Source organism: Litorilinea aerophila, assembly GCF_006569185.2.
GTDB lineage: Bacteria > Chloroflexota > Anaerolineae > Caldilineales > Caldilineaceae > Litorilinea > Litorilinea aerophila.
Map to the genome: position 1 here is coordinate 1 of NZ_VIGC02000016.1, position 115343 is coordinate 115343.

The 115343-nt window shown below is 64.8% G+C and carries 89 protein-coding genes, 3 tRNA genes and 1 riboswitch (1 of these 93 running past the window's edge); of the genes, 40 read left to right on the forward strand and 52 right to left on the reverse strand.

The annotated features are described in order from the left end of the window. The 15 genes from FKZ61_RS13220 to sppA form a co-directional block, all read right to left on the reverse strand. Nucleotides 1-127: GTP-binding protein (locus FKZ61_RS13220; protein WP_229964255.1), on the reverse strand; the 127-nt coding region annotated here is incomplete at its 3' end. Nucleotides 128-285: 158 nt separating this feature from the next. Further along, nucleotides 286-358: transfer RNA gene (locus tag FKZ61_RS13225), tRNA-Thr, on the reverse strand. A 49-nt stretch (nucleotides 359-407) separates the two neighbouring features. Continuing rightward, nucleotides 408-490: transfer RNA gene (locus FKZ61_RS13230), tRNA-Tyr, on the reverse strand. 158 nt (nucleotides 491-648) lie between these two features. Then, nucleotides 649-721, reverse strand: a tRNA-Thr gene (locus FKZ61_RS13235). 214 nt (nucleotides 722-935) lie between these two features. Beyond that, nucleotides 936-2015 (reverse strand): phosphotransferase family protein, encoded by a 1080-nt coding sequence (locus FKZ61_RS13240; protein ID WP_141610603.1) that lies wholly within the window; start codon nucleotides 2013-2015, stop codon nucleotides 936-938. 125 nt (nucleotides 2016-2140) lie between these two features. After that, nucleotides 2141-3169, reverse strand: a complete 1029-nt coding sequence (gene rfbB, locus FKZ61_RS13245) for a dTDP-glucose 4,6-dehydratase (RefSeq protein ID WP_141610604.1) — start codon at nucleotides 3167-3169, stop codon at nucleotides 2141-2143. A 121-nt stretch (nucleotides 3170-3290) separates the two neighbouring features. Beyond that, nucleotides 3291-4097, reverse strand: coding sequence for a hypothetical protein (locus tag FKZ61_RS13250; RefSeq protein ID WP_141610605.1), 807 nt, complete (start codon nucleotides 4095-4097; stop codon nucleotides 3291-3293). A 38-nt stretch (nucleotides 4098-4135) separates the two neighbouring features. Then, nucleotides 4136-5203 (reverse strand): glucose-1-phosphate thymidylyltransferase, encoded by a 1068-nt coding sequence (locus tag FKZ61_RS13255; RefSeq protein ID WP_141610606.1) that lies wholly within the window; start codon nucleotides 5201-5203, stop codon nucleotides 4136-4138. A 155-nt stretch (nucleotides 5204-5358) separates the two neighbouring features. Next, nucleotides 5359-6006, reverse strand: coding sequence for a CpsD/CapB family tyrosine-protein kinase (locus tag FKZ61_RS13260; protein WP_211358552.1), 648 nt, complete (start codon nucleotides 6004-6006; stop codon nucleotides 5359-5361). Nucleotides 6007-6163: 157 nt separating this feature from the next. Continuing rightward, the gene (locus FKZ61_RS13265) at nucleotides 6164-8572 is read right to left on the reverse strand and encodes a DUF2079 domain-containing protein (RefSeq protein WP_141610608.1); all 2409 of its coding nucleotides are present in this window, start codon (nucleotides 8570-8572) and stop codon (nucleotides 6164-6166) included. 13 nt (nucleotides 8573-8585) lie between these two features. Beyond that, complete coding sequence (locus tag FKZ61_RS13270; RefSeq protein ID WP_141610609.1) at nucleotides 8586-9305, reverse strand: YveK family protein; 720 nt, start codon at nucleotides 9303-9305, stop codon at nucleotides 8586-8588. Between the two features lie 46 nt (nucleotides 9306-9351). Next, nucleotides 9352-10044, reverse strand: a complete 693-nt coding sequence (locus FKZ61_RS13275; RefSeq protein ID WP_141610610.1) for a YveK family protein — start codon at nucleotides 10042-10044, stop codon at nucleotides 9352-9354. A gap of 1 nt (nucleotide 10045) precedes the next feature. Next, nucleotides 10046-11218 carry a glycosyltransferase gene (locus FKZ61_RS13280; protein WP_211358553.1) on the reverse strand — a complete coding sequence of 391 codons (1173 nt, stop codon included), beginning with the start codon at nucleotides 11216-11218 and terminating at the stop codon, nucleotides 10046-10048. 183 nt (nucleotides 11219-11401) lie between these two features. Continuing rightward, a complete protein-coding gene (locus FKZ61_RS13285) occupies nucleotides 11402-12643 on the reverse strand; it encodes a cysteine desulfurase-like protein (protein ID WP_141610611.1) in 1242 nt (413 codons plus the stop codon). A 179-nt stretch (nucleotides 12644-12822) separates the two neighbouring features. Further along, nucleotides 12823-14628, reverse strand: coding sequence for a signal peptide peptidase SppA (gene sppA, locus FKZ61_RS13290; RefSeq protein WP_170199671.1), 1806 nt, complete (start codon nucleotides 14626-14628; stop codon nucleotides 12823-12825). A 399-nt stretch (nucleotides 14629-15027) separates the two neighbouring features. On the opposite strand from sppA, the gene ald reads away from it, so the two are divergent. From ald to ftsH, 7 genes are all read left to right on the forward strand, one after another. Beyond that, nucleotides 15028-16140: an alanine dehydrogenase gene (gene ald / locus FKZ61_RS13295; RefSeq protein WP_141610613.1), complete on the forward strand. Its 1113-nt coding sequence runs from the start codon at nucleotides 15028-15030 to the stop codon at nucleotides 16138-16140. Between the two features lie 33 nt (nucleotides 16141-16173). After that, nucleotides 16174-17556, forward strand: coding sequence for a histidine--tRNA ligase (gene hisS / locus FKZ61_RS13300; RefSeq protein WP_141610614.1), 1383 nt, complete (start codon nucleotides 16174-16176; stop codon nucleotides 17554-17556). A gap of 71 nt (nucleotides 17557-17627) precedes the next feature. Continuing rightward, nucleotides 17628-17746: riboswitch (SAM riboswitch) on the forward strand. A gap of 363 nt (nucleotides 17747-18109) precedes the next feature. After that, nucleotides 18110-19594 carry an aspartate kinase gene (locus FKZ61_RS13305; protein WP_141610615.1) on the forward strand — a complete coding sequence of 495 codons (1485 nt, stop codon included), beginning with the start codon at nucleotides 18110-18112 and terminating at the stop codon, nucleotides 19592-19594. Nucleotides 19595-19797: 203 nt separating this feature from the next. Beyond that, nucleotides 19798-20928, forward strand: coding sequence for a homoserine dehydrogenase (locus FKZ61_RS13310; RefSeq protein WP_170199673.1), 1131 nt, complete (start codon nucleotides 19798-19800; stop codon nucleotides 20926-20928). Nucleotides 20929-21010: 82 nt separating this feature from the next. After that, nucleotides 21011-22108: an aspartate-semialdehyde dehydrogenase gene (gene asd / locus FKZ61_RS13315; protein WP_141610699.1), complete on the forward strand. Its 1098-nt coding sequence runs from the start codon at nucleotides 21011-21013 to the stop codon at nucleotides 22106-22108. A gap of 219 nt (nucleotides 22109-22327) precedes the next feature. Continuing rightward, nucleotides 22328-23512, forward strand: coding sequence for a hypothetical protein (locus FKZ61_RS13320; RefSeq protein WP_141610617.1), 1185 nt, complete (start codon nucleotides 22328-22330; stop codon nucleotides 23510-23512). Between the two features lie 470 nt (nucleotides 23513-23982). Next, nucleotides 23983-25905 (forward strand): ATP-dependent zinc metalloprotease FtsH, encoded by a 1923-nt coding sequence (gene ftsH, locus FKZ61_RS13325; protein WP_211358554.1) that lies wholly within the window; start codon nucleotides 23983-23985, stop codon nucleotides 25903-25905. A gap of 294 nt (nucleotides 25906-26199) precedes the next feature. Here ftsH and FKZ61_RS13330 read toward each other — a convergent pair whose 3' ends face one another. From FKZ61_RS13330 to FKZ61_RS13345, 4 genes are read right to left on the reverse strand one after another with little or no spacing between them, the layout of a single operon-like run. After that, on the reverse strand, nucleotides 26200-27087 hold the full coding sequence (locus FKZ61_RS13330) for a pseudouridine-5'-phosphate glycosidase (protein ID WP_141610618.1): 888 nt from the start codon (nucleotides 27085-27087) through the stop codon (nucleotides 26200-26202). Next, entirely contained in the window at nucleotides 27084-28301 is a 1218-nt protein-coding gene (locus FKZ61_RS13335) for an alanyl-tRNA editing protein (RefSeq protein ID WP_170199675.1), read from the reverse strand. Before FKZ61_RS13335 ends, FKZ61_RS13330 begins: the two co-directional genes overlap by 4 nt. A 13-nt stretch (nucleotides 28302-28314) precedes the next feature. Next, on the reverse strand, nucleotides 28315-29511 hold the full coding sequence (gene galK / locus FKZ61_RS13340; protein WP_141610620.1) for a galactokinase: 1197 nt from the start codon (nucleotides 29509-29511) through the stop codon (nucleotides 28315-28317). Then, nucleotides 29512-30324: a class I SAM-dependent methyltransferase gene (locus tag FKZ61_RS13345; protein WP_170199677.1), complete on the reverse strand. Its 813-nt coding sequence runs from the start codon at nucleotides 30322-30324 to the stop codon at nucleotides 29512-29514. A gap of 211 nt (nucleotides 30325-30535) precedes the next feature. On the opposite strand from FKZ61_RS13345, the gene FKZ61_RS13350 reads away from it, so the two are divergent. Beyond that, complete coding sequence (locus FKZ61_RS13350; RefSeq protein WP_229964249.1) at nucleotides 30536-32245, forward strand: elongator complex protein 3; 1710 nt, start codon at nucleotides 30536-30538, stop codon at nucleotides 32243-32245. Between the two features lie 82 nt (nucleotides 32246-32327). On the opposite strand, the gene coaBC is transcribed toward FKZ61_RS13350, so the two are convergent. Further along, nucleotides 32328-33563 carry a bifunctional phosphopantothenoylcysteine decarboxylase/phosphopantothenate--cysteine ligase CoaBC gene (gene coaBC / locus FKZ61_RS13355; protein ID WP_141610623.1) on the reverse strand — a complete coding sequence of 412 codons (1236 nt, stop codon included), beginning with the start codon at nucleotides 33561-33563 and terminating at the stop codon, nucleotides 32328-32330. Nucleotides 33564-33592: 29 nt separating this feature from the next. Then, nucleotides 33593-34357, reverse strand: coding sequence for a type III pantothenate kinase (locus tag FKZ61_RS13360; RefSeq protein ID WP_141610624.1), 765 nt, complete (start codon nucleotides 34355-34357; stop codon nucleotides 33593-33595). 397 nt (nucleotides 34358-34754) lie between these two features. On the opposite strand from FKZ61_RS13360, the gene FKZ61_RS13365 reads away from it, so the two are divergent. The 9 genes from FKZ61_RS13365 to FKZ61_RS13405 all read left to right on the forward strand — a co-directional run bounded on the left by FKZ61_RS13365 (nucleotide 34755) and on the right by FKZ61_RS13405 (nucleotide 43616). Further along, nucleotides 34755-35966 (forward strand): MFS transporter, encoded by a 1212-nt coding sequence (locus FKZ61_RS13365; RefSeq protein ID WP_141610625.1) that lies wholly within the window; start codon nucleotides 34755-34757, stop codon nucleotides 35964-35966. 319 nt (nucleotides 35967-36285) lie between these two features. Continuing rightward, complete coding sequence (locus FKZ61_RS13370; RefSeq protein WP_170199679.1) at nucleotides 36286-36951, forward strand: helix-turn-helix transcriptional regulator; 666 nt, start codon at nucleotides 36286-36288, stop codon at nucleotides 36949-36951. A 106-nt stretch (nucleotides 36952-37057) separates the two neighbouring features. After that, nucleotides 37058-37867, forward strand: a complete 810-nt coding sequence (gene sufC, locus FKZ61_RS13375; RefSeq protein WP_141610627.1) for a Fe-S cluster assembly ATPase SufC — start codon at nucleotides 37058-37060, stop codon at nucleotides 37865-37867. Nucleotides 37868-37974: 107 nt separating this feature from the next. Next, nucleotides 37975-39390 (forward strand): Fe-S cluster assembly protein SufB, encoded by a 1416-nt coding sequence (sufB, locus tag FKZ61_RS13380; RefSeq protein WP_141610628.1) that lies wholly within the window; start codon nucleotides 37975-37977, stop codon nucleotides 39388-39390. A gap of 106 nt (nucleotides 39391-39496) precedes the next feature. Then, nucleotides 39497-40840 (forward strand): Fe-S cluster assembly protein SufD, encoded by a 1344-nt coding sequence (gene sufD / locus FKZ61_RS13385; protein WP_141610629.1) that lies wholly within the window; start codon nucleotides 39497-39499, stop codon nucleotides 40838-40840. A gap of 251 nt (nucleotides 40841-41091) precedes the next feature. Then, on the forward strand, nucleotides 41092-42348 hold the full coding sequence (locus tag FKZ61_RS13390; protein ID WP_211358555.1) for an aminotransferase class V-fold PLP-dependent enzyme: 1257 nt from the start codon (nucleotides 41092-41094) through the stop codon (nucleotides 42346-42348). Between the two features lie 34 nt (nucleotides 42349-42382). Next, the gene (gene sufU / locus FKZ61_RS13395; RefSeq protein ID WP_141610631.1) at nucleotides 42383-42763 is read left to right on the forward strand and encodes a Fe-S cluster assembly sulfur transfer protein SufU; all 381 of its coding nucleotides are present in this window, start codon (nucleotides 42383-42385) and stop codon (nucleotides 42761-42763) included. A 61-nt stretch (nucleotides 42764-42824) separates the two neighbouring features. Continuing rightward, nucleotides 42825-43142, forward strand: a complete 318-nt coding sequence (locus tag FKZ61_RS13400) for a Rieske (2Fe-2S) protein (RefSeq protein ID WP_141610632.1) — start codon at nucleotides 42825-42827, stop codon at nucleotides 43140-43142. Between the two features lie 159 nt (nucleotides 43143-43301). Then, nucleotides 43302-43616, forward strand: coding sequence for a metal-sulfur cluster assembly factor (locus tag FKZ61_RS13405; RefSeq protein WP_141610633.1), 315 nt, complete (start codon nucleotides 43302-43304; stop codon nucleotides 43614-43616). A gap of 70 nt (nucleotides 43617-43686) precedes the next feature. On the opposite strand, the gene FKZ61_RS13410 is transcribed toward FKZ61_RS13405, so the two are convergent. Continuing rightward, the gene (locus tag FKZ61_RS13410) at nucleotides 43687-45222 is read right to left on the reverse strand and encodes a hypothetical protein (protein WP_141610634.1); all 1536 of its coding nucleotides are present in this window, start codon (nucleotides 45220-45222) and stop codon (nucleotides 43687-43689) included. 160 nt (nucleotides 45223-45382) lie between these two features. On the opposite strand from FKZ61_RS13410, the gene FKZ61_RS13415 reads away from it, so the two are divergent. The 7 genes from FKZ61_RS13415 to FKZ61_RS13445 all read left to right on the forward strand — a co-directional run bounded on the left by FKZ61_RS13415 (nucleotide 45383) and on the right by FKZ61_RS13445 (nucleotide 51558). Then, nucleotides 45383-46147 (forward strand): response regulator transcription factor, encoded by a 765-nt coding sequence (locus FKZ61_RS13415; RefSeq protein WP_141610635.1) that lies wholly within the window; start codon nucleotides 45383-45385, stop codon nucleotides 46145-46147. A 194-nt stretch (nucleotides 46148-46341) separates the two neighbouring features. Continuing rightward, entirely contained in the window at nucleotides 46342-47241 is a 900-nt protein-coding gene (gene rpsB, locus FKZ61_RS13420) for a 30S ribosomal protein S2 (protein ID WP_141610636.1), read from the forward strand. Between the two features lie 90 nt (nucleotides 47242-47331). Beyond that, nucleotides 47332-47928: a translation elongation factor Ts gene (tsf, locus tag FKZ61_RS13425; RefSeq protein WP_141610637.1), complete on the forward strand. Its 597-nt coding sequence runs from the start codon at nucleotides 47332-47334 to the stop codon at nucleotides 47926-47928. An 86-nt stretch (nucleotides 47929-48014) separates the two neighbouring features. Next, nucleotides 48015-48734 carry a UMP kinase gene (pyrH, locus tag FKZ61_RS13430; protein WP_141610638.1) on the forward strand — a complete coding sequence of 240 codons (720 nt, stop codon included), beginning with the start codon at nucleotides 48015-48017 and terminating at the stop codon, nucleotides 48732-48734. A 369-nt stretch (nucleotides 48735-49103) separates the two neighbouring features. Further along, complete coding sequence (gene frr / locus FKZ61_RS13435) at nucleotides 49104-49661, forward strand: ribosome recycling factor (RefSeq protein ID WP_141610639.1); 558 nt, start codon at nucleotides 49104-49106, stop codon at nucleotides 49659-49661. Nucleotides 49662-49999: 338 nt separating this feature from the next. Next, a complete protein-coding gene (uppS, locus tag FKZ61_RS13440; RefSeq protein WP_141610640.1) occupies nucleotides 50000-50740 on the forward strand; it encodes a polyprenyl diphosphate synthase in 741 nt (246 codons plus the stop codon). Nucleotides 50741-50769: 29 nt separating this feature from the next. After that, complete coding sequence (locus FKZ61_RS13445) at nucleotides 50770-51558, forward strand: phosphatidate cytidylyltransferase (RefSeq protein ID WP_170199681.1); 789 nt, start codon at nucleotides 50770-50772, stop codon at nucleotides 51556-51558. Here the strand turns inward: FKZ61_RS13445 and rpe are convergent. From rpe to FKZ61_RS13470, 5 genes are all read right to left on the reverse strand, one after another. Then, nucleotides 51555-52247: a ribulose-phosphate 3-epimerase gene (gene rpe, locus FKZ61_RS13450; protein WP_141610642.1), complete on the reverse strand. Its 693-nt coding sequence runs from the start codon at nucleotides 52245-52247 to the stop codon at nucleotides 51555-51557. The two genes, FKZ61_RS13445 and rpe, sit on opposite strands and share 4 nt — an antisense overlap. Nucleotides 52248-52365: 118 nt before the next feature. Next, on the reverse strand, nucleotides 52366-53151 hold the full coding sequence (locus tag FKZ61_RS13455) for an alpha/beta fold hydrolase (RefSeq protein WP_170199683.1): 786 nt from the start codon (nucleotides 53149-53151) through the stop codon (nucleotides 52366-52368). Further along, nucleotides 53144-54331, reverse strand: a complete 1188-nt coding sequence (locus tag FKZ61_RS13460) for a site-2 protease family protein (protein ID WP_141610644.1) — start codon at nucleotides 54329-54331, stop codon at nucleotides 53144-53146. The genes FKZ61_RS13455 and FKZ61_RS13460 overlap by 8 nt, the downstream gene beginning before the upstream one ends. Before the next feature lie 139 nt (nucleotides 54332-54470). Further along, on the reverse strand, nucleotides 54471-54836 hold the full coding sequence (locus FKZ61_RS13465) for a gamma-butyrobetaine hydroxylase-like domain-containing protein (RefSeq protein WP_170199685.1): 366 nt from the start codon (nucleotides 54834-54836) through the stop codon (nucleotides 54471-54473). 14 nt (nucleotides 54837-54850) lie between these two features. Then, nucleotides 54851-55633 carry a slipin family protein gene (locus tag FKZ61_RS13470; RefSeq protein ID WP_141610646.1) on the reverse strand — a complete coding sequence of 261 codons (783 nt, stop codon included), beginning with the start codon at nucleotides 55631-55633 and terminating at the stop codon, nucleotides 54851-54853. Nucleotides 55634-55900: 267 nt separating this feature from the next. Between FKZ61_RS13470 and FKZ61_RS13475 the strand changes: the two genes are divergently transcribed. Continuing rightward, the gene (locus FKZ61_RS13475) at nucleotides 55901-57529 is read left to right on the forward strand and encodes a DUF3048 domain-containing protein (protein WP_141610647.1); all 1629 of its coding nucleotides are present in this window, start codon (nucleotides 55901-55903) and stop codon (nucleotides 57527-57529) included. A gap of 11 nt (nucleotides 57530-57540) precedes the next feature. Here FKZ61_RS13475 and FKZ61_RS13480 read toward each other — a convergent pair whose 3' ends face one another. Continuing rightward, nucleotides 57541-58665: a GNAT family N-acetyltransferase gene (locus tag FKZ61_RS13480; protein ID WP_141610648.1), complete on the reverse strand. Its 1125-nt coding sequence runs from the start codon at nucleotides 58663-58665 to the stop codon at nucleotides 57541-57543. Nucleotides 58666-58939: 274 nt separating this feature from the next. On the opposite strand from FKZ61_RS13480, the gene FKZ61_RS13485 reads away from it, so the two are divergent. The 6 genes from FKZ61_RS13485 to FKZ61_RS13510 all read left to right on the forward strand — a co-directional run bounded on the left by FKZ61_RS13485 (nucleotide 58940) and on the right by FKZ61_RS13510 (nucleotide 67411). Further along, a complete protein-coding gene (locus FKZ61_RS13485) occupies nucleotides 58940-59218 on the forward strand; it encodes a metal-sensitive transcriptional regulator (protein ID WP_141610649.1) in 279 nt (92 codons plus the stop codon). A gap of 61 nt (nucleotides 59219-59279) precedes the next feature. Then, nucleotides 59280-59486, forward strand: a complete 207-nt coding sequence (locus tag FKZ61_RS13490) for a heavy-metal-associated domain-containing protein (protein WP_141610650.1) — start codon at nucleotides 59280-59282, stop codon at nucleotides 59484-59486. A 102-nt stretch (nucleotides 59487-59588) separates the two neighbouring features. Beyond that, the gene (locus FKZ61_RS13495) at nucleotides 59589-62135 is read left to right on the forward strand and encodes a heavy metal translocating P-type ATPase (RefSeq protein WP_141610651.1); all 2547 of its coding nucleotides are present in this window, start codon (nucleotides 59589-59591) and stop codon (nucleotides 62133-62135) included. A 455-nt stretch (nucleotides 62136-62590) separates the two neighbouring features. After that, entirely contained in the window at nucleotides 62591-64642 is a 2052-nt protein-coding gene (locus FKZ61_RS13500; RefSeq protein WP_141610652.1) for a PrkA family serine protein kinase, read from the forward strand. Between the two features lie 157 nt (nucleotides 64643-64799). Continuing rightward, the gene (locus FKZ61_RS13505) at nucleotides 64800-65897 is read left to right on the forward strand and encodes a DUF444 family protein (RefSeq protein ID WP_141610653.1); all 1098 of its coding nucleotides are present in this window, start codon (nucleotides 64800-64802) and stop codon (nucleotides 65895-65897) included. Between the two features lie 5 nt (nucleotides 65898-65902). After that, nucleotides 65903-67411 carry a SpoVR family protein gene (locus tag FKZ61_RS13510; protein WP_141610654.1) on the forward strand — a complete coding sequence of 503 codons (1509 nt, stop codon included), beginning with the start codon at nucleotides 65903-65905 and terminating at the stop codon, nucleotides 67409-67411. 10 nt (nucleotides 67412-67421) lie between these two features. On the opposite strand, the gene FKZ61_RS13515 is transcribed toward FKZ61_RS13510, so the two are convergent. The 6 genes from FKZ61_RS13515 to FKZ61_RS13540 form a co-directional block, all read right to left on the reverse strand. Further along, nucleotides 67422-70670: a peptidoglycan DD-metalloendopeptidase family protein gene (locus tag FKZ61_RS13515; RefSeq protein WP_170199687.1), complete on the reverse strand. Its 3249-nt coding sequence runs from the start codon at nucleotides 70668-70670 to the stop codon at nucleotides 67422-67424. Between the two features lie 49 nt (nucleotides 70671-70719). Beyond that, nucleotides 70720-72705, reverse strand: coding sequence for a hypothetical protein (locus FKZ61_RS13520; RefSeq protein ID WP_170199689.1), 1986 nt, complete (start codon nucleotides 72703-72705; stop codon nucleotides 70720-70722). 65 nt (nucleotides 72706-72770) lie between these two features. After that, nucleotides 72771-73025 carry a PD-(D/E)XK nuclease family protein gene (locus FKZ61_RS13525; RefSeq protein ID WP_141610656.1) on the reverse strand — a complete coding sequence of 85 codons (255 nt, stop codon included), beginning with the start codon at nucleotides 73023-73025 and terminating at the stop codon, nucleotides 72771-72773. Nucleotides 73026-73037: 12 nt separating this feature from the next. Further along, nucleotides 73038-73739: a translin family protein gene (locus tag FKZ61_RS13530; protein WP_141610657.1), complete on the reverse strand. Its 702-nt coding sequence runs from the start codon at nucleotides 73737-73739 to the stop codon at nucleotides 73038-73040. Between the two features lie 16 nt (nucleotides 73740-73755). Next, nucleotides 73756-74727, reverse strand: a complete 972-nt coding sequence (locus tag FKZ61_RS13535; protein WP_141610658.1) for an aldo/keto reductase — start codon at nucleotides 74725-74727, stop codon at nucleotides 73756-73758. A gap of 60 nt (nucleotides 74728-74787) precedes the next feature. Continuing rightward, a complete protein-coding gene (locus FKZ61_RS13540; RefSeq protein WP_170199691.1) occupies nucleotides 74788-77283 on the reverse strand; it encodes a tetratricopeptide repeat protein in 2496 nt (831 codons plus the stop codon). Nucleotides 77284-77671: 388 nt separating this feature from the next. Between FKZ61_RS13540 and FKZ61_RS13545 the strand changes: the two genes are divergently transcribed. From FKZ61_RS13545 to rimI, 4 genes are all read left to right on the forward strand, one after another. Next, on the forward strand, nucleotides 77672-80275 hold the full coding sequence (locus tag FKZ61_RS13545) for a fibronectin type III domain-containing protein (RefSeq protein ID WP_170199693.1): 2604 nt from the start codon (nucleotides 77672-77674) through the stop codon (nucleotides 80273-80275). A 235-nt stretch (nucleotides 80276-80510) separates the two neighbouring features. Further along, nucleotides 80511-85157 carry a carboxypeptidase regulatory-like domain-containing protein gene (locus tag FKZ61_RS13550; protein ID WP_141610661.1) on the forward strand — a complete coding sequence of 1549 codons (4647 nt, stop codon included), beginning with the start codon at nucleotides 80511-80513 and terminating at the stop codon, nucleotides 85155-85157. 565 nt (nucleotides 85158-85722) lie between these two features. After that, nucleotides 85723-86418, forward strand: coding sequence for a tRNA (adenosine(37)-N6)-threonylcarbamoyltransferase complex dimerization subunit type 1 TsaB (gene tsaB / locus FKZ61_RS13555; RefSeq protein ID WP_170199695.1), 696 nt, complete (start codon nucleotides 85723-85725; stop codon nucleotides 86416-86418). Nucleotides 86419-86462: 44 nt separating this feature from the next. Continuing rightward, nucleotides 86463-87083 (forward strand): ribosomal protein S18-alanine N-acetyltransferase, encoded by a 621-nt coding sequence (gene rimI / locus FKZ61_RS13560; RefSeq protein ID WP_141610663.1) that lies wholly within the window; start codon nucleotides 86463-86465, stop codon nucleotides 87081-87083. A 25-nt stretch (nucleotides 87084-87108) separates the two neighbouring features. Here the strand turns inward: rimI and FKZ61_RS13565 are convergent, their stop codons facing one another. Continuing rightward, a complete protein-coding gene (locus FKZ61_RS13565; RefSeq protein ID WP_229964250.1) occupies nucleotides 87109-87747 on the reverse strand; it encodes a sortase in 639 nt (212 codons plus the stop codon). Between the two features lie 106 nt (nucleotides 87748-87853). Then, nucleotides 87854-88816 carry an FxLYD domain-containing protein gene (locus FKZ61_RS13570; protein ID WP_141610665.1) on the reverse strand — a complete coding sequence of 321 codons (963 nt, stop codon included), beginning with the start codon at nucleotides 88814-88816 and terminating at the stop codon, nucleotides 87854-87856. 196 nt (nucleotides 88817-89012) lie between these two features. On the opposite strand from FKZ61_RS13570, the gene FKZ61_RS13575 reads away from it, so the two are divergent. Continuing rightward, a complete protein-coding gene (locus FKZ61_RS13575) occupies nucleotides 89013-89513 on the forward strand; it encodes a YfcE family phosphodiesterase (RefSeq protein ID WP_141610666.1) in 501 nt (166 codons plus the stop codon). 285 nt (nucleotides 89514-89798) lie between these two features. Here the strand turns inward: FKZ61_RS13575 and FKZ61_RS13580 are convergent, their stop codons facing one another. The 9 genes from FKZ61_RS13580 to FKZ61_RS13620 form a co-directional block, all read right to left on the reverse strand. Next, nucleotides 89799-90869 (reverse strand): DUF4340 domain-containing protein, encoded by a 1071-nt coding sequence (locus FKZ61_RS13580; RefSeq protein ID WP_229964251.1) that lies wholly within the window; start codon nucleotides 90867-90869, stop codon nucleotides 89799-89801. A 133-nt stretch (nucleotides 90870-91002) separates the two neighbouring features. Then, on the reverse strand, nucleotides 91003-93915 hold the full coding sequence (locus FKZ61_RS13585) for a Gldg family protein (RefSeq protein ID WP_141610668.1): 2913 nt from the start codon (nucleotides 93913-93915) through the stop codon (nucleotides 91003-91005). 94 nt (nucleotides 93916-94009) lie between these two features. After that, entirely contained in the window at nucleotides 94010-94927 is a 918-nt protein-coding gene (locus tag FKZ61_RS13590) for an ABC transporter ATP-binding protein (RefSeq protein ID WP_141610669.1), read from the reverse strand. Between the two features lie 380 nt (nucleotides 94928-95307). Continuing rightward, a complete protein-coding gene (locus FKZ61_RS13595) occupies nucleotides 95308-96105 on the reverse strand; it encodes a sugar phosphate isomerase/epimerase family protein (RefSeq protein ID WP_170199701.1) in 798 nt (265 codons plus the stop codon). Between the two features lie 99 nt (nucleotides 96106-96204). After that, nucleotides 96205-97218 carry a hydroxyacid dehydrogenase gene (locus FKZ61_RS13600; protein ID WP_170199703.1) on the reverse strand — a complete coding sequence of 338 codons (1014 nt, stop codon included), beginning with the start codon at nucleotides 97216-97218 and terminating at the stop codon, nucleotides 96205-96207. After that, entirely contained in the window at nucleotides 97215-98639 is a 1425-nt protein-coding gene (locus FKZ61_RS13605) for an enolase C-terminal domain-like protein (RefSeq protein WP_141610672.1), read from the reverse strand. Before FKZ61_RS13605 ends, FKZ61_RS13600 begins: the two co-directional genes overlap by 4 nt. A gap of 130 nt (nucleotides 98640-98769) precedes the next feature. Continuing rightward, nucleotides 98770-99669 carry a carbohydrate ABC transporter permease gene (locus tag FKZ61_RS13610; RefSeq protein ID WP_141610673.1) on the reverse strand — a complete coding sequence of 300 codons (900 nt, stop codon included), beginning with the start codon at nucleotides 99667-99669 and terminating at the stop codon, nucleotides 98770-98772. Nucleotides 99670-99734: 65 nt separating this feature from the next. After that, complete coding sequence (locus FKZ61_RS13615; RefSeq protein WP_170199705.1) at nucleotides 99735-100661, reverse strand: carbohydrate ABC transporter permease; 927 nt, start codon at nucleotides 100659-100661, stop codon at nucleotides 99735-99737. 143 nt (nucleotides 100662-100804) lie between these two features. Further along, entirely contained in the window at nucleotides 100805-101926 is a 1122-nt protein-coding gene (locus tag FKZ61_RS13620) for an extracellular solute-binding protein (protein ID WP_229964252.1), read from the reverse strand. A 750-nt stretch (nucleotides 101927-102676) separates the two neighbouring features. On the opposite strand from FKZ61_RS13620, the gene FKZ61_RS13625 reads away from it, so the two are divergent. Both FKZ61_RS13625 and FKZ61_RS13630 read left to right on the forward strand, forming a co-directional pair. Further along, the gene (locus tag FKZ61_RS13625; RefSeq protein WP_141610676.1) at nucleotides 102677-103891 is read left to right on the forward strand and encodes an ROK family protein; all 1215 of its coding nucleotides are present in this window, start codon (nucleotides 102677-102679) and stop codon (nucleotides 103889-103891) included. Between the two features lie 78 nt (nucleotides 103892-103969). Further along, nucleotides 103970-104842, forward strand: a complete 873-nt coding sequence (locus tag FKZ61_RS13630) for a hypothetical protein (RefSeq protein ID WP_141610677.1) — start codon at nucleotides 103970-103972, stop codon at nucleotides 104840-104842. A 177-nt stretch (nucleotides 104843-105019) separates the two neighbouring features. On the opposite strand, the gene FKZ61_RS24315 is transcribed toward FKZ61_RS13630, so the two are convergent. From FKZ61_RS24315 to FKZ61_RS13650, 4 genes are all read right to left on the reverse strand, one after another. Further along, complete coding sequence (locus FKZ61_RS24315) at nucleotides 105020-105898, reverse strand: LutC/YkgG family protein (RefSeq protein WP_141610678.1); 879 nt, start codon at nucleotides 105896-105898, stop codon at nucleotides 105020-105022. A 2-nt stretch (nucleotides 105899-105900) separates the two neighbouring features. After that, a complete protein-coding gene (locus FKZ61_RS13640) occupies nucleotides 105901-107349 on the reverse strand; it encodes a LutB/LldF family L-lactate oxidation iron-sulfur protein (protein ID WP_141610679.1) in 1449 nt (482 codons plus the stop codon). A 12-nt stretch (nucleotides 107350-107361) separates the two neighbouring features. Next, nucleotides 107362-108216, reverse strand: a complete 855-nt coding sequence (locus FKZ61_RS13645) for a (Fe-S)-binding protein (RefSeq protein ID WP_141610680.1) — start codon at nucleotides 108214-108216, stop codon at nucleotides 107362-107364. Between the two features lie 107 nt (nucleotides 108217-108323). Beyond that, nucleotides 108324-109544 carry a M24 family metallopeptidase gene (locus tag FKZ61_RS13650; protein WP_170199706.1) on the reverse strand — a complete coding sequence of 407 codons (1221 nt, stop codon included), beginning with the start codon at nucleotides 109542-109544 and terminating at the stop codon, nucleotides 108324-108326. A gap of 344 nt (nucleotides 109545-109888) precedes the next feature. On the opposite strand from FKZ61_RS13650, the gene FKZ61_RS13655 reads away from it, so the two are divergent. After that, nucleotides 109889-110302 carry a single-stranded DNA-binding protein gene (locus FKZ61_RS13655; protein ID WP_170199708.1) on the forward strand — a complete coding sequence of 138 codons (414 nt, stop codon included), beginning with the start codon at nucleotides 109889-109891 and terminating at the stop codon, nucleotides 110300-110302. A 132-nt stretch (nucleotides 110303-110434) separates the two neighbouring features. Here FKZ61_RS13655 and FKZ61_RS13660 read toward each other — a convergent pair whose 3' ends face one another. The 3 genes from FKZ61_RS13660 to FKZ61_RS13670 form a co-directional block, all read right to left on the reverse strand. Further along, the gene (locus FKZ61_RS13660) at nucleotides 110435-110761 is read right to left on the reverse strand and encodes a cupin domain-containing protein (RefSeq protein WP_211358556.1); all 327 of its coding nucleotides are present in this window, start codon (nucleotides 110759-110761) and stop codon (nucleotides 110435-110437) included. A 297-nt stretch (nucleotides 110762-111058) separates the two neighbouring features. After that, on the reverse strand, nucleotides 111059-112465 hold the full coding sequence (locus FKZ61_RS13665) for a DUF1501 domain-containing protein (RefSeq protein WP_141610684.1): 1407 nt from the start codon (nucleotides 112463-112465) through the stop codon (nucleotides 111059-111061). 23 nt (nucleotides 112466-112488) lie between these two features. Further along, nucleotides 112489-114219 (reverse strand): DUF1800 domain-containing protein, encoded by a 1731-nt coding sequence (locus FKZ61_RS13670; RefSeq protein ID WP_141610685.1) that lies wholly within the window; start codon nucleotides 114217-114219, stop codon nucleotides 112489-112491. 446 nt (nucleotides 114220-114665) lie between these two features. On the opposite strand from FKZ61_RS13670, the gene FKZ61_RS13675 reads away from it, so the two are divergent. Further along, nucleotides 114666-115343 carry the 5' portion of an alpha/beta fold hydrolase gene (locus FKZ61_RS13675; RefSeq protein WP_141610686.1) on the forward strand. Its footprint extends 153 nt past the window's final position, so only the first 678 of its 831 coding nucleotides appear in the window; its start codon is at nucleotides 114666-114668; its stop codon lies beyond the right edge, outside the window.

The window sequence follows — 115343 nt, forward strand, 5'->3', positions numbered from 1 at the left end:
CCGCCCACCCCTTTAACGACAACACCTTCGTGATGGCCGCTGTCAGGGTCGTCTTCCCGTGGTCGATGTGCCCGATCGTCCCCACATTCACATGCGGCTTCTTCCGCTCAAATACCGCTTTGGACATTCGACTAATGCCTCCTTGATTCAGTGTAATAGTCTCAGCCAAGAATATTTTCAATGAGTAACCGCCCGTCAAAAGGGCGGTTGCCAAACCCGAATGGGTTTCATTGACTTGGCTGCCACTGCACCCTGGCAGCGCGCCATACAAAGCGTTCTGCGAGGAGCCCACAATCGGACTCGAACCGATGACCTCATTCTTACCAAGAATGTGCTCTACCGACTGAGCTATGTGGGCTCAATTACACCGGATCTGCCCACACACAACCGTAGACAGATCCGATAAGTGGGCGGGGGCGGATTCGAACCACCGTAGGCGCATGCCGGCTGATTTACAGTCAGCTCCCTTTGTCCACTCGGGCACCCGCCCGCACTTAATCAGAACACTACATCAGAACGCTACTTGCTTACTGCCGATTGCTTACTGCCGACCACTTTACTGCAACAGCCCCACTCCTAAAACCAAGACGGACACCCAGCCTTTCCGGTTCCGCCTCGGCCAGCAGGACCCGCCATATCTCCCGGCAGAGCCGACGATCGGACTCGAACCGATAACCTGCTGTTTACAAGACAGCTGCTCTGCCGATTGAGCTACGCCGGCGCTGTGTCGGAAGGCGCACGTCGTCGATCACCCAACATCGACCGACGGACGCCAGGCAACAGGTCAAAACCTTGTTGCCTGAAACTGCCGCGCGCGCTGCTAAACTCGCGCAGACAAGCGAAATTATAGCACAATCGACCCGCAGGTCAAATTTCAGGCCAGACGATGTTACAGCCCATCCTGATTCCGGTTGTGATAGCGCCCACGGACTGGGCTAGCCGGCGGACAGCCTGTGGATTCGGCCCTTGTCAAAAGCCCAGATCAGCATCTGGCTACAACTGCGCACGGCTTCATTCAGTCGCCCATAACGGGCCTCGTCGGCCAGGCCCTGTCGATAGCGATGGTATAGCTGCTGGAGGATCACGGCAACCTTGACCAGGCCGTAGATGTAATAGAAAAAGGGGGCGGGAATCGGCCGGTCACTTTGTTCCCCATAGCGCTCTACCAACTGCTGCCGGTCCAGGTTTCCCGGCAGGGCGGTCAAACCGAACAGGGCCACCAACGGCTCTGGATCCCCGGGCTCCGTCCAGTAGGCCAGGGTCGTCCCCAGGTCCATGAGGGGATCGCCCACAGTGCACATCTCCCAGTCCAGCACGGCCAAAATTCGGGCTGGATCGGCCGGATTCAGGACCAGGTTGTCATACTTGTAGTCGTTGTGGATCAGGGCAGCATCGGTCTCGGGCGGCATCTCCCGGGCCAGCCACGCCAGGGCATCCTCCAGGCCCGGCAACTCCTCAGTCTGGACTGCCCGGTATCGTCGGGTCCACCCCTGGATCTGCCGGGCCACATAGCCTGTCGGGCGCCCCAGATCCCCCAGGCCCGCGGCCTGATAGTCCAGGCGGTGAATCCGGGCCAGGTTGTCAACCGTCGACCGGGAGAGACGGGCCATCAGATCCGGCGAAAGGGGCACCGGCGAAGGCGCCTCCGCCCGCAGGACCAGACCCTGAACCCGCTCCATCACGTAGAAGGGGGCACCGATCACCTCCGGATCGGCACAGTAGTGCAGAGGACGCGGCACCTTGTCGTAGACTTGCGCAAGGCCCGATAGGACCCGATACTCCCGCCCCATATCGTGGGCAGAGCGCTCGGCCACCCCAGGCGGCGGCCGCCGCAATACCAGCTCCCGGCCGCCCATCCGCAACAGGTAGGTGCGGTTGGAGTAGCCATGGGGAAACTGGGCCACGCTCAGCGGCCCGTCTACGCCGGGTAGGTGGCTCTGGAGATAGCGGGCCAGCACCTCTACCGGCAAATCTTCTCCGGGGCGCACCGGACCAGGCCGGTCCAGGGGGTCCATGGGATACCTCTGCAAACTGAACGATGCGAAGTCAACGATTACAGTCTGGCGTCAATCCCACGGCAGAAATTTGGCGGCACTCCCCCTGGTGGAAACCAGCGGCGAATTTCTGCCGGGATTTACTATCAGCTCAGCACTTTACGGTTGCCATACACCCGCTGGTAATATTCCCGAAACTCACCGCTGCGGATGGGCTCCCACCACCAGCGGTTGTCCACGTACCAGCGCACGGTGGTGCGGATGGCTTCTTCGTGGCTGTAAGTGGGCTGCCAGCCCAGGGATATGATCTTGCTCACATCCAGGCAGTAGCGGCGGTCGTGGCCCAGGCGATCCTCCACGTGCTGGATCAGGCTGCGGGGCTTGCCCAGCTCGTCCAGCAGGATCTCCACCATCTCCAGGTTGGTCATCTCCTGGCCCGTCCCCACGTTGTAGGTTTCCCCAGGGACGCCCTTCTCCAAAATCAGGTCGATGGCGGTGCAATGGTCCAGAACGTACTGGTAATCCCGCCGCTGCTGGCCATCGCCGTAGACCGGAAGGGGCATATCGTTCAACGCGTTGGTAATGAACAGGGGCACCACCTTCTCCGGATACTGGTACGGGCCGATGTTATTGGCCCCCCGGCTGATGGTGGTGGGCAGGCCATAGGTGATGTGATAGGCCTGGACCAGGTGATCCGCGCCGGCTTTGCTGGCTGCGTACGGGCTCCGGGGGGCCATGCAGTCGGTCTCTCGGCTGCGATGCTCGCCCTCGATGTGCCCATACACTTCATCGGTGCTGATCTGGTGGTAGCGGAGATTGCCACAGCGACGGGCCACCTCCAGCAGGACGAAGGTGCCGTACACATCCGTCTGGATGAACGCGTCCGGGTTAAGGATGCTCCGATCCACGTGGGTTTCCGCGGCAAAGTTGACGATGGTGTCCACGTCGTGCTCCCGGACCACCGACTCCACCAATTCGGCATCGCAGATGTCTCCACGGACGAAGGTGTACCGGTCCGGATGACGCTCGGCCACGTCCTGGAGGTTCTCCAGACGCCCGGCGTAGGTCAGCTTGTCATAGACGATCACACAGTAGTCGGGATGCCGGTCCAGCAACATGCGCACAAAGTTACAGCCGATGAAGCCGGCCCCGCCGGTTACCAGAATGCGTTTCATCTTTTTCCTTTCCTGGATGGTAAATCCCGTCAGCGATTCGTGATGGTCTCCACCAGAGGCCGTACTGACGAATTTCTGCCGTGGTATTGACGCCATGGCGGCCCATTTTCGGGAGCCTGCCTCACAGGTTTCGATGCCTTCGGTGCCCCTGCCACCGCTGTCGCCGCAGCCGGTTGAGGCGCAGCCGACGGACACGCCCCGGCTGCCGGTAGGCCGGCAAGGGAAAAGTACAGGCCAACGTCAACGTGGGCAGGCCGGACAGATCCCCGGTCAACGCCGGATGCAGCCCTGGCGCTGGCTCCTGCCGCCACAGCCGACGCCATCGGGAGCGCTCATCCTCGCCGCCGTTCAGGGCCATGAAGCCGATATCCTCACCCAAAATGCGACGGGCCTGGCCCATGACCTCCAGCATCTGCGCCCATTGCCGTACCATGGCCGGCTGAATCTGATCGAAAAAGGCCGCGGCCGCCTCCCGGGGGGCGTGGCCCGTGGCCAACTGCCGCTGGCAGGTCCGATAGGCCGGCACAAAACAGGTGGCCCAGTAGTGCTCTACCGCCTGAAAGGTGGGGAAGAGGAGATCGGCAAAAAAAATCACGTGAACGGTGCTCACCCGCTCGGCAATGTGGACCAGCCGAGTGGCCTGGACGTCGGACAGATCAAAGTAGGCGCCGGCATCGAAATGGTGCCATTCACCGTAGGCGTCCTGCAGGCGCCGCAGGCGATCGGCAACCTCCCGCAGGGTCTGGACGCCCCGCTGGGCTTCCTCTTCGGGCGTATCGGCCACGATGCGATACATGGGCACCAGGCGATGGCGCGCCCACAGATCCTGGACGGGCCGGTCGGGGCGCCAGGTGTCGCTCTGGCGTAGCGCCGTAGCCAACGCCGGTATGGAGGTAATCCAGGGTCGTATGCCAGGCTGCCAGCTCATCCGCAACCTTTTCTTTTACCTGCCCGGGCCGGCATGGCCTAGAGCAGGCCCACCCGGGAGTGATCCCCCAGGGTCATCTTGTACGCCTTGGGCTTGATGGGGCTGTAGGTGATTTCCACATCCCGCCCGATGATGCTGTCCTCAATTCGGCTGGGAATGCCGATGATCCGGCTGTGATCCAGGACAATGCTGTGCTCGATCTCGCTGTCTTCGATGATGGTATGGTGGTAGATGCTGGTGAACGGTCCCACGTAGCTGTTGACAATGCGGCAGTCCTCGCCGATGATGGCCGGCCCCCGGATGACGCTGTTGATGATTTCAGCCCCCCGCTCCACCGTCACCAGGTGGTCGATCTTGCTATCCCGATCCACATAGCCCTCTACCTTGTGGGTCAGTTCCGCCAACACCCGGTTGTTGGCCTCCAGCATGTCGATGGGCTTGCCCGTGTCGATCCACCACCCCCGATGGATGTAGGGATAGACCTGGTAGCCGTGATCGATGAGCCACTGGAGCGCGTCGGTGATCTCCAGCTCCCCCCGCCAGCTGGGCTGGATGCTGTTGACCGCTTCGAAGATGTGGTGGTCGAACATGTAGATGCCCACCAGGGCCAGGTTGCTGGGTGGGATACGCGGCTTTTCGATCAGCCGCACGATGCGCCGGTTCTCATCCAGCTCGGCCACGCCGTAGTGCTGGGGCTCCTCCACCTCGGTGAGCACGATCTGGCTGTTCCAGTCGCTGTTGGCAAACTGCTGGATCAGGCCGCTGATTCCCCCCTGGATGACGTTGTCCCCCAGGAACATGACGAAGCGCTCATCCCCCAGAAAGTCCTGGCTGATCTTGACCGCATGGGCCAGGCCCAGGGGCGCCTCCTGGCGTATGTAGGTGATGTTCACATCCCAGCGTCGGCCGTTCCCCACAGCCTGCCGAATCTCGTCCCCGGTATCGCCGATGACGATGCCGATCTCGGTGATGCCCGCATCCCGGATGGCTTCAATGACCCGGAAGAGAACGGGCTTGTTGGCCACAGGCACCAGCTGCTTGGCCCGATTGAAGGTGATGGGATACAGACGGGTCCCTTTACCACCACTGAGCACCAGACCTTTCATGGATCGCACTCCTGTATCTCTTGGCCGCTATCTCCAGCAATCGATTCCCATGGGGTCACTGTTCATCCCCCATCCCCCTGCCCCCGACGGGGGAAGGGAGAATGATGGCGTGTTTGCGGTGTGGTTGATGGTCACGTTGAGGACCATGCAGGCGATCATGCCCCGTAACCGGACAGAGTGGCATCTTTGTCCGCGTTCAGCAGCACCGCGCCCAGCAGATGGGCATGGACCTTCTCCAGCACCGCCTTGGCCCGCTGGGCCTGCTCCCGCCGGGTGCTGCCGGCACTCACCAGCAGGATGACCCCATCCACCTTGCTGGCCCACAGGGCCGCGTCGGTGACGGCCAGCACGGGCGGCGCATCCACCAGGACATAGTCCGCCTGGCGGCTCAGTTCCTCCAAGAGCTCTTCCAGCCGAGCCCGGTTGAGCAAGGCCACTGGATTGGCCGGCACAGGGCCTGCCGTCAACAGTTGCAGCCCCTCCACCGGTGTCTTCTGTAAAGGGATGCTGCCCCCCTCGGTCAGCCAACTGGCCAGCCCCCCCTGGCTGTGCAGCCCGAAGATCTCATGCTGCTGAGGGCGCCGCAGATCACCGTCCACCAGGATCACCTGGTCACCCGCCTGGGCCATCACCACGGCCAGGTTGGCCAGGGCCCGGCTTTTGTCGGTGGTGCTGTCAACGCTGGCCCCCAGCAGGGTGCGCAGGGGACGCCCCAGGCTGGAAAACTCGATGTTGGTGCGCAGACTCAGATACGCTTCCGACGCTGGGCTGCGCGGTTCGGTGAGGGTAATCAGATTGAGCATGGTCCGTTCCATCTATGAATTCGGCTGCCGGTTCCGTTGCCCCAAAGCCACAGGCCAACCAAACGGCTCAGTACAATCATGGCGTCAAAGCCCCGGGCAGAAATTCAGCCGCACGGCCGCGGGTCCAACCCATGGACGGCTTACTACCGGGATGATTTCAGTGAACCTGAAGGGTGGCTACGGCCACCGCGTCGCCCTCCACCAGGGCCGCTCCGCCGTCCGCTCGGGCCGGCAAGCGCTGTCCATCCTGCCAGTTGTAGAGGCCAACCATCAAACGATATTCCCCTGGAGGCAGTTTCACAGGCAGGGCCAGATGTTGGGCATCCACCACCGGCTGGCCCACCGGCCAGGCTGTGGCCGGCAAGAGGCCCGCCGGATCCCGGGGCTGCCAGTCCAGCTGGGCCACCTTGTTGCCCGCGCCATCCACCAGGTGGGCGAAGACGGAGTAGTCGAAGGCAGGTGGCGCCTCTGCCCGCCAGTACAGGGTGAAATCCAACACGTCGCCTCCGGCCAATCGGGTGGCCGGCACCGTTGCCCCCTCCAGGACGATGGCATCGCCAAAGCGCACCTGGAGCACGGTGGCCGGCGACATCGGCGGCGGGGTCACCGGCTGCCAGCGGCCATCGGCCAGCTTCTCGTAACCGCCCAGGCGGGCCAGGGCCCCACCGGCCAGCAGCGGCACGGGCGATGCCGAACCGATCACGGGCAGGAAGTCACCGGCCTGCCATTCCTTCCCCCGGACGACGCCCACCAGCAGGACAAATCGATCCAACTCCAGGGTCCAGGGCAGCGTGGAGACCTGGACGGGCACGTCCACGTCCCACATCGACGTAGGATACCACAGGGCAGCGACAGGTGGGTAAAATCGGCTCTCATGCACCAGGTTGCCCTCCGGATCCGCATACCCGATGTAAAACTGGTAGTCCTGGTCCAGGGGACGCAGGGCCTGCCAGTAGAGGTCCACCACCAGCTCGCCGTAGGCATCCGTCCGGACCTGGCGGTCCAACAGGCGCAGGCTCTCCCCAAAATCGATCCACGAGCCCGAGCCCACATACCCCGGCCGGCGCCAGGCGCTATAGAACGAGGGAGGAAAAGTTTTATCAGGCGCGCCCTTGCGCAGGAGCAGATAGCCGTCGTCCGCCGCGGCCACGCCGAAATCGCCGGCCAGCAGCTCCGCCACCGTCGCCCGCAGGTCGCTGGGGTGCTGGGGCCAGGCCGGCCCGGTGACGTCCAGAAAGATGGTGTCCGCGTCGTCAATGCGGGGGAAGATGTAGACGGTCTCCCGGCCGCTGACGTGGGGGTTGAGCCGATCCTGGGCCGAGACTCTGGCCTCCGGCGGGATCTGGGCGATGATGGCTGCGGCCCGGCGATGATGCTCGGTGACCGTAAAAAGCTGATACTGGCCCCCACCGGGCAGGTAGCCGTAGAGCCGCTGGGCCGTGAGGGCAAAGGCCAGCAGGAGAAGCGCCCCCAACGCCTGGCCCGCGATCGGGGGCGTAGTCCCCCGGGCATCCTTCCCAGACAGGTGCCGCCAAAGCATCTGGCCCAGCCGGCCCAGGCGCGCCATTCCCACGGTGGCAGCCATCATCACAAAGGGCACGATGGGCGCCGCGTAGATGAGCTCGTTCACCTGGTGCATGGGCGGGAAATCGGCCAGGAGGTTGATGGCCAGGGAGGGCAGGGCCAGCAGCAAGATCTCGGGCGCCAGCAGGGAGAGAAAGGCTACCGGAAAGAGCAACTGCCCCAGGTAGCCCAGGGCATCGGCCGCCTGGAGCTGGGCCAGCACCACATCCGGGCGGGTGAAAAGGGTCAGCAACATCTGGCCTGGTGTCTCCCCCAGGTAAGCGTAGCGTCCCCAGTGGATGTTCCCCGCGGCAAAGGTGGTCTGGATGACGAAGACAGCCAGGTAGGCCCACCCCGCCGCGAACAGGACGGTGAGGGTGGCCAGCCGGTAGCGCCGCTGGAAGATGGCCGCATAGAGGCCCATCATCAGGACCAGCAGGGCCAGCTCCTCCTTGCAACTGGCGGCCAGCACCGCGAAGAGGGCATACCAGGCCGTCTGCCGCCGCAGCAGGAAGTAGAAGGCGGCCATGAAGAAGGTGGGCGCCAGGGTGACGGGGTGGAATTCCAGCCAGTTGGCCGCCTGGATGGCCGGGTTGAGCAGAAAGGCCAGGGCAGGAGCCAGAGCCAGCCATTCGTTGCCCAGCCGGAGCCGGGCCAGGGCAAAGAGGGGGATGGCCCCCAGGGCCACCACCACAGCCTGGAGCACCAGGAGGGTCTCCGGGCCGCTGTGGATCCAGTAGAGCCAGGAAATGGGGAGGAGGATGGGCTCCACGTGGAGACTCAGCCGGTTCACCGTTCCCGGCTGATTGGTCAGATGAAACCAGCGCCCCTGCCAGGTGTTCCAGATGGCCTGGTGCATGTTGCCCATGTCCAGGGCCCGGGCCTCAAAGGCCGCATAGCGGGTCAGGGTCAGGTGGGCAAAGGTCAGGGCATAGGCCAGGACGGCCACGGCCAGCAGCAGGCGCGGGAAGTGTGGCCGCGAGGCCTGGATCCACCTCAGCACGGGGGATGACCGCTCATGCAATCTCGGGGGCACCCACCTGGCCGGGCTGGGCGGCCGTCTGGGGCGTTTCCCGGGCAGCGGGAACGGCCGGAATGGCCCCCAAGACGGGGACGCCCAGCGCCCGCTCCAACGCGGCGGGGGTCCGCAGCAGGTCGGCTTCCATCCAGGTCAACACCAGAACCACCCCGATGCCCAGCAACATGCCCAACACGCCGCCGGCCACCGCATTCACCAGCGGTTTGGGCTGGTACTTCTCGTAGGGGATGTCCCGGCTGCGAATCTTGACTTCGATGCGGTTGTCCTTGTCCTGCTGGGCGTAGTAGGCGGTGCGCTCCTCCACAAAGACATCGGCCAGGGTCAGGGCCATGAGCTTGGCCACCTCGCCATCCCGATCCCGCGCTTCAATCTTGATGGTGAAGTCGCTGGAGTCCGCGGCGACGTTGACGTGGGCCAGGAAGTCGTAGGGGGTCATGTCCAACTGGGCCCGGTTGATCACCTCCTGGGCCACTTCCGGGGTCCGGATATTGTTGGCGAAGTTGCGCATGAGATCCTTGGCCGTATTGCCCAGGCCCCAGTCGGGCCGGGCCGGCACCGTGCTCACGTAGACCGTGGCCCGGTACATCTCCTCCTGCAGAAAGCTCACGCCGAAGGCCGCCCCTGCCGCCAGGATGGCCCCGACCACAATAATCCAACCTCGCCGACGCAAAATCCGCACATATTCCTGGATGGTCATTTTCCTCTTCCCCCAGTCCACAAGCCAGAATCAACCGACTCACATCCTACCGATGTTTGGGAATTTCGCCAAGGACGGGCAGGCCCATTTCTTCCAACTCTCGCCGGCTACGCACCGAAGGATCCCAATAGTCCCAGAACAAGGCCAACCCCAGGCCCACCGCGGCGGCCAGCAACACCCGCAGCGGAAACTCGATCTGCCGGCGCACCCCAGGCCCCACCGGGCTCACCGTGGGGCCATCCAACAGGGTGACCCCGGCCCCGGGCGTCCCCAACTGCTGGAAATAGCTGGCGGCGTTTTCCTGGAGCTCCGCGGCCGCTGCCTGGGCAATGGCCAGGAGGGCCTCCCGGTCGCTCCCCTGGAGGGTCAGGGTGAGGATGCGATGCTGCCGGCCGGTGGCCGCGCTGCCCTGGATGGTACCCGGCGGGACCGTCAGCTGCTGTTGGGCCAGCCGGGCCGAGACCTGGCGGGCGAAGAGTTCGCTGCGCACCACTTCGGTGAAATCATCCACCAGATACTCGCTGGTCAGCCAGGCGTAGTATCGGGGATCGTAGAGGGACGTGTCCAGATCGCCCGCAGGCATGACCCCCACCAGCAGGCGCATGGTAGCGCTGTAGCTGGGCGGTGGCGCCTGCCAGGGGCGTAGCTGGAGGGCACTGAAGAGCGCCACCAGGGCGGTCAACGCTACAGGAAGCCACCAGCGGCGGCGAATCATCTGCCAGTATTCCCGAAGTTCCATCTCAGCCGTCCATGGATACGGGTCGTTGGGCGCGCGCCGCCGGGACCGGCCCGGCCAGCACCTGGCGCAGATAGCCGGTCAGCCGCGCTCGAAAGCTGTGCCGGCTGAACCGTTCGGCCTGGGCCCGGCACGCGGCCGGGTCATACGCGCGGGGGTCGAAGTCCTGTAACACCTCCAGGAGGCTGGCGGCCGTCGGCTCACGGAACAGCTCGCCGGTCACCCCGGGCACGACGGTATCCAGCGCGCCGCCGCCCGCGTAGGCGATGACCGGACGCCCCACGGCCATGGCCTCCACCGGCGCGATGCCAAAGTCCTCCAGGCCGGGGAAGAGGAACGCCTTGCACCCCCGCAACAGTTCCCGGATCCGCGCCCGGGGCTGCCAGCCCAGAAAGGTGACGTTGGCCCCGGCCTGGGCCTGGAGCGCCGCCAGGTCTCGGCCTTCCCCCACGATGAGGAGGCGTTCCCGGGGCAGGCGGGCGAAGGCCGCCACGGCCAGATCCAGGCGCTTGTAGGGGATGAGGCGGCTGACGATCAGGTAGTAGTCGCCCACCCGAGTGGCTGGATCCGGTGTGAAATAGTCCGTGTCCACCGGCGGATGAATCACCACGCTCTCCCGGCCGTAGATAGCCCGAATGCGCTTCTGTACTTCGGTGCTGATGGCGATGAAATGGTCCACCCGCTGGGCCGCTGCCCAGTCCCAACGGCGCAGGAGGGCCAGCAGCGGCTGCAGGGCCAGGTTCACCCCGGCGCCGATCTGCTCCCGCTCCCGGTATTGGCGGTAGAGCCAGAGGAAGCGGGTGGGCGTCAGGCAGTAACAGACGTGGATGGCCCGGCGGCTTGCCCCGGCCGTGCGCACACCGTGGCAGAAACCACTCTTGTTGCTGAGCACCAGATCATAGCCGCTCAGATCGGTGCGGGCAAAAGCCAGGGGATAGAGGGGCAGGTAGGGCTGGTGGTGGGCGGCAATCCCGGGCAGATGCTGCATGAAGCTGGTCCGGATCGGCCAGCTTCGGTAGGCAGGCGGCATGCGGTCGGCCGCGTAGATGCTGGTGTAGATGGGACGCCCAGGGAACAGGTCCACCAGCTCTTCCAGGACATTCTCGGCACCGCCCACCTGGTTCAGCCAGTCGTGAACCAGCGCCAGCCGGACCGAGTCGAGGGTCATATCACCCATGCATGGGCTCCATCGCTTGCTGCCTGCTCCGCCCTGCTCCACACGATACACACAATACACAACACGCAATACACACGGCACGTGGCATTTGGCATCCATCCGGTATCCGGCCCCACCCAGCAGGACCGCCATTGACGCCGCCATTGTACCGTAGGAGGAGGGCCGCATCCAAAAGCTTGGGACTTATGCCCGCTCCAGCGCACGCAGGCAACGGTCGATCTCATCCAGGGTATTGTAGTGGACCAGGCCGATGCGGAGGAGGCCACCGCTGGGCTCCACCCCCAGACGCTCGCTCAGGGCCAGGGCGTAAAAGTTGCCGTCCCAGACGAAAATGTTCTCCGCAGCCAGGGCGGCGGCCAGCTCCTGGGGCGTACGCCCCTCCTTGCGGATGGCCACCGTCGCCAGCCGCCGGTCCCACTCGAAGCGGCTGGTGATGCCGTAGATCCGCACCCCGCTGACCAGGGAGAGGCCATCCAACAGCCGCTCCATCAGCATCCGCTCGTACGGGCCGATGACCGACCACGCGGCGCGCAACTTCTCCCGCCGCCCGGCGTCCGGGGCCACGTTGCCGTAGCGCGCGCCCAGGTCGGCCAGGTAGTCGATGGCCGCAGCCACGCCAGCCAACCCTTCGTGGTTCTGGGTGCCCGTCTCCCACTTGCCCGGCGGGAGATCCCCGGCCGGCCGCACCCGATAGGCGGGGAGTCGTTCCAGGTGCTCCCGCTTGCCGTAGAGGATGCCCACGTGGGGGCCAAAAAATTTGTAGGCGCTGCAGGCCAGGAAGTCGCAGTCCAAGGCCTTCACGTCGATCAGGCCATGGGGCGCATACTGAACGGCATCTACGAAGGTGTACGCGCCGGCGGCCCGGGCCCACTGGATCACCGTCTGGACGTCGTTGATGGTGCCGGTGGCGTTGCTGGCGTAGCCGATGGCCACCAGTTTGGTGCGGGGGGTGATCAACGCCTGCAGCCCGTCCATGTCCAGGGTGCAGGTCTCCACGTCCACGTCGGCCCAGCGGACTGTGGCGCCCCGATCTTCGGCCAGGCGCACCCAGGGCATGATGTTGGCATCATGGTCCAGCCGGGTGACCACGATTTCATCTTCAGGGCCAAATTCGTGGGCCAGGGCATGGCTGAGCTGGAAGGTCAGGGTGGTCATGTTGGGGCCAAAGATCACCTCGTCCTGTTCAGCGCCCAGGAGATCGGCGGCCGCGGCCCGGGCCCGGTCGATGACTTCGTCGGTGCGGCGGCTGGTGATGAAGGCGCCGTGGGTGTTGGCGTTGCGCCGGGTCAGGTAGTCCACCATGGCGTCGATCACCTGCTGGGGCACCTGGGTGCCGCCGGGGTTGTCAAAAAAAACGGCCGGCCCACCGTCGAAGGATTCCTGCAGGGCCGGAAACTGCCTTCGGATGGCCTGGACATCGAACATGCTGACTTTGTGCTCCGTTTCTTTTTCTGGCTCTTTTTCTGGCTCTTCTGGAGAAACCACCGGTTTCACAGATGAACACGGATGCAGTCCTTCCCGATGGGTGCCCATGGAGGGAGGAACCGTCCTCCGATGCGGTGTCATCCGTGTAATCTGTGGCTAAAATTCAAGTGCAAATCGGCTCACCCCGCCGGCGACGCCGGCACATTCAGGGCCAGCAGCCAGAGATGCTCCTGGGTCGCCGGACCTGGTGGGCCTTCCAAAGCGAGAAGGGATCGCCAGACACGACCGGGCTCACCCACCAGGCGCAGGAGGGTCCGGGCCGCCTCGGCCGGCGTTGCTAACAGCCAGCGTCGGGGCGGCGTGACGGGCACGGTGCGCACCGTGCCGTCCACGGGCAGGCCGGCGGCCTGGCAGGCCAGCTCCACGGCCCGGCCAAAATCGCCCAGCTCATCCACCAGCCCCCGCTCCAGGGCCTGCCGCCCGGTCCAGACCTTGCCGCTGGCGATCTCGTCCAGGCCGGCCAGGTCCAGCTTACGCCCCGAAGCCACCCGCTCTTTGAACTGATCGTAGACGTAAAACACCTGCTCCGTGAGCTTCTGGCGTTGATCCGGCGTCCAGGGCGCGGTGTCCCGGTAGAGGTCGGCGTTGGCCCCCCGCCGGATGACCTCCCGCCGGGCGTGGAGGCGCTCGAAGGCGCCCTGGGTGACCGGCTTGGCCACCACTACGCCGATGCTGCCGGTGAGGGTGGCGGACTGGGCCACGATGCGATGCCCGGGGGTGGCGATGTAGTAGCCGCCGCTGGCCGCCACGTTGCCCATGTAGATCACCACAGGCTTCTCCTCAGCCAGCAGGGTGAGCTCCCGCCAGATCAGGTCGCTGGCCAGGGCTGAACCGCCCCGGGAGTCCACGTGCACCACCACGGCCGCCAGGCGTCGATCCTGCCGGGCAGCCCTCACCATCTGCTGGACGGTGGTGCTACCCATGGTCTGCTCCCCCAGGATGGGCACGGGCAGGGGAAAACGGCGACTTTCCCCCGGCACGATGAGCCCCTGGAGGCTAAGGACGCCCACGGCCTGGGGGTGGCGCCGTTGCGGTCGGCGGTACAGGAGCCCCCGACAGCGGACATAGAGCTGGAGGCGGGCCGGCTGCTCTGCCGTCCCCAGGAGGGCCGGCAGTTCATCTTCGTAGGCCACATGGTCCAACAGCCCGGCTGCCTGGGCCTGGGGGGCAGTCAGGGGCGCCCGGTCGATCTGGGCCTGTACTTCCTCCGGCGGCATGCCGCGGCCCTGGGCGATGGCCTGGACGATGTCGGCGTAGAGGCTGTCCAGGAGCCAGTTGAGCTGCTCCCGATCTTCCCGGCTCATCTCGGCCTGGCTGAACATGTCCATGGCGCTCTTCCACGGCGCTACCCGAACCACATCGAACGCCAGGCCGATCCGGGCCAGACTCTCCTTCCAGAAGCTGGGCGCCACCAGGAGGCCCAGCACATCCCAGGTGGCCAGGGGCGGTGCGATCACCCGATCCGCTGCGCTGGCCATCACGTAGCTGGCCGCGTCCATCTGCTCCAGATAGACCACCACCTGGGCGGGAACGCTGCCATCGGGCCGGACAGCCATGGACCAGGTGCGGAAACGGCTGAACAGGGCGGCCATGCTCTGGGCCTGGGCCAGGGTCAGGTGCGCGCCCTTGACCAGGAAGAGCACCCCCCGGATATCCGGATCCTGGGCGATGCGCTCCAGGGCCTCTGCGATGGCTTCCAGGCTCAGGGGGCGTCGCAGCCCGGGCACATAGGCAAGCCACCAGGGGAAGGTGGGCGCCCGTTCACTCAGGGGTTGATCCAACACCAGGATGGGATAGTCCGGGAGGAGTCGACGCAGGAAGCGCCGCCGCAGGTTCAACAGCCGACACACCAGGTGGCGCCAGGCCAGCTCCAGGGCACTGCCCCCGTTCAGGAGCCCCTTGCGCAACTGCTCTCTCCACGCCATGCCTCGGCCCTCTCCCCGTCTCTGTGCGTGCATCTCTGTACGTACAGAGATGTACGTGCAGCCCTCTCTGTGCACGCTCCTGTCTGGGCAGGCGCTCGTGCACCAACGCAGCCATTCTGACGCTATTCTCATATGAAAGCCAGGCTTTGGCAAACCCATCCGAGCATGGGGCCGGCCTTGTGCCCCTGGCGACAGCACTTGCCTCCAGCCTGGGCAGCTGTTACACTGCCTGTACAACGAAAACCGCGCGAGGAGAACCGCGCGCGGTCGGTTCGTCCATGGGGCAGGCTGCCTGGCGACGAGGCCATCGGCACCCATGGAACGGCTGTGTATCACGGGCTGTCCGTTACAGGCGCTGCCTGTGGGACCACCCTCTGTACAAACAACTGAGGTGGCAACATGATCATAGGGCTTCCCAAAGAAGTGAAGGATGGTGAAAACCGCGTCGGCCTGACGCCCGGCGCGGTTAAGGCGTTGACCCGGCGTTCCCATCGAGTCCTGGTGGAAGCGGGTGCCGGCGAAGGCAGCTTCCTGACCGACGAGGAGTACCGGGCCGCCGGCGCCGACATCGTACCCCATGCCGCCGATGCCTGGGCCGCCGAGTTGGTGGTCAAGGTCAAAGAGCCGCTGCCCAGCGAATACCAGTATCTGCGCCCGGGCCAGATCCTCTTTACCTACCTCCACCTGGCGGCCAACCGGGAGCTGACCCAGGCCCTGCTGGACAGCGGCATCACCGCCATCGCCTACGAGACGGTCCAGACGGAAGATGGCAAGTTGCCCCTGCTCATGCCCATGAGCGAAGTGGCCGGACGCATGGCCACCCAGGTGGGCGCCACCTACCTGGAGAAGCACAACGGCGGACGGGGCATCCTGCTGGGGGGCGTTCCCGGCGTGGCGCCGGCCAGCGTGGTCATCCTGGGCGGCGGCACAGTGGGCACCAACGCAGCCAAGGTGGCCCTGGGCATGGGCGCCCAGGTCACCGTGTTGGACATTCACCACGAGCGGCTCCAATACCTGGACGACGTCTTCCACGGCCGGCTGCAGACCCGGGCCAGCAACGAATACAACATCGAACAGGCCGTCTTCACCGCCGACCTGGTCATCGGCGCGGTCCTGATTCCGGGCGGACGGGCCCCCTGGCTGGTCACCCGCAAGATGCTGGCCCACATGCGCAAGGGCGCAGTCATCGTGGATGTCGCGGTGGACCAGGGCGGCTGTATCGAGACCAGCCGGCCCACCACCCACAGCAACCCCACCTTCGTGGTGGACGACATCGTCCACTATTGCGTGGCCAACATGCCTGGTGCCGTGCCTCGGACCAGCACCTTTGCCCTGGTCAACCAGACCATGTCCTACACCCTGAATCTGGCCAACCAGGGGCTGGACGCAGTACGGACCAGCCAGGCCCTGCTCCATGGGCTGAACACCCATCGAGGCCACCTGACCCACAAAGCAGTGGCCGAGACATTTGGCCTGCCCTACACCGATCCATTACAATCGTTGCAAACCTGAATTCAGCCCATTTGCGTCTGGAGTCTTGAGTGCATGGCAAAACTAAACACAGCGCCCCTGAGTGGCATGCGGGATTTTCTCCCGCAGGACGTCTTGCGGCGCAACTACGTGATCCAGGTGATTGAGCGGGTCTACCAGAGCTACGGCTTCGAGCCCCTGGAAACGCCGGCCATGGAGCGGCTCTCCACCCTTCTGGGGAAGTACGGCGAAGAAGGGGACAAGCTGATCTTCCGGGTCCTGAAGCGGGGCGAGAAGCTGGAACAGGCCCTGCGGGATCACCCCACCGAAGACAGCATCAGCGACGCCGGCCTCCGCTACGACCTGACGGTGCCCCTGGCCCGGATCGTGGCCCAGTATCGCAACGAGCTGCCCCGGGTCTTCAAGCGCTACCAGATCCAGCCCGTCTATCGGGCGGACCGGCCCGCCAAGGGGCGCTACCGGGAATTTTATCAGTGCGACGTGGATATCGTGGGCTCCCGCAGCCAGACCGTGGAGGCCGAGGTGCTGGCCGCCGGGGCACAGGTTCTCCAGGAGCTGGGCTTTGGACCGGCCCACCCCTTTTCCATACGCCTCAACCATCGGGGCATCCTGCGGGGCCTGATGGAGGTAGCCGGCGTTCCCCCGGATCTGGAGGACGCGGCGCTGGTGGCCATCGACAAGCTGGACAAGATTGGCCTGGATGGCGTCCGGGAAGAGCTGGCCCAACGGGGGATCGCCCGGGAGGCCGTGGCCGCCCTCCTGCAGACCATGGCCAACGTCCCCGACACGGTGGAGGAGACCCTCCGCTGGCTTGAGCAGATCCTGGCCGATTCCGAAGCCGGCCGCCAGGGCGTGGCCGAGCTGAGCAACGTGGTGGCCTACGCGCAACATGGCCCCGCCGCGGATCACCTGCGGGTGGATCCCTACCTGGCCCGGGGCCTCAGCTACTACACGGGCACCATCTTCGAGGTGGAGTTTGCCGGCTTCAGCAGCTCCGGGGGCGGCGGCGGCCGCTACGACAACCTCATCGGCATGTTCAGCGGCCAGGAGATCCCGGCCTGCGGCTTCAGCCTGGGGCTGGAGCGCATCATCCTCCTGATGGAGGAGCAGAACATGTTCCCGGCCCACATCAGCGGCCAGCCCCAGGTCCTGGTCACCCAGTTCGACGAAAGCACCGTGGGCGACAGCCTGGCCCTGGCCCAACGCCTGCGGGCCGCGGGGCTGCGGGTGGACCTCTACCCGGACACGGACCGCTACGGCAAGCAATTCAAATATGCCGACGACCGGCACATCCGTTTTGCCCTGTTGCTCAGCCCCCGGGAGCTGGCCGAGGGTGTGGTGGCCGTCAAGGACCTGGTCACCGGTGACCAGGTGGACGTGGCCGAGGCCGACCTGCCCGCCTATCTGCAGGAGCAACTGGCCCTGGTGGCCGCTTAACCGGGTCTCGAATTTGACAGCCCGGATGCCGGCTGCTATATTGGCCCGCAATAATTCCATACCAAGCGTGGCTCTTATCCAGAGAGGTGGAGGGACCGGCCCTGTGAAACCTCGGCAACCTGGCGTACCTCAGCGACGACGCTGATCGGCCAAGGTGCCAAGTCCGGCAGAGTTATCTGGAAGATGAGAGACGTCTGTCAAGATCAATGCAAGCTCTTGCCCTCTCATCGATAGTAGCCGATGAGAGGGTTTTTCTTTGAGTCTGCCGCAGCCCGGCAGGGGATCCATAGATCACCCGGTGTCGCAGGTCACGCACCCTTGCGTGACAGAGAAGTAAGGTCTGACTCTAATGCACAAAGGTCAAATGAGGACGCTGACCCACGCAGATGAACGCTGATTCGGGTGATTCTCTCCTGCGTTTCTTTGCGCCTTTGTGCCTTTGCGTTTAAAAATGCCCTCTTTGCAGGGAAGTCATGCGTGGCACTTCACAAGACAATCGGTATGACGGTACGAAAGCAACGGTACGAGAGCACTCACTGAAGGAGTCGACGCGATGATCGTCATGAAGTTTGGCGGCACATCGGTGGGCAGCGTCGAGGCGTTTGCCCAGGTGGCCAACATCGTCGCCGCCCAGGTCGAAGAGCAGGCCCGCACGCCTCGCCCCGGCGTGGTGGTGGTCACCAGCGCCATGAGCGGCGTCACCAACGCCCTGATCGAGGCAGCCCGGCGGGCTGCGCAGGGAGACGAGCAGTACTTCCGGGAGGTGGAGGACAGCCTGCGGGTGAAACACCAGTTCGTCGCCGGCCAGCTCATCGAAGATGGCACCGAGCGGGCCCGGCTGGGCGCCCTCTTCGACCAGCGCCTCCAGGAGTTCAACCGGCTCTGCAGCAGCATTGCCGTCCTGGGGGAGCTGACCAAACGGGGCCTGGACGTGGTGAGCGGCCTGGGCGAACGGCTCAGCGCCCCCCTGCTGGCTGCGGTGCTCCGGGCCCGGGGCCTCAAGGCCGAATACGTGGACGCGGGGGAGCTCATCGTCACCGACAACGTCCACGGCGGCGCCTCGCCCCTCATGGAGCTGACCACCCAGCGCTGTCGCAGCCGCCTGCAGCCCCTGGTGGACCACGGCATCGTGCCGGTGATCACCGGCTTCATCGGCGCCACGGTGGAAGGCATCCCCACCACCCTGGGCCGGGGCGGCTCGGACTACTCCGCTGCCATCATCGGCGCGGCCCTGGGCGTGGACGAGATCCAGATCTGGACTGACGTCAACGGGGTGATGACGGCCGATCCTCGCATCGTCCCCAACGCGCGCAGCCTGAACCAGCTCAGCTATGAAGAAGTGGCGGAGCTGGCCTACTACGGCGCCAAGGTACTCCACCCCAAGACGGTCACGCCAGCGGTGGAGCAGAAGATCCCGCTGCGGGTGCTCAACACCTTCCAGCCCGAGCACCCCGGCACCCGCATCCTGGAACGCAGCGACAGCGAGACCCTGGGCACGGTCAAAGCCATCACCGCCATCCGCGGCCTGAACCTCATCACCGTGGCCGGTCGGGGCATGATCGGCGTGCCGGGCATCGCGGCGCGGACCTTCAACAGCGTGGCCCGGGTGGGCGCCAACGTCCTCATGATCAGCCAGAGCAGCAGCGAGCAGAGCATCTGTTTCGTGGTGCCCGAATCCGCCGCGGCCACCGTGGTGGAAGCCCTGAAGGAAGAGTTCAAGGCCGAACTGGAACGCCGCTACATTGACCGCATCTTCGACCACCCGGATATCGCCATCGTGGCTGTAGTAGGCAGTGGCATGCGGGGAACGCCCGGCCTGGCAGCAGGCATCTTCAACGCCGTGGGCCGGGAGCAGATCAACGTCATCGCCATCGCCCAGGGCTCCAGCGAGGCCAATGTGAGCCTGGTGGTGGAAGCCCGGGATACTGCGGCGGCCGTCAGCGCCATCCACGAGATCTTCGAGCTGGATAAACCCACCGGCGAACGCAGCTACAACCGCTCGCCAGTGCTGGGGAAAATGGCTGCTGGGACGCCCTGACCCCCTGCCAAACCGACAGCCAGACGGAGATGTCCCAGCGCTATTTTTTCGATGGTTGAGTTATTGGCCGTCTTATAATAAAATTTGATAGAATAAAGGGGGAGCCAGGCCTGGTCTTGTGCTCCCCTTTTTCCCGAGAGCCCGGCCCCTGAATGGACAGGGAGCGGACGGGCAGAGCAGCCGGCCATAGATTCGAGGCTTGCATGCGAGTACTACATGTCATTCTGTTTGGTGTTGGAGGCGTGGGGCGCGCGCTGGTCCGCCAGATGGTGGAACACCGAAGCCTGCATGCCCTGCGCTACGGCCTGACCCTGCCCATCGTCGCCCTCTGCGACCGGGACGGCGCGGTGGTGGATGAAACGGGCATCGACGACGAAGCGCTTCTCCAGCTTGTGGACTTCAAGGCCCAGGGTGGGCGGCTGGCCAATCACCCCCTGGGCGGCCCCCAAGGCGACCCGGCCGGCATCGTCGACATCGCCGGCCGAGACGGCACCGTGGTGGTAGATTGCACGGCCAGCGAAGCCACCGTCCCCGCACTCCTTCTCGCCCTGGAGCGTGGTTACAAAATTGTACTGGCCAACAAAAAACCGCTGACCGTCGACCAGGAGGTGTACGACCGGCTGGCCGCGGCCGGTGCCACTGCTGGCGAAGAAGGTGGCCCCGCCCATCCCCTCACCCATCACCTGGGGATGAGCCGGTGGGAAACCACCGTGGGCGCGGGCCTGCCGGTCATTGCCACCCTCAACCGCCTGGTGGCCAGCGGCGACGAGGTCAGCCGGATTGCCGGCACCTTCAGCGGCACCCTGGGCTACGTGATGACCGGCCTCCAGGAAGGCCGCCGCTTCAGCGAAATTGTGCGGGAAGCCCATCGCCTGGGCTATACCGAGCCGGATCCCCGGGATGACCTGGGGGGCATCGATGTGGCCCGCAAAGCGCTGATCCTGGCCCGGGGCCTGGGCTGGCGGCTAGACCTGGCCGATGTACAGGTCACCGGGCTCTATCCGCCAGAGATGGATAGCCTGTCGGTCCAGGAATTTTTGGATGCCCTGCCCCAGCTGGATGAGACATTCCAGCGCCAGGTGGCCGAGGCCGCCGCCCAGGGGCAGGTTCTGCGCTACGCGGCCACTGTGGAAGGGCAACAATGCCGGGTGGGGCCGACCCTGGTCTCCGCCGACAGCCCCCTGGGCAGGCTGCGGGGAACCGACAATTTGGTTGAATTCCACACCCGTTGGTATCATCCCAACCCACTGGTGATCCAGGGGCGAGGCGCTGGTGTGGACGCGACGGCGGCCGGTGTCCTGAGCGATATCGTGGAACTGGCCTTTACAGGCTAAAAGGACAGACGGGCCCCAAGGAAATGCAACACGATACCGGAAAAACAGAGAACCGGAGAACCGGAGAGATAGACCGATGAGTGTGCCGAAGATCAAGGTGGGCGTGCTGGGCGCCACAGGAGCCGTGGGGCAGCGGTTTGTGCAAATGCTGCAGGGGCATCCCTGGTTCGAAATCACGGCCCTTTGCGCTTCCGAGCGGAACGCCGGCAAGCCCTATGGAGAAGCCTGCCGCTGGAACCTGCGGGGAGACATGCCAGCGCACCTGCGGGATGTGATCCTGCAAGAATGTGCGCCTGGGATCGACTGCCAGTTGGTCTTCAGCGCCCTGCCCTCGGAGACGGCGGGGGAGATCGAGGAGGCCTTTGCCGCCGCGGGCTACGGCGTCTGCAGCAACGCCCGCAACCACCGCTACGACCCGGATGTCCCGCTCCTCATTCCCGAAGTCAACCCCGAGCATCTGGCCCTGTTGGAAGTCCAGCGCCGAAACCGGGGGTGGAGTGGATTCATTGTCACCAACCCCAACTGCAGCACCACCCACCTGGTCAGCGCCCTCCATCCCCTGCACCTGCGCTTTGGCGTGAAGAAAGTCTTTGTCGTCACCATGCAGGCCATCAGCGGCGCCGGCTACCCCGGCGTGAGCAGCATGGACATCCTGGACAACATCGTCCCGTACATCGGCGGCGAAGAGGAGAAGATGGAGGAAAAGGAGCCCCACAAGCTCCTGGGGACCCTGGAAGGTGACCGCATTCGCCCGGCAGAGCTGACCATCAGCGCCCACTGCAACCGGGTTCCTGTGCGGAATGGACATTTGGAAGCCGTCAGCGTAGAATTCGAAGAGGCGCCGACCATGGAGGCCATCCTGGAGGCGTGGGAATCCTACAGGCCGCTGGCCCAGCAGTTACGCCTGCCCAGCGCGCCCCAGCCGGCCATTCTCTACAACCCGGCCCAGGATCGCCCCCAGCCTCGCCTGGATCGCCTGGCTGGCACCGTGCCCGGCATGGCCACTGTGGTGGGCCGGCTGCGCCCGGATCCCCTGTTCCACGCCAAGTTTCTGGTCCTGGGGCACAACACCATCCGGGGAGCCGCCGGCGGCAGCCTGCTCAATGCCGAACTTATCGTCGCGCAGGGCTACCTGGGGCCCGAAGGGGCGGCGTTAGCCCAGTCGCTCCAGGTGGCATAACGCATTTTCATCATATCAGGTTGGGGAGGAGATGACATCACAGGCAGCATCCCATTAGCCCCCTTCCCCGTCGTGGGAAGGGAAATGACTCTTCTCTCCTCACGCCCACAAAACGCAGGAAAGGGGGCTGGGGGTGAGGGGTAGATGAGCCAAGCGTTCAGTGATTGGAAATAGGGGGACAATGTGAATACGGTGTCAACCACGAGGATTCATCCGACCATGGAAGGGGAGACCGAATTGCGGAACTTTGGGCGAGCCAGCCTCTATGACTATTTTGGCGACCTGGTTATCTACCGCAATCTGGAACCGGTGGATGCTCGACTGCCCGGCCTGCGCTCGGCCGCCTACAGGATGGACCTGACCAGTGACCGCATTCCCCGCAAACTGGACCGGGAATACGCCAAAGCCGCCGTCTGGTTTGTGGAAGAGGCCCAACGGCTGCGCAAAGTCTCCGCGGCAATCCGGGAGATCCTGTTTGTGGGGGACACCCGGCTCAACGACGGCCAGGCCTATCTCAACATGAAGCGGCTGGGCCAGTGGGAAGGCAGTTGCTTCATCGGCGCGGAACGGCCCGATGAAGAATCCGTGGTTGACATCGACGAGGACGAGCGCATCTACGTGGCCAATCGCTGGGCCTCCCTGGGAGATTGGGTGCGGTGGCTGGTGGAGGAAGGAAACTTTCACCTGGACGAGCGCACCGTTATGGTGGTGGACATCGACAAGACCGCCCTGGGCGCCAAAGGCCGCAACGACGCAGTCATCAACAAAGCCCGGCTGGAGGGCATCTATCGCACCATGGATGCCGTCCTGGGCGAGGACTTCGACCAGGAGGCCTTTGAACGGCAGTACAGCGAGCTCAACCGCTCCCGCTACCACTTCCTGACGGAGGACAACCAGGACTATTTGGCCTACATCTGCCTGGTGCTGAACTCAGGGCTCATCGGCTACACCGAGATGATGGAAGAGATCCAAAAGGGCAGCCTGGACAACTTCGAGCAGTTCCTCCGCTGGGTGGACAGCCGCATGATGATCCGCCCCTCCAGCGGCGAGAACGTGCGCCAGGTCCACGAAGCGGTGATTGCCAGCGTACGCAACGGCGACCCCACGCCCTTCAAGCGCTTCCGCCGGCAGGAGTTCATCTGCACCGTCAACCACATGGGCCATCTGTCCGATGACAGCCCGGTGGATCAGCTCCTGAGCCAGGAGATCACCCTGACCAACGAGATTTGCGAACTGTCCAGCTGGCTGGCCGAACGGGGCTGCCTGCTCCTTTGCCTCAGCGACAAGCCGGACGAAGCATCCATGCCGGATCGGCACGACTCGGCAGAGCTGCCGCCCGTCCACAAGGCCCAGACCCACCGGGTGGGCACCTCCATCCAGTCGGTGTTGGACAGCCTGAGTTGAACAGGCGTGGCGCCCCTGGCAGGAGGCTGCCCGGGGCTGGGACAAGGGTCATCCTCACCCGGGAACCGGCCATCGGGTCTCGGCCACGGATCCCGGCGGTCCCCTGGCAGCGAGGCACCTCCCCAGAGAGAAACGGAAGCGGGCGCTGGAGCGCCCGCTTTCTTGACCTGGTTCCCCAGTGGGGAACGCATGTTACGGAAATAGATGCAGGAGTGCACTAAAGTCAGACCCAGACAACAAACAGATTCAAGCCGGGCACCATCTGCCCTGTGGAGTGCGTTTCAACGCACTTAGGGTGTGCCAGCCGATGATTTCAATCATCGGCCCAAGGCCGGCCACGGTTTCATGCAGATTCATGCAGAGCTACCACGCAACGGTGAACTTGAAGAAACTCTGTATCATCTGTGGCTGAAAATCTGTAAACTCTGTGGATTGCGACGAATCTACTTGGTTCGATTTGGAAAGGACCCATGGCGCCAGAAAAGAAAACGCCGCCACGAGACAAGCGAAATAACCGGACAGGCAACAGCGGCGGACAAGATCCCAAAGGGCCGGGCAATGGCAGCTTCCTGAGCCGGAGCTGGTTCTGGCTCGTCCTGGCCGTCTTGATCCTCTTCGGCTCCCGCTTCTTCCTGGGCCGCCCCACGGACACCTCCAACATGATCGGCCTCAACGAGGTGGCCCAGCACGTGCAGAACGGCGACGTGAACCGCATCGAAGTGCAGGGCGACCTGGTCACGGTGGTGTTGCGGGACGGCACCCCCCTGCGCAGCCGCAAGGAGACGGATCAAAGCCTGCTGGAGACATTGAAGACCCTGGGCGTGACCGAAGAGCAGCTTCAGGAGCTGCCCATCGACGTGGAGAGCGCGCCCAACAACGCGGCCATCTTCAACTGGCTGATCATGCTCCTGCCCATGATCCTGATCTTCGGCTTCTTCCTCTTCATCATGCGCCAGGCCGGGGGCGGCGGCCAGAACCGGGCCATGCAATTCGGCCGCAGCCGGGCGCGCAAGCTGGACAACGCCGATCGCCCGTCGGTGACCTTCGCCGACGTGGCCGGCTCCGACGAGGCCAAGCAGGAGCTCCAGGAAGTGGTGGAGTTCCTCAAGGAACCCCAGAAGTTTGCTGCCCTGGGCGCACGCATCCCCAAGGGCGTGCTCATGGTGGGCGCGCCCGGCACGGGCAAGACCCTGCTGGCCAAGGCGGTGGCCGGCGAAGCCGGCGTGCCCTTCTTCAGCAGCTCCGGCTCCGAGTTCGTGGAGATGTTCGTGGGCGTGGGCGCCAGCCGGGTGCGGGACCTCTTCGAGCAGGCCAAGAAAAACTCGCCCTGCATCATCTTCATCGACGAGATCGACGCGGTGGGTCGCCACCGGGGCGCCGGCCTGGGCGGCGGCAACGACGAGCGGGAGCAGACCCTCAACCAGATCCTGGTGGAGATGGACGGCTTCGACAGCGAAACCAACATCGTCATCATCGCTGCCACCAACCGGCCCGATATCCTGGACCCGGCCCTGCTGCGGCCCGGCCGCTTCGACCGCAAGGTGGTGGTGGATCGCCCAGACCGCCGGGGCCGCAAAGCCATTCTGGAAGTCCACACCCGGGGCAAACCCCTGGCGCCCGACGTGGACCTGGACGTGATCGCGGCCCAGACGCCCGGCATGGTGGGTGCCGACCTGGAGAACCTGGTCAACGAGGCGGCCATCCTGGCTGCCCGCCGCAACAAGCGCTCCATCGGCATGGATGAACTGGTGGAGTCCATCGAACGGGTGATGGCCGGCCCCGCCCGCCGCAGCCGGGTCCTCACGCCCGAGGATCGCAAGGTTGTGGCCTACCACGAGGCAGGCCACGCCATCGTCATGGAACACCTGGAACACGCGGACCGGGTCAGTAAAATCACCATCGTCAGCCGGGGGCAGGCCCTGGGTTACGTCATGCCCCTGCCGGCCGAAGACCGGACGCTGAAAAGCCGGGCCGAGTACGAAGACGAGCTGACCGGCCTGCTGGGCGGACGGGTGGCGGAAGAGCTCATCTTCGCCGAGCCCTCCACCGGCGCCACCAACGACCTGGAACGGGTGACCAAGCTGGCCAAGGCCATGGTGACCCGCTACGGGATGAGCGACGCCATTGGCCCCCTCCAGCTTCAGCGGGGCGATAGCAACCCCTTCATGGGCCTGGAGATCGGCGAACAACGCCCCTACAGCGAAGAGGTGGCCCGCCGCATCGACCAGGAAGTACGGCGCATCGTGGATGCCGCCTACATCCGGGCCCGGGATATCCTCACCAGCAACAAAGACAAGCTGGTTCTGCTGGCCGAAACGTTGCTGGAAAAAGAAGTGCTGGAACGCAAGGAGTTCCTGGCCCTCATCGGCAAGGCCCAGCCCTCCCAGAGCTGACGGCCACGAGGAGTTGTCGGGGCGGGTTCAGAACCCGCCCCCATTTTTTTTCTCCGATTTGTCCCAGCTTTTTGGAAAAGGTCAGGAGCTCTGCTAGCCGCGCCCACCCGATCCTCCGGGCCTGATTCCACAGCGGTCCTAAAGCCGCAGGCGGCCCCGTTTCCATACCCATTTCCATACGGGACCGCCTGCGTGCGGTATGGAAACCGCCCCTACCCGCCTTGCCAGGCACCCCGGACGCCCCCTGTTTCCCCAGAATTCGGAACGCACCCGGCCCCATTGCGGGCGTGATATTTACGCCAGACTGGACGAGGGTGTGGACGACGCCAGGGCAACGGCAATTTCAGCCGCGGCCCTGGCGTTGTTTTGGAGCAGGGCGATGTTGGTCTGCACGCTGCGCTCGCCGGTCAACTCGGCCAGGCGAGACAACAGAAACGGCGTGACCTCGGCCGAGCGCAGCTGGCGGGCTTCGGCCTCGGCCACGGCCTGCTGGATGGCCGGCTCGATCTCCGCGGCGGGAATTTCATGGGCCTCCGGCACCGGCACCGCTACCAGCAGGCCACCCGGCAGGCCCAGGGCTTGCTTGGCCCGCCAGAGCCTGGCCACTTCATCCGCGGAATCGCAACGGATATCCACCGGAAGGCCGCTGTCCCGGCTGTAAAACGCGGGGAAGACATCGGTGCCGAGACCGACCACCGTCACCCCGTGGGTTTCCAGGTACTCCAGGGTGGCCGGCAGGTCCAGGATGGCCTTGGCGCCGGCACAGACCACGATCACCGGCGTCTGGGCCAGCTCCTGGAGATCGGCGCTGACGTCGAAGGGGCCGCCCCGGTGCACCCCGCCGATGCCGCCGGTGGCAAAGACCTGGATGCCAAACCGATGGGCGATCCACATGGTGGCCGCCACGGTGGTGGCCCCATCCTCACCCCGCGCCACCACCACGGGCAGATCCCGGCGGCTGACCTTGCGGACATGGGGGGCGGTGGCCAGGTGGACGATCTGGCTGTCGTCCAGCCCGGCGACGAGCTGCCCACCGATGATGCCGACCGTGCGGGGGATGGCCCCATGCTCCCGGATGGTGGCCTCCATGGAGCGGGCCAGCTCCAGGTTCTGGGGATAGGGCAGACCGTGGGAAATGACGGTGGACTCCAGCGCCACCAGGGGCTGTGTTGGCTGGCTCATGCTTGCATCTGCCTTTCGATGGCCTGTCGGGCCGCCTCCAGGACGGCGGGCAGCTCAGAAGCGCGGACGCCGCCGCCCTGGGCGAAATCGGGTCGACCACCGCCACCACCGCCGAAAGGGCGCAACGCCTGTCGCAGCAGCGCGCCGGCGTCCAGGGGCATATCCGCCGAACGAGCCACGATCAGGCTCGCCTTCTCCTCCTGGATGCAGCCCAGCAGGGCCACGGTGGAAGATTCCTCCTGCAGCAGGCCGGCCAGGGTCTTGACGGCGGCGATCTCCTGGTCGGAGACGATGTGGGTGACCAGCCGCCAGGGGCCGAGGGGAACGGCCCGGGCCCGCAGGTCTGCCGCGGTGTGGCGCAGGAGCGCTTCCGTCAGGTGGGCCACCTGGGCCTGGAGCGCCTTCACCTGGTCCAGGTTACGGGCAATCAATGGGGGCACCTGGGCGGGTTCGGTGCTGAAGAGGGCCGCGGCTTCAGTCAGCAGTCGGTGGGTGGTCGCGTAGTGGCCATAGGCCCGGCGGCCACAGAGGAAGGTAAGCCGCGTCTGTCCCCGCCGACGTTCTGTGCGCAGGAACTTGATGGGACCGATTTCAGCCGTGGTCCGACAGTGGGTGCCGCCGCAGGCCGAATAGTCGAAGTCCGCAATTTCCACGATGCGGATCGCGCCACGAACTGCGGGCGGCCGGCGCAATGGCACACGGTCCAGTTCTGTCTCGTCGACAAAGTAGGCGGTGATGGGCCGATTTTCATAGACCAGGTCATTGGCCGCTCCTTCCGCTTCCTCCAGTTGCGCTGACGAGAGCGTCTCCACGTCCAGGTCCAGGGTGGACTCTTCGGCGCCAAAGTGCACAGAGACGGTCTCGTAGCCGAAGTGGCGATAGAAGACCTGGCTGATGAGATGCTGGCCGGAGTGCTGTTGCATGTGATCGTAGCGGCGGGGCCAGTCGATGACGCCGTGGAGGAGCTCCCCCGCCGCACGCCCGGTCAGGGGCGCATCCAGCAGGTGGTAGATGGTCCCATCGTCCCCCGCCACCACATCCACCACCTGTCGGTCAGCCAGGCGGCCGGTGTCGTGGGGTTGGCCGCCGGAGGTGGGGTAGAAACCGGTGCGATCCAGCAGCGCGGCCGGTCGGCCATGGAGGGTGGTAGTGGCCACCAGGGTCGCGTCGAATTCGGTCTGGTAGGCGTTCTCGTAGTACAGGCGAATGGTCATGGTGCCGGCTCGGTCATGCGCTTCCATTCCCCAAGGAGATCACGTGGGCGCCGGCAGCGGGCGGGCTGGTGTACACTTCCGGCCAAATGTTGGTGGCTTTGGGGTAGCGGTCAAAAATGGCGTCGGCCACGGCCTGTTCCTGGCCTGGGCGCACCAGGGCCACCGCGCAGCCGCCGAAGCCTGCCCCTGTCAGGCGGGCGCCGTAGCAGCCAGGCACGCTGACCATGGCCTCCACCATGGCGTCCAGTGCAGGGCTGCTGACCTCGTAGTCGTCCCGCAGGCTGGCGTGGCTGGCGTTCATCAGCCGCCCCACCTCGTCCAGCCGTCCCTGTTCCAGCGCGGCCACCGTCTGAAGCACCCGCTCGTTTTCGTGGACCACATGTCGACAGCGCCGGTAGACCAGGGGCGGCAAGAGATCCCGGTTGGCTTCCAATTGTTCGCCGGTCACATCTCGCAGGGCCTGGATGGCGGGCAGTCGCTGGCGTAACAGGGCCACCCCTTCTTCGCACTGACGGCGCCGCTCGTTGTAGGCGCTGCCGGCCAGGGAACGGCTGGCCTTGGTGTTCCCGATGACCAGGGACGCTTCGGCGGGAAAAGGAATGAGGCGATAGTCCAGGCTGCGGCAATCGATGAGCAGGGCATGGCCCTCCTGCCCCAGGACGCTGATGAACTGATCCATGATGCCACAGTTGACCCCGACGAACTGGTTTTCCGCACGCTGGGCGGCCTGGGCCAGCTGCGGACCGGTCAGGGCGCCCTCCTGGCCGGCCACCGCCAGGAAGGCCCGGGCTGTGGCCACCTCCAGCGCGGCCGAACTGCTCAGGCCGCTGGCCCGGGGGACGTTGCCGCTGATCAGCGCATCCATGCCGGTCAGGGGAATGCCCCGTTCCTGCAGGGCCCAGGCCACGCCCTGGACGTAGTTGGCCCACAACACGTCGTCGTTGTAGGCCAGCGCGTCCAGGTGGAATTCGTACCAGGCGTCGTACTCCAGGGAAAAGAGGCGAACATGGCGATCTTCCCGGGGACGGGCCACCAGCCGCACGTCCCGCTTGATGGCCACGGGCAGGACGAAGCCGTCGTTGTAGTCCGTGTGTTCGCCGATCAGGTTGACACGGCCGGGCCCCACGGCGATGAGGGCCGGCCGGCCGCCAAAGCGGCGCTCGAATTCTTCGATCAGGGATTGATTGCGCGAATCCAAAGAGGTGGTCATCTAGGGCCTTTCCGCTGATGATTGCGTTCCTGTGTGGGGCGTGTTGGCTGGTCCCCCATGCCCGGCGTTTCTGTGGACCAACAACGCGTAGAGATTCAGGTTTCCTTCTTTGCCGTCAGAACGAAAGTGATCGACCATGACCAGGCCCGCGTCCTGAGCCAGGCATTCCATTTCAGCAGCATCGATCTGATGGACATAGCGAACGGCCAGCGCCCCTTGTCGCCAGGGGAGCAGCGCGTCACCGGTCTCCACATCCGCCGCGGTGAGGCCCACTTGCTCCCAGGCCAGCTGGCGGGCGACCAGCCGGTCACTGGCCAGAAATTGCCAGCTGGAGACCACCAGGCGGCCCGTCGGCGCTGTCAGCCGGGCCAGATCCCTCATCACCCGCTGGCGGAGGTTGTAGCCGGGCATGTGCTGCAGGGTCGCCAGGCAGCAGACCAGATCGAAGCCGGGCGAGGAAGCCAGGGACGCCGTCCAGTCGGGCCGGGCAATGTCCGCCTGGATCAGGTGCAGCCGGGTGTGGCGCAGGGAGGCGGCCCGATCCTGGGCCCGGGCCAGCAGGGTGGCGTTGCCATCCACACCGGTGTATTCCACCGGCTGGCCCAGGGTGTCCAGCAGGGCGGCCAGTCGGCCGTTACCACAGCCGACGTCCGCCACCCGCAGCGGTCGATCGGCCGGGACAGGGGGGACCCACTGCAACAGGCGCGCCAGGCCCGGCGTCCAGCCCTGTCGAGTCTGGTCGAAATGGGCGGCGACGGTGATGTAAAAGCTACGATTCAACGACAATAACTGTTCTTGAATCGCTTCCTCCATCTGGTGCTTCATCGTTTTCAATGGCCGTTTTCAATGGGAGATGGCCGTCCCCCTGACCACATGCGCGATAGCGTATGATATAATCTGCAGGGGTAAGATCCCTGTTTCAGCCGTTCACGATTTCGGCGCGGAGTCGACACCCTCAGATGCCAGGACAGGCGGAACGGAGCCGCATCTGAGAATGCCCACTCCGCAGATGAGCAACAATGCCATGAAACGTGTATTGAGTCCTGATGAAATTCCAGTCGATGTGCTGGAAAAGAGCCGCGAGTGGCAACAGCGCCGGGCCAATTTTGACCCGGCTGCCCACAGCGCCGAGCTCTACGCCATCTTCCAGGAAATCCTGAAAGTGCCCGAGGCCGAATGGGACAGTCGGACCAGTCTGCGCCCTATTTTATCCCGCTTTCCCAAGGACGGCAAAGGATTTTACTCCAAGCCGGACCTCATCGCCGGCTACCGGCACCTGGTCGCGGAGGGCGATCTGGATCCTGACCCGGTCCTGATGCAGCGGATCCGCATGAAGCCCATGCGCACCCAGAGCGGCGTGGCGCCGGTCACGGTGCTGACCGCGCCGGCCGGCTGCCCGGGAAAGTGCATCTTCTGCCCGGACGACTGGCGCATGCCCAAAAGCTACATCTACGACGAGCCGGGCTGCCAGCGGGCAGAACGGGACGGCTTCGACCCCTACAAACAGACCCTGGGGCGCATCCGCGCCTTCGAGAGCATCGGCCACGACGCCGCCAAGGTGGAGCTCCTCATCCTGGGGGGCACCTGGAGCGCCTACAGCCGGGACTATCGGGAGTGGTTCGTGCGGCGCTGCTTCGACGCCATGAACGCGGCGGGGGATCCCGACTACCAGGACGCAGCTACCCTGGAAGAAGCCCAGCGCCGCAACGTCCATGCCGCGCACCGCAACGTGGGCCTGGTCATCGAAACCCGCCCGGACTGGATCACGCCGGACGAGATCCGCCACCTGCGCAAACTGGGCGTCACCAAGGTCCAGATCGGCGTGCAGAGCCTGGACGACGAGATCCTGGCCCTCAACAAGCGGGGCCACGACGTGGCCAGTGTCCGCCACGCCCTGGGCCTGCTGCGGACGGCAGGCTTCAAGCTGCACCTGCACTGGATGCCCAACCTGTACGGCGCCACGCCGGAGAAGGACCGGGCCGATTTTGCCCGCTTCTTCGACGACCCGGCCATCCGCCCGGACGAGCTCAAGATCTACCCCTGCTCCCTCATCGCCGGCACCGAGCTCTACGAGCGCTGGCTGGCCGGCGACTATCGGCCCTACAGCCTGGACGAACTGGTGGATCTGCTGGCGGACATCAAGCCCACCATCCCGCCCTACACCCGCATCAACCGCCTCTTCCGGGACATCCCCGCCCACCATATCCAGGCGGGCGTCAAACTTAGCAACCTGCGGGAAGTGGTCCACCAGGAGCTGCGCCGCCGGGGCCAGCGCTGCGGCTGCATCCGCTGCCGGGAGGTCAAGCAGCACACGGTGTCCGAAGAGGAGCTGGAGCTCCAGGTCTACAGCTACGACACGGACCTGACCCGGGAGCACTTCCTGCACTTTGTGACCCGGGCGGACAGCGCCCACCCGGGCCTGATCGCCGGTTTCCTGCGCCTGAGCCTGCCCCGGGAGCCTGGAGTGGGCAGCCGCGCGTTCATTGACGAAATCCGGGATTCGGCCATGATTCGGGAGGTGCACGTCTACGGCCCGGCCCTCTCCATCGGCAAGGAGAGCATGGGCCAGGCCCAACATCGGGGTCTGGGGACACGGCTGCTGGAAGCCGCCAGGGAGATCAGCCGCCAGGCCGGTTTCAAGCGCATCAGCGTCATCGCCGCCACCGGCACCCAGGCCTACTATGCGGAACGGGGCTTCGAGCCCGGCGAACTGTACATGCACGCGGGGCTGTGAGGGTGTGAGAGGCGTGGTGCGTGGCCCCTGAGAGATGCCCACGCACCACGGCAAGCCCTGGGTTTCCTGACACCCACAACGATCAAGCTTCTTCTTCCGTCCCGGCGAGTATCTCCACGATCCGGTCCACGATCTTTTCGGCCACCTCCACTTTGCTCATGAGGGGCAGGGTTTCAAAAGCGCCGCCGGCGCTGATGAGGGTGACCCGGTTGGTGTCCACGGCGAAGCCCGCGTCTGTTGCGCTCACATCGTTGGCCACCATGAGGGTGAGGCTCTTGCGCGCCAGTTTGGCCTGGGCATTCTGCAGCAGGTTCTCCGTCTCCGCGGCAAAACCCACCACCACCTGGGGGTGCCCCAGGCGTTGGCGTTGCCGGGCCACCTCGAGCAGGATGTCTGGATTGGCAGCCAGCGTCAGGGTGGGTGCACCGCCTTCCTTTTTGATCTTTTGCCCTGCGGCGGTGGCCGGTCGAAAGTCGGCTACTGCCGCAGCCATGATCAGAACATCCGCGTTCTGACACTCCGCCAGAACTGCTTCCAGCATTTCTTGGGCTGTGGCCACGGCCACCCGCCGGGCGCCGCTGGGCCAGGGCAGGCCGTCCACCGTAGTGATCAGCACCACATCTGCGCCCCGGTCCAGGGCCGCCTGGGCCACTGCGTACCCCTGCTTGCCGGAAGAGCGATTGGTCAGATACCGCACAGGGTCCAGGGGTTCCCGGGTTCCCCCGGCCGTGACCACCACCTTGCGCCCCTGCAGGGGGCCGCCCCGGGAGAGCAGGTAGCGAATCTCGCCCAGGATGGTGGCCGGCTCGCTCATCCGCCCCCGGGCCACCAGGCCGGATGCCAGGCGTCCTTCTTCCGGCCCCACGATGACTGCGCCCCGCTGTTGCAACGTCTGGAGATTGGCCAGGGTGGCCGGGTGGCTGGCCATGCCGCCGTCCATGGCCGGTGCCAGAAGCAGGGGGCAGGTGGCGGCCAGGGCAGCCAGGGTGAGGAGGTTGTCGGCCTGGCCGTGGGCAAGCCTGGCCAGGGTGTTGGCCGTGGCCGGCGCGATGACCAGCAGATGGGCCTCGTGGGCCAGCCCCACGTGGAGCACATGCCCCTCTCGCCCCCAGAGATCCTCGTCGGTGTAGGCCCTACGGCCGGTAACCGACTGGAAGGTAAGGGGGGTGATGAAGCGGGTGGCAGCCTGGGTCAGGATCACGTCCACCTGGGCGCCAGCCTGGTGGAGCTTGCTGGCCAGATCGGCCGCCTTGTACGAGGCGATGCTGCCGGTGACGCCTAGAAGGAGCCGCTTGTGATGGAACAGTGGGATGGTCATGGGAACTCCCCAGGTTGGGCGGAAGATGGTTACTTGTTCAGGTTGTAGATGAGATAGAGACCGTCCAGGGTGAGCCAGGGCGCGATGATGTCGATGACTTCGGTTTCGCTGGCAATCAAGGGGGCCAGCCCGCCTGTGGCAATGACCTTGGTCTGTGGGCCCAGTTCCGCCTTGAAACGGGCCACCATGCCTTCCACCAGGCCCACGTAACCGAAGAGCAGGCCGGACTGCATGGAGTGGACGGTGTTGCGGCCGATGACCGAGGGCGGGCGGACGATGTCCACTTTGGGCAGCTTGGCCGCGCGCTGGGCCAGGGCATCGGCCGCGATGCCGATGCCGGGGGCGATGGCGCCGCCCAGGTACTCGCCGGCCGCGGTGATGGCCTCGAAGGTGGTGGCCGTGCCGAAGTCCACGATGCAGAGAGGACCGCCGTAGCGGTGGTAGGCGGCCGCGGCATCCACCACCCGGTCCGCCCCCACCGCGTCCGGGTTGTCGTAGAGGATGGTCAGGCCTGTCTCCATGCGGGCGCCCACAATGAGGGGCTCGCAGTTCAGGTAGCGCTGGCAGACCTCCCGCCAGCGGCTGGTGAGGACGGGCACGCCGGAAGCAATGGCCACGCCCTGGATGGCCTCCGGACGGACGCCGGCGTAGGAGAGCAGGCTCAGGAGTTGCATGGCGTATTCGTCGGGCATGCGCTCGTGATCGGTGGCCAGGCGCCAGTGGGGTCCCAGGGCTTCGTCCTCGTAGACGCCGAGCATGATATTGGTATTGCCGATATCAATGCAAAGTAACATGGTGGCTCTCCCTTTGGGATGGCTGGAGTGGGCATCGGGGGCATGCAGCGAATCACCGCCAGTTTACCCGGAATTCTCGTTCCCCACAATCTGCCCATTCCCCATCGTGGCTTTCCTCGCCCTCCCTTCACCCGCCGGGATGAGGCATCATCGGGCGGCACCCATCCGCCCCTACCGCAAACCGGTGCCCTTTCGCGATGGGTGACAGCAGGCGGGCACGGCGGCCCGCCCCCACGGGAACAGGGGGCGAAAAATCTGTGTTCATCTGTGAAATCGGGGGCTCCACAATGGAGTCCATGATTCACCGGCGGTTTGATTCAGAGGCGGCCAGGAACCTGTGATAAGATTGAAAGTATTATTTTCTGGCCTGATCCATGCCGTGGAGGGGAAACGACCCATGGATGTCAAACGGCTTACCGCCATATCCCTGGGGCACTTTGCCATCGATATCCTGAACTCGTCCATCGCCATGATCCTGACCGCGGTGGCGGGCATCTTCGACCTCAGCGTCAGCCAGATTGGTCTGGGGGCCATGATCTACACTTTTGCCGCCTCCCTGACCCAGCCCCTCTTCGGCATGGTGGCCGACCGGCTGCGGGGCCGCTATCTGGGGGCCATCGGGCTGCTGTGGACCATGACCTTCTATGCGCTGGCGCCCCTCATGCCCTCTTACCCGGCCCTGGTCCTCTGCCTGACCATCGGCGCCCTGGGCAGCGGGGCTTTTCATCCAGTAGGCATCGTCAACGCGGCTGCGTCGGGCGGCCGCTACCCCACCACGGCCACCTCCATCTTCTTCGTCCTGGGGCAGACAGGCCTGGCAGTGGGCCCCATCCTGGCCGGTATCGTCCTGCAGACCCTGGGGGTGGCCGGCCTGCCCTATCTGGCCCTCATCATGGCGCCGGTGGTGCTCCTCATGGCGGTCAACCTGCGCCAGCCCATTGCCGAGGAGCGAACCCCGCCCGCTCCGGCCCGGCCCCCTTCCACCCCGGCGACCAGCCGGGTAGCATCGGGGCGAGCCGCCAGCAACACCCTGATCGTCACGGCCTTCATCCTGCTCATCGCCCTGCGCTCCACCACCCTCCAGAGCTACGTGACCCTGTTGCCGAAATATTTCGACGACCTGGGGTACGCGCCGGCCCTCTACGGCACCATGGTGGGCGTCTTCAGCTTCGCAGGCGCCATGGGCACCTTCCTGGGAGGCTACCTGGGAGATCGCTTCAACCGCCGGCAGGTCATCTTCCTCTCCATGGTGGCCAGCGTTCCCTTTTCCTACGGGCTGCTCCATCTGGAGGGGTGGGGCTTTTTCATCATGGCCGCGGTGGCCGGCGCTGCCCTCAACATTCCCCACAGCATCCTCCTGATCATGGCCCAGCGCCTGCTGCCTGCCCGCAAGGGCATGATCGGCGGGGCCGTCCTGGGCTTCATGTTTGCCAGCGGCGCGGCCACCGCCTGGCTGGCCAGCTGGTTTGCGGACCTGGTGGGCCTGGGTACGGTGTTGAACTGGCTGGCCCTGGTGCCCATGGGGGCGGGGCTGTGCGCCCTGGTGCTGCCCTCCACCCGAGCCGCCCCCGCCCCGGCCCGGCCGGCCACCCCCGCGGCAGCCGATTGATCGATTGCTCCGCACCGGTTTTAATAATTTAGACATATAAATTTGACAAAAGTGGCGAGGGCGTGTTATTCTGCTTGACCAGGGACCCCCAACGGCGTATCCGAGTCAAGGCTGGATGCGCCGTGGCCCGACCCGCGTTCGTAGCGCCCGGCAAAGTCCCTCGGAGCGTTTCACCAGGCTTATGACGGCGCGGTCCCCAGTCGACTGGAATGTTGAAGCCCGAGTGGGCAAAACCAGCTCGAACTGTGGGATGGAGGGCATCGGGGAAAGAGGCGCCAGCAAGCAGGGAGCCGGCCAGCCCGGCACCAGAGAGGACACCATGACTGTGGGAGCCATTCGAGACCGTGAAAGCCCGACCTGGACGATCATCGAATACCTGCAGCGCAAGGGATCGGCCACCATCAAAGAGTTGGAAGATCTGTTGGGGGTGACCACCACCGCTGTTCGGCAGCATCTCAGCAGTCTGCTGGCAGAGGGCTACGTGGCCCGCAGCCGGGTCCACTCGGGCGTGGGACGGCCCCATCACGTCTACACCATCACAGAAAAGGCCCATGAACTCTTTGCCTGTCATTGTGACGATCTGGCCCTGACGTTGTTGGAGGAAGTCTTCGCGCTGGAGGGCCCGGAGCGAACCCAGCTGTTGCTGGGGCGGGTTGGCAGCCGCCTGGCCCAACGCTATGCGGACACGGTGCGCTCCACCGCGCTGCAGCAGCGGGTCGAAGAACTGGCCGCCGCACTCTACCGGAATGGCGTCCTGACGGACGTGGTGGCGGGCGACGACGATACCTTCATCTTAAAGACCTACAACTGCCCATACCACGAGTTGGCCCAGGAGCATCGGGACATCTGCGACATGGACAAAGATATGATGCGCCAGGTCTTGGGCTCCAACGTCAACCTCAGCACCTGCATGATGGACGGACACACCGGCTGTTCCTTCATCATCTCGCCCCGGGTTGAGCCAGCCGGGCAGGAGGAAAGCTGAGTCCGTTCGCTTCAATCATTTGATTTCACAGGATCCATTTGTCACTAACTGGACCAATTTTGACCCAATTTTGTATGTATCCATTCGTTAAGGAGCAGACTGAACTATGAGCGTACTTGAGATTCGCAATCTTCACGCCGCGGTGGAAGATAACGAAATCCTGAAAGGGGTGAACCTGACCCTGCGCAGCGGCGAGATCCATGCGCTGATGGGCCCCAACGGCTCCGGCAAGTCCACCCTCGCCTATGTGATTGCCGGCCACCCCCACTACGAGGTGACCGAAGGGGACATCCTGCTGGACGGAGAGAGCATCCTGGACATGGAGGCCGACGAGCGGGCCCGGGCCGGCATCTTCCTGGCCTTCCAGTATCCGGTGGCCATCCCCGGCGTGAGCGTTGCTAACTTCCTGCGCACGGCCGTCTCCAACGTGCGAGGCTACACCGAGCAGGCCAAGAAAAACGAGGGCGGCGTCATCGGCAGCAACCTGATGCCCATGCGGGAGTTCCGGCGGGAGCTCAACGCCAAGATGAAGGAATACAACGTCGATCCCAGCTTCGCCCGCCGCTACCTGAATGACGGCTTCTCCGGCGGCGAGAAGAAGCGCACCGAGGTGCTGCAGATGGCCATGTTGGAACCCAAGTTTGCCATCCTGGACGAGTCGGACTCGGGCCTGGACATCGACGCCTTGCGGGTGGTGGCCGACGGCATCAACAAGCTGGCCACCCCGGACCGGGGCTTCCTGTTGATCACCCACTACCAGCGCATTCTGAACTATGTGAAGCCCCACTACGTGAGCATCTTCTACGACGGCCGCATCGTTAAGACGGGTGGCCCCGAAGTTGCCCACATGTTGGAGGAACGGGGCTACGGCTGGGTGGAGCAGGAGTTCAAGGACGCCCAGTCTGTGGCGGCCTGAAACGGCCGACGTTTCGCCCCTCCCCCTGGCCCTGGAGGGTCCAGCCGGGATGAGGCCCAGAGCGCTAATGACAAGTGAGTGGTGCGTGCCAGCACTGAGGAGGACACATGGCCACACAAGCAGATCGTGAACAACTTGCCGGCGTCAAAGAGGAATACCGCTATGGGTTCCACGACGACATTCAGCCGGTCTTCAAGGCCGAACGAGGCCTGAGCCATAAAGTCATCGACCAGATTTCCGACCAGAAGAACGAGCCGGACTGGATGCGCCAGTTCCGCCATGAGGCGCTGGACATCTTCCTGTCCAAGCCCCTGCCCACCTGGGGTGCGGATCTGAGCGGCATTAACTTCGATGAGATCTACTACTACCTGCGCCCCACCGAGGGCCAGGGCCGCTCCTGGGATGAAGTGCCCGAGAGCATCAAGAACACCTTCGAACGCCTGGGCATCCCCGAGGCCGAGCGCAAGTTCCTGGCCGGCGTGGGCGCCCAGTACGACTCGGAGGTGGTCTACCACAGCCTGCGCCAGGAGTGGGAAAAGTTGGGCGTCATCTTCCTGGACATGGACAGCGGCCTGCGGGAGCACGAAGACATCGTGCGGGAGTACTTCGCCACGGTCATCCCGGCAGCCGACAACAAGTTCGCCGCGCTCAACAGCGCCGTCTGGAGCGGCGGCAGCTTCGTCTACGTGCCCAAGGGCGTCCATGTGGACATTCCCCTGCAGGCCTACTTCCGCATCAACGCCCAGAACATGGGCCAGTTTGAGCGCACCCTGATCATCGTGGAAGAGGGCGCCAGCGTCCACTACGTGGAGGGCTGCACCGCGCCCATCTACAGCAGCAACAGCCTGCACAGCGCGGTGGTGGAGATCATCGTCAAGAAGAATGCCCGCTGCCGCTACACCACCATCCAGAACTGGAGCACCGACGTCTACAACCTGGTGACCAAGCGGGCCGTCGCCTACGAAGGGGCCACCATGGAGTGGATCGACGGCAACCTGGGCAGCAAGGTGACCATGAAGTACCCGGCCGTCTACATGATGGGCCCCAAGGCCCACGGTGAGATCCTGTCCATCGCCTTTGCCGGCCATGGCCAGCACCAGGACGCCGGCGGCAAGGTCATCCACGCTGCGCCCTACACCAGCTCCAAGATCGTCTCCAAGTCCATCAGCAAGGATGGCGGCCGGGCCAGCTATCGGGGCCTGCTGCGGGTCGCCAAAGGCGCCCACCACAGCAAGAGCAACGTGGTCTGCGACGCCCTGCTGCTGGATGAAAAGAGCCGCTCGGACACCTATCCCTACATCGAGATCGAAGAGGACAACGTGAGCGTCGGCCACGAGGCGTCCGTCAGCAAGATCGGGGAAGAGCAGCTCTTCTACCTGATGAGCCGTGGGATCAGCGAAGATGAGGCAGCCGCCATGATCGTGGGTGGCTTCATCGAACCGCTGGTCAAGGAACTCCCCATGGAATACGCGGTGGAGATGAACCGCCTGATCCAACTGCAGATGGAAGGCACCATCGGCTAATCGAACGCGATGACGGGATGCGTAATCCGCTCCGGCGACGCTGCCAGGAGGCTTCAATCCCGGGGCAGATTGCGCATCCCGCCTGATTGCATACGGAGGAAACAACGTGGGCGTACTCGTTCAAGACAGCACGACCGAAAAGACCCCAGAAGCGCTTTCCGCTTTTAGCGAGGAGAGCGTACGCGCCCTTTCGGCGGCGCGCCAGGAGCCAGAGTGGATGTTGAACTTCCGCCTGGACGCCTGGCGGCAGTTCCAGGCCCTTCCCTGGCCCCAACCGACCGACGAAGCCTGGCGGCGCACCCGCCTCACCGGCTTCAAGCTGGAAAACTTCCAGCCCTACGCCCGGCCCTCTGGAAACGGGGCGGCCAGCGTATCCCCCCAAATCCAGAACGAGCTGGATGAAATGGACAGCGCGGCCAGCCTTGTCTTCCAGGACAGCGCGGTGATCTACCGGGATGTCAGCGAAGATCTGGCCGGCAAGGGGGTCATCTTTACCGACCTGCAGCAGGCTGTCCAGCAGCATCCAGAATTAATCCAGAAATATTTCATGACCGAAGTGGTCCGGCCGGACCGCAACAAGTTCACCGCCCTCCACGCCGCCCTGTGGGACAGCGGCACCTTCATCTACGTGCCCAAGAACACCCGGGTGGAGCTGCCCCTGCAGGTGATCCTGAACCAGGCCAGCGGCAAGGTGGGCAGCTATCACCACACCCTGCTGGTCGCCGAGGAAGGCGCCGAGGTGACGGTGGTGGACGACCTGCTGGGCGGCAAGGACGGCCTTCAGAGCAGTGTAGTGGAACTCCACCTGGGCGACAACAGCGTGGTGCGCTACATGAACCTGCAGGACTTCGACCACTCCACCTGGAATTTCCTGACCGGGCGAGCGGCCATGGGCCGCAACAGCGACCTGCGCTGGATCCAGGTGAGCTGGGGCAGCCGCCTGACCAAGGCGTTCCTGGACGTGGACCTGATGGGCGAAGGCGGCCACGCCGAGCTGTTGGGCATCTACTTCCCCACCGGCCGCCAGCATATCGACCACCAGACCCTGCAGCTGCACCGGGCACCCAACTGCTTCAGCGACCTGCTCTTCAACGGCGCGCTGAAGGACAAAGCCCGCAGCGTCTACATGGGGATCATCCGGGTCCTGCCCGGCGCCCAGAAGACCGACGCCTACCAGCGCAACGGCAACCTCATCCTGGATGAGGGCGCCCGGGCCGACAGCATTCCCGGCCTGGAAATCGAAGCGGACGACGTGCGCTGCACCCACGGTGCCACCGCCGCCCAGGTGGAGGATGAGTATGTCTTCTACCTCATGGCCCGGGGCCTCACTCGCCCCCAGGCGGAGCGCATGATCGTGCAGGGCTTCTTCCAGGCGGTGCTCGACCGGGTACCGGTGGAAAGCGTAGTCACCAAGCTGGAGCGGGTCATCGAGCGCAAAATCGGCGGCTGACGCCTGGCTCGCGCTTCGACAATTCGTGCCAGTCCGGGAGGGTGAGGAGAGGCCGGATGGTGAAGGCAGGTCCCTGACGGGTCTGCTGCGCCGGTACCCTTATCCTCCCGTTTCTTTTATCCGGCAGAGTAAGCCGGTGGGAGATACCCGATGAAGAGGTCCAGCCGCCAAAATGTTTTGCTCGAGCCTTCGGGCTGGGTTATGATGATGTGAAAATGGAATCTCTATTTTAACGGATGAAACAGATGAGCATGGACCTACAACAAATCCTACCGGTGGAATCGGCGGAACGCCTGGCCCAGATTCGCCAGGACTTTCCCATCCTGGCCCGGCGCATCGGCGACCGTCCCCTGGCCTATCTGGACAACGGCGCCACCAGCCAGAAGCCGGTGGCTGTCCTCCAGGCCATGGACGACTACTACCGGCGCCACAACGCCAACGTGCATCGGGGTGTCCACACCCTGAGCGAAGAGGCCACCGCCCAATACGAGAATGCTCGCCTGCGGGTGGCCCGCTTCATCAACGCGCCCAGCGAAAAGCAGATCATCTTCACCCGGGGCACCACCGAGGGGATCAACCTGGTGGCCCAAACCTGGGGGCGGGCAAACCTGGGGCCCGGCGATGAGGTGCTCATCACCGAGATGGAGCACCACAGCAACATCGTCCCCTGGCAGATCCTGCGGGATCAGCTGGGCTTCACCCTGCGCTACATCCCCATCACCGACGAGGGGCTGCTGGACCTGGATCAGTTGTCGAACCTGTTGAACGAACGCACCCGGCTGGTCAGCTTCATCCACGTGAGCAACGTGCTGGGGACGGTCAACCCGGTGGATCGTCTGGTGGCCGCGGCCCGATCGGTGGGAGCCCGGGTCCTGCTGGACGGCGCCCAGAGCGTCCCCCACATGCCGGTGGACGTCCAGGCGCTGGATGTGGACTTCCTGGTCTTCAGCGGCCACAAGATGTGCGGGCCGACGGGCATCGGCGTCCTCTACGCCAGGCGGGAGCTGCTGGAGGAGATGCCCCCCTACCAGGGCGGCGGCGATATGATTCGGGAAGTGAAGATGACCGCCAGCAAGTGGAACAGCATCCCGTACAAGTTCGAGGCGGGCACGCCGGCCATTGCCGAAGCCATCGGCCTGGGCGCAGCGGTGGACTACCTGAGCCAGGTCGGGATGGCGTGGATCCACGCGCACGAGCAGGCGCTGGTACAATATGCCTACAGTCGCCTGAGTGAGATCGAAGGGATCCACATCCTGGGGCCTGGCCCCGAGCAACGCAGCGGCCTGATCGCCTTCACCGTGGAGAACATTCACCCCCACGACCTGTCGGCCATTCTGGATCGAGAAGGGGTCGCTGTGCGGGCGGGCCACCACTGTGCCCAGCCCATCCACGACCGCTACGGCATCGCCGCCAGCGCGCGGGCCAGCTTCTACCTGTACAACACGCCCGAGGAGGTCGACCAGTTGGCCCAGGGGCTGGAGAAGGCCGTGGAGATCTTCGCCCTCTGAGGGCACGGTTTCAGCTGCAAAAGCGAGGGAGATCATGGACGCGCTCTATCGAGAAGCCATCCTGGACCACTACCGGCATCCCCGGCGCAAGGGACACCTGGAGCATGCGGACATCCACTATCACGACACCAATCCCTTCTGCGGCGATGAGATCACCATCGAGCTCAAAGTCGAGGACGGGGTGGTGGTGGACGCCGCCTTCGACGGGCGGGGGTGCGCCATCAGCCAGGCCACGGCCAGCATGATGATGGAAGAGATCGTGGGCAAGACGGTGGAAGAATTGAAGACATGGGACAAGGAGTACATCCTGGACATGCTGGGCATCGAGATCGGCCCGGTGCGTCTGAAATGTGCCCTGTTGCCCTTGAAAGTGCTCAAGGCCGGCGTGTGGGGCCTGGAAGAGTGGCCCGAATAGGTCAATGCAGCCTCGACTATACGCCTCTCAATCATGGTCATCGAACAGGGATAGTTCAACAATGAGTGAATTCATCAAAGTCGCAACCCTGGATGAAATTCCACCCGGCAAAAGCAAGCTGGTGGAAGTGGAAGATGTGCAGATCGCCCTTTTCAATCTAAACGGCGAGATCTACGCCATCGAAAATGTCTGCACCCACGACGGCGGCCCCCTGGTAGAGGGCTCCGTGGTAGACGGCCATGTGGTGGTCTGTCCCCGCCATGGCGCCCGCTTCGACATCCGCACGGGCGCTGCGCTGAGTTTTCCCGCCTTTGAGCCCACCAACACCTACCAGGTGCGCATCGAGGGCAACGACGTGTTGGTTGAATCGCCGATCTAGGCCCGGCGTTCAGTTGGAGCAGCCGGCTCCCCAGGAAACCCCGGCAGAAATGCGCCGGCGGCTTTCGCCAGACGTAGTGCCGCCACATTTCTGCTGTGGCCTGTAGGCCAGAATCGACTGGCCTGGGCGCCACTGCCTACCTTTGCAAAGGAGTGCAAGATGAGTGTGCCGACCCCTGAAGAAATCCGTGAGTTGATCCGCGCCAAGGTGCGCGACCCAGAGTTGATGATGAACATCATCGACCTCGGCCTGGTCTACGACATCCAGGTGACCGACAAGAACACGGCCGAGATCACCATGACCCTGACCAGCCCAGGATGCCCGGCTGGCCCGGAGATCATCACCAGCGTCCAGCGGGAGACCCACGCCGCCTTCCCCGATCTGGAAGAGGTGAACATCCACCTGACCTGGACGCCCTTCTGGAATCCGGACATGATGTCCGACGAGGCCAAGGAAGAGCTGGGCATCTTTTAAGAGGCTACGGTAACGTTGAGCCCCCATCTCCCGGCGGGAGATGGGGGCTCAACAATTCCTTGAACAATTCCTATTGTTGAAGGCGAATGCTGGCTGCCACCATCTGGGCCAGCAAGGGGTTCTGGCTTGGGGGGAGCGTCCGCACAGGGCGAACCAGACGCCAGGCCCGTTGGGCCTGTTCCTGGTTGCCGGCCAGGTGGAGCCAGGCAGCCTGGGCCCGCAGCGCCTCCGCCATGGCGCTCTGGATGGTATCCGTTGCCCCCCGTTTTTCAATTTCCTGCAAGACCAGCCTGGTGAGCGCCTCGACCCCCTTTTCCCTATCGCTCTCCTGAAAGCGTACCGCCTGGAGCAGGGCGCGGTTTTGGACGATCCAGCCTGCCATGGCCGGATGTTCCAGGAGAGCCGCCGCCTCCGCGGCCAGCCGGGCCGGGTCCGCCGGCGGCTCTGGCTCCACCTCTGTGACGAAATAGGCACGCAGCTCCTCCGGTACCTGGGGCGGAGCAAACTGCCAGATCCAGTCGTTGTACAGGCGGTACTCGCCCGGCAACGCCGGCTGCTCCCCCTGCCAGTGGGCGGAGAGGGCCTCCTGTACCCGCCAGCGGGCATAGTCGAAGGGGCAGGTCAACAGCACCAGCGTCTGCCCCCTGTCCACCTGGACGGAAACGAGCTGACCCACCGAGCGCCGGGCCGGCATCAGTTCCGGCGGCAGTTGCGGGCTGCCGAAACTGTCCAACACGCCGTGCTGGCCGTTGATGACCACCCCCAGAATCTGTCCCGGTTTTCCTTCCGCGGCTTGAAAGACAAACCAGATGCTCTGACTACCCGAAGCGTCGGCCGGGCTCATCAGCGCCTGCCAGCCGTCCGGGGTGGGCGGGGTATAGCGGCGCCCGGCAAACTGAAGTTTGCGCAGGCTCCGCTCCGCCTGTTGGGCCAATTCCGGCGGCAAGGTGTACTGCAGGGTGTACAGCGCCCGCAGGGCCTGCTCCCCGGCGGCGGGATCCCGACCCAGGGCTTCCAGATGGCTCAGGGCCTGCGCCGCCACCCTGGGGCGGTCATCCTGGGCGATCAGGCGCAACAGCTCCACACGGTCCACGGGCGGGATCCGCGCCAGCAGGCCCAACACCATGGCAGCCACATCCTCGCCGGTCTGGCGCATCTGGGTGACATACTCCAGGAGAATGTGGCGATTTTGCCGGCCTTCGTCGATGGCTTCCCGCAGGCTCTGAAAGGCCACCTCGTTGGTATCCTGCAGGTCGCTCAGGAGGGCCTGGGGCACCGACTCGCCCAGGAAACGTTCCAGAAGCAGGGCCGCGGTGAGGCGGGCTTCTGGCCGGTTCTGGCGGTTGGCCGCCGCGTTGCGCAAGGCAGGCGCCACCTGGTCCGGCGGCAAGAGCGCGGCCAGGTGGCCCAGCCCCCCTCGCAGCTGGCTGCTGGGCGTGTCCAGATGTTTCAAGAGGGCTGTCAGCAGAAGCTCGGGCGGATAGCGCTGCACCAGGGTGCGCACCGCTTCCAGCAGCTCCAATTCGCTGGAGGTTTCGGCCAGGGCCTCAATCTCCTGGGCCAGTTGGCGTCGTTGTTGGAATGAGTTGATGATCTTGTCGGCCATGGGTGCATTATACCACGCCCTCTCCCCAGGCCCCTGGTCTGGGAGGGGATGGGGACATCTCCTGCCCCGGGGCGCATCTGTGCTATAATGGCAGGCAAGCGCAACCTGGCCAACGGTCGTGTGTCCGCCCCTTTGAGATGAGAATGGAACTAAAGCCACCATGAACGATCAACCCAAGAAAAAGATCCTGATCGTGGATGACGAACCGCGTATGGTGCGCTTCGTCAAGATGAACCTGGACCTGGAAGGGTACATCACCCTGGAGGCCAACAACGGCCTGCAGGCCCTGGAAAAAGTGCGGGACTATAACCCCGATCTGGTGCTGCTGGATGTGGAAATGCCCGGCCTGGATGGCTTTGAGACGTTGAAGCGCATTCGGGAGATCAGCGACGCGGCGGTCATCATGCTGACGGTGCGCTCCGATGAAGAGGATCGCATCAAGGGGTTGGATCTAGGCGCCGACGACTACGTCACCAAGCCCTTCAGCCCTCGGGAGCTCTCCAGCCGCATCCGGGCCGTGTTACGCCGCTTCGAACATCTGGGCCGGCCGGATGCCCAAATCATCCATGTGGACGACCGACTGCAGGTGGACCTGCAGCGTCGGGATGTGATCGTGGACGGTAAGCGGTTGAGCCTGCGGCCCACCGAATACCGCCTTCTCTACCACCTCATCCAGAACGCGGGCTGGGTGGTCCCCCACGAAACGCTCCTGACCAAGGTGTGGGGGCACGAGTATGTCAACGATAACCACCTGTTGCGCCTCTACATCACCTACCTGCGCAAAAAGATCGAGCCGGATCCGGCCAATCCCCGCTACATCTTCACCGAACGGGGCCTGGGCTACCGTTTCGTGGACTTCAAACGAAACCAGGAAGCACAGGGCGAACAGAACGCCGCCAGGGACGCCCAGGAATCCTCGAGCTGAACCCTTATGGCGCGCTTCGGCTGGAAATTTTGAGATTTCCGCGCTGATTATGTTATGATTCCCACTTGGCGTTTGCAAAACGCCTGTCGCGTTCCATTTTTCACGCCCTGGGACCAGGGGTCGGGTGCCGCCGAAAGGGGGTAGGCCCATGGGAGGAACAGGGCGGAAGCATAACCCAACATAGGAGAATCACCATGGCAGTTGTCACCATGAAAGCGCTCTTGGAGGCGGGTGTCCACTTTGGCCACCGCACGCGCCGCTGGAACCCCAAAATGCGGCCGTACATTTTCACAGAGCGCAGCAAGATCCACATCATCGACCTCCAGCAGACCATGTTGCGCCTCAACGAGTACTACAACCTGGTGCGCGACACGGTCGCCAAAGGAGGGGTCATCCTCTTCGTGGGCACCAAACGGCAGGCCCAGGCCACCATCCAACAGGAGGCCGACCGCTGCAACATGCCCTATGTCAACCAGCGCTGGCTGGGCGGCACCTTGACCAACTGGGCCACCATCAAACAGCGCATCGACTACCTGCTCCGCCTGGAACGGCGCATGGACGCGGGCGAGTTTCGCAACCTGTCCAAGAAGGAGCAACTGGGCATCCAGCGGGAACTGGAGAAGCTGAACCGGCGCATCGGCGGCCTGAAGACCATGCGGCGCCTGCCGGACATGGTCTTCATCGTGGATACCCACCTGGAAGACCTGGCCGTGAAGGAAGCCAACAAGCTGGGCATCCCCATCATCGGCATGGTGGACACCAATGCCGACCCCGATCTGGTGGACTACGTGATCCCCAGCAACGACGATGCCATCCGCTCCATCAAGCTGATCGTGGGCATCATTGCCAACGCAGCCGTAGAAGGCCTCCGCATCCGGGAAGTGGAGATGGCCGACACCGGCCAGGTCCGCGAGGAAGATCTGGCCGAGATGGAGCAGTACCTGGGTCCCAGCACCCTCGCCAAGTTGCAGTCCTCGGATGACGAGGAAGAATACGACGAGTACGAGGACTACGACGAAGACGAGGATGAGGACGAGGAGTACGAAGAGGACGAAGAGGACGAAGAATACGAGTGGGAGGACGAGCAGGAGTGAGGGGCGAATGCCGAAAGGCACGGGTAGCTGCCGGCAGGCATTCGAAAAGGCCGGAAGGCACGTAAAAAGAGAGCAGGAGAATTCATCAAAATGGCGGAAATTACTGCAGCAATGGTAAAGGAGCTGCGCGAGGCGACCAATGCCGGCGTGCTCGACTGCAAGAAGGCTTTAAGCGAGGCCAACGGCGACTTCGAAGCGGCTGTGGAAATCCTGCGCAAGAAGGGCCTCTCCACCGCGGCCAAGAAGTCCGGCCGGGAAACCCACGAAGGCATCATCGGCTCCTACGTCCACGCGGGCAGCAAGGTGGCCAGCCTGGTGGAATTGGCCTGCGAGACCGATTTCGTGGCCCGCACCGAACAGTTCCAACAACTGGCCCGGGATCTGGCCATGCAGGTGGTGGCCTCCCGGCCCCGCTACGTGAGCCGTGAAGAGATCCCGGCCGAGGAGATCGAGCGGGAGAAGGCCATCTATCGGGAGCAGCTGGCGGATAGCGGCAAACCGGCCGAGATCATCGAAAAGATCATCGAGGGCAAACTGGAAAAGTGGTTTGCGGAGGTCTGTCTGCTGGAACAGCCTTTCGTCAAGGATCCGGACAAGACGGTCCAGGATCTACTGGTAGATAACATCGCCGCCCTTGGCGAAAACATCCGGGTGAATCGATTTGCCCGGCTGGAAATAGGCGGTTGATGAACGAGGGATGCCCAGCCCACAAGGCTGGGCATTCTTCTATGGCCCAGGGTCCCAGGAGGGGCGAACAGGGAAGAGAGGCAAAAATGGCAGAGTTAAAATACCGACGCATTTTACTCAAATTGGGCGGGGAAGCCCTGGCCGGAGAGGGCGGCTTTGGCATCAACCCCCGCCGCGCAGAGGAAGTGGCTCAAAAGGTGATCCGGGTTCTCAACATGGGTGTGCAGGTGGCCATCGTCATCGGTGGCGGCAACCTGTGGCGGGGCAAGGAAGATGGGCTGGACCACGGGATGGAACGGGTGACGGCCGACCACATGGGGATGCTGGCCACGGTGATGAACGCGCTGGCCCTGCAGGATGCGTTGGAACGCCACGGCATTCCAACCCGGGTGATGACCGGCATCGAAGTCCGGGCAGTGGCCGAGCCCTACATCCAACGCCGGGCAGTGCGCCACCTGGAAAAGGGCCGGGTGGTCATCTTCGGCGCCGGCACCGGCAACCCCTACTTCACCACCGACACCGCGGCCTCCCTGCGGGCCATGGAGATCGACGCCGAGGTGCTGATCAAGGCCACCAAGGTGGACGCGGTCTACGACTCGGATCCCAAGCTGAACGCCAACGCCCGCCGATTCGAGCGCTTGACCTACATCGATGCGCTGAACATGCGGGTCGGCGTCATGGATAGCACGGCCATGGCCATGTGCATGGACAACGACCTGCCCATCTGCGTGGTGGATCTCTGGCAGGAGGGGAGCCTGGAGCAGGTGGTGGCCGGCGAGGCCGTAGGCACCCTGATCTCGGCCTGAACCCGGGTGCCGGGTCGGGACGATGCCCACGTTTTTATGTCTGTCTTTCCTCTGTTAAAATAATGGGCGCCCAGCGTGGGAAGCCCTCGTGAATCCCGGCAGCATTTCCAGACGCCTTCCCGGCCCGGTTGCCCCCAGAAGGCGAGATAGCCACAACCCTGCCGCGGGATTTACGCCAGAGCGAGGTGTGTTCCGATGGGGGCGGCAGCCTGAAGCAATCATTTGATGCTGTACGCCCCCAATGGGATCCACACCCACCAGAGAATTCGCGTGACAACATACTTTGGCGGAAGCCTGGCCCAGAACCGGGAAATGGTGCCCGGCCTGGCGCCAGTTCAAGCTTCGTTTGTGCAGCCAGGAGGTCAGGAAATGATTAAGGAAGTATTGGCCGATGCCGATGAGCGCATGGAAAAAGCCGTTGAAGCGTTCCGAGCCGATCTACGCACCATCCGCACGGGGCGTGCCACGCCGGCCCTGGTCGAACGCCTCATGGTCGACTACTACAACGTCCCTACTCCCCTGCAGCAACTGGCGACCATCTCGGTGCCGGAGGCCCAGACCCTCTTGATCCGGCCGTATAGCCCCTCGGATATCGGCACCATCGAAAAAGCCATCGCCAAATCCGATCTGGGCCTGACCCCCAGCAACGACGGCCAGCAGATTCGGCTGACCTTTCCTCCGTTGACCGAGGAGCGCCGGCGGGAGCTGACCCGGCTGGTCTCCAAGCGGGCCGAAGAAGCCCGGGTCTCCATCCGCAACATCCGTCGCGATGCCATCCACGACTTGCGTGACTTACAGAAGGAAAGTATGATCTCGGAAGATGAGCTTCACCGCGCCGAAGAGCGGGTTCAGGAGATGACCAACAACTACATCAAGCAGGTGGATGAGATCGCCCGGGAAAAGGACGAGGAGATCATGACGGTTTAATAGGGTGCGTACCCCTTTTGGGGCTTCCCAAATGGGACGCACCCGGCTGATTGGGCCGGGGAGCACGAGAACGTCGTCCAGCGCATCCCCAACACCGGATCACAGCGGATCCGGGAACCCAGCCATCCTTTTCCAAGGAGCGGAAGAGCCAGCTGGCGCTTGTGATACCGTGTCCATACCAGGGGTGGGGCTTGCTCACCCCTTTCTTTCGTCTTCCGGCAAAAAGATTGATTCCGGCAAAAAGATTGAATGGATATGTTCCCCGTCGTCAGGAATGAGCCATACCGCAGGTGCCAGAAACCCTGCGATGGATACTGCAAGACGGAGGCTGTGAGAGAATGATGATGGAAAACGAGAGCAATCACCACGCCCCTGCGTCCCTGGAATCGATCCCCTACCATGTGGGCATTATCATGGACGGCAACGGACGCTGGGCCCAGGCCAGGGGGTGGCCCCGTCTGGCCGGCCACCAGGCCGGCGTCGACAACATTCGCCGGGTGCTGGAAAGCAGCGTGCGCTTTGGCATCAAGGTCCTCACCATCTACGCCTTTTCCACCGAAAACTGGCATCGCCCCCCGGAAGAGGTCACCGGCCTGATGCGCCTGCTGGGGATGACCATCAAGCGTCAGCTCAACGAACTACACCGCAACGGCGTCCAGATCCGCCACAGCGGCCGCCTCAGCGGGATCAGCCCCGAACTGCAGGACCAGATCCGCCATGCGCTGGAGGTCACCCGCCACAACGACCGCATCATCCTCAACGTGGCCTTCAACTACGGCGGCCGGGCCGAAATCTTGGACGCGGTGCGCCGCATCATCGCCGACGGAATCTCCCCCGACCAGCTGGATGAGGCCCTGTTCAGCCAGTATCTGTACACCAGCGACTTGCCGGACCCGGACCTGATCATCCGCACCGGTGGGGAATGGCGGCTGAGCAACTTCCTGATCTGGCAGGCAGCCTACGCGGAATACTACGCCACCCCTACCTACTGGCCCGATTTCGACGAGGAAGAATTGTACAAGGCCCTGTGCGAGTACAACGTCCGTGAACGTCGCTTCGGCCGCGTCCTGGAAACCTGAAACCACCCAACCCCAACGGGCCACCGCCGGTGATTACACGCATCGTCGTCGGAATTCTCGCCATACCCCTGGTCTTGCTGCCGATCTGGCTGGGTGGCGTCTGGTGTCTGATGTTGTTCCTGGCCGTCAGCCTGATTGGGGGGATGGAATTCTATACCCTGGCCCAGCGTGCCGGCTATCGCCCGGTACGCGCCCTGGGGCTGCTCTGGCTGGCCGCCCTGGTACTCAGCCATTGGGCGCCGGCCCACCTCCCCCCCACCGTCGTGCTGGGCAGTGGCCTGATCCTGACCCTGATCCTGGCCCTGGGCCAACATCAAACGCCCATGCACACCTGGATGTCCACCAGCGTGGGCGCCATCTACCTGGGCACCATGCTGGGCCAGGCGCTGGCCCTGCGCCAGCTGCCCCAAGGGGCCTGGTGGATTTTCTTCGGCCTGTTTATCACCTGGATCAATGACACCGGCGCCTACTTCACCGGCGTGACCGTGGGACGCCACAAGCTGTGGCCCCGGCTGAGCCCCAAGAAGACGTGGGAAGGCACCGTGGGGGGATGGATGGGGGCGGCCCTGAGCGGCGGCCTGTTCGCCTGGTTGATGCCGTTGCCCCTGTCCGTGCCGGCCGGGGTGGCCATAGGTTTCGTCTGCGGGGTCCTGGCCCTCTTTGGCGATCTGGCCGTCAGCATGATCAAGCGCCAGGTGGGGGTGAAGGACAGCGGCCGCTTTTTCCCCGGCCACGGCGGCATGCTGGATCGGCTGGATAGCCTCCTCTTCGTCCTCCCCTTCGTCTACTACGTTGCCCTCCTCTGGTTCGGCTTTTAGACGGCCTGCCACAGGGCGCCCCGGCTGGCCTGGCGCAGGGCCGCAAGATTCTCCTGAATGCTCCCCTCCTGGTTGAAGACGGAACTCCCCACCACAATCACATTGGCGCCGCTGCGGATCACATCCGCGATGTTGTGGGTGCCGATGCCCCCGTCCACCTCCAGGGCACAGAGGGGGTTTAACTCCTCTTGAAGGCGCCGCACCCGTTGCAGCTTGTTCATACTGGTCTCGATGAAGCGCTGGGCACCAAAACCCGGGTTCACGCTCATCACCAGGATCATGTCCACGAAAGGCAGGATCTCCCGCACAGCCTCGACGCTGGTGGCCGGGTTCAGGGCCACGCCGGCCCGGCAGCCCAATTCCGTGATCTGCTGCACGGTCCGATGCAGGTGGGTGCAGGCCTCCACGTGAACGGTCAGATTGTCCGCGCCGGCCTCGGCAAAGGCCGCCAGATAGCGCTCGGGGTCCTGGATCATGAGGTGGACGTCCAGGGGTAATCGGGTCACCTCCCGGACCGCCCGGACGACCAGCGGGCCGAAAGAGATGTTGGGCACGAAGATGCCGTCCATCACATCCAGGTGAATGACATCGGCGCCGCCCTCCTCGGCCTGGCGTATCTGATCGGCCAGGTGGCCAAAGTCCGCCGTCAGGATGGACGGCGCAATCTGGATGGGGCGAGAACTGTTCATCGGTTTACTCCCTTTGACCTTGTACAGTCTGGCGTAAATACCACGGCAGAAATTCCGGGTGCCCTCTGGGCGCACTACTTCAGGTGGAAACTATCGGCGAATTGCTGCCGGGATGTACTTACGAATCCGGCCGGTGGCGCGCCAGGAACGCCATCATCAACCGCCCCACCGTGCGCGGCTGCCGTAAGATCAGGGCATGGCTCTGGCGGGGCACCACATGGAGCTCTGCCATGGGCAGGTATTCGGCCATCCGCCGGGCGATGGAAACAGGAAAAATTTCGTCCTCTTCCCCGTGGATCAGACAGACCGGGAACGCCCAGGACGAAAGGCTGGAGAGGGGCAGGTCGATGGTCCGCTGCACATCCAGCCGACGGAAGGCAGGCAGGAGCTCCTGGTCGAAATAGCCAGGATAATGGTATGGATCGTGGAGGCGGGCCGTGGCGGCCAGCCAGTTGCGGCCCGCCTGGAAGACATCTGGATCCAGCCGAATGGGCGCACCGGCCCGGTCGGGATCCATGCTGTGGGTGGTGCTGACCAGGGTCAGGGTGGCCGGTTGGACCCACTTTTGGTGGACCAACAGTTGGGCGATGACCCCGCCGGCAGAGGCCCCGGCCAGGTGGCCGGAGGTGGCATCCTCGGCCACCATAAGGGCGGCCACATCCCGGGCCATGGCCCCATGATCGAAGCCCGGCGGATAGCCCTGGGAGCGGCCATGGCCGGGGAGATCCGGCAGCAAGATCCGATAGCTCCTGGCAAGATCCGCCAGGAGCGGTCCCCAGGCAGCACGCCCTGTGCTCAAGAAGTTGTGTAACAGGGTCAGGGTTTCTACCCGACCTGCCGGCTGCTCCGGTGGCTCCAGAACTTCGTAGAACAGGGTCCCGTGTTCGGTGGGCAGCTCAGGCATCGGCCGGACTTTCTCCCGACGCACCGGCAAAGCGAGCCCGGCGGCTGGCATTATTCAGGGTGGCGGCCATCACCCGATAGACCTCGGTGATGTCGTCCAGGGTGATCAGCCCCAGGAACCGTTCCTCCTCCTTGATGGCCACCACGCGGGTGCCGCCCTGGGCCATCTTTTCCCAGATCTCGGCCAGGCTGGTATCGGGGCCACAAGTGGGCACCTGATCCGCCGGGATCATGACATCCACCACCCGGGCCTCGGGGCCATGTTCCTGCAGGGCCTGGATCAGCCGGGGCCGGGTCAGGACGCCGATGAACTTGCTGGAAAGATCCAGCACCGGGTAGTCGGTCTGATAGCTGGTCATGAGCAGATCGACAGCCCGGTTGAGGCGCTCGCTGGCGTAGAGGGCGACGGCGCCGGGCGTCAGGGCCTGTCGCGCGTAGATGTTCTTCAGCACGGTGCGGCTTTCCACCGACTCCTGCTCGGCGCTGCCGCCCACGTACACGAAAAAGGCGATGAGCAGCAGGAAAATGCCGCCGCCCATGATGCCCCACAGGGCGAAGAGGCCGGCCATCAGGCGGCCCACAAAGACGGCAATCCGGGTGGCCTGGACGTAGGGCATGGTCATGGCTAGCAGGGAGCGCAGAATGCGGCCACCGTCCATGGGAAAGGCGGGCAGCAGGTTAAATAGACCCAGCAGGATGTTGGTGCCGGTCAGATAGAGGAGTAGATTGCCGATCCCTGGCATCTGCATCACCCGCCAGAAGCGGGAGAGGTCGCCCGAGACGTTGCCCAGCCGCATCTCCAGGCCCAGGGCCAGCAACATGAAGGGCAACAGCACCAGGGCAATGGCAAAGTTCACCAGGGGACCGGCCAGGGTGATCAGGAACTCCTGCAGGGGCTTGTCGGGCATACGCTCCAGGTTGGCCACGCCGCCGATGGGCAGCAGGGTGATGCTGGGCACGTTGACCTTGAAGTACTTGGCCACCAGGGCATGGCCAAACTCGTGCAGGGTGACACAGACGAACAACAAGAGAATCACTAAAATCCCGTAGAGGCCACCCCAGAGCGGACCGGCCGGCCCCAGGCCAAAGGTAACCGCCCCGTAGGCGAGAATCAACAGAAATGACCAGTGCACGCGTACGTTGATGCCAAAGGCTCGGAACAGGGTTAAGGAAGTGTCCACATTCGCTCCTTACGATCAGCTCAGGACGGAGGCAGCTCAGGATAGCCGTTTCACCAGTAGAGTCTGGCGCAAATACCACGGCGGAAATTCGTCGGCATTCCCTCTGGAGGTACCTTCGTCGAATTTCTGCCGGGATTTCTCAGGCCGGCGGCAACAGGGGCGGCGGCCCTTCCGGATGACAGCTGGGGCATGGACAGCTGGCCCGCAGGCTGGCAAAGACAAAAATGCCGGTCCCATGGCCATCCTGCCATTGAAAGCGGACGGCATAGTTTCCCACCAGCTCTGCCCCCACGATCTCTGTGCTGGGCGGCGGCCCCGGCACCAGCTTCAAGGGATCCAACTCGGCGCTCCGGCGCTCTTCCCGGCATGTCGCGCAGGGACAATTGGCGCGCAGCCAGCGGGTGGTATAGGTGCTGATGTGGCCGTCCCCCCACCGGATGGTCACGGTTCCAGCCTTGCGGTCGACGGTGATGTCCTGGGGGCGATGCTGCAGCACATGGGTCATGCCAGGCTCCAGGGTCATGCCTCTTTACCGTTCCGCTGGCTTGCGGATGTCTCCAACACGCCCCGGAAGACTTCGATGGGCAACGGGAAGATGATGGTGCTGTTGTTCTCAGCGCTGATTTCCGTCAAAGTCTGGAGGTAGCGCAACTGAAGGGCGCCTGGCTGGGTGGACATCACCCGGGCCGCTTCGGCCAGCTCGCGGGAGGCCTGCAGCTCACCCTCGGCGTGGATGATCTTGGCCCGCTTCTCCCGCTCGGCTTCGGCCTGGCGGGCCATGGCCCGCTGCATGGACTGGGGCAGCTCCACGTCCTTGACTTCAACGATGCTCACCTTGATGCCCCACGGCTCCGTCTGCTCGTCGATGATCTGCTGGAGCTGCCGGTTGATCTTGTCCCGGTGGGAGAGCAGCTCGTCCAGTTCGCTTTGCCCCAGGACGGAGCGCAGGGTCGTCTGGGCGATCTGCTGGGTCGCCATCAGATAGTTGGCCACCTGGACCACCGCGGCCACCGCATCCATCACCCGGAAGTAGCAGACCGCGTTGACTTTGACGGTCACATTGTCCTTGGTGATCATCTCCTGAGTCGGGATGTCCAGGGTCACCACCCGCAAATCCACCTTCACCATCTGGTCCACGATGGGGATGATGAAGAAGAGGCCAGGCCCCTTGGCGCCCACCACCCGTCCCAGGCGGAAGATCACGCCCCGCTCGTATTCGGTCACGATTTTAATGGCCGAACGCAGAATCGAGAAAAGGATGAAGAGGACGATGACGATGGTAAAAATACTTTGTGGATCCATGGAACCTCCCTGAAGGCGATGAACTGGGAGCAGAAATGGCCGGCGACCTCCCGGCCCGCTCTTCGCACGGTTCATCCATTATACTTCGGGCCTGCCCTGGGGGCAACCGCCTTCCGCCGGTGGCGCGCGGCCAAGCCGGCGGGCGGAGATGCCCGTCGCTTGACGCTTCCCGGACGCTTGGCTATCATACACCGGTCGACGCCCGACCTGTTGGCGTCCCTGTCCGATCTCCAACCGCTCAACCAACACCGAACCGGTGCCAAACCCATGAAGCGAACCACGTTCCGCCCCCTTTTGCTGCCGCTCTTGTCCCTTCTGTTACTGCATCTCCTGGTGGCCTGCGGCAGCCCTTTCGTCGGTGATGAAACCCAGGCGGAGGCCCCTTCCCCCACCGAGGCCCCGCCCTCGGAGATGGCCACGAAGACAGCCACACCCGCGCAGGCCGTCCCCACTTCGCCCCCGGCCACACCGGTTCAGGAGCGGACTCCGGCCTCCACAGCCCTGGCCAGCCCGACGGCCCAGGCAACCATCAGCCTGTTGCCCACGCCCACCCCCACACCGCGGCCCACGGCCACACCCACCGCATCCCCCACGCCGGAGGTTTCCCCCTCCCCAACGCCGTACCAGGAGCCCACGGGCCAGGTAAATGCGGACGTGGTCAACCTGCGCAGCGGTCCGGGCACCCAATACAACATCATCGGCCGGGTGCGCCGGGGAGATACCGTCACCATCGTGGGGCGAAACGAGACAGGGAGCTGGCTGCGGGTCTGCTGCCCGGCGGGCGAAGCCATCCAGAGCTGGATCAGCGGCGATCTGGTGGATCTCTCCCTGCCAGACGGGATGGCCCTGAGCCAGGTACCCGTGCCCCCCATCCCCCCTACACCGGTCCCGGCCCCCCGCCCGGCCAGCGTGCCCGCGTCCCCGCCGTCGGGGGCGGCAGGCGACCTGCCACCCGCGGGCAACTTTGGGCCACCGGGTGCCGTCAACCCGCTGACAGGCCTGCCCCTGCCGCCGGGCCGGGCCAGCCAGCGCCCCCTCATCGTCTGCATCAACAACGACTACGCGGCCCGGCCCCAGTACGGCATCGCCCAGGCGGATGTCATGTATGAATATGTGATGGAAGGATACGGGATCACCCGCTTCAGCGGCGTTTTCTATGGCGAGGAGGTGGCCCAGATTGGCCCCGTACGCAGTGCCCGGCTCATCAACGTGGAGCTGGGCGGCCTCTACCGGGCGGGGCTGGCCTGCTCCGGCGCCAGCGATCCCGTCCGCTACATCCTGAAGCACCAGGTGCCCTTTCCCTACCTGGACATCGACCTGGATGACCCGTCCAACACCCGCTACTCGGTGAGCATCGGCAACGACTACCGCACCCGCCTGCGCACCAGCACCGACCGCCTTCGTCGCTGGCTGAGCGACTGGGGCGTCGAACAGCCGGCCAGCATCCGGGGCTTCACCTTCGGCGACCTGCCCGGCGGCGGCGTGCCGGCCACCCAAATCGAAATCCCCTATCCCCGGGGGACCGGCAGCCAGGTGGCCTACCAGTACGACCCCGGCAGCGGCCGCTACCGGCGTAGCCTGGGCGGCGTGGCCCACCTGGACGGAAACACGGGCGCCCAGGTGGCGGTGGAAAACGTCATCATCCAGTACGCGCCCCACGAGACGACCGACATCGTGGAAGACAGCCTGGGCAGCCGGAGCATCCGCATCCGCCTCTTCGGCAGCGGGCCGGCGCTGGTCTTCCGGGATGGCCAGGCGTTTGCAGGTACCTGGCGCAGCGAGAGCCAGGGCGACACACCCCGCTTCTACGACCAGAACGGCGCCGAAATCCGCCTCAAACCCGGCAGGACGTGGATCAGCGTGGTGCCCACCAACTACACCATCAGCTACCAGTAGATCCGCCGCCGTCACAGCTCGGTGGCATACAGGGCATAGCGCTGCCGGGGGGATGCGCCCCGTTTCTGCAGAAACCCAGCCCCGGGCGAGGACTCGGGCAGGGGGCCCACGGTGAGGGTGCGCCAGCCCTGTTCCCAGGCCGTGGCCAGCGCCTGCTGCCATAGCTGGGTCCCGATCCCCTGCCCGCGCCACGCCGGCAGCACCCCACCCCACAAGAGCCGGCCGGCAGAAACCGGTCGCCGGCTACGCCAGCGGAGCCACCATCGCCACGGCAGCGGGCGCCCGCCCCGTGCGCGCCGAAGCTGGGCAGCCAGATCCGGTTGGAGCCACACGAACCCCACAGGCTGCTCACCCACCACCGCCAGCCAGCCCCAAACTGGCCAGATCCCCACCCATTGGCTCAAGAAGGCCACCTCCGGAGCATCCGGCGCGGGAAAATCCCCCCAATCGGCGGTGGCAGCCGCCCAGAGGGACAGGGGAACTGTAGCCAGCTCCGCCGCGGTGCAGGGCACGAGCCGGGCCGGGCCCTCCGGTCTCTCCGCCGGGCCGGAAACCGCCACTTCAAACAGGCGCGCCGTGGAGACCGGCTCCATCAGGCCTTCCACCAGTTCCGGCAAGTAGGGCGGGTTGTAGGGGGTATGCAGGGGCGGGAGGAGGTGGAAATGGTCCTGCAGGAGGCCCTGATGGAGATGGGGCGAGAGGGCCATGGGCCCCAGGATGCGTCTGCATCCCCGGGCCCAAAGGGGTTCCATGGCTGCAGCCAGCAGGCGCTCCAGGCTCTCCTCATCGTTGACGCAGCGGAGCAGCGCCAGGTGGGCCGTGCGGTCCTGGCGGCGGGGGTCGACCAGGAAAACCGCCGCCGCTACCCCCTCCTCCATGGCCAGACCGGAGGTGGTCCAGCCTCCCTGGTCCGATCGGCGGCGGCCGGGTAGCGCCTCCAGGTGAATCAACAGGGGCGCCTGGCGGTCCAGGTGGGGAGTTCGGCCCGGCTGCAGGGCGTGCCGGAGCTGGGGGTAGAAGGGGGGCACCCAACGGGGATCCCGCGCGTAAATGTGCCACCACCGTCGCAGGAAGGTGCCCCGGGCCCAGCGGTCTTCCGCCATTTGGGACGTGTAGTTGAAATATCCATGCAGCACGGTGCGCCACTCCGCCTGGGTTGGGAGGGTCCTACCTGGGCCAGCTGCCCGGGCAGAGGCTCCTCACTCGCCGTCCATGGCCGATCATAGCATCGATCTGGCCCAGGCTGAAACCGACTTCCACGATCGGCTGTAGCCCGTCCTTGACAATCCCGGACGGGTCACGCTACAATGGGTATACCCCCCCCAGGGGGGATGGGGTATCGGGATGGGGAACCCGGCCCAGCATTTACGCCAGGCTGTACCAGATGAAGGGCAGGAGCGTGAACACCCAATGGACGACGTGACTCGCAGGAACATCACCCAGCGGCTGGCCAGCGCGGCCGGCCATCTCAAAGGCATCGAGCGGATGGTCCAGGAGGACGCCTACTGCATCGACATCATCCGCCAGATCCAGGCCGTGCAGGCCGCGTTACAGAAGGTGAACATCATGCTGCTGGACAATCACCTGCACACATGCGTCACCTCCGCCATCCGGGGCGACGATCCCGATGAACGGGAGGCCATGTTGCAGGAGCTGACCAGCGTCTTCACCATGTCCAACAGTCTTTGATCCGCTTTATCCGTTCAACCCCGTGCCCTGAGGGCACGCCAACCAACCGGAGGTACTTGTCATGACCACCAAAACCGTTACCGTTCCCAACATTTCCTGCGATCACTGCACCCACACCATCCAGATGGAGCTGAGCGAACTGGCCGGCGTCAAACAGGTTCAGGCCGACGCGGCCACCAAGCAGGTCACCGTGGAATGGGAAGCGCCGGCCACCTGGGAGCAGATCCAGGCGCTGCTGGAAGAGATCAACTACCCACCCCAGCAGTAACGCCCTACCGTTGCAGACCGGGGGGCGGCGCGGCGCCCTCGGGCAAGCTGGCGGCCGCCCCCCATGGATGGCACATAGATGCCAAGAAGCAGGGAATTCGGTATGACAACCCAGAGCCAAACCCAGCCGTCACCACCCTCGGACCGGCCCGCCGCCCAGGTCACCCTGCCGGTGGTAGGCATGACCTGTGCCAACTGTGTGGCCACCGTAGAGCGCAACGCCAAAAAAGTGCCCGGCGTGGCCGATGCCACGGTCAACTTCGCCAGCGAAAAGGTCACCCTGGTCCTGGATCCGACCCTGGCCGACCCCAAGGCGGCTACCGCCCAGGTCATCGAACGGGTGAAGAAGGCTGGCTACGACGTCCCCACCGCCACGGTGGAGCTGCCCCTATTGGGCATGACCTGCGCCAACTGTGCCAACACCATCCAGCGCCGGCTGAACAAGGTGGAAGGCGTGCTGGAGGCCACGGTGAACTTCGCCAACGAGAAGGCGGTGGTCACCTACATCCCCGGCCTGGTCACCCGCAGCGACCTGGTGGAAGCGGTGCGCAAGGCAGGCTACGACGTGGTGGAGTCGGGTGATGAGGAAGAAATGGCCGACGCGGAAGCAGCCGCCCGGGCCGCGGAGATCCGGCACCAGTGGACTCGACTCATCGTGGGTGCCATCTTCACCGTGCCCCTCTTCCTGTTGAGCATGGGTCGGGACTTCGGCCTGCTGGGCTCCTGGGCCCACGCCCCCTGGGTGAACTGGCTCTTCTTTGTCCTGGCCACGCCCGTCCAGTTCTACGTGGGCTGGGATTACTACGTGGGCGGCTACAAGAGCCTGCGCAACGGCAGTGCCAACATGGACGTGTTGGTGGCCATGGGTTCCTCAGTGGCCTACCTCTACAGCACCGCGGTCCTGCTGGCCACCACCCTGGGCTTCCACGGCCTGGGCGACCACGTCTATTTCGAGACGTCCGCGGCCATCATCACCCTGATCGTCCTGGGCAAGTTGCTGGAGGTGCGGGCCAAGGGGCAGACCAGCGAGGCCATCAAGAAGCTCATGGGCCTGCAGCCCAAGACGGCCCGGGTCATCCGCAACGGGGAGGAGCTGGATATCCCCATCAGCCAGGTGGTGAAGGGCGACATCATCCTCGTGCGACCGGGCGAGAAGATCCCGGTGGACGGGACGGTCATCGAAGGCCATTCGGCGGTGGATGAAAGCATGATCACCGGGGAAAGTCTTCCGGTGGAAAAGCGGGTGGGCGACCCGGTGATCGGGGCCACCCTCAACCGCCAGGGGCTGCTCAAGATCGAAGCCACCCGGGTGGGTAAGGAGACGGCCCTGGCCCAGATCATCCGCCTGGTGGAACAGGCCCAGGGGAGCCGGGCCCCCATCCAGCGCATCGTGGACCGGGTGGCCGCCTATTTTGTGCCCGCGGTCATTGCCATCGCGCTGCTGACCTTTGTCGTCTGGCTGGCCCTGGGCGCCGGCTTTGTCCCTGCCCTGATCCGCCTGACCGCAGTGCTGGTCATTGCCTGCCCCTGCGCCATGGGGCTGGCCACGCCCACCTCCATCATGGTGGGCATCGGCAAGGGGGCCGAACATGGCATCCTCTTCAAGAACAGCGCGGCCCTGGAACGGCTCCACCAGGTAACGACCGTGGTGCTGGACAAGACCGGCACCATCACCAGGGGCGAGCCCGCGGTGACCGACATCCTGGTGGCCGAGGGGGCAGCCCCTTCCATTGGCAGCAATGGCCTGCCCGGCGGTGACCCGGAAACGGTCGCCCTCTTCCTGGCCGCGTCCGCCGAGCGGGGCTCGGAACACCCCTTGGGCGAGGCCATCGTCCAGGCCGCCCGGGAGCGGGGCCTGCAGCTGACCCAGCCGGAGGCGTTCAACGCGGTGGCCGGCCATGGCATCGTGGCCCAGGTCGCCGGCCATCGGGTCCTGTTGGGAAACCGCCGCCTGATGGAAGACTCCCAGATCCCGCTGGACGGGCTGGCCGAACAGGCGGCAGCCCTCCAGGACCAGGCCAAGACGGTCATGTGGCTGGCGGTGGATGGGCAGCCCTGGGCCCTCATCGGCGTGGCCGACACCATCAAGGAGGGCTCCCGGGAGGCCGTGGCGGAGATGCACGAGCTGGGGCTGACCGTGATCATGATCACCGGGGACAACCAGGCCACTGCCCAGGCCATCGCCCGGGAAGCGGGCATCGACCGGGTCTTTGCCGAGGTGTTGCCCGGGGAGAAGGCCGGCCATGTGGCCCGGCTGCAGGAAGAGGGCCACGTGGTGGCCATGGTGGGCGACGGCATCAACGACGCGCCGGCCCTGGCCCAGGCGGACGTGGGCATCGCCATCGGCACCGGCACCGACGTGGCCATGGAGACGGCGGACGTCACCCTCATGCGGGGCGACCTGCGGGGCGTTCCCCAGGCCATTCGCCTCTCTCGGGCCACCATGCGCAACATTCGGGAGAACCTGGTGTGGGCCTTCGGCTACAACGTGGCCCTGATCCCCATTGCGGCCGGCGTCCTGGCGCCCTTCTCCTGGGCACCGGACTTCCTGCGTCAGCTCCACCCCATTCTGGCGGCCGGCGCCATGGCCTTCTCCAGCATCAGCGTGGTGGGCAACGCCCTGCGCCTGCGCCGCTTCAAGCTGACCTGAACGCCTTGCCCCAGCATGGTACCGCCACGGGAACGGTCGTTTCCGTGGCGGTTTTCTTTTGGGCCAACCCTGGAGGCCTTTTGAGCCACGTTGCACATTTTGGCCACAGGTGTATAATCAATATACCGTAGCCAGTGTACGACAACGGGGAAGCCCTGGGGCGAACTGGTGCACGGGAGGGTACAGGCCCACCGACGGCCCACGTATGACCGGCAAGAACACACGTTCGATGCAACCTCAAAGGGTATATTGTCGTACATACAAGAGGACACTTCTATCTTACAGTAAAGTTCAAATATCCATCCACCATCGCACCAACAGATAGGAGTCGGTTGGCCTAGCTCGGAAACAGCGCAAACAACTGAACATCGCTGCCGCCATCGATACACTGTGTGCAGGAGGGGCTAACCAAGGCATTGGTTGGCCCTGTTTTGTCTATAGCCAAGAGGTGAACTATGGCGAATGCGAATGGGTATGGGCATGAGTGGATCGCCATGATCCGCGACATGCAGGATCTGCGAGCCTTCCGGGAACAGCACTGGGAAGGGTCCTTCGCCGATTACCTGGACATTGTGCGGCGGAACCCCCGGGTCGCGCGGACCGCGTACCAGCGGGTCTACGACATGATCATGTCCTACGGCTACGAGACCTACACCGAGAACCGGGAGGAGCTGATCCGATACCACTTCTTCTCGGATCCCATGGGCAATGGGGAAGATGCCGTCTTCGGGCTGGACCGCCCGCTGATGGAGCTGGTCCAGATCCTGAAGTCTGCGGCCAAGGGCTACGGCACCGAACGCCGGGTCCTGCTCCTCCACGGCCCGGTGGGCAGCGCCAAGAGCACCATCGTTCGCCTGCTCAAGAAAGGCCTGGAGGCCTATTCGGCCACGGACGAAGGCGCCCTCTACACCCTGGTCTGGGAGACGGACGAAGGCCGGATGGAATGCCCCATGCATGAAGAGCCCCTGCGGGTCATTCCCCCTGCCTTCCGCCGCAAGATCCTGGACGAGCTCAACGCCCACAACGATTCCGAGTACCGCGTGTCCATCGAAGGCGACCTCTGTCCTGCCTGCCGCTACGTCTTCCGCACCCTGATGGAAACCTACGACGGCGATTGGACCCGGGTGATCGAGCACGTCCGGGTGCGCCGGCTGATCCTCTCCGAACAGGATCGGATCGGCATCGGCACCTTCCAGCCCAAGGACGAGAAGAACCAGGATTCCACCGAGCTGACGGGGGACATCAACTACCGCAAGATCGCGGAATACGGCTCCGATTCGGATCCCCGGGCCTTCAACTTTGACGGCGAGCTGAACATCGCCAACCGGGGCATTGTGGAGTTCATCGAGCTGCTCAAGCTGGATGTGGCCTTCCTCTACGACCTCCTCACCGCTTCCCAGGAACACAAGATCAAACCCAAGAAGTTCGCCCAGACCGACATCGACGAGGTGATCATCGGCCACACCAACGAGCCCGAATACCGGAAGCTCCTGGCCAACGAGTACATGGAAGCCCTCCGGGACCGCACGGTCAAGATCGACATCCCCTACGTGACCCGCTTCCGGGACGAGGTGAAGATCTACGAACGGGATTTCAACGACCGCACGGTGCTGGGTAAACACATCGCCCCCCACACCCTGGAAGTGGCGGCCATGTGGGCCGTCCTCACCCGGCTGGAGGAGCCCAAACATGCCAACCTCACCCTCATGCAGAAGCTCAAGCTCTACGACGGCCGCATGCTGCCCGGCTTCACCGAAGATACGGTCCGGGAGCTGAAGGCTCAGGCCGGCCAGGAGGGCATGCAGGGCATCTCCCCCCGCTATGTCCAGGACAAGCTCTCCAACGCCCTGGTGGCCCACGGCGCAGTGGGCTGCCTGAACCCCTTTGTGGTCATGCGGGAGCTGGAAGAAGGCCTGAAACATCACTCCCTCATCACCAACGAGCGGGACCGGGAGCGCTACGCCATGCTGCTCAACGACGTGCGGAAGGAGTACGACGAGATCGTGAAGAACGAAGTGCAGCGGGCCATCACCGCCGACGAGTCGGCCATCCAGCGGTTGGCTGCCAACTACATCGACAACGTGAAGGCCTACACCCAGCGGGAGAAGCTGCGCAACCCCTTCACCGGACGGGACGAGGAGCCGGACGAGCGGCTGATGCGCTCCATCGAGGAGAAGATCGAGATCCCCGAAAGCCGCAAGGATGATTTCCGCCGGGAGATCATGAACTACATCGGCGCCCTGGCCATCGAAGGCCGGCGCTTCCAGTGGGATTCCAACGAACGGCTGCGCAAGGCCCTGGAGCTGAAGCTCTTCGAAGACCAGAAGGACTCCATCAAACTGACCAGCCTGGTGAGCAGCGTCATCGACGCCGAAACCCAGGAAAAGATCGACGTGGTCAAGGCCCGGCTGATCAAGAACTTCGGCTACTGTGAAATCTGCGCCACCGATGTGCTGAACTATGTGGCCAGCATCTTCGCCCGTGGCGATGTGATGGCTACCCGGTAAGCGCCCCCGGCAGACGGCATTCGGGTTCGGCTTGTACCAGGCGTGTCGACCGGGACAGCCAGGCCATCCCTGGCCCGGTTGTTCCGGTCCGAAGGGAGGCGAGGCAACACCGAGGTGATGCCTCATCCTCCCGCCGGAAGAGAGAAGAACGCCACCCATGACCTATATCGAACAGGACATGCAACGTTTCCGCGCCATTGTGCGCGGCAAGATTAAGGAGAACCTGCGTAAGTACGTCAGCAACCACGAACTCATCGGCCGCCAGGGCAGAGACCTGGTGAGCATCCCGGTCCCTCAGCTGGATCTGCCCCGCTTCACCTTCGGCAAGGTGGGCAGCGGCGGCGTGGGCCAGGGCTCGGGAGAGCCCGGCGACCCGCTGGGGCCGCCCCAGCCGGGGGACGGGGCCGGCGAGGCCGGCGATCAGCCCGGCCAGCACATCCTGGAGGTGGAGCTCTCCCTGGACGAATTGGTGCAGATCCTGGCCGAAGAGCTGGAGCTGCCCCGCATCCAGCCCAAGGGCAACCAGAATGTGGAGAGCGAAATCGCCCGCTACACGGACATTCGGCGGGTAGGGCCGGAATCCTTGCGCCACTTCAAGCGCACCTATCGGGAAGCCCTCAAGCGCCAGCTCGCCTCGGGCACCTACGACCCCAAAAACCCCGTGATCATCCCCATCCGGGACGACCGGCGCTACCGCTCCTTTGTGCGCAAGCCCACGCCCGAAGCCAACGCGGTCATCGTCTACATGATGGACGTCTCCGGCTCCATGGGCGAACGGGAAAAGCGGCTGGTGCGCACCACCGCCTTCTGGATCGACGCCTGGCTCAAGACCAACTATCATCGGGTGACGCGCCGCTACATCGTCCACGATGCCACCGCCGCGGAGGTGGATGAAGAGACCTTCTACCGCCTGCGCCAGAGCGGAGGCACCAAGATCTCGTCCGCCCTGGAGCTCTGCCATCGCCTCCTGCTTGCCCACTACCCGGTGGCAGACTGGAACATCTACCTCTTCCAGTTCTCCGACGGCGAAAATTTCGAACAGGACAACCGGGTGGCCCTGGAGCTGCTCCGGGAGCAGCTCCTGCCCATGGCCAACCTGTACTGCTACGGCCAGGTCAACGACCTGCACTACCGGGACACCTTCATCGACGCCCTCAACCGCCTGGATGCGCCGGACAACCTGGTGAGCACCCGGATTCCCGACGAAGAGGCCATCTACCAGGCCCTCAAGGTCTTCCTGGGGAAAGGGAGGTAACACCCATGATCAACGTCGCCCTGCCAGAGGAACTGCAGCGCATCAACCAGGAGGTGGAAGGCTATGCCCGGGCCGTGGGGCTGGACTTCCCCGAGGTCCGCTTCATCATGCTGGACTTCCAGCAGATGAACCAGGTGGCGGCCTACAGCGGCTTCCCCACCCGCTATCCCCACTGGCGCTTTGGCATGGAATACGAGCGGCTGCGCAAGAGTTATGCCTGGGGCCTCCACCGCATCTACGAGATGGTGATCAACACCGACCCCTGCTACGCCTACCTGCTGGCCAGCAACCTGCCCACCGACCAGAAGCTGGTGATGGCCCACGTCTACGCCCATGCCGACTTCTTCAAGAACAACCTTTGGTTCGCCCACACCAACCGGCGCATGCTGGACGAGATGGCCAATCACGCCACCCGCATCCGCCGTTACATCGACAAGTATGGGCTGGATGAAGTCGAGACCTTCATCGACCGCTGTCTGAGCCTGGAGAACCTGATCGACCTCCACAGCCCGGGCATCCGCCGCCGTCCTGGCCGCCTCCCCGAGACGGAGGACGAGGAGCCCTTCGTGGCCCGCCTGCCCAGCAAGGGCTACATGGATCGCTACATCAATCCGCCGGAGTTCCTGGCGGCCCTGCGCCAACAGCACGAGGAGAAAAAGCGCAAGGCCCAGGGCCAGAGCCCCGCCTACCCTCAGCGGGACGTGCTCCTCTTCCTGCTGGAAAACGCGCCCCTGGCCGCCTGGCAACAGGACGTGCTGGCCATCATCCGGGAAGAGGCCTACTACTTCGCACCCCAACGCCAGACCAAGATCCTGAACGAAGGGTGGGCCACCTACTGGCACTCCCACATCATGACCCGCTACGCGCTCAAGGACAGCGAGCTCATCGACTACGCCGACCACCACGCGGGTACCCTGGCGTCGTCGCCGGGCCGGCTCAACCCCTACAAGCTGGGCGTGGAACTGCTGCGAGACATTGAGGATCGCTGGAATCGGGGCGCCTTCGGCCCGGAATACGAAGAGTGCGACGACCAGCAGGCCCGGGCCAACTGGGATCGACAACTGGGGCTGGGGCGCCAGAAGCTGTTCGAAGTGCGCCGCATCTACAACGACGTGGGTTTCATCGACACCTTCCTCACGCCCGAATTTGCCCGGCGGCACAAGCTCTTCACCTATCGCTACAACCCCCGCACCCGCCAGTACGAGATCGAGAGCCGCTCCTTCGAGGACATCAAACGGCAGCTCCTCTTCAACCTGACCAACTTTGGCGAACCCATCATCGACGTGGTGGACGCCAATTACCAGAACCGGGGCGAACTCTACCTGCTCCACCACTGGGAAGGGGTCGACCTGCGCATGGACTACGCGCAGGCCACCCTGGAAAACCTCCAGGCCATCTGGGGGCGGCCCGTCCACATCGAGACCATGAAGGAAGACAAAGGCCCCATCATCCTCAGCTTCGACGGTGAACGGCACAGCAGCCAGGTGTTGGGGAAGCAGCGCCGGGCCGCGTGAGTGGACGCGCTCAGGGCAGCCGCAGCCGATACGCCACCTCACAGCCCACCGCGCTGTCCGCTGCCGGCCGGATGCGCACAAAATAGGTGCCGTCGTGGGGGGCCTGCCAGCTCACCCGGACCGGCTCTCCCGGAGCACCGGCCTCGGCGTCCGCCAGCTGCGTCAGCCCATCCACGTGGAAGACTGTCAGGGCCGGGCGCAGGGCCGGATGCTGGGGCTCTACCACCACGGTCGCCCGTGCCCCCGCGGCCATCTCCAGCCGGATCCAATCCTCATCGTCGGCCACGTCCAGCAGGCGAAGCTGCCCGGCACCGCCCGGCGAGATCTCCGTGGCCCCATGAAACCGGTCGTCCGGCTCCAGCGGGTCGCCTGGACAGCGCAGGGGCGCCAGCAGGGCGAAGGTCCCCAGATGGCTCGCCTGGGCCGTCACCGTCCGGTTGGCCAGATCCACCTGGCTGGGCAGGCGCTGCCAGCCGCCTGCCCCCTCTGTCCACTGGTAGAGGGCTAGTTGTCCAGGCTCCAGATGCCGCAGATCCAGGCCGGCCAGGTTGACGGCCACTGTCACAGGTGCCCGCAGCAGGGCGGAGGTCGCCTGGACGCTCTCCGCCTGGTGGAGGGATTCCAGCACGGCCAGCCGAAAGGAGCGCCCCGTGGCCCGCAGGGGCAAGGGTGGCGCGGGAGTCGCCGGGCCGTACGCCAGCTCCAGCTTCACCTGGCCGTCCAGGGCATCCGGCGGGACGGTCACTTCGATGGTGCCGGTGGCGTCGGTGACGGTGGCCCCCCGGCTGCCCAGCAGGGCAAAGGTGCGCACCGGATCGTAGCGCCACAGCCAGTAGCTGGCCGGCGCTCCCCGCTCCATGGCCCAGGGGTCAGCCGCCGCGCCGGCCCAGCCGAAGGGATCCACCGGCCGGTCCACCGCCGGACCATCCCACCGCCCATTGCCGTCGTCCCGATAGACGCCGAAGTGCAGGTGAACGCCGTAGCTGTTGCCCGTGTTGCCCATGAGCCCCAGGGAACGCTCCGGCGTCACCCACATGCCCACGGCCACATCCACCCGAGCCAGGTGGGCATAGCGGGTGAAGTAGCCGTTGCCATGGTCCAGCCAGACCTCGTTGCCGTAGCCGCCGTTACACCACCGCCCGGCGCCGGTGCAGGCCGTCTGAATTGCCAGGACCTGCCCCGGTGCGGCCGGGTAGATGGGCAGGGGCACGTAACGGCCTGGCTGCCCGGCGGGAGGACGATACGGGAAATCCACGCCGTCGTGGCCGTCGTAGCAGCGCCCTTCAAAGCAGCCCAGAGCCGGGTTGTAGGCCTGGCTGCTCCGGCGCAGCCCATCCCACAGGAGCAGTTCGCCGTTTTTGCTGTAGTCCGGGTAGGCGTGGTCGAACCAGGCGTCCACGTAGCCACCCGCGTCGGTGTCCTGGAGCGCCTGCAAGAAGCCGATCACCGTGCCATCGTAGGCCAGGGGCAGGTCCAAAAACGGGATGGGCGGCCCTCCCTGGGCGACGCCGACAAAGTCGCCCAGGGTCGTGTCCACCAGCACGCTCACCGTCTGCCGAGGCGGCTGAAAGCCGTAGCCGGGCTTCTCCACCTGGGCTGTGTAGGTGCCGGCCATGGTGTGGGGAAAGGCGAAGGCGCCGTCGTCGCCGGTCATCGCCTCATGGGGCCCCAGGCGCACCGTGGCCCCGGCGATGGGCTGTTGGGCCGTGTCCACCACCCGCCCACGCACCACGAAGGTCGGCAGATCCTGGCGCTGGTGGAAGAAGAGGCCGGCGCCTCCGCGGCCGTAGCCCGGGACCAGGTTGGTGGCCGTTGAGACAAAGGCCACCAGGCGCCCACCAGCCCCGATGGCAGGCAAGCCCAGGGATGGGCCGTCGGCCTCCACCCCCAGGCTGGGTCCGGTGACCCCCACGGAAGCCCGGGCCGTATGGCGGGTCAACAGGTCGTGGATGAAGACATCGGCCACCCCGTTGCTGTCCCCATTGACCAGATTGCTGGCCTGGGAGAGGAAGGCCACGTACCGGCCGTCCGGCGAGATGGCCGGCGCGGTGGAATCCCGGTTGCCCTGGATGCCCGCCGAAGAGCGGGAAATCAGCTGCATCTCCCCGCTTTCCCGGTCGAAGACAAAGATATCCGCGCTTTGGTTCAGATCCTGATCCACCAGGTTGGAGGCGGCCGACTGGAAGACCAGGAAACGGCCATCGAAGGAGAGGCCCGGGCGAACGGAATCGCCGTTGCCGGGCAGGCCTGCCGGCGTGGCAGAGATCAGGACGGTGGTGCCGTTGAGCCGGTCGTGGAGATAGATCTGACTGTGGCCGCCCGGCGGCGCCTCTCCAGCAGCAGCTCCGCCCAGGGAAACCAGGTTGGTGGCCCGGGACTGGAAGGCCACGTAGCGGCCATCGCCCGAAAGGGCCGGCGCCCCGGAATCATCATTGGCCTCGCGGCCATCGTCGGCCACGGACACCCGGGTGGTCTCGCCCGTCCGGCGGTCGTGGACGAACACGTCGACCCGGCCGTTGCCGTCGCCGTCCACCAGGTTGCTGGCTCGGGACTGAAAGGCCACGTAGCGACCATCGCCCGAAAGGGCCGGCGGCGTCTGGCCGCTGCTATCGCCGGACCGGTCATTGGGCTGAACGCCCCGGGCTGCCAACACCCGGGTCAAGGTCCCCTGGCGACGGTCATAGACGAACAGATCCTGGACCGCGTTGGTGTCTCCGGCCACCAGGTTGCTGGCCCAGGAGTAGAAGGCCACCACCTGGCCATCCGCAGAGAGGGCCGGCCCGCCGGACCAGCCGTTGCCGGGGCTGCCGTCCGGGGCCGCGGAGAGGAGCCGGGTGCGGCCTGAAGCGCGCTCGTGGAGGTAGACGTGGTCGTAGCCGTTGTCGCCCTGGCCGATTCCGGGATCGCCCCGGGCCGCGAAGGCGACCGTCTGGCCGTCGCCCGACAGCGCCACGGAGAGGATGGTGGCGTCGCCTGTCGCCAGATGGGTGGTGGTCACCAATTCCCGGCTCACCACCGTGGCCACGGGTCGGGCCTTCCAGCCGGCCTCCACGGGAAGGGGGGCGGCCGGCGGCAGGCTGTCCGATGCCGGGGAAGCGGTGGGGGTGAGAAGGGGCTGTGGGGTGGCCGTCGGCGACGTCGGCCGGGCAACAGGCCATCCGCCGGGCGGCCAATGGCCGGGCCCAAACAGGGACAGGAGGCCGATCAGGAGCAGGGCCAGGACGGCTGCCAGCCACCGGTTGCCACGCCTCCGTTCCATCTCCTGCCTGCCCTTTCCCCATCCCGGCCGAGGGTTCGGCCCTGCCGCCCTACCGGGCCTCCCGGGTCCACAGGGCCCCATCGGTGGCGGCGGCCTGGGCAACGGCCACCACCGCCTGGCTACCTTCCAGCCGCAACAGGAGGGGCAGGGCTCCTTCCACGCCGTGGACCGCCTGCCAGATGCCCTTTTGGGCGTCCGCCAGCCAGAGCTCCTGGAGAAACTCGGCCAGCCGGGGGCGGATACCATCCCCGACCATGGCCTCGGGGGCCTGCTCCGCCGTTGGGCCTTCCCCGGCCTGGGCAGACGGCGCTGCCGGGAGCAGGTCGGCCAACAGCCGGGCCACCTTGGCCACCTGGACCGCGTGCTTGTCGCCGCTGCTGGCGATCACCGCCTGCTGGACCGCCGGCAAGAGGGCCAGCGCCTGTTCCGCCATGCCCAGCTGGAGGAGGGGCCGCAGCAGGCCATCCACGTAGAAGCTGATGAGGGCTTCACCATCCAACAGCCGGGGGGCCCAACGGCGGAGCTGCTGGAACAGGTCCCGGGCCTCCCGGGTCCAGGTGCCCTGGTGTTGCAGGAGGGCCAGCAGGCGGAGGCGGTTGTCTCGCAGGTCGTCATCGGTGAAGCCGTTGCGCAAGAGGCGTCGCAGGCGTTGGACCATGCCCGGCTGGGGTTGGCGCTCCTGCAGGAGGCGCAGGGCCATCTCGGGCATGCCATGCTGGAGGTAGGCCTCGGCCAGGCCCCAGATGGTGGCCCGCTCCGCGTTGCGCCCCTCGAACGAGCGCAGCCAGCTCAGGGCCTGCTCCACCTGTTCGGCGGCCAGCCCATACTCACCCACCTGGAGCAGCCCCCGAACCAACTCGATGATCCCTTCGCTGCGGGTGAGGTCATTCTCGGCGATGTGGCCCACGATGTCGGCGGCATACTTCAGGGCGCCCAGTTGAATGAGGCTGTGGACGGCGCCGGCGGCAGTCCAGCCGTCGCTGCGGATGGCCAGCATGGCCAGCCGGTCGGCCAGGGCGATGCGTCGTTCCCGGGGCAGGTGACGCAAGGGCATGGCCTTGATGGCTTCCTGCAGGGTGTAGACCTGGAAGTCCACATCGGGGTTGGCGGACGGACGCTTGACCTGGCGCAGAAAGTGGGGATCGGCGCTGCCGGCGTGGTAGCCGCTCTCCCGGCGGGCCTCCTGGACGTTGGCGATGGTGGTGAGTTGGGCCAGGACGTCGTCGATGAGGCCCATCTGGCCGAAGACGGCCGCCGCCAGCCGGCGGCCCTGCAGGGTGCCCAGGGTGGCATAGCGCAGGGTCTCCACACAGCGCTGGGCCAGCCGGACATCCCGGCGGGGGGCGTCGGGGGAGGCCAGCCGGGGCCCCACCCGCACCATGATCTGGTGGATGAACTGGATCCCGGCGTCTTCAAAGCGGCGGGGGGCGCTGGCAATGAGCTGGGTAGTCAGGGGATGTAAGCCCAGGTGGGCCACCGCCACGGCCAGGTAGCCCAGGGCGTCTGGATTGCCAAAGACCCGCTGCCAGGCCTGGCTCAACTGATCCAGCCGTTCCAGGCAGGCGAAGCCCAGGGGCGCATCCCCGATGAGGGCGGCGCTGGCCGCGGCCAGGAGCAGCCGTTCCACCTGGCGGGCCGGGTCGGCCAATTGCTGGGGGCTGAAGAGGCGGGGGCAGAGCCGGGCCAGCTCCGCGGCCACCAGGGGCACCAGGTCCGGCCGGGATTCCGCCTGGAGGGCCACCCGGTAGAGGACCTGGAAGGGGGCCAGGGGGCTGCGCAGCTCGGCCATGGCGGCCACGGTCAGGGCTTCCTCCCCGGCGCCGGCATCGGCCAGGGCCTGCCAGCAGCGCTGGAGCAGCCACGTGTCCGGCTGCCAGACGTTGCGCTCTTCCACCAGCAGGGCTTCCTGGGCCGGGGCAACCTGGGCGGCCTGGGTCAGGGCATCGATCGCGGCCTGAGCCAGGGAAATCGACGCTGGGGATTCGGCAGCGGATACAGGCGTCTGTTTGGTCGTGCGTCGTGTGCGTATGGCCAATGGCTCTTCCTTGCGGATATACCCCCGACGGCGTGGTGCAGGGGCGTGGGATGGGACGGGCTGTCTCAGCCGCCCCACAGGATCAGCCACCCGGCGGCCAGGATCAGCGCGGCCATGGCCACCAGGATCAGGCCGGCCGTCCGCAGATGTTGGGACCGGCGCACCTGCTGGCCATGGGCCGTGTGGGCCAACTCGCCAGCCTCCAACGACTCGGGGCGTCGATGGGGAATCCCCTTCACCTGGGCCAGCCACCAGGCCCGGTGGCAGTAGGTCCAGGTGCCGATGTCACTGGCCCGCACCAAAGAACGATCCTTTGCCACGGATCACTCCTCTCACTCCTCACCATCCCAGGTTTCTGGGTCATTCCCGGGGATGTCTTCATCGGCCGCGTCTGGGGGCATCCCCAGCCGGGCTTCGAACTCCCGCAGGGCCTGGCGCATCTGCTCCTGGCGAATGCCCATGGTCAGATCGCCCCGGGTGCGCTCCAGCACATTGCGTAGCACATCGGTGTTCCGTCGCAGCCCGTTGGTGATGGCATCCGGGAAGTCTACGGTGATGAGGAGGCTGTAGACCTCGTCCATGAACTCCAGATACGGCTCCGCGGCCTCCACCTCTCCCTTGCGCATCAGGTCCAAGATAAAGCGCCGCATTTCTGTGGCGGCTTCACTCATGCCCCGCAGGTAGGTGGCGCCGGTCACACGCAACGACTGGGGAGTGGGGGCTGGCTCCCCGCGCAGCACGGCGAAGAGGAGGTGGGCCTCCACCAGCTCTTTCAGCGCGTCCTGGGTGTAGCCCGCGTGGTAGAGATCCGGGTGATCGGCCAGAGCCTCCACCATCTCCTGGGAAGCGGCCCGGGCCTGGGCCAACATCGCGTCCGCCTGTTCCCACTCGTGGCGATGGATGGCACGGATGCTTTCCGCACAGGCCCGAATCAAGGCACGGCTACGGTTCAGGGTGGCGTCCCGCAGCTCGTTGATCTCTCCCAGCTCCGTGCGAATGGATTCAACGATCTCTGGCAAGTTGGACTGTGACAACGGGCTTCTCCTCCGGTTACGACCGAGTATCGCTCCGAAGCTCCAGCCAGGCGATCTCCTCGGGTGTCAGCTTGAGCTGGCTGGCGGCCAGGTTGTCCCGAAATTCGGCGCCCGTCCGGCAGCCCACCAGGGCGAAGATGTTCAGAGGAACACTGAGCACGTAGGCGGTGGCGATTTGGGGGATGGTCATGCCCTTTTCCCGGGCCAGCTCTTCTACCCGATCCAGCCGCTGGAAATTTTCTTCGGTGCAGTAGCTTTCCACCACCAGTTTGTCTGCATACTCGGTGAAGGTGTCCAGGTTGTCCCGGCGGAAGCGCCCGCTGAAGAAGCCGCCGGCCAGGCTGGACCAGGTGAAGAGGGGCATCCCCTGCTCCTGATACCAGCGCCGCTCCTCCTCAGCCTGGGGCCCGCTGATGCTGATGCAGTTGGGCCACGGCGGTTTGCGCTGGACGGCCAGGCTGAAGTTGGGGCTGCTGGCCACGAAGCCTTCCAGGCCATAGGCCGCGGCGTAGGCGTTGGCCTCCTGGATGCGGGCCACGCTCCAGTTGGAGCCGCCGAAAGCCCGGATCAGGCCGGCTTTCTTGTGCTCGTTGAGCACCTCCACAATGGGACCCACGGGCACCGACGGGTCATCCCGGTGGAGCAGGTAGAGGTCGATGTAGTCGAACTTGAAACGGGCCAGGGAGTCGTGCAGGTCCGCGGTGATGTCGAAGGGGGTGACCCGCTGGCGATCCTGGTTGTGGTGGGCGCCCTTCCCGATGATGACCACCTCTTCCCGGACCCCTCGCTCGTTGACCCAGCGACCGACGGTGCGTTCGCAGTCGCCGGCGCCGTAGCCGTGGGCCGTGTCAAAGGTGCGGCACCCCATCTCGAACACTTCGTCCATCAACTTGAAACTGCCGTCCAGGTCCCGGGTGGTCATCATCACGGTCCCCTGGACCAGACGAGAAATGGGCTTTTCGATGCCCGGTACGTAGCCGTACTCCATACAGGGTTGCTCCTTGCTCAGTGGATTTGGCATGGCGGTTGACTGCCCTTCACCCCTTGATTATCCCTGAATCCAGTCCGCCTGCCAAACCCACACCACCTGAGTTGTCGACCACTCTTCCGCCAGCCCTGGTCCAGCCTGGCGCATGCCGGACCCAGGGGCCGGGGCAGCCGCCCGGGCCGACAAGAGCGCCTCCGGCAGCAGCCGGACATCCGCCTTCAGCCAGGTGGCCAGCTCCTGCTCCAGGGCCAGGAAGGTGAGCACGTCGGGCAGTCGGGAAAAGCGGGCCACCAGACGGGGCTGGCCCCCGGCCTGGGGATCCGACAGGACGCCCAGGGCCTCCACGCCGCAGTGCTGGAGGCGGACACCGTGGGGATCCAGCAGGCGTGCCACCCGCTCCAGGTCGGCCAGGGGAGTGGCGGCACCGACGCCCTGGGCTGGGGCCGCGGTTGGGGCAGCCGCGGGGGGTGGGTTTGGCGCCCCGCGGACGTAGAAGGTCCCCCGCCCCTGGCCAACCCTGTGCAGCAGGCCCTGCTGGGCCAGGGCAGCAAGGCGGCGGGTGGCCGTCGCCTTGCTGATGTGCACAGCTTTCATCAGCTGGCGGGCGGTAACGCGGCCATGTTCCTCCGCCAGGGCCAGGGCACAGCGCGCCACCTCATCCAGCTCCAGGGACTGCCAGTCCGACGGCCCGGCTGGAGCCGACTGTCTGGGGGGAGAGGGGCGCTCCTCAGCCTGGCCCTGCAGGATGGGCCATTGCTGTTGCAGGGCCAGGAAATCCTCGGCCTCGTCGTCAAAGCCGGCCCGCAGGCTCAACTGATAGCCGACACGCCAGTGATGCCGGGCTGGCTCCGGCTGCTCCATCTGGGCGTAGGCTTCCGCCAGATTGTAGTGGGCCCGCACTTCCACCAGGGGCAGGCCGATCTCCTGGCAGACGGCCAGACATTCCTGGTAGGTCTGGATGGCGGGGGCCAGACGTCCATCCAGATGGTAGGCCATGCCGATGTTGAGGAGGGTGCCGGCGGTCAGCCCCCGGTTTTCCAGCTTCTGGTAGGTCGCCATGGCCTCCTGGTACGCGGCGATGGCGTGGTCGAAGTCGCCCATGTCGTTGTAGATCAGGCCCAGGTTGTTGAAGGAGTTGGCCACCCGCAGCAGGTCGCCCATCTCCTCGCGGAGGGCCAGGGCCTGCTGGGCATGACGAATGGCGTGCTCGTACTGGTGTTGGTGGCGGTACAGGCTGGCCAGGGCATCGTAGACGTCGGCCTGGAGTTCCCGCCGGCCGGGCGGCATGTGGGAAAGGGCCAGCAGCAGGTCGGACTCGGCCTGGCGCCACTCCTGGCGCAGGATGTAGAGCCAGGCCCGATCCTTGAGGAGATTCAGGAATTCCAGGTGATTGGGCGGGAAGCGTTCCGAGGCCTGGCGATAGTAGGCCAGGGCGTGAAGCTGGTTGTGCTTCTCGTAGAGCTTGCCCATGCGCCGGTAGACCCGGGCCTGGTCCACCGGCTGGTCACAGGCCGCCAGGGCCCGGCGGCAAGCCTGGAGGGCTTCTGTCTGCTGACCACTCTTGGCCAGCAGGTCGCTCAGCAGGATCTGCACTTCCCGCCAGAGATCGGGCGAAAGCTGGCCCCGCTGAAAGGCCTGGAGGGCTTCCTCCAGCTCTTCCAGTTGGAGTTCCTCTAGCAGGTCATCGGAGGCCTGGAGCAACAGGGTAGCTGCTTCGGGCCAGCGGTGGGCCCGCTGCAGGTGTTGGGCCGCCTTCAAGGGCTCGTGTTGTTCCAGGTAGTAGGTGGCGGCCAGGCGATGGCGGGCCAGCAGCCTGGCCTGGGGCTGGCGGCCGTAGACGAAGGAGCGGAGCACGGGGGAAAGCCACAGGTTGGCACCCGCATCGCCGGTGAGCAGGAAGCGATGCGCGGTCAGATAGTCCAGGGACTGCTCGGGGTGAGGCAACCGTTCTTCTGTCGCCAGGCGCAGGAGCAAGGAGCGGGGAAAGACGTCATCAAAGGTGGCGGCCACACCCAACAGTGCTTCGGCTTCAGGGCGCTGTTTCAGAGGGCGGTAGGCCGCAGCCAGGGCCATTTGCTGTAGCTCGTCGGTAGCGTGTCCGCCCTGAAGCTGCTGCCACAGCCACTGGGCCACCTCCCGAATGGCCCGATTCCGTTCGTCGAAAAAGGTATCGGTGCTGGGAATGCCCGTCAGGGCTGTCAGGGTCTCGGTAAAACGACCGCCCGGCACGAATTCGTCGGGATGGAGGGGATCCAGATAGCGGTGGCGCAGGATGTTGTAACGCCACCAATGGGGATCTCGCCAGGTGGGATCGTCCAGAGGACGCCGGGTGCCGATGGGGTAACGGACGGGGCCGGGCGCCAGGCGATGGACGGCCCACTGGAGCACCAGACGCAGCGCGTGCCCCCGTTCATCTGCCGTCGGGGAGACATCATCCAGGACCAGCAGGGGCTTGACCAGAGCCGAGTTGGCCAGGGGGGAACGGGCCAGGGCGAGCACGCTGTGGTAATTCTTGAAGGCGGCGTTGACCAGTTGGGTGAACTCGCCCTGGGACATGTGGGCGCCCCTTGGGACCGCTACAGACGCCGAATTCAAGATACCGTCGACCATGGTATCACCTGCCACAATCCCCCACCCCAATTTCCTCCCCACATCCACCCATAGAAACTCTCCATATTCAGTCGTTCACGATTTCGTCGCCCTGTCCGTGACTCCGACGATTGTGGACCATATCCCCAGCTCCCCTCCCCGGCAGTCTTCCATGGAACCGATCTCTGAGCCGTTTTGAGCCGTTTTTAGTCGGTAAATGCCAGTAGGGCCCTCCAGTTCTAGTTTATCATAAAGTCACCCATCGGTCAGTGTACCGGACAAGATCGACCCGGGCATCCACCGGCTTTATCGGTCCCAGAACAGCCGTCTCACATCATCAGGAGTGTGGCAACCCGTGAACGCCAAGAGGTCCAGTTGCAGAGAAGTCGCCCCCTCCCTACGCTTCCATCTCCACAACGCCCTGGGTGCCAGGGCCGCCGGCATCTGGGTGGCCCTGCCTCTCATCCTGGCCGCAGGGGCCTGGGCACTGCTATGGGCCGCGCTGCGGCCGACGCCCGTCCAGGCCCAGGTGGACACCACCTGCGACGCCGTCTCCGCCATCCCGGCTGAGGAGTGTCGCGCCCTGGTGGCCCTCTACCAGAACACCGACGGTGCCGCCTGGGACGACCACACCCTCTGGCTGACGGTCAACGGGAGCACAACGCCGTGCGACTGGTTTGGCGTCACCTGCGAGGGCGGCCATGTGACACGCCTGGAACTGCCCGGCAACAGCCTGCGGGGCAACCTGCCCCGGGCCCTGGGCGGGCTGGGTCACCTCCAACAGCTGGACCTGTCCGACAACCTGCTCCGGGGTGGCGTCCCCGACAGCCTGTGCCGCCTGGCCGTGGCTGGTACCCAGGCCCACCTGGCCTACAACCAGCTCCAGGCCCGGGATGCCCGCACCCGCGCCTGCCTGGATCACCTGGATCCGGACTGGCTGGAGACCCAGACCATCCCGCCCCGGGAGCTCACGGTGGGCCAGATCACGACCGATCAGATTCAGCTTCGCTGGCAACCCATCCCCTACACCGGAGACGGCGGCTACTATGAAGTGCGCTATGCCACCCGGTTGGACGGCCCGTACACCGTCCACGGCACCACAGCAGACAAGACCGCGGACGGGTATATGCTGGACGGATTGACGCCCGGCCAGACCTACTTCATCCAGGTGCGTACCTTCACGCCGGCCCACAGCAACCAGGAACATGGCCAGCTGAGCCAGCCAGCTCAACTGGCGGCCGTGACCCAGGCCGAGAGCGGCTTCGTCCTGCTCATCCTCTACTTCCCGGCAGACAACGACCTGTCCCCCTACGTGGACAGCGTGTTGGAACGGGTGCGCCGGGGCAGTGAACTGAACCCCAACGTCCAGGTGATCTTCCTGGGCGACAAGCGAGGCCCGGCCAATACCCGTATCTTCGAGGTGGCCCGGGGCGTGATCACCCGGACCCACACCGTGGAAGAAGTCTGGGGCACCGACGAGCTGGATACATCGGACCCGAACGTGCTGGCGTGGTTTCTCACCCATGCCCGGGAACGCTTCCCCGGCGCCGCCCGGACGGTGGTGAGCCTCATGGGGCACGGCGTGGGCATGATGCCCGAATTCCCCTGGCCCACCCTGGACGACGGGGCCGACGTCCCGTCCACCACTCCGCCCGGCATTCCGGCCCTGCCCAAGGGCATCGAGGCCACGCCCGGGGATGTGGGGGACGGCAGCGGCTACCTGAGCAGCATCGACTTCGGCGCGGCCCTGGCCGCAGCCACGGACAACGGCGCCAATCCCTTTGACGTGGTCTTCTTCGACCAGTGCTTCCAGGGCAACCTGGCCACCCTGTACCAGGTCCACCGTTCGGCCCGGGTCCTGGTGGCCTCGCCCAACTATGCCTGGCTGGCCGCGCCCTACCATCAGTACCTGGTGGCCCTCTCCCCCACAGCCACGCCGGAGCTCATGGCCGACCGCCTTATCCGCATCTACCAGGGGGCCCTGGACGACAGCCACCCCAACGTCATCTTTTGGGTGCGGGGGGCAGACATTCCGGCCATCACCCAGGCGGTGAGCCAGCTGGGCACGAGCCTGCAGGCTGCCCTGCAGACGGGCAACAGTGCCATCCTGGCGACCATCGGGAATGCGGCCCGGCTGAGCCAGTACGTGGATACCACCCAATGCGGGCGCCAGCAGTTCCAGATGGGGCCGCCCGATGAGCTGCTGGGGGCCGGTTCCTTCGCCTCCAACCTCCGGCGGGGCTTTGGGCCGGGCGATCCCTTCGGCATCTACGATGCGGCCGGTGCGCTCCTCGCCCAATTGGACCAGGTGGAGAGCCTGGCCCGGGTCGGTCACCCCTACCTCGCGCCCCAGGTCACCTGGACATACACCGACACCATCACCCTGCTGGCCCCCCTGCGCCGGGAGAGCCCGCCGAACGTGGCGTGGCGGGCCAGCATCTTCGGCGCCACGCCGCCCATGGACGCCATCTGGACGCCCTCCCCGGACCAGACCGTGCCCATTACCCAGCCCTTCGCCCTGGCCGAGGAGAGCACCTGGGACGAATTCATCGCCGCCTGGTACACCGGCCCCATGACACCCACTGTGGGCGAGTGGTGCCACTACACGCCGCCGGTTCGGATCACCCAGGACGTCACCGAAACGCTGACCCTCACCGTCACCGACCAGGGACTGGGCACCGCCCAAGTCATCTGGACAGCCACGGCGGCCGAGGACGCCACCTCCTACTGGCTGCTGGCTCGCCCCCAGGGCCAGTCCAACTGGACGGTGGTGGAACAGCTTCCCCTCACCCAGACCGTCCTGACCCTGGCGGCCCCCGAAGCCGGCGTGACCTTCGACCTTCAGGTAGTGGCCCAGGATGCCCTGGGCCTGGTGGTGGCCGAGTCCAACCCCGTGGACTGGGCCGTGAGCGGGCCGGTCCTGGATCGGCGCATCTACCTGCCGGTGGTACGAAAGTGAGGGGCCGCCATGATACCGCTCCGGCCGCCATAACCGGCGCCATCCTTCCCGAATTGTTTCAACCGAATCCCAGCAATCTCGTGCCCGGTACCTGTCCCCGGCGTACGCCAGGCCCTGCTGTGCCTTGAACAGGTCCGCCCGTGCGCCAGACAGGGCGACACTCACACACAAGTCCACACCATTTACACAAAGCAGCTCTACAAAACACACAAACTCATTCAGAAAGGAGCATCCCATGTCCGAACAACTGTGGTTAGAACACCGCTGGTCCCGCTGGATCGGCGCGGCGGTGGTCCTGATCGGGCTGCTGCTGGCCTCCACCCTGCGGGTCGAGGCGGCGCCGGCCCCGGTGGCCGGCCGCTGTGCCCCCTTCGAGGATCTGGCCCTGGGCGTCACCTACCACAACGGTGACACCTTCAGCAGCTACCCCTTCGATTTTGCAGTCCATGCCTTCACAGCCGGCGACGGCACCGTGCTCACCGGCGGCTTCGTCCAGGTGGAGAACGGCGGCCAGGCCGGCGGCAGTGGCCAGGAGCTGGAGGTCAATAACAGCGTCCTCGAACTTCTCCTGCCCGCGCCGGTGGATGGGGTGCGCCTGCGCTTCGGCGAGTATGGCGGCAACCTCAACCTGGTGGTCAACGGTGACTTCCGCAACTTCAACAACTTCGCGGATCTCCACGGGGCCACCGTGGGTGGGGCCACGGTGAGCGTGGTCAACGGCCTGGGCAACGACGCCGGCGAATTGGAGATCCAGGGCAGCATCGACAACTTTGCCGTGGGCGGCCAGGAACTCTTCGTGGACGACCTCTGCGTCCTCAAAGAGGCCAACCAGGAGCCGGATCCCCAGGAGCCCCACGGCCGGCCCGACCTGGGCGACGCGCCCGACAGCAGCAATCATCCGGGTATCGCCAACACCGCCTACCCTGGCCCCGGTGTACTCGGCCGCTTCCCCACCGTCTGGGCTGACCCCACCGGTGCGCCCTCTGGCCCTCGCCACGCCAATCCCCACTGGGAGGCCATTCTGGGCGACTGGCTCTCTTGGGAGCGGGAGGCCGATCAGGGCATGGACCAGGACGGCGTCCAGAACATCCTGGACGGTGGCATGGACAACGCCAATCGCGACGACTACGACGACGGCTGGTTGAACCGCAACGTGCCCATCTTCGACTGTGAGGAGACCCACCTGCGGGTGCGGGTGAGCAAGGGCGCCGCCGCCACCTTGAAACAGATGTACCTCAACGTCTGGTTCGACGGCAACCGGGACGGCGACTGGGAGGATATGGGCCTCTGTGGGCCGGCCAACGAGGCGGACGGGCCGCAGAAGCGTTCCTTTGAGTGGATCGTCCAGAATTTCCTGGTGGATCTGACGGCCATCCCGGCCGGCGGCTCCGTGGATCTGACGGTGCCCACCGTCCTGGTCCTGAACACGGCGCCCCATCACCCCCACTGGGTGCGCTTCACCCTGAGTGAGCAGCCCGCGGTGGCTCCGCCCAACGCCCAGCCGGATGGCCGCGGTCCCCAGTTTCCCAACAGCTACCGCTTTGGCGAGACCGAAGATTACATCCAGCGGCCGGGCCCCCAGGGGGAACCGGGCCAGATCGAGGTAGACAAACGGGTGGACACCGGCGGCAAAGATGTACTGAAGCCGGGTGACGTGGTGACCTACACGGTGCGCCTGGCCCACCGGGGCGGCACAGCCCCCATCTTCGCCGTCCTCACCGACACGGTGCCCATGGGCCTCCAGGTGGGCGAGCGCATCCAGGTGATGGAGATGGCAGGCCAGGTGGCGCCGCTACAGGCCAAGCTACACGAACGAACCATCGGCTGGCGAGGACATCTCTCGCCTGGTGGCGTCCTGGCGCTCTCCTTCCGGGCCCGGGTGAAAGCCTGCTACGGCGGCGAGACGGAGACCATCGAAAATGTGGCCATGGCCCACGCCCCGGCCACTGGCCAACAGGTCCGGGCCGCGGCTCCCGTGTTGGTTCAATGCCTCCCCCAGAAGCTGGACCAGGTGGCCGTCTCCCAGATGTTGATCTATCTCCACCGTGAGGCCGATGGCGATGGAAACAGTGACGGGAACAGCGAGCCGGGCGGCGAGGCCCAGGCTGCAGCCCTGACCGACGCCGTGGCGGAGCTGGTGCCCGGGCTGCCTGCCCACATCCGGACCACCTTCACCAATCAGGGAGAGGCGCCCATCACCCTGCTGGTTGGCCTGCCCCCCCTGGAGTGGGCCGGCGCTGCCGAGGCCGCCACATCCGATGAGATCCCCCGGGATTTCCGCATCCTGCATCTGGCCCCCGGCGAAACCCAGTCCCTGGATCGTCCGGTCAATCTGCAGGCCCTGATGGAGACACTCCCCCCCGCCGCGGACCCGGCCATGCTCCCGGACGAAGAGCCGGAACTGCTGAGCATCGTCCTCTACTGCTTCTCCAGCGGCGACGCGGCCAACGTCTCCTGTGCGACTGACGAGGGCCATGCCCGGGGGCGCCACCTCCTCCGGCTGCGGTTGGTGCGCCGGGACCTGGGCGACGCGCCCGACGACACGAACCACTTCAGCGCGGGCATGCTCGCCTACCCGGCTGCCGGCGTGCCGGCCCGCTTCCCCACGGTCTTCGACCCGGCCACCGGCTCGCCGCCAGGACCCATGCACCGGCACCCTCGCCTGCTGCACCTGGGCCCCATGGTGAGCATCGAGGCGGAAGCCGACCTGGGCCCGGACCTGGATCTGGTGAACAACCTGATCCCACCCCTGAACCAGGCCAACCTGGACCGCCACGACGACGGCCTCCAGCCGGCGCTCCTGAGCTTCCAGCACTGCCAGCCCACCCGCATCCCGGTCCGCGTCTTTGTCAGCCCCCTGGTGGCCAACTACTACGCGCAGCACAAGGAGGAGCCGGCCTTCCTCAACATCTGGGTGGACAGCCGGCGGGATGGCGACTGGGACGATGTCTTCGAGTGCGGGGGGGATGGCAACCAGCAGCCCGTGGCGCTGGAGCACATCGCCATCGACTTCCCGGTGGACGTGGCGGCCCTGGGGCCCGGCCTGCACACCATCCCGGTGACCACCGGCCTGGTACCCTGGCCGGCAGAAGGGGCTGATCGCCCGGCCTGGCTGCGGGTCACCCTCAGCGAACGGCCAGCCAACAAGCCCCTGAGCGCGGCCGGTATCGCCTACGGCGATGGCCGCGGCCATGATCGCCCCTTCAAGCTGGGCGAAACCGAGGACTACCTGGTGCGCCTGGGGGGCGACGGCGATCAGGCCGACACGACCATTGACAAACGTGGCGCCCTGCAGATTGATCCCGAGACGGGCCAGTTCCGCCTCCTCTGGAAGATCCGCTATGGCAACCGGGGCCCCAACGCCGCCCGAGATGTGGTCATCGAGGATGACCTGAGCCAGGCCGGCGATCTGGACGAGCTGCAGGTCCGCACGGCGCCGCCCATCAGCTACACCCTGGCGGGCTCCCTCCTGCGCTTTGACCTGGGCACCCTGCCGCCAGGCGCCGAGGGGCACATCCTGCTGGAGAGCCCTCTGCCGACGGACGCCGCCTTCGGCCTGGAGTTCACCAACCGGGTGAGCATCACCGCCACCAACGACATCAACCCCGACAACAACCAGGCCAGCGCCCGGATCGCGTACGAGCTGGGCCCGCCGCGCATCGTCACCCCGGGGAACGGCACCACCTGCCGCAACACCTTCGAGATTGCAGGCCGGGCCCATCCGGGTGCGGAGGTGGATGTCTTCATCGATGACATCATCATCGGCACCATCACCGCCGATGAGACAGGCTGGTGGTCCACCACGACCACCCAGGCCGACGGCGCCCATACGGTGTATGCCGTGGCCCGCCTGGGCGGAGAGACCAGTGCGCCTTCACCGGAGCTCCTGGTGATCGTCGATTCCAGCCTGTTCTACGATCCCATGAGCCTGCGCTTCACCGACGACGACGGCCACAGCTTCCGGCCCACCGACAGCAGCGGACGCACGGACAACGGCGGCTGGCAGCTTCAGCTCCGGGCCAATACCACCTACACGGTGACGGTGGCCCGCTGCTGCGAGGATCCCAACGGCCAGATTGAGCTGACCATCAGCGACGTGGGAGTCATCCCCCTGACCGATGATGACGGCGACGGCGTCCATCAGGGCAGCTTCCACACGGGCGAGCGCACCGGTGAACCCGCGACCATGGAGCTGACTGTCACCTGCGATGGCATCAGCGTCACCAGCTCCGGCCAGGTCCTGATCGACCCTGAAGGGGTGGTCTACGACGTGGCGACCGGGCAGCCCATCCAGGGGGCCACGGTGGCCTGCCTGGAGGCCACGGCCGGCGGCGATGGTACGACCGTCTACCAGCTTTGGCCGGCGGCGGACTTTGGCCAGGTCAACCCCCAGGTGACGGGCGCGGATGGCTACTTCAGCTTCTGGACGCCGCCGGGCACCTACCAGCTGGATGTGACCGCGACGGGCTACCAGCCCTACCGCAGCCCAGACATCCAGGTGGTGAATGAGCTGGTCCGCCACGATGTGCCGCTGACGCCGGCCATCGACGGGGAGGCCGATCAGGTGATCCACATCACCGAGGCGGGTTACGACCTGCCCAGCCTGACGGTGCCGCCGGGCAGTGTGATCGAATGGGTCAACCTGGACCTGAACAGCCACACCGTCAGCAATGCGCCTGCCCAGGCTGGAGCTGCCAGTACGACCACCTGGGACAGCGGCCTGCTCTCCAGCGGGGAAAGCTTCAAGCTGCGGCTGGATCAGGAGGGCATCTACACCTACAGCGACCGCACCGATGAGGGTCGCACCGGCACCATCATCGTCACAGCCGAGACGCCCTTTGAAATCCAGTCCAGCATCTTCCTGCCCATCGTCCGACGGTAGCGAAGCGTCCTGGCCGTCCTGGAGGGGCTGCCTGTCGTGGCAGCCCCTCCCCTTGTGTGTGCGGCCTGCCCAGGGGCGCCCCAGGAGGAGGGATGGACAGGGTCGTGGCCGCGGAAGCTGCCTCGACTCCCCGCTCACCTCGTCCCACGACGTCCATATTCATCCCATTCCGTGGTAGACTATGACAGTCCGGCGTAAATACCACGGCGGGAATTCGGCGGCATTACCTCGGGTGGATACGATCGGCGAAGCCGCGGGCCAAAGGCCCGATCGGCGAAGCCGCGGGCCAGAGGCCCGATCGGCTATGCCGCAGGCCAGAGGCCCGATCGGCTATGCCGCAGGCCAGAGGCCCGATCGGCTATGCCGCAGGCCAGAGGCCCGATCGGCTATGCCGCAGGCCAGAGGCCCGATCGGCTATGCCGCAGGCCAGAGGCCTGATCGGCGAATTTCTGCCGGGATTTACTATGACACACGATGAAGTTGCCCTTGGGAAATCGCCGCTGTCTGGGGTTCGTCCCCTGGCAAGCCCCCAGGCAGCCCAGTTCTGTCCTTCGGAGGAATCACGTTGTTACTTGCACTGGACACCGCCACGGCCACTGCGTCGCTGGCACTTTATGACCTGGACACGGATCAATTGCTGGCCGAATATAGCTGGCTGGCACGCCGCCGCCACACCCAGGATCTCCTGAGCGCGGCCCAACAGCTGCTTCGACAACTGGACCGGTCGCCCCAGGACCTCACCGGGCTGGCGGTGACCACCGGGCCGGGCAGTTTCACGGGCGTGCGCATCGCCATCAGCGTGGTCAAGGGCATCGCCATGGGGCTACCGAAGGTTCCCAGGCTGGTGGCCGTGCCCACCCTGAGCGTAACCGCCGCGCCCTGGCTGGCCCTGACGGGCACCATGGAGAGTCCTGCCTGGGTCTGCGCCTACATTCAGGCTGGCCGTGGCCGCTACAACTGGTCCTTCTTCGGGCCAGACGATCTATTGCGCTGCCCATCGGTGGATGAACACGAGGCCGGCCCTGCACCCCAGTTCGCCGATCGGCTGGCCGGGCTGGCGCCGCGGACGATCTGGCTGGTGGGCGAGCCAGCCCCCGATTTACAGGAGGCGACGGCGCACCTCTCCCATGTCTGCCTGGTGGACGCGGTAAGCAGCCTGCGCCGGGCTGGACAACTGGCCCGGCTGGCCGTGGCCCATCTGCGGGCAGGTCACGAAAGTGAGCTGGCCACGCTGCAGCCCCTCTACCTGCGCAACCCGTGACCGTTGTGGAGAGCGAGGGATGGCCTGGAAGCCTGGAGGAAGAGATGATGCACCAAGAAGAACCGAACGTTTTACTGCCGCTCCAGCGGTTTCCCCATGAACTATCGCCCATCTTCACACCTCTGACACCCGCCGATCTGGACGATGTCATGGCGCTGGAGGTACAAAGCTTTCCCACGCCCTGGTCTCGCAGCACCTATCAGCGGGAACTTCAGGGGAACCGCATCGGTTCCTACTGGGCGGTACGCCCGGGGCCGGGGGTGCAAGAAGCGCCGCCCATCCTGGCCTATGGCGGGCTGTGGTGCCTGGGGGAAGAAGGCCACATCGCCACCATCGCCACCCACCCCCAGTGGCGCCGACGCAAGCTAGGCACCTGGCTCCTGCTGAACATGCTGACCGTGGCCCGGGTCTCGGGCGCGCGGCTGGCCACCCTGGAGGTCCGGGTGAGCAACCGGGGTGCTATCGCGCTGTACAACAGCCTGGGGTTCGTGCAGGTGGGGCGGCGGCGGCGCTACTACCACGACAACGGCGAGGATGCCCTGCTCATGACCCTCTTCGACCTGGACCATCCGGACGTCTGGCGACGGCTGGAAGCCCTCCGGGAGGAGATTGCCCGCAAACCCGACGAACGGGCCGAATCCGGCGAGCCCATCCGGCGTCCCTGATGCGGGCGACAGACGACGCACCGCGCTACGGTGCCGCCGTCTGTCCGGGCTGAATGGGGTGAGCCACCACGATGATGCGGTGGGTGTTGTCGTTGCGAGGCCAGCAGCTCACCAGCGTCAGCCGGTCGTCGTCGAAAGGCCCGATCCAGCGGGCGTTTTTGGCCCGCTGCTCCGGCGAGGCGTGCTTCTCCGGCACGATGACCACCTGGCTCACGCTATAGACGAATTGCTCCTCCTCGGACCAGAGGACGATCTCATCGCCTTTGCGCAACAGGTCCAGCTCCCGAAAGACCGCCCCCAGGATGTTGTTGTGGCCGCTGAGGACCACGTTGCCCCCTTCGCCGGGCACCGCGCTGTTTTTGTGCCAGCCTGCAGCATACTTCGCCACATCCCACTCGCTGAAGATGGCCCCTTCGTCCGAGCGGGCCGGATGCCAGCCCAGCTCCACCACGGGGGTATCCACCCCGATGGCCGGGATCACGATCCGGTCGGGGATGGGGCGATGTGCTGGCGCCGATGCCTGGCGGACCGGCTGCGGGGCGGCTGGAGCCGGCGCAGCGGGAACGGCTGGCGTGCTACAGCCGGCGACAATAACGCCGATGCCCAAGAGCAGAATCTGCAGGAACGGGTGAAACCAAGATCGGGAGCGACGGTTGCGACGCATCACGGGGCTCTCCCCTTGTGTGGATGATAACAGCGGATATAAAAACCACGGATGATAACGGGTCGATCCTCATGACTCGGCCCATGGAAGCACCTTGGCTGCCCCATCAGGGGGACGTCGGCTGAAGGCGGCGTCCCTGGGCTACAGCGGTCACCCGCACCACAGGACCGCCCAGGGGGGTGAGCATGGCTGTGAAGGTGGTCTCCCCGCCCCGGGGGATCACGTTGTGCTCGGGATCCACCTTGCGGGTCGCCACCACCCGCCCCATGGGGTCATACGCGGTCAACACCACCTGGACATTCACCGCCTCTTCGGGGCCCACATTTTGAATGACGCCGGTCACCGTGTAGGAAGCGTAGCGTTCGCTCTCGGTGGTCAGATCCCGCACTTCCAGATCCCGGTAGTAGCCGCCCACATAGGCCGGCACAGCGCTGACCGGGTAGACCTGGTAGTGGTCAAAGGGGCGTGGCACCGTGCCAAAGAGGATGGCAAAGGGCGCCCGCTCGCCCGGATCCACCAGGTCCAGGGCCACCAGGGCCTGGGCCTGATCGATCTCGTTGTTGGATTCGTCCAGCAGGGAGATGCCCACCCGCACCTGCTCCAGGGCGGTGCCCGTTCCGTTGTTTACCTCGCCCAGCACCCAGAGGCCTCCAATGGTGGTCTCGCTGAAATGAAGATTTTCGATGGCCACCGGCAGGGGCGTGGGCGTGGCGGTGGCGGCCGTGTCCTCATCCACGTCTTCCTGACGTGGGATGATCAGCTGCTGGCCGATCTGGAGGAAGCGGGGATCCAGGATGCCGTTGGCCTCCTGGAGGGCGGCCACGCTCACCCCATAGCGGCTGGAAATGGCCAACAAACTTTCGCCCGCCTGGATGGTATGGATCACCGGCGTAGGCGTAACGGTGGGGGTGGGGGTAGGCTCTGGCGTGTAGGGCGCGGGTGTAGGCGTGGGGGCAGCGGTGCCGCCCACCACATCCAGGCTGATGGTGGGCGTCGGCATGGGCGTAGGCGTGGGCGTCAGGGTGATCACCTGGCCGCAGCCGGCAGCCAACCCCGCCAACAGGAACAACAGGAGCGCCCTTCGTTTACTCCAGCGATTTGCCCAAACAGCTTGCATTTGCTCTGAAAACATATAGACTGGAGTATACCATAGATACACCGCGGCGACCGAAGCGGATTCCGTGAAAGGTCCGGAGTCCGAAGTCGGGACTGTGGACTTAGGACTCCGGACCCCGAACTTTCCATCTCAATCCCAGGAGAACATCATGGCCAAAATTGCGGTCTTTTCTGACAGCCACGACCACATCTGGAATCTAGACCGGGCCCTGGCGCTGGCCCGGGACGCCGGCGCCGAACAGCTCCTCCACTGCGGCGATTTCTGCGCGCCCTTCATGGTGGACCGGCTGGCCCAGGGCTTTTCCGGGCCCATCCACGCGGTCTTCGGGAACAACGACGGCGATGGCCGCCTGTTGCAGACCATGGCTGCCAGACACGGCCACGTCACCCTCCATGGCATCTACGCGGAGTTGACCGTTGGCAACCGGCGGATCGCGCTGATCCACTACCCGGAACCGGCCCTACGCATCGCCCAGTCCGGCCAGTTCGACCTGGTCTGCTATGGCCACAACCACCAGCGCAAGGTGGAGACCATCGGGGAGTGTCTGCTGGTGAACCCCGGTGAGCTGTTGGGGATGCACGGCGTGGTCAGTTGGGGACTCTACGACGGCGACGCCCACACCTTCACGCTGCAGCACCTCAACCCATAAGCCCGGAGCGGGGATGCCTCCAAAAGGCAGCACACCGCTCCCGGAGCGGTGTGCTGCGAGGCCAGGTAGCCTACCCGAAATCGTAACTATTCAGCCCCATCCCTCCCGTAGGTCCGGCCTCCCGGCCGGACAGGGGCTCCTGCACCTCTGTCACGCAGGGAGGCGTGACCTACGGTCCACTACGCACCACGAATCCATGGGTCTATTTCCGCCGGGCTGTACTAGCCGCCTTCCCCCGCTGGGAGGCAGGAGGGGAATCGTTCCTCCGAATCCGGCTCACAGGGATCAGGGCACCGGCGTGGCCTCCGGGGTGCTTGCCGGGGTTGCCTCCGGTGTGGCCTCTGGCTGTTTGATGAAGTCAGCCCGCCCCCGTTCCACAAAGCGCTCCACCGTGTACTCGGAGACGTAAACGTAGTACGGTGAATCCGACGAGGCCATCACGTAGTAGCGGCCATCCTCGCTCTTGGCACCGATGGTCAGGGTGTGGGTTTGGGGCTCTTCATCCTCCTTCTGGGTGGTCACCTGGATCACCGCGGTGGGCTCATCCAGACCGTACTCGGCCTTCGCCTCCTTCCCCAGGGGCTCCACCATGTTCAGACCGGTCAGGGTGGTGATCATGGAGGCCAGGTTGTTCTCGTTGAACTCCTCCCCTTCCTGCAGCCCCTCCAGGGTCCAGGCGCCGGCGTTCTTGGTGAAGTGCAACTCGCCATTGGCATTGGTCAGGGTCATGGCCACGATCTCTTCCCGGGGCGCGCTGAAGTAGATGGTGTCGATCCAGTCCCGGGGCTGGTTGCCGGCGTCATAGCTGCGAAGGTTGGCGGCCAGGTAGACCTCGGCCTGGTCACCCCGGCGCACATGGGTGGCGGCCACCCGGGGCGCTGTGCCCAGGTAGAGGGTGTGCTGACTGCCGTCGCTGAGCTCCAGGTCAATGCGCCGGATGAACTGATTGTCCGCCACGCTCAGCCGTTCATAGCTGGCCGCGTTTTTGGCCACCAGGCGGTTGGTCTTCAGCTCCATCAGCTTGTCGATCAGGGTGGTCACCTTGTCGGCCTTGACCGGGAAGTCGCCCCGGTCTGGCATCACCCAGGAGCCGTCCTCTGCCTTGCGCAGGGTGACCTGGGTGTCGTCTTCCCCGGCGATGGTCAGGGCCACCACATTGTCCTGGGTCAGGTCCGGGAAGAGGGGTTGGCCGGCGTCCACCGTGGCGGAGCGGGGCCAGAGCATGACCACGGCCAGCACCAGCTGGATCACCAGCAGGCCAGTCAGGCCGTACAACAGCACGTCGCCGTTGCCGCCGCCCCGCAGGACACGCCCCAGCGGGGATCGTTTGTCGACCGATTCCACATTACCTGCCATCTTCATACTCCCATCTCGTCGTGCAGAGAGGCCTGGTCTCTTGCCAGAGGGTGCCATCACCGCAAAGGCGCCCGCGAAACGCCCAATGTCCTCGGCGCCGCTGCGGTATTTGGGCCGTGGAGCCAGCGGTGGATCAGCCGCCCGACTCCACGCCCAGGTCGCCGAAGGAGGTGGGCGAGCCCAGGGGGATGGGCTTTTCGTGGCGGCGTCGCCACTGCCAGATGCCGCCCACCACCAGCAGGGCCAGCAAAGCCACCCCGTAGTTGGCGATCTCCCACATGGACTGCTCCCGCTCGGTCAGCGGCTTCAGGATGCGGACGTTGTTTCCCCGGGCCCGGATGCTCAGCAGATCCAGGTCCTCCACCGACCAGTCCACCGCGTTCTGCAGGAAGAGCAGATTGTTGCGGAAGCGGTCCTGGGTCAACTGGGCCGAAAGATTTAGCACCAGATCATCCACAAACTCCGCGCTGCCGATGACCACCAGCCGGGCAGTCTCCGGCGACTGGTCCAGGAAGGTGGCCGGAGGTTGATCCTGGGACGTGGTGGTGCCGCTGTCCCCTTCCTCGTTGGACGCCTCCCAGGGCGACGGCTTGTCTTTGAAGTAGCTGGTAAACGTACCCTGGACGGCTACCGCCAGCGGGTAGGACTTCTGCTCGCCCTCCACGGCAAAGCCGTATTCGGGATAGGCCTCGAAATCGGGCTGGATGTTGGTATCGGTCCGCAGCCAGGAGGCCGGGCTGGACTGGAGCAGGACGGTGACGTCGTGCTCCGCCAGTTTGGTCTCGTCCACCACCACCGGGGAGACCCAGTTCATGGTCACCGCCGGCAGGTTGGAGACCATGGGGTTATCCCGGGCCATGCCGTCGGGCCGCACGTCCACGAAGAAGGGGTAGCTCAGGGCCTGGATCTCCCGCACCTGGAAGCCGCCTACAGTGCGGTTGACCGCCACCGGGAAGGGCTCATTCTGGGGATCCAGCACCATGGCTTCCTGGACGTCCACGCCGTAGCTCTGGAGCATCTCCCGCAGGCCGTTTTCGACCTTGGTCACCCCCAGGCCGCCGGTCAACATGTCCGGGGCGATGGTGTAGTTGCCGGCGGCGACCACCACGGCCCCACCCCGCATGAGGTATTGGTCCACGGCGAAGCGCTCTTTGTCGTTCATATTCTGGGGGGCGATGACCAGGAGCATGTCGATGTCCTCGGGCACCTGGCCATCGCTCAGGTTCACCGGCTTGACGGTGTACTCGCTGCTCAGCTGTTCCTGGATCATATTCCAGGAGGCCAGCGGCTGCTGGGGCTGGCCGAACATGTCCGTGGTGGGGGTGGCGGGCGGCGTCCACAGGCCCACCACCTTGAGGAAGCCCGGCGCGCTGCGCTTCAAAGCCGACTCGATGGCCGTGCGGATGTCCGCCTCGCTGAGGCTGCCGGTGGGGTAAATGACCTGCTGCCGGTTGCCCATCTGGAGCAGCATGTGCAGGTAGTAACTCTGGTCGGAGAAGAAGGAGACCGGGAAGGGCTGCAGGCCGTAGGTGTCCAGCAGCTCCTGGCGGCTCATCTTGCTGTCGGCCGCGTCCGGGTCGATCTGCTCGAAGGTGAACTTGCCGTCCGACTCCGCCGCGATGGCCTCGGCCACCTTCTGGATGGTGGCGGGCGCCTCGGCCAGATCAGCCGGCAGGGTGTTGGGCGTCACGATCAGGGTCAGGTGCACTGGCTCCGACATGGCCGCCAGGAGGGCGTCCACGCTCTGGAAGCCGTAGACCACCTTTTTGATGGCGCTGGTCAGGTCGTATTCCAGGTTGCGCAGCCGCACATCGATGGTACCGTCCCGGTTGGGCTCCACCTGGATCAGGTCGTTGAAGCCCAGGGTCACGCTCTGGTCGCCGTAGCGGATCAGGATGTCAAAGTAGGAGTTGATGACCGAGGCTTCATAGCGGCCGGAGACCTGAAAGGGGGTGGGGCGGATGCCGTAGGTCTGGTTGGCTTCGGCCTCGATTTCCGGATCGGTGGTGGGGTCGACCACTTCCGCGGTGACCCGCCCCCGGGCCGCGATCTCATACTCCTTCAGCATGTCGCTGATGCGGGGTACCAGGGGCGCCAGGAGGGGATGGGTGCGGCTGCTGATGTAGGCCCGGATCAGCAGGGGCTCCTGCAGGTTGGACAGCAGATCTTGGGTCGTCTGGGAGAGACTGTACTCCCGGTACTCGGTGGTATCCAGGCGCAGGCCATGGAGGGGGTAGAGCCAGAAATTGACCAGAACCAGGTTGGCGATGAGCAGGCCCGAGAGGGCAGCCTGACGGCGCCGGTAGGGCCGGGTGCGGGCGCCATGGCTCCACCGTTTGCTGTCCAGGGAGAGCTTGTTCAGCACCAGGAAGATGCCGGTCAGGGAGAGGTAATAGGCCAGGTCCCGCAGGTCGATGACGCCCCGCTCGATGCTCTCGAAGCGACTGCCGGTGCCCAGGGCCCGCATCAGTTCACCCACCTGGTTGCTGACAAAGTCGACCGCGGCGCTGGACCCCACCAGATAGAAGACCCCGCCCACCAGACCCGTGGCGATAAGGGCCACGATCTGGTTGTCCGTGCGGGAGGAGACGAAGAGGCCGATGGCCGTGTAGGCGCCGGCCAGCAGGATGGCGGCCAGATAGCCGCCAAAGACCGGCCCCCAGTCCAGGTTGCCCAGCTGGGCTACGGTGATGGGCAGGGGCAGGGTCAGGAGCAGGGCCAGGACCACCATGGCCATGACGGCCAGGAACTTGCCCAACACCATTTGGGTGGTGGTCACAGGCAGGGTCAGGAGCATCTCCAGGGTGCCGGCCCGCTGTTCTTCGCTCCACTGTCGCATGGTCAGGGCGGCCACCAGGAAGATCAGGAGCAGAGGCATCCAGCGGAAAAGTGGCCGCACATCCGCAATCCCCCGGGCGAAGAAGGTGTCCACCCAGAAGAAGGTAAAGAGCGTGCCGGCCAAAAAGGCGCCCAGGAAGATGAGGGCCATGGGCGAGCCGAAATAGCTCTCCAGCTCTTTGCGGGTGATGGAAAGGATCTGTCGCATAACGGGCTCCTACGTTTCTGAAAACGAGGATGAGGTCCATTCCCCAGGCGGCCGACGCCAGGGAAGGGTAACGGGGTGACGCCGGCCGGGGGCCTCAGGCAGCCACAGCCAACTGGTTGAAGACCGACTCCAGCGTCTGCACGTCGTTGCGGAGCTCCCGGACCGGCCAGCCCTGGTCGGCGGCCAGCCGATAGATGGCCGGGCAGAGGTCCGCGTCCTCCCGGCCGCGTACCCGGTAGAAGGGGTAGCCATTTTGGCTGTCCCGCTCCACAGCCACCACACCGTCCAGCCTGGCCAACGCGTCCCGCACGCCGGCCACTTCCTGATTCAGGACGAGGATAGCGTTGTGGGTGGTGGCCAGCTCGGAAATGCGGGCGTCGGCCCGCACCTGACCGTTCATCAGGATCAGGACCCGGTCGCAGAGGGCTTCGACCTCTGACAGGATGTGGGTGGAGAAGAGGATGGTGGCGTGCTGGGCCAGTCGGCGGATCAGGCGGCGGATCTCCACGATCTGGGTGGGATCCAGCCCCACGGTAGGTTCGTCCAGGATCAGCAACTTGGGCCGATGGAGGATGGCCTGGGCCAGCCCGACCCGCTGACGATACCCTTTGCTCAGCTGGCCGATGGGCTGGGTCAGGCGGTCGGTGAGGCCGGTGGCGTAGACGGCCCGGGCGATGCGCTCGTTCTGCTCCGCCGGCGGCACCCGCCGCAGATCGGCCATCAACTTCAGGTAGGCCTGCACCGACAGCTCGGGGTAGAGGGGGGCATTCTCGGGCAGATACCCGATGTGCGCCTGAACGTCCTGGGTTTGGGTCAACACATCGAAGCCGGCGATGGTCACCTGGCCTTCGTCCGGCTGCAGATAGCCGGTGAGGATCTTGATGAGGGTGGTCTTGCCTGCGCCATTGGGGCCCAACAGCCCGACAATTTCACCTTCTTCGATGGTGAAAGAGACATCGGAGAGGGCCCGGATGGTTCCGTACGCCTTGCTCACGCCATGGACATCGATCATGCAGAGCCTCCACAGTCGCTTGGCCGTCGAAGTCTCAGGGGGAGTGTGTCCGTCTAGAGCAGTCGGGCCTTAAGCCCCCGGGCCGAAATTCGGCGGCCTTACCGTCTCTGACGAAATTTTGGGCGGAAACTGGCGGCGAATTTCAGCCGGGATCTACGACTGCGTCCATCCTGGATGATACCCAGGATTCCACGACAACTGTATATTATTCTCTTCCTGGATTAGTGCAAGATTAGTGGTGTGTAAGTGTTTTGTTAGCGCGGTCAGTGAAGCACCATGCCCCGGGATCCTGGGGCATGGTGCTTTTTCGGTGGTGGGGAGAATGGGAAAAACCAGGGGGTGGACACTCTCGCCGGGGCCGCGCTTCTGGGTGGCCCGTTTCAGGAGAGGAGAGAATGGAGAAAGGCCAGATCTTCCACAATGAGCCGGTCGGCGGCCCCGTGGTCGCTGTACTCGGCCGTGAGGCAGATGGGCCCGCGGTAGTCCATGGCTCTGAGCCGCTCGACCACTGTGGGCCAGGAGGCCCGGCCATGACGGCCGGAGGTCCAGTAGACTTTCCACTGGGCGAATTCTGCCTCGGGGCCATTGGTGCGCTGCCAGAAGCCGTTTTTGAGGTTGACGCAGCACAGGTACGGAGCCACCACGTCCAGGGCGGCGTCCAGGTCCATGCCCTGGAGCGCGTTGTGGGCCGCATCCCAGATGGCGCCCACGTGGCGGGAATCGTAGTCCTTGAGCAGGTGGTACAGCCCCAGCTCATGGACGGCGACGAAGTTGCCTGCGTGGTTCTGGACGCCGATCTGCACCCCGTATTGCTCGCAGAGGGGCAGGGCCGCATCCAGCTGCTCTCGGGCGGCCCGTTCTGCCTCCCAGTAGGGCAGGTTTCCCCGGCGGAACATCACCCGGTTCATGGAGACGCCGGCCTCGGCACAGGCGGCGTAGAGCCGCTCGTCGTCCAGGGGCAGATCGGCGGTGATGTTGAGAATCTGTACCCCCTCCTCCCGCAGGATGGCCGCGGCCTTGGGCAGCTCCCGCTCGATGGAGTCGGGCTCCACCGGGAAGCCGGGGCGCACGGGCAGCTCGATCCAGGTGAAGCCCAGGCGGCGCACGTGGGCCCCCAGCTCGGGCAGGGAGAGGGATTTCCAGGGTTTGACGAAAACGGCGAGTTTGTTATCCGCCATGGATTCACCTCCTGGCAACAAAGTGCTCATCTCTTTGTCAGTGTCTTTGGAGCGACCCACCCGCCAACATCGGCGCAATTTGTGTATGCTGGGGACCGGTCAGGCCATGGTCTCCAACATCTCCAACCGGACCTCGTAGCGCAGGGTTTCGTCGGCGAAGAAGGATTCCAGCTCTTCCACCACAATCTGGCCCTGGCGGCGGCGGGCCTGCACCGAGGCGCCGGCCACGTGGGGGGTGACGATGACGTTGTCCAGTTGTAAGAATGGGCTGTCCGAAGGCAGGGGCTCCTGGTCGAAGACGTCCAGCGCCCCCTGGATGCGGCCAGTGCGCAGCTCGGCCAGCAGCGCGTCCTGATCCACGGTATGGGAACGGGCAGTGTTGATGAAGATGGCGCCGTCGGGCAGGAGCTGCAACTGGCGTGAACCGACCATGTGGTAGGTCTCCGCGGTGGGCGGCGCCTGCATGGTCACGATGGGGCAGCCGGCAAAGAGCTCGTCCAGCTCCACTTTGCGCACACCCAGCTCGGCGGCGCGGGAGGGGGGCAGGTAGGGGTCGTAGACCCACACCTCGGCCTTCAACGCGGTCAGGAGCTGAATGACGCAGCGGCCGGTGTAACCGGCGCCGACCACGCCCACCCGGTTGCCCGCCAGCTCCTGGCCCATCCCCTGTTCTTTCACCTCCCGCCAGGGCGTGCCGGCCTTCAGGAGGCGATCCAGGATGTGCACCCGACGCAGGCAGATCAGGATCAGGGTCAGGGTCATCTCGGCCACGGCAGGGGCGATGGCAGCCGCGGCATGGGTCACGGCGATGCCCCGCTGAAAGACCGCAGGCGGGAGCATCTTCTTGATGGAGCCGGCTGAGTGGGCGATGAGGCGCAGGCGGTCGGCCGCATCCAGCACTTCGTCGGTGAAGGGGGGAGAGCCCCAACCGGTGACGACGGCATCGTAGCCGGAAATCCGGGCGGCCAGTTCTTCTGATGACCAGTTGCGCTCCTCGGGGTTGAACGTGACATCGGCCAGGGCCCGCAGCCGGGCATCGGCCTCGTCGCTGAAGAGGGTCTGGTAGAGGCTGGGTGGTGTGAGAACCAGGACTTTGGGTTTTGCGGTCATCATTTCGTTCCTTCCAGGGAGTGGGCGTGTTGGGTAACCCATTGGGCAAAGTCTTCCATCTCGTCCACCCGCAGGCCCAGGCCGGCCCCCTGGAGGGAGTCGGTGCGAATGTGGCCATTGCGGACGTGGACGATATGGGGATGGATGGTTGCTTCCCGGGCGTTGGCGGCGGGAAAGAACTGTCGGGAGTTGGCCTCCACCCCCAGGATGGGGTGGCTGCGCGCGGCCAGGCCCACCGACTGGAGTAGGGCCAGGGAGGGATTGGTCAGGTCCTGCACCGCGTAGGGGATGTGGGCCAGCTCGGCCATGGTCAGGAAGAGGAGGTCGGCGGAAAGACATTTGCAGCTCTTGAGGGCGATGCCGGACCAGCCCAACGCCAGGGCCCGCTCGAAATCCTCCAGGGAGGCCAGGCTTTCGTCGATGAGGACCGGTTTCAGCCGGGCCAGGCCGCGCATGTCCCAGCCGTGGGCAGAGAGATCTCGGCCGGTGGGCTGCTCCAGGTAGAGGATCTCGTCGTAGACGTGGGGGGCCCTCTCCTGGATCTTCCGCAGGTATGCCACCATGTAGTCGGGAGACTCGCACTGCTCGTTGGTATCGACGGTGAGATAGGGGCGGGCCGGGAGATCCGGCCGCCGGCTCTCCCGCACTTCATGATAGACCCGGGAGACGGCCAGGGTCCGCTCCAGATCCCAGTCCAGGTCCCGCCCCTGGAGCTTGACCTTCAGGCAGTAGACCCCATCCCGCTCGATCCAGTCGTCCAGGGAATTGGGGATGCCGTCCTGGGGATACTCGTCGGTGACCTCCTCCCGGCGCAGCAGATCCAGGCCGCCCACCAGGTGAAAGATCGGCAACCAGGGGACGTAGCGTTGGCGCAGGAACTGGGCGGGGTAGACGCCCTTGTACTCAGGCCCCAGGTAGCGGGCCAGGTCAAAGCCCATGTGATCTGGCCCGTGGCCCAGGTACGAGTCCATGCCGTTGACCTGGCCGAAAGCGTCGTGGACGGCATGGTCCACAGGGCTGGCACAGATCAGCGCGCCCAGAAAGGGCATCTCTTCGTCTGGCGTCAGCCGGGCGCAGATCTGGCGGTTGAGGCGCTGGAGTTCGGCTTCGGACTCCATGAAGATCTCGATGGGGTGGCCGAAGTCCGGATAGGCGGACAGCAGGCGGGCGTATTCCTGAAAGAGGGTTTGCATCACCTGGTTTTTGGCTTCGTGGGAAGCCCTGGAGACGGGCCAGGCCCACAGGTCCATGAGGAACATGGCGCCCCATCCGGTGGCCACCTGGCCGCGACGGTTCTCCGCCGTCACCCGGGCATAGGCGATGGGCAGTTCATCCACCACTACCGCGCCGAACTTGAGGGGGGTGCGGCAGCGGGTCATGACGGTAAAGGTTTCGATGGCGCGGATGCGGATGTCAGTTTGCATGGTGTTTGATGTTGAAAATGAAAATCAGGCCTGAGATGATAGCTGATGCCGAAACTTTATACCGATGCTTCACAACGCTACACTTGAATCTGTGAGCTTGAATCTGTGAGCTTGCGAACATTTGACCCTGCTAACCTTTGACACCGCTCAAGGAAATTCCTTGAATGATGTAACGCTGCATGAAAATGAAGATGGCGAAAGTGGGCAGAAAGCCTATCACGGCCCCTGCCATGTCTAAACCGGCATCCCCGCCGGAGCGTGCGACAGTGCCAAGCCCCACCGTCAATGTAAGCAGATGAGCCCGTGAAGTCACCACCATAGGATACAAGAAAGCGTTCCAATTGCCCATAAAGCGCAATACGGCCAGGGTAGCCATGGCCGGCTTCAATTGGGGCAACAACACAGACCAATAGATTTGCCACAAATTGGCACCATCGATCGTTGCTGCGTCATCGTAGTCACGGGGGATGCTCAAAAACTGCTGGCGCATCAGGAAAGTGCCAAAGATGGAAGCGAACCAGGGGCCGATCAGCGCCGTGTAGGTGTTTACCAGGCCTAACTGAGATAGCACCACAAACTGAGGCACGATCAGCGCGGACTCCGGCATCATCAGGATGCCTAAAAACAGGGTAAAAATGAGCCGTTTCCCAATAAAATCGCCGCGGGCAAAAGCATACCCTGCCATGGTCGAGGTAATCACGCCCCCGACCGTGGATACGGTCGCCACATAAAAGCTATTGAACAGCCAGCGCAGCGCCATGGTTTTACTAAACAGGGTATGAAAATTTTCAAACGTGATCGGATCCGGCAGCAGATCGATCGGAAACGTGATAAAACGAATATTTTGGGTCAAAGAGACCGATATCATAATCAAAAAAGGGCCGGTCGTCGTGATGGCGACGAGTATCATCAACAGATAGATGAGCCCTTGTTTGATCCCTTCCTTGATCATGTTGGCCCGACGCCGATTGGATAGGCGTTGCTGGAGATTCAAATCAGATTCTACAAGCGTGGACTTGGCCGTCGCCATCTCAGCCTCCTGTAGCCGGCATCCATGCGGATTGACGCTGTACTCTCGGGGAGAAAACCAGGAGCTTAATACACTTCTTCACCGAAGCGCAGAAAGCGGGATTGGATCAGCGTAATAATCAAGATAATGATGAAAAAGAGGATCGATAAACTGGACGCATAGCCAAAGCGCCCAAAATTAAAGGCCTGGCTGTAAATGTAATAGACCACGGTCGTCGTGGCATAGACCGGCCCACCACCCGTCAGAATAAAGATGGAGCCGAAAACCTGGAGCGCACCGATGGTTGCCACGATGATGATGAAAGCCGCAGTGGGCCGCAACAAAGGGAGGGTCACATACCGATGCAACTTCCACCCCTCAGCGCCATCCACCCGCGCCGCGTCGTACATTTCGGTCGGGATCCCCTGTAAACCGGCCAGCCAGATCACCATGAAGTAGCCGAAGGCTTCCCACAGACTGATTGCCACAATGCTAGGCATAGCCTGGTGCACATCGATCAGGAACTTTTGTGGAGGAATCCCCACCTGCCCCAACAGAAAGTTAATGGGCGCATCCGGCCGTGGAGACAGGAAACGCCGGAAGACCAGGCTCAATACAGCGATCGAGGTCACGTTGGGCAGGAAGTATAAGGCGCGAAAAAATCGCATCCCAAAAAGGGGGCGGTTAACCAGGATGGCCACGAACAGAGATATCACCACCAGCAAGGGGATGTACATCAACGTGAAGTAGAAGGTATTGAGGACCGCCCGGTGAAGCTGGGGATCGGTCACCATACGCACCAGGTTGCCAAGCCCCACGAACTCCTTAGAACTAAGCAAATCGGTATCATAAAAACTGGTCTCGATCATCGAGATCCAGGGGATTAAATTGAACACAAAGAAAATAACGATGTTGATCAGAATGAACGGATACCAGGGTAACGACTGACGAAGTCGCTTTTTGAGGTTGTCGAAAGAGGTTCTGCGGTGGGCCATCGGGAAAGTGCTAGACATGGTCATAGCTCCATCATGATGAACGAAATCGAAGGCCTTTGAGGTCAACCCCCCATCCTTACGGTAGCTGCACTTTACGGAAGCGCAAAAGCGGAAGATGGCGGAGAGCCTCTAGACCTCAAAGGCCTATCCCTGTTCTTCGACTAGCCGTACTTCTCCTGAAGGAGGGCGGTCAGCTCTTTATCGATGGCCTCCAAAGCCTGCTCCACAGTCTCTTCGCCCAGGAGAGCCGCCTGGAAGTGAGGGCCACACACCACTTTACTTTCCTGCCACAGGGTGTTGGCGTCCACACCGGCAAAGAGATAGGGAGAGAACCGATTCACGTGCTCGAGCACGCACGGATCGGGGTTCCAGAACTCTTTGGCTTTGGTTCCGACCGGGATGGTGCCGGCCAGGTTGTTGTACATGCCGATCATCTCGGGCTGAATCATAAACTTGATCCACGTCACGGCGGCCTCTGGATGCTTGGATTGCTTGGTGATGGCCCAACCCTGACCGGATACAACGCCAGACACGGGCGATATCGAAGGATCTTTGCTGCGGGGATGCCCGATCACATATTCCAGCGCAGGATTGGCTTCGACGTCCTGGATGCAGGCGGCATCCTCCCGACGGGCAGTTACCTGCTCCAGCGCCAGCCAATAATCCGGCACGCCTTCCTGTTCATCCACACTGCCGACAGCCGTCTCCGGCGGTATCCATCCATTCTGATACTCGTTGACCCATCTCGTCAGCGCGTCGATTGCAGGTTGTTCTGTCATCCTCGTGCGGGTCCGGTCCTCGGTATACACAGTTCCACCTGCTTCGTGGACCATGGTGAGCCATTCCGACCAGCTAAAGGTGGTATAAGCCTCCAGGAAAAGCCCTTTTTCCTTGGCCTGCGCGCCCAGGGCCATCAACTCATCCCATGTAGCAAACTGGGCAGTCTCGGGATCATGGCCCAGATCGCGCAGAAGTGCGCCATTGTATGCGATACCGTTCACCTCGGCATCTGTCAAGGGCATGTACAGTTGGCCATCCAAGCTGGCCGCCTCGATTTCGGCCTCGCTATAGTCGGCCAGATCCTCGGGCGATAGGAGATCCGTCAGCGGGAGGATGACATCCTTCTCGATGTAAGCAGGAATCGTATCTGTGGTGGCAAACCAGATATCAGGCGCAGTCCCTGCTGCAGCCGCTGCATAGAGCTTCTCCCGACGCCCGCCCCAGGGCTGCACATCGATCTGGGGCCGAATATTCGGGTGTTTCTCCCGGAAGATCTCCATCATGGGCTTATAGACCAACTCCGCGTCATTCTCAGTGCGAGGATAGGTCCAAATCTCCAGGACGATCTCATCCCCTGTGCTCTCGCTCGCCCCACCCGATTGTGGAGCTGCGGCAGGCGCACACCCCACGACCAATGCAGCCCCGCTGACCAGGGCGGAAAGGCGCAGAAACTCCCGCCGTGTCAATCCTACACCAACACCCCGTGCTTTGCTCTCAGGAGCCATCGTATCCTCCTTTGCAATACTTAAAGTGAAAGTAGACACGCAAAACAACCATCAGCGCACAAACCTACACTGAATTACAAATTGTCAACACGTGCCTTTGTGCCGCTGAATCGGACATACAGGCAGCGTTTCAAGAAATGGAATGGGAGAGACGAAATATCTCGACGGAGACGATTCCAGGGTATCACAACACAACCACTTTGTCAATATCAATTACAAAATAAATGATCCAAAAAGCCACACGCACCTCTCACAGCAAGCCTGGCATCCGCAACCCTCGGGTAAACCAACCGGGGTCAATCGGAGGATGCGGCAATCCACACCTGGCACACCTCGCCACTTTTGCATTTCTATTGACAAACAAGGGGTCTTGTGTTATCTCAGAGGGGAGTTTGGCAATCCCGCCAGAAGCGACTACGATTAATACTCCATAAAATACTCCCATGCCGGTATAAACTCTCTCGGGGCACCCATTGAATCCGTTTCGCATCGACTCTTGAACGTCCACCACCGCACGGAGCGACGAAATTGAACCAACGTGCTGGGCAACCAGAATTGTTGAAGGAGATCAACCGAGCCCGGCTTTTTGACGAGCTCAAAGCGGCCCGCGTCCTCTCCCGGCCCGAGCTGGCCCAGCGCACCGGCCTGAGCCGGGCCGCTGTCACGGTGTTGATGGAGGATCTCATCAAAGTGGGCGTGGCCCGGGAGAGTGGCCTGGGCAATTCCACCGGGGGGCGCCCGCCGGTTCTGCTGGAGTTCAACCCCGACGCAGCGTACGCCATCGGCGCCCGCATGCGGGACAGCCAGTGGGGCATTGTGATGACCAACCTGGACGCCCAGGTCATTCACTCTCTGGATGTACCCATCCCAAATTCGACCCCAGAAGCTGCAGTGCGCTCCCTGTGCGACGGGGTGCGGGCCCTCATGGCCCAGGTCCATGAGGCGCAAATCTTACCGGCCCTGGGGGTGGGAACGCCAGGTCTCGTGGATATGTCGACCGGGGTCATTAAATCGGCTGTAGACGTGGGGTGGTTTGAGGTCCCTTTTCGGGATATGGTTGAAGAAGAACTGGGGATGCGCACGTTTGTGGCCAATCGCAGTAAGGTGGGCGCCCTCGCCGAACTCTGGTGCGATCCCCAGCCCGGCATCACAGAGATCATCTACATCTCCATCGGCACCGGTATCGCCGCAGGCATTGTCCACGAGAATAAACTCTACATCGGCGCCAATTCCAGTGCCGGGGAGTTGGGCCATGTGACTGTCCTGCCGGACGGACCGCTGTGTCCCTGCGGCAATCGTGGCTGCCTGCAACAACTGGCCTCTGGACCGGCCATCGCCAACCGGGCACGGGCCGCGCTCCGCAGCGCGGAAGATAGCTTCCTGCGGGCTTTAACCGGCGATCACCCCGAACGCCTTACCGCATCGACCGTCTTTATGGCCGCGGAAGCCGGCGATCCCATCGCCCAACAGGTTGTCCTGGAGACGGCTCAATATCTAGGGCTGGCCATCGCCAACCTGATCAATTTATTTAACCCGCAGCTGATCGTCATCGGCGGCCCCGTGGGGCAGGAAGGGCGTATCTTATTGGATCCCCTGCGGGCAGAAGTACAACGTCGGGCCATGGCGTACCCCCTGTCGGCCCTCGAGATCGTGATGAGCAACCTGGGCCAATATGCCGGCGCCATTGGCGCTGCCGTCCTGGTCCTGCAACATGCCAGTGAGCTCATTTTTGCACGCCATTGAGTTCATCCATTGGTTGTAGTGGCAGATGCTTTCATACTATAATTTCTCCAGAGCGCGTTTCCCCCGAAGGAGAAGTCGATGAGCATCATCAGCATCATCCAGGAATTCCCGCCAGAGCTGCAGCCCTCCATGCTCAAGTTGATAGAGGCCCTGGAGCGCGATCTGCGGGAAAAATATGCGGTGCGTCGGGAAGACTTCGATGCCCTCCGTGCCACTGTCCAGGAGCTGGCCGAGGCTCAACGCCGCACCGAGCAACGGGTCGAGGAGCTGGCCGAGGCCCAGCGCCGCACCGAGCAACGGGTCGAAGAGCTGGCCGAGGCCCAGCGCCGCACCGAGCAGCGGGTCGAAGAGCTGGCCGAGGCCCAGCGCCACACCGAGCAACAGGTCAGCCGCCTGGAGGAGGCAGTGTCGGCACTGGCCGAAGCCCAGCGCCGCACCGAGCAGCGGATCGAAGCGCTGACGGAGCGCATGGATCGCCTGGTGCAAACCATGGAGCGCTTCCAGGACGCCCTGGCCAAAAACACAGGGTGGCGGCTGGAGCAGTCGTATCGGGAAAAGGCCTATGCCTACTTCGGCCGGGTACTCCGGCGCGTCCGGATCGTGCCCATCCAGGAGATCGAGGAGCAGCTCGAGACGCTGCCCCCTGCCGACCGGGATGAACTCCTGCTGCTGGACCTCATTGTGCGAGGACGCCCCCGTGACCTGGATGTGCCCACCGACGTCTATCTGGCCGTGGAAGTCTCCTCTGTGGTGGACCGCAATGATGTGGAGCGGGCACGGCGCCGCGCCGCCATTCTACGCTCCCTGGGCCATGTGGCTGTCCCCGTGGTGGCGGGAGAAAACGTCTCCCAAGGGGGCATGAACCGCGCCCGGGAAGACCACGTCGCCCTGTTCCAGGATGGCACGTACCAGTTCTGGGACGAAGCCCTCCAACACGCGCTCAACCAATAGCCGGCTCTGCTGTAAAAAGGTCAAAGGCTCATCTCCCAAATGTGTGCGAACCTGTTTGGTTCCCTGTGAAACCAGGATGGATCGCGCATATTTGTGGTAGATGAGCCAAGGTCAAAAATATTGTCCTACCGGGACGTCATCCTCCCGTTGAAAAATACCCGGATCCCAGTAGTGCTATCACTGCCTGGTCGGTGGCATGGGTATCTCCACGTCGAAGCCGGGACGGCTCTTGGTCCGTGCCGGTTCGTCTTCTGCCTCCTCCTCTGTCAGGGACACCACGGGCTGACGCTGGCTTCGGGCCGTGCGGTCGAAGAGGATGGCGTGGACGAATTTAGGACCATGGACCCCCAGGGTCAGGTTCATCTCGATATCGGCCGATTTGCTGGGACCGGTGATCAGGGCTAGGTTGGCGTGGCTGCGGACGTAGTCCACCAGGTGATGCGCCTCCCGCTCTTCGGCCAGCCAGTCCTCCATGGTGGGATAGAGCCGGTCGAAGGGGATCAGGGCAATGTGGCGTAGGGGCAGGAGGCTGGCCGCCCGGCTGGTGCCCGCGCCAGAGGCGACCAGCATGGAACCGGTGCTGGCGAAGGCGGCCTCCACGCCGGTGATCCCATAGCGGATGGCCCGCACAGCTTCCCGGCTTTCGGCCGTGAGCAGGGCGCGGGGCGCCACCAGCTGAATCTCCATGTCGGCCAGGGCCACGTCCAGCCCCGGGATGGGCAGGCTGGCCGGATCCCAGGCCAGGACGCTGCGCTCCTGGCCGGTGACGACGACGGCGCCTTTGCGTTGCAGCTTTTCTTCCTCCATCCACGCCAGAAGACGGTTGATGAGGGCCAACCGGGCTTCGGGCGCAGTCTCCACCACCTGGTAGCTGCCGTGGAGTTTCTCCAGCTCCTGGCCGAAGCGGTGGGCCAGCTCCACCTGGGTGCCGCTGGCCGAGGTGACGGTCATGCGGGTTTCCGGTGTGAGGGGCTCTACCCGGGCCGGCGGGAAACGCAGGTCCGGCCGGGCCAAAGTCTGGCGCAATTTGCCCAGAATTTCATCGCGGGCTTCCACGGTCAACCTCCTCGTTGGATGGTGCGGCGACGGGCCATGCGCTCCGCCCACAGCTCCCGAAAGCTCTTTTTGGCAAAGGGCGGGAAGTCCCGGCTTTGGGTCCAGGCTGAAAGGGGAGGCGGCATGAACTTCAGGTTGCCGCCGCTGAGTGCGGCCATGGTATTGCTGGCCAGGCTGGCCAGTTTGCCCGCGTTTTCATAGCTGCGGCGGCTGCTCATGGTGCGGACGAAGATTTCCATGGCCTGGCGTTCCAGCCAGGGCGCCTGGTTGGCCTCCACCTGGTCGCTGCGCAGGTCCAGCAGTAGCCGGGGCAGGTCGATCTTCACCGGGCAGGCGTCCCGGCAGGCGCCGCAGAGGCTGCTGGCGTGGGGCAGCTTCTCCGCGTTGGTCACCTGGGCCGGCAGCAGAGGGCTGATCACCGCGCCGATGGGGCCGCTGTAGGTGCTGCCATAGGCGTGGCCGCCAATCTCCCGGTAGACGGGGCAGACATTCAGGCAGGCGCCACAGCGCACGCAGAGCAACGCCTCGCCGTAGCCCCGGGCCAGCATGTCGCTGCGGCCGTTGTCCAGAAGCACCACGTGGAACTCCTCGGGCCCATCCACGTCCCCCTCCCGCCGGGGGCCGCTGGTAAGGGAAAGGTAGACGCTGCACTGCTGGCCGGTGGAGCTGCGGCACAGGGCCTGGTACTGGAGGAAGGCGTCCTCCACCGTGGGGACCAGCTTCTCGATGCCCATGACAGCCACGTAGACCCGGGGCATGGAGGTGACCATGCGGCCGTTGCCCTCGTTGGTGACGATGCAGACGGTTCCCGTCTCGGCGATGGCGAAGTTGACCCCGCTGATGCCCATCTCCGCGGTGAGGAACTCCTGGCGCAGGCGAGCCCGGGCGATGGCGCACATCTGCTCGGGATCCAGGGTGGGGGGCATGTCCAGCTTCTCCTGGAAGACGGCGCTGATGTCCTCCAGCCGTTTGTGGACCACCGGCGCCACGATGTGGCTGGGCGGCTCGCCGGCCAGCTGGATGATATACTCGCCCAGGTCGGTCTCCACCACCTTCAGGCCAGCCTCCTCCAGGGCCTGGTTCAGGTGGATCTCTTCGGTGACCATGGACTTGGACTTGACCACCTTCTGGACGTTGGCCTGGCGAGCGATCTCCAGAACGATGGCCTGGGCCTCACTTGCGTCCCGGGCCCAGTGGACATGGCCGCCGTTGGCCGTGATGTTACGCTCCAGCTCCTCCAGCAAATCCGGCAGGTTCCGCAGGACGTACTCCTTCATCTGGCGGGTTTGGTCCCGCAGCCGCTGGCCGTCCACCGCGGTCATGGCCGCCACCCGGGCGCTGCTGAGGCGGACGGTGGAACGGCTGAGTGCGGTTTTCAGGTGTAGATTCTGGAGGGCAAGCTTCACCCGCTCTTTGTAAGGCGCGTGCAGGTCGATGGTGGATGTGGCCATGGTGCTCTCCTCTCAACGAATGTCCTGCCACCGGCGGGGCTGCTGGACCGCCTCCTGGTCTGGCGCCGGGGGTGGAGGTGGGGCTTCCACGTCCACCTGGCTGTTGAGGATCTGGGCGATGTGGACCGCCCGGCAGTGCTGTCCCTGGCGGCTGAGCAGACCGTTGATGTGGGTCATGCAGCTCACGTCGCACAGGGCGACCACGTCGGCGCCGCTCTGGGCCAGGTAGCGGGCCTTGCGCTGGCCCATGGCGGTGCTGATGCCGGCATTTTTGATGGAAAAGAGGCCGCCAAAGCCACAGCACTCCTCGGCGCCGGTCAGCTCCACCAGTTCCGCGTCCTGGACGTTGGCCAGCAGCGTCCGGGGCTGGGCATCCACCTGGAGCTCCCGCAGCAGGTGACAGCAGGCGTGGTAGGTGACCTTGCCGGGAAAGCGGGCGCCGGTGTCGGTCACGCCCAGGACATCCACCAGGAATTCGGTGAGCTCGAAGGTGACCGCGGCCAGGGACTCGCAACGGCGCCGTTCGGCCGGGTTGGCTGCGCTGTCGAAGAGGGTGGCGTAGAAGTGGCTGGTCATGGTGGTGCAGCTACCGCTGGGCGCCACGATGGCGTCCACCTGGCCCTGTTCCACCAGGGGACCGAAGATCTCCAGGAAGCGCCGGGCCAGGACCCGGGCCTCGTCCCGGTAGCCGGCGTTGAAGGCCGGCTGGCCGCAGCAGGTCTGTTCTTCCGGGAAGATGACCTCGACGCCATGGCGCTCCAGCAGCTCCACGGTGGCCATGCCCACTTCGGGGTAGATCATGTCGACCATACAGGTGACAAAGAGGGCGACGCGGCGGGGTGGTTGCTCGAAGGTTTTCCGGTGCATGATCGATTCATCTCAGCAGTCTGGCGTAAATACCGCGGCGGAAATCTGACTGCGCTGACTGGAGGGGACGCTACCGGTGAATGTCCGCCGGGATTTACGCAGTCGGTTCACAAAAGTGGCAGCACGGCCGACTGGGCAGGCAGGGTTGTCACTTCCACCCGGTCGCCGTGCATGAAGCAGTTGATCTCGCTGCGGATGCCCACCCCCCTGGCTTCGCCGCTGTCGTCGAAGTCGTAGCCGGGCAGGTAGATGCCTGGCTCGATGGTGAACATCACGCCGGGGATGAGACGGCGCTGGTCCTGGGTTTCCAGGTTGTCGATGTTCACGCCGACGAAATGGACCTGGGTGCCCAGGCTGTGGCCGGTGCGGTGGATGAAGTGGGGGCCGAAGCCGGCGTCGGCGATGACCTGGCGACAGGCGTCGTCCACCGCGTAGCCGTAGACAGGCCGCCCCGCGTCCAGTTCAGCCTGGATGTACGCCACCGCCCGGTCCCGGGCCGCGGCCACCACCTGGAAGACGTGCCGAACTTTGGGCGGTACCTCGGGGCCGCAGTAGGCGGTCCAGGTGATGTCGGCAAAGCAGGCCTGGGGATCGCCCTGCTCTCGGGCCCAGAGGTCGATGAGGAGTATGTCGCCCGGGCGGATGGGCCGGCGGCGGTCGGCGGAAGGCGCAAAGTGGGGGTTGGCGGCATCGCCGTTGACCGCCACGATGGGCGGGTGATCACTGTCCATGTTGGCGGCGGCGAAGCGCTCCAGGATGAACTGCTGGACGTCGTAGTCGGTGATGGAGTCCCCAGTCTGGAGCCGTTGGGCGACCAGGGCGAAGGCCGCGTCCTTGGCCGCCAGGCAGGCTTCTGCCGCGCGGCGGTGGCTCTGGAGCTGGCCCAACGTCAACACCGCCTGCACCTGCTGCACCAGGTCGGCGCTGCTGACGATCTCCGCGGCGGTTGCGGCTTCCACCAGCTCCTTGGTGCCCGCGTCCACGGTGCTGACGTAGGGGATGGCGCCCTGGGGGCTGTACTCCATGGCAATGCGGGGCCGGCGGCCGTCCGCGCCGACAACCAGCCGGGCCAGACGTTCCCGCAGCTGGCGCCAGCCCACATAGGTCAGGATCGGGTCGGTCACGTGGGCGAAGGTGGTGGTTTCGATGGCATGGACCAGCCAGGTGGGCTCTCCCTGGGCGGGAATCCAGAGGAACCAGCGGCGGGTACCGCTGTGGCGCAGGCCGGCCACGTGGAGGGCGATGGGGTTGGTGCCCCGGAAGTCGTAGAGCAGCCAGCCATCCAGCCCATTTTCCTGCAGGTAGGCTTGAATTCTGCTTCGGTTCACGGTTTGGATCCCACGGCAGAACAGGTGAGAAGCCCCGGGGAGGGCATCGGTTCGTCTTGACCAATCTGGCATGTCCATTATGGCACGGTTTAGGGCGGACGTCCAATTGCCGGTGGGAATTGGTATGGATCTGACCTCGAACGTCTGTTCTGTCAGGCCGGGAAAAATTTGACAGGGCCCGCCGTTCTGGTACAATGGGGGCAATCAATTTGGGCGAGCCATATGGTGTGACCACGCCTCTTCCGTGGCGGCCCCTCACTATCTCTCACAGTCGTGGTTGAACCCCATCGCCCCAGGCGATGCCAACAATACCCCCGTATTTTTCACGTCCAAAGGAGGACTCGATGTTTCAGCAGATCATGCTCGTCGGCAATCTGGGCAGCGATCCGGAGATGCGGTATACGCCCAGTGGCGTGCCTGTGGCCAGTTTTAGCCTGGCCGTCAACCGGGTCTGGAACAGCCAGGATGGCCAGCGCCAGGAGAAGACCACCTGGTTCCGGGTCACGGCCTGGCGGCGGGACGCGGAATTGGTCAGCCAGTATCTGAGCAAGGGGCGTCAGGTATTGGTCTTGGGCGAGGTGGAAGAGGCCCGTCCCTGGACCGACCGGGATGGTAACCTGCGCGCGTCCCTGGAGGTGACGGCCCGGACCATTCGCTTCCTGGGTGGTCGGGACGGCGGCGGTAGCAGCTTCAGCGCCGATCCGGGCGCCATGGCCGGCGGGGAGGAGCAGCTCAGCGACGAGGACATCCCGTTCTAGGCCGCCGAAGACGATTCTGTTACATCTGCCACACGCGAAAAAATGCGCCAGTGATATCCTGGCGCATTTTTTATGGGCCTGATTCCGGCGCGCCCGGGGACTCCCCTCTCCATCTCTGTGGTGAAATACCCCTCAATACTTGTAATCCTCTCGCACGGGGCTGAAGACGTCCAGCGCGCGGGCGTCTTGGTCACCGGCCACCACGGTGTGTTCCACCCCGCCGGGGATGACGTACATGTCACCCGGGCGCAGGGTCCGGGTCTCCCCGCCGACGGTGAAGGTCAGCTCCCCTTCCAGCACAATGCCGGCCTGTTCGTGGGGATGGCTGTGGGGCGGCACCACCGAGTGGGCTGGCAGATCCACCAGGGAGAGGAGCATCTTCTCCCCCCAGAAGGTCCGGGCGGTGATCCCGGCGAAGAGTTCCTTGCTTTCCCGCTCTTCGGGCGTGAAAAAGTACATGGCGCTCTCCTTTTCCATTGAGGATGTGAATATGCTGAGTTATATGGGTATGCAGGTGATACGTTGACGCCGTGCGGCCATCCGGCCGCGGCCGCAGTCGTGGGCCGGATCAGTGTACTATGGATCGGGATGGCGGGCAACGCATCCCAATGGCCCGGGTGCGTCCCGGATTTTTTTGGGGCCCAACGTGCTGCGGCCGCCGGGGTCCCCGGTGCCATTTCCCTCGCATCACCGAGGCCGTAGGTCCCGTTTCCAGACGGGACAGCACCCGTGCGGTATGGATACCGCACCTGCTGGCTATCGGCTGACCAGGGGGATGAAGACCTGTCGGCTGGTATCGCTGCTGCCGCCGGGGTCGGCCGTTGGGGAAGGTTGAGGGGCGGGCGTCGCCTGGGGTGTAGGGGTCGGCCCGGCCTGATCGTAAATGGGCGTCAGATCGGTCCCCTGGACGATGCCCAGGGGCTGGTAGTCGGTGTAGCCGGGGAAGATGGTACCCAGGTTGGGGTTGCCCAGCCGCCGAATGAGGAGTTCGCTGAGCACCCGGCGGTAGTCGGTGGTGATCTCCAAATCCCGGCGGTCGTAGAGCTGGTCGGTGTGGAGGCCGGGCCATTGGCCGTAGACCCTGCCGCCGTTGACCTGGCCGCCCAGGACCAGCATCACGTTGCCGTGGCCATGGTCGGTGCCCCGGCTTTCGTTGGCCCGGAAGCTGCGGCCGAATTCGCTCATGACCACCATGGTGAGCCGCCGGGTGTGGTCCGTGCCGTTGACGTTGCTCAGGTCGGTGTAGAGCGCGGCCAGCCCCTGGGAAAGCTGCCCCAGCTGCGAGGCAAAGTAGCCGCCGCCCTCATCCCCCTGGTACTCGTGGGTATCCCACCCCCCCAGGTCCACCGTGGCCACTCGCAGCCCGAGCTGCATCTTGATCATCTGGGCCACGCTCTGCAGGTTGCGGCCGAACTCGGTGTCGGGATAGGCGGCGCCGTTACCCGGCGTGTACTCGTCCGGGCTGGCCCACTCGATGACGTCCACCGCGTTGAGGGTCTGGAGGCCGGCCTGGTGCAGCCAGGTGCCACCCGCGTACATGTCTCGCAGGGCCTGGCGCATCCAACTGCCGTAGCGCCAGTGGCCGCCGAAGGAGAAGTCGTCTGGGCTGTTCATGCCAATGGATTCGTTGCTGCCGGCCAGGGAGGTGGGTTGCAGGTTGCCCACGGCCAGGGCCGGCAGGATGATCTCCGAAGGCAGGTTGCCGGCGGTCTGGAGGTGGCGGGTGAGCCAGCCGGTGGTGGCGCTCTTGCTGCCGGGCGTGCCCAGCTCCATGTACTGCATGGCATCGAAATGGCTGCGGGTGTCGCTGGTCAGGCCGGCCGCGTGGACGATGGCCAGCCGCTGCTCCTGGAAGAGTTCGTGGAGGTGGGCAGCCGCCGGATGAAGGCCGAAGAAGTCATCCAGGTTGAGGGCGGCATTGGTGCCGCTGGCCGGGATGGCAATTTCCCGCCGTTGGTCCTCGTAGTAACCCCGGTCGTCCCCGGCAATGGGCATGACCACGCTCAGGCCATCACATCCTCCCCGCAGAAAGATCACCAGCAGGATGTCCTGGTTGGGCTCGTCCTCGGCGCTACCGAAGGCGGTGAAACTGATGCCGCCGGTCATGGCGGCGATGGCGGTGGAACACCCCACGAGAAAGCCTCGTCGGCTGACTTTGAACATGCTCTATCAGGCTCCTTTGGCGGTCAGCGCCAGTGAAATGAAGGGGACATCAGGATCAGGCCCACCATGTAGCGTAGCCGTTCCTGGATCTGGTCGGCCGGTAGCTCGTAGTCCGGGTTGCGGCCGTGGGCCATGAACTCGACGATGGGCTGCCGTTCGTCTGCTGGCAGGGTCCGGCCCAGAATGCGATTGCTCCAGTAGTCCACGATCTCGTTGGGCGTTTTCTTGCTGGCCGGCATTTGGGTTTCGGGCTGCAGGCGGTAGTCATCCTTGTTGGGGCCGTCGCCGCCGTAGGTCCAGCCCAAGAGCCAGTTACAGCGCCGCCAGCGTTGCAGCATGGGCATGGTGCTGGACCAGGCCTCCTTGAAGTCCGGGTAGCCGTCGGGCGGATGCCAGCGGAAGAGCCGCTGGCCGGAGTTGCCGAAGTTCCAGAGGAAGCTGTCGGTGGGCTCGAAGTCCGCCTGGGTGGCCCGCAGCATGGCCACCACGTACTCGAAGGGCCGCTTGACCTTTTGTCCCCAGGTGGTGCGGAACTCGTCGGAAAGCAGGATGGTGCGCACCACCCGCTTGAGCTGGTCGGGCGCATCCTTGTGGGCCAGGAAGACGTCGGCCGCGGCCTGGACCACGCTCTCGGGTGGGTGGTCGGCGATCAGGCGGCGGCAGAGGCGCCGACAGACGTGGCGGGCCGTGCCAGGGTGGCTGGCCAGCAGGTCCAGGACGTCGTGGCCGTCTTTGATGCCCTGGTTGTCCGGGATGATCTTGCCCAGGACAAACTTCTGGTAGGGAAAGTGGCGGGAGGAGTCGAACTCGAAGAGGCCGGTGTCCATGTTCACCTGCCAGCCGGTGAAGCAGGTGGTGGCACCGTAGACGTCGGCGTCGATGTAGCCGACCCGGTTGCCGTTGCCGTCCACCAGGGCCGGGTCCTCTGGGCTGCGCACGCCCAGGTAGTTTTCCGCCCCCATGGTGTGGAGCTCGAAGAGCTCCCGGGCGTAGTTTTCGTTGGGGCTGCCGCCGCTGTTGGACTGGTTGTCCAGGTAGAAGAGCATGGCCGGGCTCTGGGCCACGGCTTCCAGCATCTGGCGGAAGTTGCCCAGCATGTGGCCCCGGATGACATCCCGGTCATAGTGGACGAAGACGGGGGCGATCCAATAGTCGAAGCCGTAGACGTTGAAGTGGTTGTGCCAGTGGTCGGCCAGGACTTCCACCAGCTGGCGTTTGCTGTAGACGGCCCGGATGAAGGTGGCTCGTTCCACTTCCCAAGCCGGCAGGTAGCGGTCCTGGTCGCCCTGGACGTGGTCGGCCCAGAGTTGGGCCAGGGATTTGTCCAGGGCGGTGAAACCGTAGGAGGCCAGGCGGGCTTCGCATTCGCTGTCGTCGATGGTCTCGGGGGCCAGCTGCTGCTCCACGTAGGCTTCCAGACGACTTTCCGGCGTGTCGCCCAGGGACTGGAACGCCTGCCAATCCTCGGGGCGGGGGCCGAAGGCCATGCGGTTGAAGACGATGACGGGCAGCGGCGGCAGGGAAGGTACGCCGGCGGCCGCTGCGAAGACAGGGTTGCGGGGAGAGCGCATGGCGGGCGGCGGTTCACCGGAGGCCGGCTGGGCCGCTACGGGCGACGTCTGGACCAGGGAAGCGGCCAGGGCGCTGCCGGCGATGGCGCCACCCCCCCGCAGCAGCCCACGTCGGTTCAGCCGTCTGGCATGCTCCGGTTGCGTGATTCGAGGGGCTTCAAGGGGGGAAGCCGAGTCGGGCATGAACTCCTCCTGGGGTCTGCGTGCAATACACTCAAGCCTTGATTTCCAAGCCCTTGACGGTTCGAGCAACCTTTCAAGCACTTGCCGATTTCGGTCAGCTATACTAGCATAGGATCCAGTTGCTGGACCCACCGCTTGCACTGCTCCCAGGCTACTACAACCTGCCGTCCACACCACGGCCCACCGGCATCATGGGCGAAGAAGCATAGCCGTGGATCCACCACCTGCCCATGATGGCCCATCCAGGCAGGCAAGACAACCGTCATCGGTCGTAGGGTCTGCCGGCCATCTGACGTACCCGTCTTCATCCAGGCGCGCCCGCCCCAAGAGGGCAACACCCCAGAGACAGGGGAAAATTTCCGCGTTTCCCTGGGTCCTCTGCGCTTCGGCAATGCTTTTGTTACACAAGTTGCTTTTGTCACAGACAAGTGAGGAGAACAGACAAAATGGCTCAATGGCATGCGGACACCATCGAAAGCAACGGCATTCGTATCCATTACACCCGCACGGGCGGGGATAAGCCGCCGGTGGTGCTGGCCCACGGCTTTTCCGATGACGGCCTGTGCTGGACGCCGGTGGCGGAGATCCTGCAGGCGGACTACGACGTGATCATGGTGGATGCCCGCGGGCATGGCCGCTCCGATGCGCCGGACGAGGGCTACACGCCGGCCCACATGGCGGCCGACCTGGCCGGCGTCATCACCGGCCTTGGCCTCCACAAACCGGCGGTGCTGGGTCATTCCATGGGCGGGTCGACGGCCATGGCATTGGCTGGGCTGTATCCGGAGCTGCCCGGGGCCATCCTGGTGGAAGACAGTGGGGCACGCAATTACATGGAGGACAATTCTGCCGAGGCCCAGGAACGGCGACGCCAGTGGCACGACCGCATGGTCAAGCTGAAAGGCATGTCCCGGGAGGCCCTGCTGGACTATGCCCGGACCAACATGCCCACCTGGCCCGAGGCCGAGCTGGGGCCCTGGGTCGACGCCAAGCTGCGCTTCAACCTCAAGGCCTTGAATCGTGGAGGAGCCACTGGGATGGATTGGGACCAGATCTTACGCAGCATCACCTGCCCGGCCCTCTTGTTGACGGCAGACCCCGAGCTGGGCGCCATGGTGACGGCG

Coding starts and splice junctions, on each gene's coding strand:
- FKZ61_RS13255 (WP_141610606.1), bottom strand. CDS start 5,203: ATGAAAGGTCTGGTGCTCAGTGGTGGTAAAGGGACCCGTCTGTATCCC.
- FKZ61_RS13485 (WP_141610649.1), top strand. CDS start 58,940: ATGGACGACGTGACTCGCAGGAACATCACCCAGCGGCTGGCCAGCGCG.
- FKZ61_RS13415 (WP_141610635.1), top strand. CDS start 45,383: ATGAACGATCAACCCAAGAAAAAGATCCTGATCGTGGATGACGAACCG.
- frr (WP_141610639.1), top strand. CDS start 49,104: ATGATTAAGGAAGTATTGGCCGATGCCGATGAGCGCATGGAAAAAGCC.
- FKZ61_RS13470 (WP_141610646.1), bottom strand. CDS start 55,633: ATGGATCCACAAAGTATTTTTACCATCGTCATCGTCCTCTTCATCCTT.
- FKZ61_RS13655 (WP_170199708.1), top strand. CDS start 109,889: ATGTTTCAGCAGATCATGCTCGTCGGCAATCTGGGCAGCGATCCGGAG.
- uppS (WP_141610640.1), top strand. CDS start 50,000: ATGATGATGGAAAACGAGAGCAATCACCACGCCCCTGCGTCCCTGGAA.
- FKZ61_RS13400 (WP_141610632.1), top strand. CDS start 42,825: ATGAGTGAATTCATCAAAGTCGCAACCCTGGATGAAATTCCACCCGGC.
- FKZ61_RS13670 (WP_141610685.1), bottom strand. CDS start 114,219: ATGCCCGACTCGGCTTCCCCCCTTGAAGCCCCTCGAATCACGCAACCG.
- coaBC (WP_141610623.1), bottom strand. CDS start 33,563: ATGACCATCCCACTGTTCCATCACAAGCGGCTCCTTCTAGGCGTCACC.
- FKZ61_RS13600 (WP_170199703.1), bottom strand. CDS start 97,218: ATGATGACCGCAAAACCCAAAGTCCTGGTTCTCACACCACCCAGCCTC.
- FKZ61_RS13280 (WP_211358553.1), bottom strand. CDS start 11,218: ATGGGTGATATGACCCTCGACTCGGTCCGGCTGGCGCTGGTTCACGAC.
- hisS (WP_141610614.1), top strand. CDS start 16,174: ATGGCAAAACTAAACACAGCGCCCCTGAGTGGCATGCGGGATTTTCTC.
- FKZ61_RS13365 (WP_141610625.1), top strand. CDS start 34,755: ATGGATGTCAAACGGCTTACCGCCATATCCCTGGGGCACTTTGCCATC.
- FKZ61_RS13465 (WP_170199685.1), bottom strand. CDS start 54,836: ATGACCCATGTGCTGCAGCATCGCCCCCAGGACATCACCGTCGACCGC.
- FKZ61_RS13495 (WP_141610651.1), top strand. CDS start 59,589: ATGACAACCCAGAGCCAAACCCAGCCGTCACCACCCTCGGACCGGCCC.
- FKZ61_RS13475 (WP_141610647.1), top strand. CDS start 55,901: ATGAAGCGAACCACGTTCCGCCCCCTTTTGCTGCCGCTCTTGTCCCTT.
- FKZ61_RS13330 (WP_141610618.1), bottom strand. CDS start 27,087: ATGAGCCAGCCAACACAGCCCCTGGTGGCGCTGGAGTCCACCGTCATT.
- FKZ61_RS13645 (WP_141610680.1), bottom strand. CDS start 108,216: ATGCACCGGAAAACCTTCGAGCAACCACCCCGCCGCGTCGCCCTCTTT.
- FKZ61_RS13505 (WP_141610653.1), top strand. CDS start 64,800: ATGACCTATATCGAACAGGACATGCAACGTTTCCGCGCCATTGTGCGC.
- FKZ61_RS13335 (WP_170199675.1), bottom strand. CDS start 28,301: ATGACCATTCGCCTGTACTACGAGAACGCCTACCAGACCGAATTCGAC.
- FKZ61_RS13540 (WP_170199691.1), bottom strand. CDS start 77,283: ATGTCCCAGGGCGAGTTCACCCAACTGGTCAACGCCGCCTTCAAGAAT.
- FKZ61_RS13565 (WP_229964250.1), bottom strand. CDS start 87,747: ATGCGTCGCAACCGTCGCTCCCGATCTTGGTTTCACCCGTTCCTGCAG.
- FKZ61_RS13620 (WP_229964252.1), bottom strand. CDS start 101,926: ATGATGGAGATCTTCCGGGAGAAACACCCGAATATTCGGCCCCAGATC.
- FKZ61_RS13310 (WP_170199673.1), top strand. CDS start 19,798: ATGCGAGTACTACATGTCATTCTGTTTGGTGTTGGAGGCGTGGGGCGC.
- FKZ61_RS13305 (WP_141610615.1), top strand. CDS start 18,110: ATGATCGTCATGAAGTTTGGCGGCACATCGGTGGGCAGCGTCGAGGCG.
- FKZ61_RS13605 (WP_141610672.1), bottom strand. CDS start 98,639: ATGCAAACTGACATCCGCATCCGCGCCATCGAAACCTTTACCGTCATG.
- FKZ61_RS13510 (WP_141610654.1), top strand. CDS start 65,903: ATGATCAACGTCGCCCTGCCAGAGGAACTGCAGCGCATCAACCAGGAG.
- tsf (WP_141610637.1), top strand. CDS start 47,332: ATGGCGGAAATTACTGCAGCAATGGTAAAGGAGCTGCGCGAGGCGACC.
- FKZ61_RS13345 (WP_170199677.1), bottom strand. CDS start 30,324: ATGGAGGAAGCGATTCAAGAACAGTTATTGTCGTTGAATCGTAGCTTT.
- FKZ61_RS13630 (WP_141610677.1), top strand. CDS start 103,970: ATGAGCATCATCAGCATCATCCAGGAATTCCCGCCAGAGCTGCAGCCC.
- FKZ61_RS13240 (WP_141610603.1), bottom strand. CDS start 2,015: ATGGACCCCCTGGACCGGCCTGGTCCGGTGCGCCCCGGAGAAGATTTG.
- rimI (WP_141610663.1), top strand. CDS start 86,463: ATGATGCACCAAGAAGAACCGAACGTTTTACTGCCGCTCCAGCGGTTT.
- sufB (WP_141610628.1), top strand. CDS start 37,975: ATGGCCACACAAGCAGATCGTGAACAACTTGCCGGCGTCAAAGAGGAA.
- FKZ61_RS13350 (WP_229964249.1), top strand. CDS start 30,536: ATGAAACGTGTATTGAGTCCTGATGAAATTCCAGTCGATGTGCTGGAA.
- sppA (WP_170199671.1), bottom strand. CDS start 14,628: ATGGCGTGGAGAGAGCAGTTGCGCAAGGGGCTCCTGAACGGGGGCAGT.
- rfbB (WP_141610604.1), bottom strand. CDS start 3,169: ATGAAACGCATTCTGGTAACCGGCGGGGCCGGCTTCATCGGCTGTAAC.
- FKZ61_RS13270 (WP_141610609.1), bottom strand. CDS start 9,305: ATGACCATCCAGGAATATGTGCGGATTTTGCGTCGGCGAGGTTGGATT.
- ftsH (WP_211358554.1), top strand. CDS start 23,983: ATGGCGCCAGAAAAGAAAACGCCGCCACGAGACAAGCGAAATAACCGG.
- FKZ61_RS13275 (WP_141610610.1), bottom strand. CDS start 10,044: ATGGAACTTCGGGAATACTGGCAGATGATTCGCCGCCGCTGGTGGCTT.
- FKZ61_RS13610 (WP_141610673.1), bottom strand. CDS start 99,669: ATGGCGACGGCCAAGTCCACGCTTGTAGAATCTGATTTGAATCTCCAG.
- rpe (WP_141610642.1), bottom strand. CDS start 52,247: ATGAACAGTTCTCGCCCCATCCAGATTGCGCCGTCCATCCTGACGGCG.
- pyrH (WP_141610638.1), top strand. CDS start 48,015: ATGGCAGAGTTAAAATACCGACGCATTTTACTCAAATTGGGCGGGGAA.
- FKZ61_RS13405 (WP_141610633.1), top strand. CDS start 43,302: ATGAGTGTGCCGACCCCTGAAGAAATCCGTGAGTTGATCCGCGCCAAG.
- FKZ61_RS13490 (WP_141610650.1), top strand. CDS start 59,280: ATGACCACCAAAACCGTTACCGTTCCCAACATTTCCTGCGATCACTGC.
- FKZ61_RS13580 (WP_229964251.1), bottom strand. CDS start 90,869: ATGGCAGGTAATGTGGAATCGGTCGACAAACGATCCCCGCTGGGGCGT.
- FKZ61_RS13515 (WP_170199687.1), bottom strand. CDS start 70,670: ATGGAACGGAGGCGTGGCAACCGGTGGCTGGCAGCCGTCCTGGCCCTG.
- FKZ61_RS13455 (WP_170199683.1), bottom strand. CDS start 53,151: ATGCCTGAGCTGCCCACCGAACACGGGACCCTGTTCTACGAAGTTCTG.
- FKZ61_RS13535 (WP_141610658.1), bottom strand. CDS start 74,727: ATGGAGTACGGCTACGTACCGGGCATCGAAAAGCCCATTTCTCGTCTG.
- FKZ61_RS13640 (WP_141610679.1), bottom strand. CDS start 107,349: ATGGCCACATCCACCATCGACCTGCACGCGCCTTACAAAGAGCGGGTG.
- FKZ61_RS13500 (WP_141610652.1), top strand. CDS start 62,591: ATGGCGAATGCGAATGGGTATGGGCATGAGTGGATCGCCATGATCCGC.
- FKZ61_RS13665 (WP_141610684.1), bottom strand. CDS start 112,465: ATGTTCAAAGTCAGCCGACGAGGCTTTCTCGTGGGGTGTTCCACCGCC.
- FKZ61_RS13320 (WP_141610617.1), top strand. CDS start 22,328: ATGGAAGGGGAGACCGAATTGCGGAACTTTGGGCGAGCCAGCCTCTAT.
- FKZ61_RS13590 (WP_141610669.1), bottom strand. CDS start 94,927: ATGATCGATGTCCATGGCGTGAGCAAGGCGTACGGAACCATCCGGGCC.
- FKZ61_RS13585 (WP_141610668.1), bottom strand. CDS start 93,915: ATGCGACAGATCCTTTCCATCACCCGCAAAGAGCTGGAGAGCTATTTC.
- FKZ61_RS13550 (WP_141610661.1), top strand. CDS start 80,511: ATGTCCGAACAACTGTGGTTAGAACACCGCTGGTCCCGCTGGATCGGC.
- FKZ61_RS13595 (WP_170199701.1), bottom strand. CDS start 96,105: ATGGCGGATAACAAACTCGCCGTTTTCGTCAAACCCTGGAAATCCCTC.
- ald (WP_141610613.1), top strand. CDS start 15,028: ATGATCATAGGGCTTCCCAAAGAAGTGAAGGATGGTGAAAACCGCGTC.
- FKZ61_RS13370 (WP_170199679.1), top strand. CDS start 36,286: ATGACTGTGGGAGCCATTCGAGACCGTGAAAGCCCGACCTGGACGATC.
- sufU (WP_141610631.1), top strand. CDS start 42,383: ATGGACGCGCTCTATCGAGAAGCCATCCTGGACCACTACCGGCATCCC.
- FKZ61_RS13250 (WP_141610605.1), bottom strand. CDS start 4,097: ATGAGCTGGCAGCCTGGCATACGACCCTGGATTACCTCCATACCGGCG.
- FKZ61_RS13410 (WP_141610634.1), bottom strand. CDS start 45,222: ATGGCCGACAAGATCATCAACTCATTCCAACAACGACGCCAACTGGCC.
- FKZ61_RS13615 (WP_170199705.1), bottom strand. CDS start 100,661: ATGTCTAGCACTTTCCCGATGGCCCACCGCAGAACCTCTTTCGACAAC.
- FKZ61_RS13390 (WP_211358555.1), top strand. CDS start 41,092: ATGGACCTACAACAAATCCTACCGGTGGAATCGGCGGAACGCCTGGCC.
- FKZ61_RS13575 (WP_141610666.1), top strand. CDS start 89,013: ATGGCCAAAATTGCGGTCTTTTCTGACAGCCACGACCACATCTGGAAT.
- sufC (WP_141610627.1), top strand. CDS start 37,058: ATGAGCGTACTTGAGATTCGCAATCTTCACGCCGCGGTGGAAGATAAC.
- FKZ61_RS13285 (WP_141610611.1), bottom strand. CDS start 12,643: ATGTTCGATGTCCAGGCCATCCGAAGGCAGTTTCCGGCCCTGCAGGAA.
- FKZ61_RS13360 (WP_141610624.1), bottom strand. CDS start 34,357: ATGTTACTTTGCATTGATATCGGCAATACCAATATCATGCTCGGCGTC.
- rpsB (WP_141610636.1), top strand. CDS start 46,342: ATGGCAGTTGTCACCATGAAAGCGCTCTTGGAGGCGGGTGTCCACTTT.
- galK (WP_141610620.1), bottom strand. CDS start 29,511: ATGACCACCTCTTTGGATTCGCGCAATCAATCCCTGATCGAAGAATTC.
- FKZ61_RS13660 (WP_211358556.1), bottom strand. CDS start 110,761: ATGTACTTTTTCACGCCCGAAGAGCGGGAAAGCAAGGAACTCTTCGCC.
- FKZ61_RS13260 (WP_211358552.1), bottom strand. CDS start 6,006: ATGCTCAATCTGATTACCCTCACCGAACCGCGCAGCCCAGCGTCGGAA.